Annotated in this window: 102 protein-coding genes, 2 tRNA genes and 2 pseudogenes; 45 read left to right on the top strand and 61 right to left on the bottom strand. The window is 72.2% G+C overall.

Annotation, left to right across the window (positions count from 1 at the left end):
* Window positions 1-33: 33 nt before the first annotated feature.
* Genes AB5J87_RS19295 through AB5J87_RS19285 form a run of 3 tightly spaced genes read right to left on the bottom strand, consistent with a single transcriptional unit; the run spans window position 34 to window position 2,479 of the window.
* Window positions 34-1,374: a hypothetical protein gene (locus tag AB5J87_RS19295; RefSeq protein ID WP_369378066.1), complete on the bottom strand. Its 1,341-nt coding sequence runs from the start codon at window positions 1,372-1,374 to the stop codon at window positions 34-36.
* A gap of 10 nt (window positions 1,375-1,384) precedes the next feature.
* On the bottom strand, window positions 1,385-1,639 hold the full coding sequence (locus AB5J87_RS19290) for a MoaD/ThiS family protein (RefSeq protein ID WP_369378064.1): 255 nt from the start codon (window positions 1,637-1,639) through the stop codon (window positions 1,385-1,387).
* A 33-nt stretch (window positions 1,640-1,672) separates the two neighbouring features.
* Window positions 1,673-2,479 carry an alpha/beta hydrolase gene (locus AB5J87_RS19285; protein WP_369378063.1) on the bottom strand — a complete coding sequence of 269 codons (807 nt, stop codon included), beginning with the start codon at window positions 2,477-2,479 and terminating at the stop codon, window positions 1,673-1,675.
* A gap of 255 nt (window positions 2,480-2,734) precedes the next feature.
* On the opposite strand from AB5J87_RS19285, the gene AB5J87_RS19280 reads away from it, so the two are divergent.
* Both AB5J87_RS19280 and AB5J87_RS19275 read left to right on the top strand, forming a co-directional pair.
* Window positions 2,735-3,523 carry a response regulator transcription factor gene (locus AB5J87_RS19280; protein WP_369378062.1) on the top strand — a complete coding sequence of 263 codons (789 nt, stop codon included), beginning with the start codon at window positions 2,735-2,737 and terminating at the stop codon, window positions 3,521-3,523.
* A gap of 24 nt (window positions 3,524-3,547) precedes the next feature.
* A complete protein-coding gene (locus AB5J87_RS19275) occupies window positions 3,548-4,570 on the top strand; it encodes a LacI family DNA-binding transcriptional regulator (protein ID WP_369378061.1) in 1,023 nt (340 codons plus the stop codon).
* Window positions 4,571-5,024: 454 nt separating this feature from the next.
* Here the strand turns inward: AB5J87_RS19275 and AB5J87_RS19270 are convergent, their stop codons facing one another.
* Window positions 5,025-5,498 (bottom strand): RidA family protein, encoded by a 474-nt coding sequence (locus AB5J87_RS19270; RefSeq protein WP_369378060.1) that lies wholly within the window; start codon window positions 5,496-5,498, stop codon window positions 5,025-5,027.
* Entirely contained in the window at window positions 5,495-5,656 is a 162-nt protein-coding gene (locus AB5J87_RS19265; RefSeq protein ID WP_003975360.1) for a DUF4177 domain-containing protein, read from the bottom strand. Before AB5J87_RS19265 ends, AB5J87_RS19270 begins: the two co-directional genes overlap by 4 nt.
* A gap of 72 nt (window positions 5,657-5,728) precedes the next feature.
* Between AB5J87_RS19265 and AB5J87_RS19260 the strand changes: the two genes are divergently transcribed.
* Entirely contained in the window at window positions 5,729-6,691 is a 963-nt protein-coding gene (locus AB5J87_RS19260) for an ArsA family ATPase (RefSeq protein WP_369378059.1), read from the top strand.
* A gap of 2 nt (window positions 6,692-6,693) precedes the next feature.
* Window positions 6,694-8,085 carry an ArsA family ATPase gene (locus AB5J87_RS19255; RefSeq protein WP_369378058.1) on the top strand — a complete coding sequence of 464 codons (1,392 nt, stop codon included), beginning with the start codon at window positions 6,694-6,696 and terminating at the stop codon, window positions 8,083-8,085.
* A 39-nt stretch (window positions 8,086-8,124) separates the two neighbouring features.
* Here AB5J87_RS19255 and AB5J87_RS19250 read toward each other — a convergent pair whose 3' ends face one another.
* Complete coding sequence (locus AB5J87_RS19250) at window positions 8,125-8,490, bottom strand: WhiB family transcriptional regulator (RefSeq protein WP_369378056.1); 366 nt, start codon at window positions 8,488-8,490, stop codon at window positions 8,125-8,127.
* A 405-nt stretch (window positions 8,491-8,895) separates the two neighbouring features.
* Between AB5J87_RS19250 and AB5J87_RS19245 the strand changes: the two genes are divergently transcribed.
* Window positions 8,896-11,178, top strand: a complete 2,283-nt coding sequence (locus AB5J87_RS19245) for a transglycosylase domain-containing protein (protein WP_369378054.1) — start codon at window positions 8,896-8,898, stop codon at window positions 11,176-11,178.
* Between the two features lie 496 nt (window positions 11,179-11,674).
* Here the strand turns inward: AB5J87_RS19245 and AB5J87_RS19240 are convergent, their stop codons facing one another.
* Window positions 11,675-12,139 carry a GatB/YqeY domain-containing protein gene (locus tag AB5J87_RS19240; RefSeq protein ID WP_369378053.1) on the bottom strand — a complete coding sequence of 155 codons (465 nt, stop codon included), beginning with the start codon at window positions 12,137-12,139 and terminating at the stop codon, window positions 11,675-11,677.
* Window positions 12,140-12,295: 156 nt separating this feature from the next.
* Here AB5J87_RS19240 and AB5J87_RS19235 point away from each other — a divergent pair, with 156 nt between their 5' ends.
* A complete protein-coding gene (locus AB5J87_RS19235; protein ID WP_369378052.1) occupies window positions 12,296-13,234 on the top strand; it encodes a metallophosphoesterase in 939 nt (312 codons plus the stop codon).
* 136 nt (window positions 13,235-13,370) lie between these two features.
* Window positions 13,371-13,444, top strand: a tRNA-Pro gene (locus tag AB5J87_RS19230).
* Window positions 13,445-13,604: 160 nt separating this feature from the next.
* On the opposite strand, the gene AB5J87_RS19225 is transcribed toward AB5J87_RS19230, so the two are convergent.
* The gene (locus AB5J87_RS19225; protein ID WP_369378051.1) at window positions 13,605-14,426 is read right to left on the bottom strand and encodes a hypothetical protein; all 822 of its coding nucleotides are present in this window, start codon (window positions 14,424-14,426) and stop codon (window positions 13,605-13,607) included.
* A 315-nt stretch (window positions 14,427-14,741) separates the two neighbouring features.
* Between AB5J87_RS19225 and AB5J87_RS19220 the strand changes: the two genes are divergently transcribed.
* The 5 genes from AB5J87_RS19220 to AB5J87_RS19200 all read left to right on the top strand — a co-directional run bounded on the left by AB5J87_RS19220 (window position 14,742) and on the right by AB5J87_RS19200 (window position 20,556).
* Window positions 14,742-16,292 (top strand): DUF4041 domain-containing protein, encoded by a 1,551-nt coding sequence (locus tag AB5J87_RS19220; protein ID WP_369378049.1) that lies wholly within the window; start codon window positions 14,742-14,744, stop codon window positions 16,290-16,292.
* A gap of 31 nt (window positions 16,293-16,323) precedes the next feature.
* Window positions 16,324-17,217 (top strand): phosphorothioated DNA-binding restriction endonuclease, encoded by an 894-nt coding sequence (locus tag AB5J87_RS19215; protein WP_369378047.1) that lies wholly within the window; start codon window positions 16,324-16,326, stop codon window positions 17,215-17,217.
* Window positions 17,218-17,368: 151 nt separating this feature from the next.
* Entirely contained in the window at window positions 17,369-18,022 is a 654-nt protein-coding gene (locus AB5J87_RS19210; protein ID WP_369378045.1) for a TetR/AcrR family transcriptional regulator, read from the top strand.
* Between the two features lie 30 nt (window positions 18,023-18,052).
* Window positions 18,053-19,714, top strand: coding sequence for an FAD-binding dehydrogenase (locus AB5J87_RS19205; protein WP_369378044.1), 1,662 nt, complete (start codon window positions 18,053-18,055; stop codon window positions 19,712-19,714).
* A complete protein-coding gene (locus AB5J87_RS19200) occupies window positions 19,711-20,556 on the top strand; it encodes an SDR family oxidoreductase (RefSeq protein ID WP_369378042.1) in 846 nt (281 codons plus the stop codon). The genes AB5J87_RS19205 and AB5J87_RS19200 overlap by 4 nt, the downstream gene beginning before the upstream one ends.
* A 51-nt stretch (window positions 20,557-20,607) precedes the next feature.
* Here the strand turns inward: AB5J87_RS19200 and AB5J87_RS19195 are convergent, their stop codons facing one another.
* The 3 genes from AB5J87_RS19195 to AB5J87_RS19185 form a co-directional block, all read right to left on the bottom strand.
* Window positions 20,608-21,162: a hypothetical protein gene (locus tag AB5J87_RS19195; RefSeq protein WP_369378040.1), complete on the bottom strand. Its 555-nt coding sequence runs from the start codon at window positions 21,160-21,162 to the stop codon at window positions 20,608-20,610.
* Between the two features lie 172 nt (window positions 21,163-21,334).
* Window positions 21,335-22,873 (bottom strand): alkaline phosphatase, encoded by a 1,539-nt coding sequence (locus tag AB5J87_RS19190; protein ID WP_369378039.1) that lies wholly within the window; start codon window positions 22,871-22,873, stop codon window positions 21,335-21,337.
* 220 nt (window positions 22,874-23,093) lie between these two features.
* Complete coding sequence (locus tag AB5J87_RS19185; RefSeq protein WP_369378038.1) at window positions 23,094-24,614, bottom strand: LCP family protein; 1,521 nt, start codon at window positions 24,612-24,614, stop codon at window positions 23,094-23,096.
* Window positions 24,615-24,694: 80 nt separating this feature from the next.
* Here AB5J87_RS19185 and tatA point away from each other — a divergent pair, with 80 nt between their 5' ends.
* From tatA to AB5J87_RS19170, 3 genes are all read left to right on the top strand, one after another.
* Window positions 24,695-24,976 (top strand): Sec-independent protein translocase subunit TatA, encoded by a 282-nt coding sequence (gene tatA, locus AB5J87_RS19180; protein WP_369378037.1) that lies wholly within the window; start codon window positions 24,695-24,697, stop codon window positions 24,974-24,976.
* A gap of 188 nt (window positions 24,977-25,164) precedes the next feature.
* Window positions 25,165-26,949 carry a prolyl oligopeptidase family serine peptidase gene (locus AB5J87_RS19175; RefSeq protein WP_369383585.1) on the top strand — a complete coding sequence of 595 codons (1,785 nt, stop codon included), beginning with the start codon at window positions 25,165-25,167 and terminating at the stop codon, window positions 26,947-26,949.
* Between the two features lie 267 nt (window positions 26,950-27,216).
* Window positions 27,217-28,026 carry an SURF1 family protein gene (locus AB5J87_RS19170; protein WP_369378036.1) on the top strand — a complete coding sequence of 270 codons (810 nt, stop codon included), beginning with the start codon at window positions 27,217-27,219 and terminating at the stop codon, window positions 28,024-28,026.
* Window positions 28,027-28,351: 325 nt separating this feature from the next.
* On the opposite strand, the gene AB5J87_RS19165 is transcribed toward AB5J87_RS19170, so the two are convergent.
* The 7 genes from AB5J87_RS19165 to AB5J87_RS19135 all read right to left on the bottom strand — a co-directional run bounded on the left by AB5J87_RS19165 (window position 28,352) and on the right by AB5J87_RS19135 (window position 35,013).
* Window positions 28,352-29,404, bottom strand: a complete 1,053-nt coding sequence (locus AB5J87_RS19165) for a hypothetical protein (RefSeq protein WP_369378035.1) — start codon at window positions 29,402-29,404, stop codon at window positions 28,352-28,354.
* Window positions 29,405-29,670: 266 nt separating this feature from the next.
* The gene (locus tag AB5J87_RS19160; RefSeq protein WP_369378033.1) at window positions 29,671-30,342 is read right to left on the bottom strand and encodes a SigE family RNA polymerase sigma factor; all 672 of its coding nucleotides are present in this window, start codon (window positions 30,340-30,342) and stop codon (window positions 29,671-29,673) included.
* 410 nt (window positions 30,343-30,752) lie between these two features.
* Window positions 30,753-31,814, bottom strand: coding sequence for an aspartate-semialdehyde dehydrogenase (locus tag AB5J87_RS19155; RefSeq protein ID WP_369378031.1), 1,062 nt, complete (start codon window positions 31,812-31,814; stop codon window positions 30,753-30,755).
* A complete protein-coding gene (locus tag AB5J87_RS19150) occupies window positions 31,811-33,091 on the bottom strand; it encodes an aspartate kinase (protein ID WP_369378030.1) in 1,281 nt (426 codons plus the stop codon). The genes AB5J87_RS19155 and AB5J87_RS19150 overlap by 4 nt, the downstream gene beginning before the upstream one ends.
* A gap of 228 nt (window positions 33,092-33,319) precedes the next feature.
* Complete coding sequence (locus AB5J87_RS19145; protein WP_369378029.1) at window positions 33,320-33,979, bottom strand: DUF5063 domain-containing protein; 660 nt, start codon at window positions 33,977-33,979, stop codon at window positions 33,320-33,322.
* Window positions 33,972-34,571 carry a recombination mediator RecR gene (gene recR / locus AB5J87_RS19140; protein ID WP_369378028.1) on the bottom strand — a complete coding sequence of 200 codons (600 nt, stop codon included), beginning with the start codon at window positions 34,569-34,571 and terminating at the stop codon, window positions 33,972-33,974. The genes AB5J87_RS19145 and recR overlap by 8 nt, the downstream gene beginning before the upstream one ends.
* A gap of 106 nt (window positions 34,572-34,677) precedes the next feature.
* Window positions 34,678-35,013 carry a YbaB/EbfC family nucleoid-associated protein gene (locus AB5J87_RS19135; protein ID WP_369378027.1) on the bottom strand — a complete coding sequence of 112 codons (336 nt, stop codon included), beginning with the start codon at window positions 35,011-35,013 and terminating at the stop codon, window positions 34,678-34,680.
* A gap of 373 nt (window positions 35,014-35,386) precedes the next feature.
* On the opposite strand from AB5J87_RS19135, the gene AB5J87_RS19130 reads away from it, so the two are divergent.
* Window positions 35,387-36,097, top strand: a complete 711-nt coding sequence (locus tag AB5J87_RS19130) for an SLATT domain-containing protein (RefSeq protein WP_369383584.1) — start codon at window positions 35,387-35,389, stop codon at window positions 36,095-36,097.
* Window positions 36,098-36,518: 421 nt separating this feature from the next.
* Here the strand turns inward: AB5J87_RS19130 and AB5J87_RS19125 are convergent, their stop codons facing one another.
* From AB5J87_RS19125 to AB5J87_RS19105, 5 genes are all read right to left on the bottom strand, one after another.
* Window positions 36,519-37,412: a class I SAM-dependent methyltransferase gene (locus AB5J87_RS19125; protein ID WP_369378026.1), complete on the bottom strand. Its 894-nt coding sequence runs from the start codon at window positions 37,410-37,412 to the stop codon at window positions 36,519-36,521.
* Window positions 37,413-37,525: 113 nt separating this feature from the next.
* Window positions 37,526-38,176, bottom strand: coding sequence for a hypothetical protein (locus AB5J87_RS19120; protein ID WP_369378025.1), 651 nt, complete (start codon window positions 38,174-38,176; stop codon window positions 37,526-37,528).
* 195 nt (window positions 38,177-38,371) lie between these two features.
* Window positions 38,372-40,786: a dolichyl-phosphate beta-glucosyltransferase gene (locus AB5J87_RS19115; RefSeq protein WP_369378023.1), complete on the bottom strand. Its 2,415-nt coding sequence runs from the start codon at window positions 40,784-40,786 to the stop codon at window positions 38,372-38,374.
* Window positions 40,783-41,448: a GntR family transcriptional regulator gene (locus tag AB5J87_RS19110; protein ID WP_369378021.1), complete on the bottom strand. Its 666-nt coding sequence runs from the start codon at window positions 41,446-41,448 to the stop codon at window positions 40,783-40,785. Before AB5J87_RS19110 ends, AB5J87_RS19115 begins: the two co-directional genes overlap by 4 nt.
* Before the next feature lie 164 nt (window positions 41,449-41,612).
* Entirely contained in the window at window positions 41,613-42,974 is a 1,362-nt protein-coding gene (locus tag AB5J87_RS19105) for an aspartate aminotransferase family protein (protein WP_369378020.1), read from the bottom strand.
* Window positions 42,975-43,136: 162 nt separating this feature from the next.
* On the opposite strand from AB5J87_RS19105, the gene AB5J87_RS19100 reads away from it, so the two are divergent.
* Window positions 43,137-44,957, top strand: a complete 1,821-nt coding sequence (locus AB5J87_RS19100) for a serine/threonine-protein kinase (protein WP_369378019.1) — start codon at window positions 43,137-43,139, stop codon at window positions 44,955-44,957.
* A 27-nt stretch (window positions 44,958-44,984) separates the two neighbouring features.
* Here AB5J87_RS19100 and AB5J87_RS19095 read toward each other — a convergent pair whose 3' ends face one another.
* Complete coding sequence (locus tag AB5J87_RS19095) at window positions 44,985-45,422, bottom strand: hypothetical protein (protein WP_369378018.1); 438 nt, start codon at window positions 45,420-45,422, stop codon at window positions 44,985-44,987.
* Window positions 45,423-45,579: 157 nt separating this feature from the next.
* Between AB5J87_RS19095 and AB5J87_RS19090 the strand changes: the two genes are divergently transcribed.
* Genes AB5J87_RS19090 through AB5J87_RS19080 form a run of 3 tightly spaced genes read left to right on the top strand, consistent with a single transcriptional unit; the run spans window position 45,580 to window position 48,216 of the window.
* Window positions 45,580-46,416 (top strand): helix-turn-helix transcriptional regulator, encoded by an 837-nt coding sequence (locus AB5J87_RS19090; protein WP_369378017.1) that lies wholly within the window; start codon window positions 45,580-45,582, stop codon window positions 46,414-46,416.
* Window positions 46,413-46,655, top strand: coding sequence for a DUF397 domain-containing protein (locus AB5J87_RS19085; RefSeq protein WP_369378016.1), 243 nt, complete (start codon window positions 46,413-46,415; stop codon window positions 46,653-46,655). The genes AB5J87_RS19090 and AB5J87_RS19085 overlap by 4 nt, the downstream gene beginning before the upstream one ends.
* A 37-nt stretch (window positions 46,656-46,692) precedes the next feature.
* Window positions 46,693-48,216 (top strand): serine/threonine-protein kinase, encoded by a 1,524-nt coding sequence (locus AB5J87_RS19080; RefSeq protein ID WP_369378014.1) that lies wholly within the window; start codon window positions 46,693-46,695, stop codon window positions 48,214-48,216.
* Here the strand turns inward: AB5J87_RS19080 and AB5J87_RS19075 are convergent.
* Complete coding sequence (locus tag AB5J87_RS19075; RefSeq protein ID WP_369378013.1) at window positions 48,200-49,483, bottom strand: adenylosuccinate synthase; 1,284 nt, start codon at window positions 49,481-49,483, stop codon at window positions 48,200-48,202. The genes AB5J87_RS19080 and AB5J87_RS19075 overlap by 17 nt on opposite strands.
* A gap of 143 nt (window positions 49,484-49,626) precedes the next feature.
* Between AB5J87_RS19075 and AB5J87_RS19070 the strand changes: the two genes are divergently transcribed.
* A complete protein-coding gene (locus tag AB5J87_RS19070; protein ID WP_369378012.1) occupies window positions 49,627-50,460 on the top strand; it encodes a diacylglycerol kinase in 834 nt (277 codons plus the stop codon).
* 742 nt (window positions 50,461-51,202) lie between these two features.
* Entirely contained in the window at window positions 51,203-52,423 is a 1,221-nt protein-coding gene (locus tag AB5J87_RS19065) for a cytochrome P450 (protein WP_369378011.1), read from the top strand.
* Window positions 52,424-52,541: 118 nt separating this feature from the next.
* Here AB5J87_RS19065 and AB5J87_RS19060 read toward each other — a convergent pair whose 3' ends face one another.
* From AB5J87_RS19060 to AB5J87_RS18990, 15 genes are all read right to left on the bottom strand, one after another.
* Window positions 52,542-53,204, bottom strand: coding sequence for a response regulator (locus tag AB5J87_RS19060; protein WP_369378010.1), 663 nt, complete (start codon window positions 53,202-53,204; stop codon window positions 52,542-52,544).
* The gene (locus tag AB5J87_RS19055; protein ID WP_369378009.1) at window positions 53,201-54,583 is read right to left on the bottom strand and encodes a sensor histidine kinase; all 1,383 of its coding nucleotides are present in this window, start codon (window positions 54,581-54,583) and stop codon (window positions 53,201-53,203) included. Before AB5J87_RS19055 ends, AB5J87_RS19060 begins: the two co-directional genes overlap by 4 nt.
* 173 nt (window positions 54,584-54,756) lie before the next feature.
* A complete protein-coding gene (locus tag AB5J87_RS19050) occupies window positions 54,757-55,641 on the bottom strand; it encodes an alpha/beta hydrolase (RefSeq protein WP_369378008.1) in 885 nt (294 codons plus the stop codon).
* 736 nt (window positions 55,642-56,377) lie between these two features.
* A complete protein-coding gene (gene kynU, locus AB5J87_RS19045) occupies window positions 56,378-57,568 on the bottom strand; it encodes a kynureninase (protein ID WP_369378006.1) in 1,191 nt (396 codons plus the stop codon).
* Window positions 57,561-58,502, bottom strand: coding sequence for a tryptophan 2,3-dioxygenase family protein (locus tag AB5J87_RS19040; protein ID WP_369378005.1), 942 nt, complete (start codon window positions 58,500-58,502; stop codon window positions 57,561-57,563). Before AB5J87_RS19040 ends, kynU begins: the two co-directional genes overlap by 8 nt.
* Window positions 58,503-58,604: 102 nt before the next feature.
* On the bottom strand, window positions 58,605-59,516 hold the full coding sequence (locus AB5J87_RS19035; protein ID WP_369378004.1) for a DUF3152 domain-containing protein: 912 nt from the start codon (window positions 59,514-59,516) through the stop codon (window positions 58,605-58,607).
* Window positions 59,517-59,663: 147 nt separating this feature from the next.
* The gene (locus AB5J87_RS19030) at window positions 59,664-60,077 is read right to left on the bottom strand and encodes a DUF3151 domain-containing protein (protein ID WP_369378002.1); all 414 of its coding nucleotides are present in this window, start codon (window positions 60,075-60,077) and stop codon (window positions 59,664-59,666) included.
* 465 nt (window positions 60,078-60,542) lie between these two features.
* Window positions 60,543-62,018 carry an MFS transporter gene (locus AB5J87_RS19025; RefSeq protein ID WP_369378001.1) on the bottom strand — a complete coding sequence of 492 codons (1,476 nt, stop codon included), beginning with the start codon at window positions 62,016-62,018 and terminating at the stop codon, window positions 60,543-60,545.
* 98 nt (window positions 62,019-62,116) lie between these two features.
* Entirely contained in the window at window positions 62,117-63,139 is a 1,023-nt protein-coding gene (gene fbaA, locus AB5J87_RS19020) for a class II fructose-bisphosphate aldolase (protein ID WP_369378000.1), read from the bottom strand.
* A 342-nt stretch (window positions 63,140-63,481) separates the two neighbouring features.
* The gene (pyrE, locus tag AB5J87_RS19015; RefSeq protein WP_369377999.1) at window positions 63,482-64,021 is read right to left on the bottom strand and encodes an orotate phosphoribosyltransferase; all 540 of its coding nucleotides are present in this window, start codon (window positions 64,019-64,021) and stop codon (window positions 63,482-63,484) included.
* 10 nt (window positions 64,022-64,031) lie between these two features.
* Complete coding sequence (locus tag AB5J87_RS19010; protein WP_369377998.1) at window positions 64,032-64,841, bottom strand: aldose 1-epimerase; 810 nt, start codon at window positions 64,839-64,841, stop codon at window positions 64,032-64,034.
* A 92-nt stretch (window positions 64,842-64,933) separates the two neighbouring features.
* The gene (locus AB5J87_RS19005) at window positions 64,934-65,944 is read right to left on the bottom strand and encodes an SRPBCC domain-containing protein (RefSeq protein ID WP_369377997.1); all 1,011 of its coding nucleotides are present in this window, start codon (window positions 65,942-65,944) and stop codon (window positions 64,934-64,936) included.
* A 56-nt stretch (window positions 65,945-66,000) separates the two neighbouring features.
* The gene (locus tag AB5J87_RS19000; RefSeq protein WP_369377996.1) at window positions 66,001-67,581 is read right to left on the bottom strand and encodes a polyamine aminopropyltransferase; all 1,581 of its coding nucleotides are present in this window, start codon (window positions 67,579-67,581) and stop codon (window positions 66,001-66,003) included.
* A 133-nt stretch (window positions 67,582-67,714) separates the two neighbouring features.
* Window positions 67,715-68,239, bottom strand: coding sequence for a DUF2617 family protein (locus AB5J87_RS18995; RefSeq protein WP_369377995.1), 525 nt, complete (start codon window positions 68,237-68,239; stop codon window positions 67,715-67,717).
* A gap of 310 nt (window positions 68,240-68,549) precedes the next feature.
* Window positions 68,550-68,846, bottom strand: a complete 297-nt coding sequence (locus AB5J87_RS18990) for a hypothetical protein (protein ID WP_369377993.1) — start codon at window positions 68,844-68,846, stop codon at window positions 68,550-68,552.
* 98 nt (window positions 68,847-68,944) lie between these two features.
* Between AB5J87_RS18990 and AB5J87_RS18985 the strand changes: the two genes are divergently transcribed.
* The gene (locus AB5J87_RS18985) at window positions 68,945-70,147 is read left to right on the top strand and encodes a pyridoxal phosphate-dependent aminotransferase (protein WP_369377992.1); all 1,203 of its coding nucleotides are present in this window, start codon (window positions 68,945-68,947) and stop codon (window positions 70,145-70,147) included.
* A gap of 192 nt (window positions 70,148-70,339) precedes the next feature.
* Window positions 70,340-71,395, top strand: a complete 1,056-nt coding sequence (locus AB5J87_RS18980; protein ID WP_369377990.1) for a hypothetical protein — start codon at window positions 70,340-70,342, stop codon at window positions 71,393-71,395.
* 18 nt (window positions 71,396-71,413) lie between these two features.
* Here AB5J87_RS18980 and AB5J87_RS18975 read toward each other — a convergent pair whose 3' ends face one another.
* Window positions 71,414-71,956: a YbjN domain-containing protein gene (locus AB5J87_RS18975; protein WP_369377989.1), complete on the bottom strand. Its 543-nt coding sequence runs from the start codon at window positions 71,954-71,956 to the stop codon at window positions 71,414-71,416.
* A 132-nt stretch (window positions 71,957-72,088) separates the two neighbouring features.
* Complete coding sequence (gene clpB, locus AB5J87_RS18970) at window positions 72,089-74,686, bottom strand: ATP-dependent chaperone ClpB (protein ID WP_369377988.1); 2,598 nt, start codon at window positions 74,684-74,686, stop codon at window positions 72,089-72,091.
* Between the two features lie 201 nt (window positions 74,687-74,887).
* Here clpB and AB5J87_RS18965 point away from each other — a divergent pair, with 201 nt between their 5' ends.
* The gene (locus AB5J87_RS18965) at window positions 74,888-75,316 is read left to right on the top strand and encodes a pyridoxamine 5'-phosphate oxidase family protein (protein WP_369377987.1); all 429 of its coding nucleotides are present in this window, start codon (window positions 74,888-74,890) and stop codon (window positions 75,314-75,316) included.
* 146 nt (window positions 75,317-75,462) lie between these two features.
* Here AB5J87_RS18965 and AB5J87_RS18960 read toward each other — a convergent pair whose 3' ends face one another.
* Window positions 75,463-75,783 carry a (2Fe-2S)-binding protein gene (locus AB5J87_RS18960; protein WP_283142738.1) on the bottom strand — a complete coding sequence of 107 codons (321 nt, stop codon included), beginning with the start codon at window positions 75,781-75,783 and terminating at the stop codon, window positions 75,463-75,465.
* A gap of 392 nt (window positions 75,784-76,175) precedes the next feature.
* Between AB5J87_RS18960 and AB5J87_RS18955 the strand changes: the two genes are divergently transcribed.
* Window positions 76,176-77,102 carry a helix-turn-helix transcriptional regulator gene (locus AB5J87_RS18955; protein WP_369377986.1) on the top strand — a complete coding sequence of 309 codons (927 nt, stop codon included), beginning with the start codon at window positions 76,176-76,178 and terminating at the stop codon, window positions 77,100-77,102.
* Window positions 77,099-77,599, top strand: a complete 501-nt coding sequence (locus AB5J87_RS18950) for a hypothetical protein (RefSeq protein WP_369377985.1) — start codon at window positions 77,099-77,101, stop codon at window positions 77,597-77,599. The genes AB5J87_RS18955 and AB5J87_RS18950 overlap by 4 nt, the downstream gene beginning before the upstream one ends.
* Window positions 77,600-77,686: 87 nt before the next feature.
* On the opposite strand, the gene AB5J87_RS18945 is transcribed toward AB5J87_RS18950, so the two are convergent.
* On the bottom strand, window positions 77,687-78,193 hold the full coding sequence (locus AB5J87_RS18945) for a hypothetical protein (RefSeq protein ID WP_369377984.1): 507 nt from the start codon (window positions 78,191-78,193) through the stop codon (window positions 77,687-77,689).
* Between the two features lie 25 nt (window positions 78,194-78,218).
* Window positions 78,219-78,596 carry a helix-turn-helix domain-containing protein gene (locus tag AB5J87_RS18940; protein WP_369383583.1) on the bottom strand — a complete coding sequence of 126 codons (378 nt, stop codon included), beginning with the start codon at window positions 78,594-78,596 and terminating at the stop codon, window positions 78,219-78,221.
* A 565-nt stretch (window positions 78,597-79,161) separates the two neighbouring features.
* Between AB5J87_RS18940 and AB5J87_RS18935 the strand changes: the two genes are divergently transcribed.
* The 5 genes from AB5J87_RS18935 (at window position 79,162) to AB5J87_RS18915 (ending at window position 83,678) form a co-directional block, all read left to right on the top strand.
* Window positions 79,162-79,716: a hypothetical protein gene (locus AB5J87_RS18935; protein WP_369377983.1), complete on the top strand. Its 555-nt coding sequence runs from the start codon at window positions 79,162-79,164 to the stop codon at window positions 79,714-79,716.
* Entirely contained in the window at window positions 79,713-79,907 is a 195-nt protein-coding gene (locus AB5J87_RS18930) for a helix-turn-helix domain-containing protein (RefSeq protein ID WP_369377982.1), read from the top strand. The genes AB5J87_RS18935 and AB5J87_RS18930 overlap by 4 nt, the downstream gene beginning before the upstream one ends.
* 360 nt (window positions 79,908-80,267) lie before the next feature.
* Window positions 80,268-80,810 carry a hypothetical protein gene (locus AB5J87_RS18925; RefSeq protein WP_369377981.1) on the top strand — a complete coding sequence of 181 codons (543 nt, stop codon included), beginning with the start codon at window positions 80,268-80,270 and terminating at the stop codon, window positions 80,808-80,810.
* A 3-nt stretch (window positions 80,811-80,813) separates the two neighbouring features.
* Window positions 80,814-82,244: a hypothetical protein gene (locus AB5J87_RS18920; protein WP_369377979.1), complete on the top strand. Its 1,431-nt coding sequence runs from the start codon at window positions 80,814-80,816 to the stop codon at window positions 82,242-82,244.
* Between the two features lie 174 nt (window positions 82,245-82,418).
* A complete protein-coding gene (locus AB5J87_RS18915; RefSeq protein WP_369377978.1) occupies window positions 82,419-83,678 on the top strand; it encodes a lactonase family protein in 1,260 nt (419 codons plus the stop codon).
* 189 nt (window positions 83,679-83,867) lie between these two features.
* On the opposite strand, the gene AB5J87_RS18910 is transcribed toward AB5J87_RS18915, so the two are convergent.
* Entirely contained in the window at window positions 83,868-84,743 is an 876-nt protein-coding gene (locus AB5J87_RS18910; protein WP_369383582.1) for a sigma-70 family RNA polymerase sigma factor, read from the bottom strand.
* 128 nt (window positions 84,744-84,871) lie between these two features.
* Here AB5J87_RS18910 and AB5J87_RS18905 point away from each other — a divergent pair, with 128 nt between their 5' ends.
* The 4 genes from AB5J87_RS18905 to AB5J87_RS18890 all read left to right on the top strand — a co-directional run bounded on the left by AB5J87_RS18905 (window position 84,872) and on the right by AB5J87_RS18890 (window position 87,434).
* Entirely contained in the window at window positions 84,872-85,318 is a 447-nt protein-coding gene (locus tag AB5J87_RS18905; RefSeq protein WP_369377977.1) for a hypothetical protein, read from the top strand.
* A 64-nt stretch (window positions 85,319-85,382) separates the two neighbouring features.
* Window positions 85,383-85,565, top strand: a complete 183-nt coding sequence (locus AB5J87_RS18900; RefSeq protein WP_369377976.1) for a hypothetical protein — start codon at window positions 85,383-85,385, stop codon at window positions 85,563-85,565.
* Complete coding sequence (locus tag AB5J87_RS18895) at window positions 85,559-85,816, top strand: hypothetical protein (protein ID WP_369377975.1); 258 nt, start codon at window positions 85,559-85,561, stop codon at window positions 85,814-85,816. The genes AB5J87_RS18900 and AB5J87_RS18895 overlap by 7 nt, the downstream gene beginning before the upstream one ends.
* A 148-nt stretch (window positions 85,817-85,964) precedes the next feature.
* On the top strand, window positions 85,965-87,434 hold the full coding sequence (locus tag AB5J87_RS18890; protein ID WP_369377973.1) for a heme peroxidase family protein: 1,470 nt from the start codon (window positions 85,965-85,967) through the stop codon (window positions 87,432-87,434).
* 144 nt (window positions 87,435-87,578) lie between these two features.
* Here AB5J87_RS18890 and AB5J87_RS18885 read toward each other — a convergent pair whose 3' ends face one another.
* The 7 genes and pseudogenes from AB5J87_RS18885 to AB5J87_RS18855 all read right to left on the bottom strand — a co-directional run bounded on the left by AB5J87_RS18885 (window position 87,579) and on the right by AB5J87_RS18855 (window position 95,977).
* Entirely contained in the window at window positions 87,579-88,025 is a 447-nt protein-coding gene (locus AB5J87_RS18885; protein ID WP_369377972.1) for a helix-turn-helix domain-containing protein, read from the bottom strand.
* A gap of 1 nt (window position 88,026) precedes the next feature.
* On the bottom strand, window positions 88,027-89,208 hold the full coding sequence (gene dnaJ, locus AB5J87_RS18880; protein ID WP_369377971.1) for a molecular chaperone DnaJ: 1,182 nt from the start codon (window positions 89,206-89,208) through the stop codon (window positions 88,027-88,029).
* 45 nt (window positions 89,209-89,253) lie between these two features.
* The gene (gene grpE / locus AB5J87_RS18875) at window positions 89,254-89,907 is read right to left on the bottom strand and encodes a nucleotide exchange factor GrpE (RefSeq protein WP_369377970.1); all 654 of its coding nucleotides are present in this window, start codon (window positions 89,905-89,907) and stop codon (window positions 89,254-89,256) included.
* A complete protein-coding gene (dnaK, locus tag AB5J87_RS18870; RefSeq protein WP_369377969.1) occupies window positions 89,907-91,760 on the bottom strand; it encodes a molecular chaperone DnaK in 1,854 nt (617 codons plus the stop codon). The genes grpE and dnaK overlap by 1 nt, the downstream gene beginning before the upstream one ends.
* Window positions 91,761-92,847: 1,087 nt before the next feature.
* Window positions 92,848-93,641, bottom strand: a pseudogene (locus tag AB5J87_RS18865) (IS5 family transposase).
* 477 nt (window positions 93,642-94,118) lie between these two features.
* Complete coding sequence (locus AB5J87_RS18860; protein WP_369377968.1) at window positions 94,119-94,943, bottom strand: FkbM family methyltransferase; 825 nt, start codon at window positions 94,941-94,943, stop codon at window positions 94,119-94,121.
* Window positions 94,940-95,977, bottom strand: coding sequence for an MraY family glycosyltransferase (locus AB5J87_RS18855; protein WP_369377966.1), 1,038 nt, complete (start codon window positions 95,975-95,977; stop codon window positions 94,940-94,942). The genes AB5J87_RS18860 and AB5J87_RS18855 overlap by 4 nt, the downstream gene beginning before the upstream one ends.
* Window positions 95,978-96,195: 218 nt before the next feature.
* Here AB5J87_RS18855 and AB5J87_RS18850 point away from each other — a divergent pair, with 218 nt between their 5' ends.
* A complete protein-coding gene (locus tag AB5J87_RS18850) occupies window positions 96,196-98,463 on the top strand; it encodes a (Fe-S)-binding protein (RefSeq protein ID WP_369377965.1) in 2,268 nt (755 codons plus the stop codon).
* A gap of 88 nt (window positions 98,464-98,551) precedes the next feature.
* Here the strand turns inward: AB5J87_RS18850 and AB5J87_RS18845 are convergent, their stop codons facing one another.
* Window positions 98,552-99,274 carry a hypothetical protein gene (locus AB5J87_RS18845; RefSeq protein WP_369377964.1) on the bottom strand — a complete coding sequence of 241 codons (723 nt, stop codon included), beginning with the start codon at window positions 99,272-99,274 and terminating at the stop codon, window positions 98,552-98,554.
* 283 nt (window positions 99,275-99,557) lie between these two features.
* Between AB5J87_RS18845 and AB5J87_RS18840 the strand changes: the two genes are divergently transcribed.
* Window positions 99,558-100,640, top strand: coding sequence for an FG-GAP repeat domain-containing protein (locus tag AB5J87_RS18840; RefSeq protein WP_369377963.1), 1,083 nt, complete (start codon window positions 99,558-99,560; stop codon window positions 100,638-100,640).
* A 136-nt stretch (window positions 100,641-100,776) separates the two neighbouring features.
* Window positions 100,777-101,784 carry a Yip1 family protein gene (locus tag AB5J87_RS18835; protein ID WP_369377962.1) on the top strand — a complete coding sequence of 336 codons (1,008 nt, stop codon included), beginning with the start codon at window positions 100,777-100,779 and terminating at the stop codon, window positions 101,782-101,784.
* A 92-nt stretch (window positions 101,785-101,876) separates the two neighbouring features.
* Here AB5J87_RS18835 and AB5J87_RS18830 read toward each other — a convergent pair whose 3' ends face one another.
* From AB5J87_RS18830 to AB5J87_RS18820, 3 genes are all read right to left on the bottom strand, one after another.
* The gene (locus AB5J87_RS18830; RefSeq protein WP_369377961.1) at window positions 101,877-102,377 is read right to left on the bottom strand and encodes a phosphoribosyltransferase; all 501 of its coding nucleotides are present in this window, start codon (window positions 102,375-102,377) and stop codon (window positions 101,877-101,879) included.
* 17 nt (window positions 102,378-102,394) lie between these two features.
* On the bottom strand, window positions 102,395-102,970 hold the full coding sequence (gene dcd / locus AB5J87_RS18825) for a dCTP deaminase (RefSeq protein WP_344069025.1): 576 nt from the start codon (window positions 102,968-102,970) through the stop codon (window positions 102,395-102,397).
* A gap of 339 nt (window positions 102,971-103,309) precedes the next feature.
* A complete protein-coding gene (locus AB5J87_RS18820) occupies window positions 103,310-103,495 on the bottom strand; it encodes a hypothetical protein (RefSeq protein ID WP_369383777.1) in 186 nt (61 codons plus the stop codon).
* A 260-nt stretch (window positions 103,496-103,755) separates the two neighbouring features.
* Between AB5J87_RS18820 and AB5J87_RS18815 the strand changes: the two genes are divergently transcribed.
* Window positions 103,756-103,829 (top strand) — tRNA-Gly (locus AB5J87_RS18815).
* Window positions 103,830-104,261: 432 nt separating this feature from the next.
* Window positions 104,262-104,735: a hypothetical protein gene (locus tag AB5J87_RS18810; RefSeq protein ID WP_369377960.1), complete on the top strand. Its 474-nt coding sequence runs from the start codon at window positions 104,262-104,264 to the stop codon at window positions 104,733-104,735.
* Between the two features lie 124 nt (window positions 104,736-104,859).
* On the opposite strand, the gene AB5J87_RS18805 is transcribed toward AB5J87_RS18810, so the two are convergent.
* The 3 genes and pseudogenes from AB5J87_RS18805 to AB5J87_RS18795 all read right to left on the bottom strand — a co-directional run.
* On the bottom strand, window positions 104,860-106,080 hold the full coding sequence (locus AB5J87_RS18805; protein ID WP_369377959.1) for a tyrosine-type recombinase/integrase: 1,221 nt from the start codon (window positions 106,078-106,080) through the stop codon (window positions 104,860-104,862).
* On the bottom strand, window positions 106,080-106,292 hold the full coding sequence (locus tag AB5J87_RS18800) for a helix-turn-helix domain-containing protein (protein ID WP_369377958.1): 213 nt from the start codon (window positions 106,290-106,292) through the stop codon (window positions 106,080-106,082). Before AB5J87_RS18800 ends, AB5J87_RS18805 begins: the two co-directional genes overlap by 1 nt.
* A gap of 296 nt (window positions 106,293-106,588) precedes the next feature.
* Window positions 106,589-106,804: pseudogene (locus tag AB5J87_RS18795) on the bottom strand (helix-turn-helix domain-containing protein); the annotation flags it as partial.
* A 256-nt stretch (window positions 106,805-107,060) separates the two neighbouring features.
* On the opposite strand from AB5J87_RS18795, the gene AB5J87_RS18790 reads away from it, so the two are divergent.
* The 4 genes from AB5J87_RS18790 (at window position 107,061) to AB5J87_RS18775 (ending at window position 111,395) form a co-directional block, all read left to right on the top strand.
* Window positions 107,061-108,332, top strand: a complete 1,272-nt coding sequence (locus tag AB5J87_RS18790; RefSeq protein ID WP_369383581.1) for a hypothetical protein — start codon at window positions 107,061-107,063, stop codon at window positions 108,330-108,332.
* On the top strand, window positions 108,329-109,642 hold the full coding sequence (locus AB5J87_RS18785; protein ID WP_369377957.1) for an ATP-binding protein: 1,314 nt from the start codon (window positions 108,329-108,331) through the stop codon (window positions 109,640-109,642). The genes AB5J87_RS18790 and AB5J87_RS18785 overlap by 4 nt, the downstream gene beginning before the upstream one ends.
* A gap of 476 nt (window positions 109,643-110,118) precedes the next feature.
* Window positions 110,119-110,463, top strand: a complete 345-nt coding sequence (gene mobC, locus AB5J87_RS18780) for a plasmid mobilization relaxosome protein MobC (protein ID WP_369377956.1) — start codon at window positions 110,119-110,121, stop codon at window positions 110,461-110,463.
* Between the two features lie 398 nt (window positions 110,464-110,861).
* Window positions 110,862-111,395, top strand: a complete 534-nt coding sequence (locus tag AB5J87_RS18775) for an NUDIX hydrolase (protein ID WP_369377955.1) — start codon at window positions 110,862-110,864, stop codon at window positions 111,393-111,395.
* Here the strand turns inward: AB5J87_RS18775 and AB5J87_RS18770 are convergent.
* On the bottom strand, window positions 111,365-112,723 hold the full coding sequence (locus AB5J87_RS18770) for a helix-turn-helix domain-containing protein (RefSeq protein WP_369377954.1): 1,359 nt from the start codon (window positions 112,721-112,723) through the stop codon (window positions 111,365-111,367). The two genes, AB5J87_RS18775 and AB5J87_RS18770, sit on opposite strands and share 31 nt — an antisense overlap.
* Window positions 112,724-112,757 lie beyond the last annotated feature (34 nt).

The raw sequence follows: 112,757 nt of genomic DNA, 5'->3' as shown, positions 1-112,757 counted from the left end.
GGTCGTTGACGCTTGCGAGCCTAACCGCCGGAATTATCCGATCACTCGACCGATCAGATACAAAGCGGGAACAGCCGCGGTCAGCGGCAGCGCCACTCCGGCCGTCATGTGGACGAAGCGCGACGGGTAGTCGTAGCTGGCCACGCGCAGTCCGATCAGCGCGCACACCCCGGCCGCCAGCCCCAGCAGCGCGCCCTGCGAGCCGATGTCCGTCATCCCGCCGACCACGATCCCCGCGCCCGCCGCGGCGAGCAGCGCGACCACCGCGGAGGCGATCCCGGGCAGCGGCAGCGCGCGGGCGAGGACGGCCACGGCGACCGCCGCCGCGCCCACCGACACCGCGTGCGGGAGGGCCGCCAGGTACCCGCCCGCCAGGATCGTCAGCGCGGCCGAGGCCACGCTCGCCATCAGGCCGTACATCCGCTCGTCCGGGTCGGCGTGGCTGCGCAGCTGGAGGACGAGGGTGAGCAGCACCCACACCCCGAGCGTGCCCAGGATCGCGGCGGGCGCGTGCTCGTCGCCGACGGCCAGCAGCGCCACATCGGCGACCAGACCGCCCAGGAAGGCGAGCGCGATGCCCTGCCGGGCCGGCCACATGCCGTTGAGCCGGAACCAGCCCGCGGCCGTGACGGCCTGGAGCAGCACCAGCGGCACCGCGAGCGCGTACTGCCCGATCCCGGCCGCGCCCGCCAGCAGCAGGCCGAGGACGGCGGTGAGCGCGGCGGGCTGCATCCCGGGCGCGATGACCGGCGAGCGCCCCTCGGCCCGCGCCCGCTGGGCGTCGGTGATCCGGGCGTTGCCGACGGTGGTGGGCGGGCTGTACTCGGGGCCGTCGGTCCGGGCGGGCTCGGCGGGCGCCGGTTCCCGCTCCTGGACGGACGCCTCGGGCGGCAGGGGCACCGAGCCGGTCTGCGGCGGCAGGTACGCGGTGTCGGCGGCGGGCGGCGCGTACGCCTGCGCGTACTGCTGCTGCACGGGCTGGGCCTGCATGGACTGGGCCTGCATCGGCTGGGCCTGCATCGGCTGCTGGTGGACCGGCGGCTGCTGGTGGACGGGCTGCTGCACGGGCTGCGGCTGGATCGTGGGCTGGTACTGGGTGTCCCAGGTCTGGCCCTCCCACGTCTGCGTGTACTGCTGCTGCTCCTGGTACGACGGGTCGTGCGGGAACTGCTGCGGCGCGGGCTGCTGGTACTGGACCGGCTGCTGCTGGAGGGGCTGCCCGTACTGGTCGTACTGCTGGTACTGCTGGTACGCGTCGTACGGGGGCTGCTGCGGCTGCTGCGGGTCCTGGTACTGCTGCTGGACCGGCTGTCCGTACTGGTCGAAGCGCGGCTGGGGCTCTTCGTACGGATGCGGGTACGGCTGATCGCTCATGACGTGGGGGTCACCCTCCTGCGAACGGCGGGAGCACCTCGACCGTGCCGCCCTCGGCAAGCCGTACGGTCTCATGCCCGCGCGTCCCGACGGGGTCGCCGTCGACGAGGAACGAACACCTGAGCAGTACGCGGGTCAGCTCGCCGGGGTGGCGCTCGCGCACCGACTCCAGCGCCTCGGCCAGCGTGGCCGCCGCGTACGGCTCCTCCGCCACACCCGCGGCGGACTTGGCCGCGGCCCAGAAGCGGATGGTTCCCGCTGCCATGGCGACCCTCCTTTCGTCGTCCACCATGATGGGCTACGCCACGGACAGCCATTGCGCGATCCGGCGCAGCAGCTCCTCGCCGGCCGCGTTCTCCGCGTGGCCCATCCCCTTCTCCAGCCACAACTGCGCAGGTCCGGCCGCCGCCAGCATCCTGGGGTGGTCGAGCGGAAAGTACGGGTCGCTGTCTCCGTGGACGATCAGGAGCGGGGTCGGCGCGATCAGCGGCACCGCCTCGACCGGCGACAGGGGCACCGGGTCCCACTCCCGCGAGTCGATCCGGGTGGCGAAGCCGAGGCGGCCCACCAGCCGGCCCGCCGGGCGGGTCACCAGCCAGTGCAGCCTGCGCATGGGGGCCGTCCCCCGGTAGTACCAACGGGCGGGCGCACTGACGGACACCACCGCGTCGGTGTGCGCCCCCGTGCTCCCCGTGTGCGTCGCCGCGTGCCGCAGGACCACCGAGCCGCCCATCGAGAACCCGACGGTCGCCACGCGCGCGTAGCCGAGTGATCTCGCCCACTCCACCGCCGCCGCCAGATCGAGCACCTCGCGGTCGCCCACCGTGGAGCGCCCGCCGGAGTTGCCGTGCCCCCGGAAGGAGAACGTGATCACGCCCGTGGACTGGGCGAACACCCCGGCGGCCCGCCGCAGGGCCGGGCGGTCCAGCGACCCCGTGAAGCCGTGCGCGAGCACGATCGCGGTGTCCGTCGCGGCCCCCGTGCAGGGGTCGTGCCGGGCCTCCACGGACACTCCGTCCGAGGTGCGAAGAGTGGCGCGCCGGGGTCCCCTGGTGATCGAGGAAACATCCACAGTGTGAAATCGGCCCTCTGGCTCGCAGCTCATGTGGGCTATTCTGCTGGGCAGAGGATCCGGGCAGCGCAGCCCCCGGGTCCTTTTGTGTTTCCGGCCCGTTGTTACAGGCAGGTGACCGAAGGCTCACGAACAGGACTCACCAGGTTCCCGGGGCGCGGGGGCCGGGAGTACGAAGCAGTGCCGCAGACGTCCTCGCAGGGACCGAGGAGGAACCGACGTTATGGGCGAGCAGACAGCGCACGATACGAAGAGCGATCCGAAGCCGACCTGGGCGGGTGGGGCGCGATGAGCTCCCTGCTGCTCCTGACCAATGCCCTCCAGCCCTCCACCGAGGTCCTGCCCGCGCTCGGCCTGCTGCTGCACAGCGTGCGCGTGGCGCCCGCCGAGGGGCCGGCCCTGGTCGACACCCCGGGCGCCGACGTCATCCTCGTCGACGGCCGCCGCGACCTGCCCCAGGTCCGCTCGCTCTGCCAGCTGCTCCGCTCCACCGGGCCCGGCTGCCCGCTCCTGCTGGTGGTCACCGAGGGCGGTCTCGCCGCCGTCACCGCCGACTGGGGCGTCGACGACGTCCTCCTGGACACCGCGGGTCCCGCCGAGGTCGAGGCGCGGCTGCGGCTCGCGATGGGCCGCCAGCAGATCACCTCGGACGACTCCCCCATGGAGATCCGCAACGGCGACCTCTCGGTCGACGAGGCGACCTACAGCGCCAAGCTGAAGGGCCGGGTGCTCGACCTCACGTTCAAGGAGTTCGAGCTCCTGAAGTACCTGGCCCAGCACCCCGGCCGGGTCTTCACGCGCGCGCAGCTGCTCCAGGAGGTCTGGGGGTACGACTACTTCGGCGGTACACGCACGGTCGACGTCCACGTACGGCGGCTGCGCGCCAAGCTCGGCCCCGAGCACGAGTCGCTGATCGGGACCGTCCGGAATGTCGGGTACCGGTTCGTCACCCCGGAGAAGGTGGAACGGGCCGCCGAGGAGGCCAAGGCGAAGGCCGCCGCCGGATCCGTGGCCTCCGCTTCCGTTCCCGTTCCCCAGGAGGCGGAGGAAGCCTCCGTACGCCCTGCCCAGAGGTAGGTCACCCCGCGTAGACTCCCGCTCGTGGCCAAGGTGACGCGGGATGATGTGGCGAGACTGGCGGGAACGTCGACCGCGGTCGTCAGCTATGTCATCAACAACGGACCGAGGCCGGTCGCCCCGGCCACGCGCGAGCGGGTACTCGCCGCGATCAAGGAGCTGGGCTACCGGCCCGACCGGGTCGCCCAGGCGATGGCCTCGCGGCGCACCGACCTCATAGGCATGATCGTCCCGGACGCGCGCCAGCCGTTCTTCGCGGAGATGGCGCACGCGGTGGAGCAGGCGGCGGCCGAGCGCGGAAAGATGGTCCTGGTCGGGAACTCCGACTATCTGGACGACCGCGAGGTCCACTACCTGCGGGCCTTCCTCGGCATGCGGGTCGCCGGGCTCATCCTGGTCAGCCAGGGCCCCAGCGAGCGCGCGGCGGCGGAGATCGACGCCTGGGACGCGCGGGTGGTGCTCCTCCACGAGCGGCCGGAGGCGATCGACGACGTGGCCGTCGTCACCGACGACATCGGCGGCGCCCAGCTGGCCACCCGCCATCTGCTCGAACACGGCCACGCGTACGTGGCGTGCCTCGGCGGGGTCGAGTCGACCCCGGCCGTCGGCGACCCGGTGGCCGACCACGTCGAGGGCTGGCGGCGCGCCATGCTGGAGTCCGGGCGGCCGACCGAGGGGCGCCTCTTCCAGGCGCCGTACAACCGGTACGACGCCTACCGGGTCGCCCTGGACATCCTGTCCGGGCCGGACCGGCCCCCGGCGATCTTCTGCTCCACCGACGACCAGGCGATCGGGGTGCTGCGGGCGGCCCGGGAGCTGCGGATCGATGTGCCGCGGGAGTTGGCGGTGGCGGGCTTCGACGACGTGAAGGAGGCGGGGCTCACGGATCCGCCCCTCACCACCGTCGCCTCCGACCGGCCCGCGATGGCCCGCGCGGCGGTGGACCTGGTCCTGGACGACGCCCTCCGCGTGGCGGGCTCGCGCCGCGAACGCCTGAAGCAGTTCCCGTCCCGCCTGGTAATCCGAAAGTCCTGCGGCTGCGCCTAGCGAAGTGGCCGGGCCTGTCGCCTACGGATGCACTGTGGCCGCTCACGCAGTTCCCCGCGCCCCTTCAGGCCCGGACTTTGCCTGCGGCCCGGCGGGGGCTTGTCGCGCAGTTCCCCGCGCCCCTCTTGGGCCGGATCCTTGCCTGCGGGCCGGTGAACGCTCCTCGCGCAGTTCCCCGCGCCCCTGGGTGGTGCGTTCGTCTGCGGGCCGTGGACGGCCGCTCGCGCAGTTCCCCGCGCCCCTGGGCAGTCCGATGTCTGCGGGCCGTGATCGCTCCTCGCGCAGTTCCCCGCGCCCCTAGGTGGTACCCGGTAGCCGGAGAAGCCGGCTCAGCCACAGGCTTTTAGGGGCGCGGGGAACCGCGCGACCAGCCGCAGACGGCCCACAGGCGAAAACCGGGTCCAAAAAGGGGCGCGCGGCCCGCAGGCGGAATCCGCGCGCCGGAGGGGGACCCTCAGTCCGCCAGCTCGACCTGGATCTCGACCTCGACCGGCGCGTCCAGCGGCAGGACGGCGACCCCGACGGCACTGCGGGCGTGCACACCCTTGTCCCCCAGCACCGCCCCCAGCAGCTCACTGGCCCCGTTGATGACACCCGGCTGCCCCGTGAAGTCGCTGGCCGAAGCCACGAACCCCACGACCTTCACCACGCGCGCGATCCGGTCGAGGTCACCCGCGACGGACTTCACGGCGGCCAGCGCGTTCAGCGCACAGACGCGCGCCGCGTCCTTCGCCTCCTCGGCCGTCACCTCGGCCCCGACCTTGCCGGTCAGCGTCAGCTTGCCGTCGACCATGGGCAGCTGCCCGGCCGTGTACACGTACACACCGGACCGCACGGCCGGCTGGTACGCGGCCAGCGGCGGCACGACCTCCGGCAGCGTCAGGCCGAGTTCGGCCAGCTTCGCCTCAACCGCACCGGTACCGCTCATGCCTGCTTCTCCCGCTTCAGGTAGGCCACCAGCTGCTCGGGGTTGTTCGGCCCGGGAACGACCTGGACCAGCTCCCAGCCGTCCTCGCCCCAGGTGTCCAGAATCTGCTTCGTCGCGTGCACGAGAAGGGGCACGGTCGCGTATTCCCACTTGGTCATGGGGCCGACTGTAGCCGCTGGCGGAGGCAGCCTCATGCGTAGGCCGCCGGGCGACTGGTTAGGCTCGATGGCGTGAGCAGGCTCCAGGTCGTCAGCGGCAAGGGCGGTACCGGCAAGACCACGGTCGCCGCGGCCCTCGCGCTCGCCCTCGCGACGGAGGGCAAGCGCACGCTCCTCGTCGAGGTCGAGGGCAGACAGGGCATCGCACAGCTCTTCGAGACGGAAGCCCTTCCGTACGAGGAGCGCAAGATCGCCGTGGCGCCCGGCGGCGGGGAGGTGTACGCGCTGGCGATCGACGCCGAACGGGCCCTGCTCGACTACCTCCAGATGTTCTACAAACTGGGCTCGGCGGGCCGGGCCCTGAAGAAGCTCGGCGCCATCGACTTCGCCACCACCATCGCGCCGGGCGTCCGCGACGTCCTGCTGACGGGCAAGGCGTGCGAATCGGTGAGGCGTAAGGACAAGCAGGGGCGGTACGCGTACGACCATGTGGTCATGGACGCCCCGCCCACCGGGCGGATCACCCGGTTCCTCAACGTCAACGACGAGGTCGCCGGGCTCGCCAAGATCGGCCCGATACACAATCAGGCGCAGGCCGTGATGCGGGTGCTCAAGTCGCCCGAGACCTCGGTGCACCTGGTGACGCTCCTGGAGGAGATGCCCGTCCAGGAGACCGCCGACGGCATCGCCGAGCTGCGCGCCGCCGAGCTGCCGACCGGCTCGGTCATCGTCAACATGGTCCGCCCGCACCTGCTGGACGAGGAGGCGGTGCGCGGGGTCACCGGCGACCGGCGCAAGGAGGTCGCCAAGACGCTCACCCGCGCCGGGGTCACCGGCTCGGCCAAGCTGGTCACCCCGCTGCTCCAGGAGGCCGCCGAGCACGCCGAGCGGGTGGAGCTGGAGCGCGAACAGCGGGCGGTGGTGGGCGCGTTGGGGCTCCCGGCGTACGAACTGCCGCTGATCGGCGAGGGAATGGACCTGGCCGGGCTCTACCGCCTGGCCGCACGACTGCGAGGGCTCGGGGTGGGGCAGTGACCATGGACGCGGCAGCGCCGCTCGGCATCGACCCGCTGCTGGACGACCCGAAGACGCGCATCGTGGTGTGCTGCGGCTCCGGCGGCGTGGGCAAGACGACCACGGCCGCGGCGCTGGGGCTGCGGGCCGCCGAGCGCGGGCGCAAGGTGGTCGTGCTGACCATCGACCCGGCCCGCCGGCTCGCCCAGTCGATGGGCATCGACTCGCTCGACAACACCCCGCGCCGGGTCAAGGACGTCGAGGGCCCCGGCGAACTGCACGCGATGATGCTCGACATGAAGCGGACCTTCGACGAGATCGTCGAGGCGCACGCGGACCCCGAGCGCGCCCGGGCGATCCTCTCGAACCCCTTCTACCAGTCCCTGTCGGCCGGCTTCGCGGGCACGCAGGAGTACATGGCGATGGAGAAGCTGGGGCAGCTGCGGGCCCGCGACGAGTGGGACCTGATCGTCGTGGACACCCCGCCGTCCCGCTCGGCCCTGGACTTCCTGGACGCGCCGAAGCGGCTGGGCTCGTTCCTGGACGGCAAGTTCATCCGGCTCCTGGTGGCACCCGCCAAGATGGGCGGCCGGGCCGGGATGAAGTTCCTCAACGTCGGCATGTCGATGATGACGGGCACGCTCGGCAAGCTCCTCGGCGGCCAGCTGCTGCGGGACGTGCAGACGTTCGTGGCGGCGATGGACACGATGTTCGGCGGCTTCCGCACCCGCGCCGACGCCACCTACCGACTGCTCCAGGCTCCCGGGACCGCGTTCCTCGTGGTCGCCGCGCCCGAGCGGGACGCGCTGCGCGAGGCCGCGTACTTCGTGGAGCGGCTGGCCGCGGACTCGATGCCGCTCGCCGGGCTCGTACTGAACCGGGTGCACGGCAGCGGCGCGGCCCGGCTCTCGGCCGAGCGGGCACTGGCGGCGGCGGAACGCCTGGAGGAGGGCCCGGCGGACCAGGGCGGCGGCCAGGAAGGCCCGGAGGCGGACCGGGGCGGCCGTGCGGGGGCCCTGACGGGAGAAGAGCACGACGAGCACGGGGAGGATCACGGGGAAGATCACCCGGACGGATCACCCGGGGAAAATCTTGTCGAAGGCCGCATTGTCGATCAGAGGTACGGGAAGGCTGAGGATCGTGACACCGGTGGTTCCTCTCCCGACCTCTCCTCCACCACCGGATCCGACGGCGCGTCGGTCGACCGGCTGACCGCCGGTCTGCTGCGCCTGCACGCCGAGCGGATGCAGGTGCTGGCCCGCGAACAGCGCACGCGCGACCGTTTCACCGCGCTCCATCCCGAAGTCCCGGTGGCCGAGGTGGCCGCCCTGCCCGGCGATGTACACGATCTCGCCGGGCTCCGGGCCATCGGGGAACGGCTCGCGACCCAGGAAGAGCGGGCCGGAGCTCTCTGACGCCTGCGAGGCGCCTGCGCCTGCGCGGCGCGGGTGCGGCTACCCCACGGCCGCGTACGTCTCGTCCACGGCGTGCCGATAGGCGTACGCCTCGTCGTCGTCCACGGCGACGGACAGGATGCCCGTGCTGCGCTCGTATTCCGTGCGCGCCGTCTCCAGGAGACGGCGCCAGGACGTGACGGTGGGCCGTCGGCGCAGCAGTGCGCGGCGCTCCCGTTCCGTCATTCCGCCCCACACGCCGAATTCGACGCGGTTGTCCAGTGCGTCCGCGAGGCATTCGGTCCGCACCGGACATCCGGTGCACACCGCCTTCGCCCTGTTCTGAGCCGCACCCTGTACGAACAGTTCGTCCGGATCGGTAGTGCGGCAGGCTGCCTGCGCACTCCAGTCGGTTACCCAGCCCATGCCGGCGCCGTCCTCTCCCGAATCGAGGCTCCCCCACGGCGGCAGAGGCATATTCACCGCTGCCAGTTGAGGACGTTACGGAAGGTGGGCACAGCGCAACACCCCCTTCGGGCCCAATCTTGAATGGCCCGAACGGACTATGCGTACGCGGCAGATCACCCAACGGAGTGAGCTGGGGACATTCGTGAGGAACCCGGCCAATCGGGACGTTTCAGTTGAGCCACAACGGACGCCGAATGACGGATGAGGCGTAAAGGGACAGCAACGGACAGCAATTCCGGACGGGTGAACTCTGCCGAGGGTCTGACTACGACGTGGTGCGCAACCGCACTGCTGTGACAGCTGAGAGCAGCTTAGGCCAGAGCATTGACCCGTGTCCGGCGAATCAGAACGTAGGCTGCCCCCATGGCAAAGAAGCGCTCGGGCGGTGGTCTGACCGGGACCCAGCAGGCCGCGAAGTTCGTCGGAGTCAGTGTGCTGTCCGGAGCGGTGCTCGCGGGCATCGCGCTGCCGGCGTTCGGCGCGCTGGGTCTGGCGGCCAAGGGAACGGTCGAGGGGTTCGACGAGATCCCCGCCAATCTGAAGACCCCGCCGCTGAGTCAGCGCACCACCATCCTGGATTCCAAGGGCGGTCAGATCGCGACGGTGTACTCGCGCGACCGCACGGTGGTCCCGCTCGCGGACATCTCCCCGTACATGCAGAAGGCGATCGTCGCGATCGAGGACGCGCGGTTCTACGAGCACGGCGCGATCGACCTCAAGGGCGTGCTGCGCGCGCTCAACAAGAACGCGACCTCCGGCGGCGTGGCCCAGGGCGCTTCGACCCTCACCCAGCAGTACGTGAAGAACGTCTTCGTGGAGGAGGCGGGCGACGACCCCGACAAGGTCGCCGAGGCCACCCAGCAGACGCTCGGCCGCAAGGTCAAGGAGCTCAAGTACGCGATCCAGGTCGAGGAGGAGCTCGGCAAGAAGAAGATCCTGGAGAACTACCTCAACATCACGTTCTTCGGGCAGCAGGCGTACGGCGTGGAGGCCGCCGCCAAGCGCTACTTCTCCAAGTCCGCCAAGGACCTGACGCTGGAGGAGGCCGCCATGCTGGCGGGCATCGTCCAGTCGCCGAGCCGGTACGACCCGGTCAACGACTCCACCGAGGCCAAGAAGCGCCGGGACACGGTGCTCCAGCGGATGGCCGACAAGAAGGACATCTCGCAGGCCGAGGCGGACCGCGCCAAGGCCACGCCGATCAAGCTGAAGGTCTCCAAGCCGAAGAACGGCTGCATCACCGCCGTCAGCGGCGCGGGCTTCTTCTGCGACTACGTGCGCGAGGTCTTCCTCTCCGACCCGGTCTTCGGCAAGACCAAGGAGGAGCGGGCCAAGCTCTGGAACCAGGGCGGTCTCACCGTCCGCACGACCCTGGACCCGCAGGCCCAGAAGTCCACCCAGAACTCGATCAAGGACCACGTCTACCAGTCGGACAAGGTCGCCACGGCCGTCACGCTGGTCCAGCCCGGCACCGGCCGGATCACGGCGATGGGCCAGTCCCGCCCGTACGGCTTCGGCAACCACGAGACGCAGATCAACTTCTCGGTCAACAAGCAGATGGGCGGCTCGAACTTCGGCTTCCCGGTCGGCTCGACCTTCAAGCCGTTCCTGGCCGCGGCGGCGATCGAGGGCGGCAAGCCGCCGACCCAGCAGTACTCCTCGCCGTACGAGATGCCCTACCCGGCGTCGATCCCGACCTGCTCCGGCAAGCCGTGGCAGAACGTCGCCAACGAGAGCCTGGAGAACGAGAACGAGAGCGAGCACGGCCCGTACGCGCTGAAGGAGGCGATGGCCAAGTCGGTCAACACCTACTTCGTGCAGATGATCGGTGACGTCGGCCTCTGCCCGGTGTCGCAGATGACGGACAAGCTGAACGTGCTCCAGGGCAACGGCGCCAAGCTCCCGATGGTGCCCTCGGCGCTCACCCTCGGCTCGACCGGCATCTCGCCGCTGACCATGGCCAGCGCGTACGCGGCGTTCGCCAACCGGGGCACGTACTGCACGCCGGTCGCCATCGAGTCGATCAAGAAGGCGGACGGCAAGTCGCTGCCCGTCCCGCAGACCAAGTGCTCGCAGGCCATGTCGCAGAACACGGCGGACAGCATCAACACGCTGCTGCGCGGTGTGATCGACTCCGGTACGGGTACCCAGGCCGGTCTCCAGGACCGCGACAACGCGGGCAAGACCGGTACCACCGACCAGCGCAAGAACGCCTGGTTCGTCGGCTACACGCCGAACATGTCGGGCGCCGTGTGGGTGGGCAGCCCGCTGCAGAACGTCGAGATGGAGAACATCACCATCGGCGGCGAGTACCGCGACAAGGTGTTCGGCGGCCAGGTCCCCGGGCCGATCTGGAAGGACGCCATGACCGGCGCCCTCTCCGGCCTGCCGTCCCCCGGCTTCGTGTCGGTCGACATCCCCGACCCCCAGACGAAGGAGCCCCCGGCCAACGACGGCGGCGACAACGGCAAGGGGCAGGGCGGCCAGAACCAGGGCCGCGGCAAGGGCGGCAAGAAGCACCGCCCCGGCGGCGACAACAAGCCGGGCGGCGGCGGCCCGGGAACGCCCGACCCCGGCATCCCGCTCCCGCCGGGAGTGATCGGCGGCCAGACGACGGACGGCCAGATCGGCGGGAACTTCCCGTAGGGGGCGGGGGCGCGGCGGCGGGGCCGCCGCGGACCGGCTGACATGCGGAAGGGCCGCCCGGGAATCCCGGGCGGCCCTTCCGCGTGAGTGGTGCGTTGCGCGCGGGGAGCTGGAGGCTGGTGCGTGCGGCTGGTGGGCGGGGTGGCTCGGCCCATCGGGAGGCCGGGGCTCAGCCCGCCAGGAAGCCGGAGTGGCTGGGCCCATCCAGAAGCCGGGGCCCAGCCTGCCAGGAAGCCGGAGTGGCTCGGCCCGCCAAGAGGTTGGGGGGGGCTCGGCCCAACGGGAGGCCGACGCGGCACAGCCGACCAAAAGCCGGGTGGCTCGGCCCGCCAAGAGGCCGGGGCTCAGCCGCCAGGAGGCTGGGGTCGGCTCAGCCGGCAGAGGCCAGGGCGGCGCAGCCCCACCGGCATGCCGGGCGGCTCAGCCGCCAAAATGCTGGAGTGGCCCAGCCCGCCAAGAAGCCGGAGTGGCTCAGCCCGCCAAGAAGCTGGGCTGCTCAGCCCGCCAGGAGGGTCTTGACCGCCGCCGACACCCGGCCGCCGTCGGCGAGTCCCGCCACCTTCGGCTTCACGATCTTCATGACGGCGCCCATGGCCCGCGGCCCCTCGGCGCCCGCGGCCTTCGCCTCGGCCACGGCCTCCGCGACGATCTCATTGAGCTCGTCGTCGGTGAGCTGCTTGGGCAGGTAGGCGTCCAGGATCTCGCCCTCGGCCCGCTCCTTGGCCGCCGACTCGGTCCGACCGCCCTGGTCGAACGCCTCGGCCGCCTCGCGCCGCTTCTTCGCCTCCTTGGCGATGACCGTCAGCACCTCCTCGTCGGAGAGCTCGCGCGCGCTCTTGCCCGCGACCTCCTCCTTGGCGATGGCGGTGAGGGTCAGCCGCAGCGTGGACGAGCGGAGCTCGTCGCGCGCCTTCATGGCGGTGGTGAGGTCGTCCTTGAGCGTGGCCTTGAGCGTGGTCATGCGCCCAGTGTGTCAGGTGGCGCCCCCGGGGCGCGTGCCAGTTTCCCGCCGGGCGCGCGGAGCCGGGCGTACGCGGGGCGCGGGGCGGGGCGTACGGCGAGGCCCCGAGCCACCTGCGAAGACCGTAGGCGTACGTACGTCTGCAACGATGGGCGCATGCACGCGCGATACGGGATTCCCTTGAAGACAACGGCGGCGATCGCGGCGGTCGGCGCGGCCGGCATCGCCTACGCGGCGGGCTTCGAAGCCCGTTCGTTCCGGCTGCGACGGGTGACCGTACCGGTGCTGCCGAGAGGCTCGCGTCCCCTGCGCGTACTCCAGGTCTCCGACATCCACATGGTGAGCGGCCAGCGCAAGAAGCGCGCGTGGCTGCAGTCGCTGGCGGGCCTGCGTCCGGACTTCGTGGTGAACACCGGCGACAACCTGTCGGACACCGAGGGCGTGCCGGAGGTGCTGGACGCGCTGGGCCCGCTGATGGAGTTCCCCGGGGTGTACGTCTTCGGCTCGAACGACTACTACGGCCCCAAGCTGCGCAACCCCGCCCGCTATCTGCTGGAGAAGGTCCAGGGCAAGCACGGCCTGAACGGCAACCCGCCCGCGGTCGGCGTCGTCCACAACCCGTGGGAGGAGCTGCGGGACGCGTTCGACGCGGCGGGCTGGGTGGGGCTGAGCAACACCCGGGGCCGGCTGAAGCTGGACGGGATGGAGCTGGCGTTCACGGGCCTGGACGACCCGCACATCAAGCGGGACCGGTACGCGAGGGTGGAGGGCGGCCCGGAGGCGGACGCGGACCTCTCGATCGCGGTGGTCCACGCGCCCTATCTGCGCTGCCTGGACGCGTTCACGGCCGACGGCTACCCCCTGGTCCTGGCCGGCCACACCCACGGCGGCCAGCTGTGCGTCCCCTTCTACGGCGCCCTGGTCACCAACTGCGACCTGGACACGGACCGGGTGAAGGGCCTCTCCACCCACGAGTCCGGCGGCCACCGCTCCTATCTCCACGTCTCGGCGGGCTGCGGCACGAACCGCTACACCCCGGTCCGCTTCGCCTGCCCCCCCGAGGCCACGCTCCTCACCCTGACCCCCCGCCCCTGACCAGCCACAACCCCCAAACCAAGCCCCGCCCCCAAGCCCCCCACCGCACCCCGCACCCCCCACCCCGAAACCGGATTTCGTCTCCGGCCGCCGGTGGGCTAAAGTAAACGACGTCGCCGCGACAACCGGTGACAATCGGGGTGTAGCGCAGCTTGGCAGCGCGCTTCGTTCGGGACGAAGAGGTCGTGGGTTCAAATCCCGCCACCCCGACAGCTGTAACAGCAAGTGAGGCCCGGTACTGAGAAATCAGTACCGGGCCTGACTTGTTTCCCGGGCCGCCGGGGGGCGAACGGAGAGTCGGATCTCTCGGCACTCCGCTTCGCCGCCCACCCAGCGCCCCGCAAGGTCACACCAAACCAAAATGACTGGGTCAGGAGTGCCAGCGGTTGCGGCCGTCAGAGCCGGGGCCGCAGATCATGGGCGTGCCCTTCTTGGTGACGCCTACTGCTCCCGGCGTACTGCAGAACGAGCCGGGGTGGACGACACCCGCCCCGCCGCCGGAGGACGAGCCGCCGCTCGAACTGCCGCTCTCGGAGGAACCGGAGCCACCCGTACCGCTGCCACCGGTCGATCCGTTGTCCGGGGCGGGGTCGTGCGTGGGCGTGGGGTGCAGCTCGGTGCCCTCGCTCCGCGGGCACGCGGTGCCCGGTGCCACCAGGTGCAGGCTCGGGTCGGCGTACTTGCGTACGAGCGTCTTGCCCGCCGTCGGCCCCTGGAAGCAGACGATCCAGTCGTCATGGTCCTTGGGCAGCTCGACATCCGTGTAAGCACTGTACGCGCGGATGTCGCCGTCGATCAGCCGGCCGATCGCCCTCGACGCGTCCCCGTACGTCTCCGCCACGACGCGTGGCATCGGCGCCTCGCTCGGCGTCGGGGTCGGCGTGGGCCCGGCGGTCGTCGCGGAGGGGGTGGGGGACGCGGTCGCCGTCGCGATCGGCTTCGGTTCGGCCGCCGCCTCCTCCTGCTTCTTGGGCGGGTCCTGGAAGAGGATGAGCAGGAACCACAGGAGCGCCAGCGCCGAGGCGACGATCTTCGTCTTCGGCTTCCAGGGACTCAGCCACGCGAGCACGATGCCGGCCGGGGGGATGAAGACCAGCAGCACGGTGATCAGGGCCGGGTGCTGCCACCAGCGTCGGGAGGGCGCGTTGGGCGGGCCGTACGGGTGCGGCGAGTACGGGGACGAGGCGGACATGAGACTCCGGCGTGATGAGACGAGGACAGCCGGACACTTTAGCTTATTGGTCTAGTCCATTCCGGAGATCGGGAGATTCGACCGATCGCACCGCCTTCACCCTTCGGCCCCACGAAGGCGCTCACGCATGGTCACAGGAGCGTCACAAGGCGAAACGTACGGGTGCTCTCGTGGCTGACCGGAAAGAAAATGCCACTCTACGTTTTCCGGGATCGCCGGGCGCCTGTGCGCCGGGCGTCCCAGGGCGAGGGGTGCGGAATGATCACTTGTCGTTTCAATCCGCCGCCGGGTTGGCCTGTGCCACCTGCGGGATGGGTGCCGCCGTCGGACTGGCGGCCCGAGCCCTCGTGGCCTCCGCTGCCCGCGGGATGGCAACTGTGGCTCCCCGAGCGCGACTTCGCAGCCGACGCCCTCGTCAGCGGTTCGGCCGCAGGCTCCGCGGTGCCGCCGCCAAGGAGAGGCGGACTGTTCGGGCGGCGTCGTGCGGATGCCGCGTCCGAGGCCGAGGAGCTGCGGGCGTGGATCGCGAGGACGCAGGGCCTGGATGCCGCCCGGGTCTCGGTACTCGTACGGCAGGTCGAGGCGGAGGCCGCCGCGCTGCGGGAGAAGGCGTCCGCCGAGGTCGCCGAGGAGGCCGAGGGGATCCGCAAGGACGCGCGCGAGACGGCGAAGGAGATCCTCGACGACGCGCGCCGCACGGCCAAGGAGACCGAGCGCGTACGCAAGGAGGCCGACCGGCACCGCAAGGACGTCGCCGAAGCCGGGCGCCGGCTCGCCGAGTTGCGGGCCCGGATCGTCAACGCCGACGAGACCGCCATGCTGCAGGAGGCCGGGATCTACGCCTACCGGCATGCCCTGCACGACGCGATCGCCTACCGCAGCCGGCTCGACACGTTGCAGACCGAGATCAAGTCGCTGGCCCGTGCGGGGCGCGCCGTGAAGGCGGCCACGGACTGGACGGTCAACGGCTCCAAGCGCGAGGGCCAGAAGATGGTCCGGGACTTCTCCAAGCTGATGCTGCGCGCCTACAACGCCGAAGCCGACTACGCCGTGCGTTCGATGCGGCCGCACCGGCTGGATTCCCTGGTGGACCGGCTCTTCAAGAGCCGCGAGACGATCGCCCGGCTGGGCACCACCATGCACATCCGGATCACCGACGAGTACCACAACGCGCGCGTGCGGGAGTTGGAGCTCACCGCGGACTTCCTGCAGAAGAAGGAAGAGGAGAAGGAGGCGCAGCGCGAGGCGCGCGCCCGGGAGCGTGAGGAGGCGGCGGTCCAGCGCGAACTCGACCGGCAGCGCGAGAAGCTGAACAAGGAACAAGGCCACTACCAGGCAGCACTTGAACGCCTGCGCCAACGCGGCGACGCGGCGGGAGTGGCCGAGCTGGAGGCCAAACTCGCCGAGATCGAGACCGCCCTGCGGGACGTCGAGTCCCGCGCGGCCAACGTCCGCGCCGGCTATGTGTACGTCATCTCGAACATCGGCGCCTTCGGCGATCGCATGGTGAAGATCGGCATGACACGTCGGCTCGAACCCCTGGAGCGCGTCTACGAGTTGAGCGGCGCGGCCGTCCCGTTCCGCTTCGATGTCCACGCCCTGATCTTCAGCAAGGACGCCGTCGGCCTGGAGTCGGAGCTCCATCGGCACTTCGCTTCGCAGCGGGTCAACCAGGTCAACAGCCGTAAGGAATTCTTCTATGCCACCCCGGCCGAAGTGCGCGAGGCGCTGCAGCAGTTCGCCGGACAGCACCTGATCGAGTTCACCGAGGAACCCCATGCGCTCGAATGGCGGGCCGGGCGGCGCAGGGGCGAAGCCGGTGTGCCCGGCGCGGGCGCACGAGGAGTCGCAGACCGGCCGTCATGACGGCCGACGGCGCCTCACTACGATCAACGTCATGGACTGGCTGGAGCGTGTCGCGAAGCTGAGGCAGTGGAGCCGGGAGGGGGCGCGGGCACCGCACAAGCCGTTGCTGCTGCTGTACGCACTGGGCCGTTTCCAGGCCGATGCCGCGGACGAGTTGCCGTACACCGCGGTGGAGGCGGATCTGAAGCGACTGCTGGTGGAGTACGGTCCGCCGCGGGGGACCACGCCCGCCTATCCGTTCCACCACCTGGTCAGCGACGGGGTGTGGGAGGTACGGACCGAGCGCGGTGTCGGCAGCCCGGGCACCGGGGTGCGGGAACTGCGGTCCAGCCGGGCCACCGGGCGCCTGGCCCCGGACCTTCGGGCGGCGCTCCGGCGGGAGCCGTCGCTGCTGGCCCGCATGGCGAGGGTGCTGCTGGACCTGCACTTCCCGGCGTCGCTGCACCAGGACCTGTGCGACGCGGTGGGCCTGGAACTGGAACGGGCGGAGACCGACGCTCCGGCAGCTCCCGGGAGGCGGCAGCGGGACCGGCGGATGCGGGAGTTGGTGCTGACCGCGTACGAGTACCAGTGCGCCTTCTGCGGCTACGACGGGATGATCGGTACGGCGCCCGTCGGACTGGAGGCGGCGCACGTGCGCTGGTGGGCGTTCGACGGGCCTGACGACGTCGACAACGGAGTGTGTCTCTGCTCGCTGCACCACAAGCTCTTCGACAAGGGTGTCCTGGGCATAGGCGAGGGCCATCGCATCCTGGTCTCGCAGCGGTTCATCGGCCGCAGTCGGGCGGCCCGCGAGCATGTCACAGCACTCGCGGGCCGAGAGCTCATGGGCCCGCAACCCGGCACCCGGCCCGTCGCGGAGTCCCATCGCTCGTGGCACACCAGCCAGGTCTTCCACGGCAGCCGGCGCCCCAGCGCCGCCTGACCTGATGTCTCCCGGGGGTCCTCCCCCCTCCGGAGAGAGGGCCTCCGGCCGTACCCCTCGGCGCGGAGACCCGTCCACCAGACCCAGCTCAGACCCCTTGTGGATGCATCCGCGTATCCGATACGTTCCTGTATCCAAGGAGGTCGCCCCCATGACCCGCACCGCCGCCCCCAAGCCCCCCTCCCCCCGGCGCGCCCGGACTCGGCGGTTGTTGCTTGAGGCTGCTCTGGGGGTGTTCGCCGAGGAAGGGTTCGGGCGGTCCACCGTGGAGCAGGTCTGTGAGCGGGCCGGGTTCACCCGCGGGGCCTTCTACTCCAACTTCACCTCGCTCGACGAGCTCTTCCTCGCCATGTGGGAGGAGCGCTCCACCCGGCTGCTCGCCGATGTGCGCGAGGCGCTCGCCGAGGTGTCGGGGGCCGCGCCCGAGGACGCCGTGCGGGCGGCGCTGCGGGCGATCCCCGTGGACGACGCCTGGTACCGGGTGACCGCCGAGTTCACCGCGCACGCCCTGCGCAACCCGTCGCTGCGGCGCGTGATGGCCGCCCGCGAACAGGCCGTCCAGGACGCGGTCCTGCCCGTCGTCGTGGACGCGCTGGAGCGCGCCGGGCGGCGGGTCGGCGACCGCGACGTCCTCGGCCAGGCGCTCGTCGCGGTCCACGACGGCACCGCCGTCCAGGTCCTGCTCGACCCCGGCAGCGACGTGGTCCGCGCCCGCCGGGAAGCCCTGTTCCAACACGTTCTCGACGCCTACAGCACCCCGGTGACGGCCGGCCAGGGGCCCGAGAGCGGCGCTTCACCGTCCTGACCCCAGACTCCAACCATCCAGGAGGCCGCCGTGAGTGACGACGCCGATGTCATCGTCGTGGGAGCCGGGCTCGCCGGGCTCGTCGCCACGTACGAACTCGTCCGCGCGGGACGCAAGGTGCTCGTCGTCGACCAGGAGAACGAGGCCAACCTCGGCGGCCAGGCGTTCTGGTCGCTGGGCGGGCTGTTCTTCGTCGACAGCCCCGAACAGCGCCGGATGGGCGTGCGCGACTCCTACGACCTCGCGCTCTCCGACTGGCTGGGCTCCGCCGCCTTCGACCGCGAGCGCGAGGACCACTGGCCCCGCCAGTGGGCGAAGGCGTACGTGAACTTCGCCGCCGGCGAGAAGCGCGGCTATCTGTACGGGCTCGGGCTGCGGGTCACGCCGACCGTCGGGTGGGCCGAGCGCGGCGCGGGCACGGCGGGCGGCCACGGCAACTCCGTACCCCGCTTCCACCTCACCTGGGGCACCGGCCCCGAGGTCGTGCGGGTGTTCCGGGAGCCCGTCCTGGCCGCCGCCGCGCGCGGGCTGGTCACCTTCAGGTACCGCCACCGCGTGGACGGCCTGGTCGTCGAGAACGGCGCGGCCGTCGGAGTGCGCGGCAGTGTGCTCGTACCGTCGTCCGAGCCGCGCGGGGTCGCCTCCTCCAGGGAGGTCGACGGCGAGTTCGAGCTGCGCGCGCAGGCCGTGGTGGTCACCTCCGGCGGCATCGGCGGCGATCACGAACTGGTGCGCAGGAACTGGCCGGTGGAGCGGATGGGCCCCGCCCCGCGCTCCATGGTCACGGGCGTGCCCGCGTACGTGGACGGGCGGATGCTCGGGATCGCCGAGGGCGCGGGCGCCTCGATCGTCAACCGGGACCGGATGTGGCACTACACCGAGGGGCTCAGGAACTGGGACCCCGTCTGGCCAGGCCATGGGATCCGGATCATCCCGGGGCCGTCGTCGCTGTGGCTGGACGCCAACGGCAAGCGGCTGCCCGCGCCGCTCTTCCCCGGCCACGACACGCTCGGCACGCTCAAGCACATCGTGGCGACCGGGCACGACCACACCTGGTTCGTGCTGACGCGGTCGATCGTGGAGAAGGAGTTCGCGCTCTCCGGCTCCGAGCAGAACCCCGACATCACCGGCAAGGACCTCAAACTCGTGCTCTCGCGGGTACGCAAGGGCGCGCCCGGACCGGTGCAGGCGTTCCTGGACCACGGCGAGGACTTCGTGGTGCGCCGCACCCTGCGCGACCTGGTCGAGGGCATGAACGCGATCTCGCCCGGCCCCAAGCTCGAACTCGACGCGGTGGAGCGGGAGATCGTGGCGCGCGACCGCGAGATCGACAACAGCTACTCCAAGGACTTCCAGGTCATGTCGATGCGCAACGCGCGCGCGTACTGGCCCGACCGCGTCACCCGGGTCGCCAAGCCGCACCGCCTGCTCGACCCGGCGCACGGGCCACTGATCGCGGTCCGGCTGAACGTCCTGACGCGCAAGACGCTCGGCGGTCTGGAGACCACGCTGGAGTCGCAGGTGGTGCGGCCGGACGGGACCCTGTTCGAGGGGCTGTACGCGGCCGGGGAGGTCGCCGGGTTCGGCGGCGGCGGGGTCCACGGCTACAACGCGCTGGAGGGCACCTTCCTCGGCGGCTGCATCTTCTCCGGCCGGGCCGCCGGCCGCGCCCTCGCACGGCGGCTGGCGTGAGCGCGGCGGCGGGCTCGGCCCCGGGCACGGGCGCGGCTGGTGCTGCCGCCCCGCGTACCGCGCTGGTCACCGGCGCCTCCTCCGGCATCGGCGCGGCCGTCGCCGCCGCCCTGGTGGCGCGCGGCCACCGGGTCCTGGGCACCAGCCGGGACCCCGGGAAGGTGGAGCGGCCGGTGCCGGGCGTGGAGTATCTGGCGCTCGACCTCACCGACTACGCCTCGATCGAGGCGTGCGCCGACGCCGCCGGGGACGTGGACGTCCTCGTCAACAACGCGGGCGAGAGCCAGAACGGGCCGTTCGAGGAGCTGCCCATGGACGCGGTGGAGCGCGTCTTCCGGCTGAACGTGTTCGGCGCCGTCCGCCTGACCCAGCTCCTGCTGCCCGGCATGCGCGCCCGGGGGTACGGGCGGGTGGTGATGGTCGGCTCGATGCTGGCCAGCTTCCCGCTCGCCTACCGCTCCTCGTACGTGGCGTCCAAGGCGGCCCTGAAGGGGTTCGCGAGCGCGGCGCGGCGGGAGGTGGCGCCGTACGGGGTGGGGATCACCACGGTCGAGCCGGGCTCGATCCGCACCGGGATCAGCGAGCGGCGCACGCAGTACCTCCGCGAGGGCTCGCCGTTCACCGGGGAGTACAAGACGATGCTGGCCGCGCTCAACGCCAATGAGGAGAAGGGGATTTCGCCCGAGCTGGTCGCCGCGACCGTGGTGAAGGCGGTGTCGGACGCCCGCCCCCGGCCGCTGTACGCGGTGGGCAGCAACGCGCCGCTGGTCTTCGCCCTGCGGCGGCTGCTCCCGCGCGGCGCCGCCGAACGGATGGTGGCCCGTCGGCACGGGCTGCGCTGAGCGGGCCCGCCCGAACCTGCGGGCGGCGCCGCTCCAACCTGTCGCTGCGTCCTACTCGTTGACCAGCACCGGTACGGAGAGGACCGCGCTGGCCGGGGTGCCCGTCAGCGGGGACTTCGGTACGGCGGTGAAGTCGATCCCGGCGCCCTCGGCGCGCGGTGCGGCGTGTCCGGCGGTGCCGTGGGCGGCCTCGCCCGCCTCGCCCTCCTCCGCGTACTGGAAGCTTCCCGTGCCGACCAGCCGGCCGCGCTCGTCGTAGAACGCGGCGCGCAGCTCCAGCGCGAGCACGTCGCTGACGTCGGAGGTGATGGCGAAGTGGCCGGTGACGGCGGGCTTGCCGGTGAGCTTGAGGGCGCTGACCCGCACCCGGTCGGTGAACGGGCCCTGCTCCAGCGTCACTTCGCCCTTGGCCGGGATCTTCGCCAGGCTCGCGGCGGGTGCGGGCGCGCCCTTGGGGGCGGGGAAGGTGACGGCCGGGGCCGCCGCCTGCTCGGCCCGGACGGGCTGCTGCGGGCCGGAGTCGGCCTTGTCGCCGGAGCCCCCGCAGGCCGTGGTGAGGGCCAGGGCGGTCAGCGCGAGCGCGGCCAGACGGATCGAGCGGTTCACTGCGTACTCCTGTGTCACTGGTACGGGGCCGGGAGAGGGGTGGTCCCCCGGCCCCGGGTAGGGCCGCGTCGGGTCAACGCCCGCGCTGCGCCATGGGGTTGGCCGCGCCGTTCCACGGTGCCGTTTCACGGCGCTGTTTCACGTGAAACAGCGCGGCCGTGCCTCGGCCGTGTCAGCCGCGCGGCGCCCGGCCGAACAGCGAGCGGTACATCTTGCCGTACAGCTCGGTGTTGATCTGGCTGGCCGCGAAGCGCTCGGCGCCCGGGCCGTACGCGTAGATCGGGACGTCCGCGCCGGTGTGGTTGCCCGAGAGGTAGGTCAGCCAGAGGCTCGCGTCGGGGCTGCCGTCCTTGACGCCCGCCGGGTCGTCCGGGGTGCGGAAGGTGGCCGGGGCGAAGTTCTTGGCGTCGCCCGAGCCGGTGCCGTTCAGGATGCCGGACGAGCGGACCGGGTCCTTGGCGCCCGACTTGTCGCGCGAGGGCGTCGAGTTGTTCGCCGGGTTGCCCGCGTCCGTGTTGGCCGGGGGCGCGACGGACTCGGCGTTGGTGTACGTGCCCTTCTCGATGATGTTGAAGCCCGCGCACTCGTGGTCGGCGGTCACGATGACCAGCGTGTGCCCGTCCTTCTTCGCGAAGTCGTACGCCGCCTTGACCGCGTCGTCGAACGCCTTGACCTCGGCGAGCGTCTGGGCCGCGTCGTTGGCGTGCGAGCGCTTGTCGATCTGGGCGCCCTCGATCTGGAGGAAGAAGCCCTTCTTGGACCGGCCGTTGAGCAGGTCGATCGACTTCTTCGCCATGTCGACGAGCGTCGGCTCCTTCTTCTGCGGGGCGTCCGCCGGGAGCCCGGCCTTGGCCTGCTCCACCGTCAGGTTGCCGCGGTTGAAGAGGCCGACGACCTTCTTGCCCTTGACCGCGTCGAGGTCGGCCTTGGTGGCGACCTGCTGGCTGGCGGCCGTCTGCGCGGGCAGCTTCGGGTCGCCGAAGCTGCCGAGCACCTGGTAGCCCTGGGCCTGGAGCGCCTTCTGGTCGTCCGGCTCGAAGCGGGCCAGGCCGCCGCCGAGGACGACGTCCGCGGTGCCGTTGCGCGCGATCTGCTCGGCGACCGGCGTGATCAGCGTCTTGTCCGCGGGGGCCTTCTCGTACGAGCCGTCCGCGTTCTTCGGGAGGCAGGCCGCGTCCGAGTAGACCGGGCCCTGGCAGCCGCGCAGCAGCACATGGCTGAACTGGGCGCCCGGGGTGGCGTCGGTGATCTCGGCGGTGGAGACGTTGCCGGTGGCGAAGCCGGCCTGCTTGGCCTGCTCCATGAGCGTGGCGCGGCGCCGCTCGTACGAGTCCACGCCGAGCGCCGCGTTGTAGGTCTTCACACCGGAGGACCAGGCGGTCGCGGAGCTGGCCGAGTCGGTGACCAGCGCGGGCTGGTCGGAACCCTTCTCGACGGCGTACGTGGCGACCGCGCCGGTGAACGGCAGGCGCTCCATGTTCAGCTTGCCCTGGGCGCCGTAGTAGCGCTCGCGGCCCGCCGTCACATGGGTGCGGCCCATGCCGTCACCGAGGAGGTAGATGACGTTGCGTATCTCCTGGCCGTGGCCCGGGAACGGGCGGCCACCCTGCTGCGGGGCGGAGTTGGCCGTGACGGCGCTGCCCGCCGCGACGGCGGAGGCCAGCGCCACCACCGTCAGCGCCTTGCGGCGCTTGTTTCCCATGGATCTCATGGCCGCGAAGCTATGAGCCGAATGTGAACGAGTTGTGAGGTGCGGGCGTACGGCGGACGAACGGCTTTACTCCTGTATGAACTTCTTTACGCACACGTGGTGTTAACGGCCCGCCCGGACCGGAGGTTCCCGGTGTCCTCGGCGGCCCTTGGCGGCCTTTGGCGGCCTTGGCGGCCTTGGTGGACGCGGTGACCGCAGCGGCCTTGGTGGCCGCGGCGGGTCAGCCGTACGACAGGTTGGAGCAGACGTCATCGTCGGCCGAGCGGGCCTTCTCGGCGACCTGGGAGGGGACGGCGGCGGGCGCGGCCGGGCCGGCGTCCGGGGCGGCGGCGTACTTCGACCCCAGGATGACGGTGAGCCCCGCCTTGGCCGGGCGCAGCAGCGCGCCGGGGAAGCGCTGGGCCAGGGCGTCGGCGTGGGCGCGCTCGCCCGGCCCGTACTCGATCACGGTGTGCTCGAAGTCCTGGGTGGCGGCGGTGGCGGTGCCGGTGACCGTGTAGCCGCCCGCCTTCAGCGCGTCGGCGGCGCGGGCGGCCAGGCCCTTGGTGGTGGTGCCGTTGTAGACGGCGACGGCCGTTCCGGCGCCCGACGGCGGGGCGGTGGGGCTGGGGCTCGGCCCCTTGTCGTCGGACTTGCCGTCCGACTGCTTGCCGCCCGCGTCCTTGCCGTCGACGGTCCGGTCCGCGCGCAGGGCCGCGAAGAGCGCCTCGGCCTCCGGCTTCACCATCGCCACGCGCGCGCCCTCGTACCGCCAGGGCAGGGTGACGAACTTGGTGTTGTGCAGATCGATGTTCTTCATCGACATGGCGAAGGAGATCAGCTTGTCGGCGGAGCCGAGGCCCGGGTCGACGGTCATGGACTGGGTGGCGGCCTTGGCGAGCGGGAACAGGGTGGTCGGGTCGAGCCCCTTCGACTTGACCTTCTTCATGAGGCTGGAGATGAACGCCTGCTGGCGCTGGATCCGGCCGATGTCGGAGCCGTCGCCTATGCCGTGCCGGATGCGTACGTAGTCGAGCGCCTTCTGGCCCGAGACGTCCTGGACGCCCTTGGCGAAGATGCGCTCCCCGCGCGCGTGCCGGTTGGGGTTGAGGTCGCCCTCGTAGACGTCCTTGGGGAGGCACACCTGGACGCCGCCGACGGCCTTGGTCATCTTGGCGAAGCCCGCGAAGTCCACGACGACGGTGTGGTCCACGCGCAGCCCGGTCAGCTTCTCGACGGTGTTCTGGGTGCAGGCCGGGTTGCCCCGGGCCGTGTCGCCGACGGAGAACGCCGAGTTGAACATCACGTTGTGCTGGGTCTTGGTCCAGTTGCCGTTCGGCAGCTTGCAGGGCGGTACGTCGACGAGGGTGTCGCGGGGGATGGAGACCGCCGTGGCGTGCTTGTGGTCGGCGTGCACGTGCATGAGGAAGGCGGTGTCGGAGCGGCCGATGTCGCCCTTGCCGTGGCCGTACTCCTCGTTGTCGCCCGCGCGCGAGTCCGAGCCGATGACCAGGACGTTCTGGCCCTTGAGCGAGGCGGCCGGGCGGTCGCCGGAGACACCGCCGTCGTCGAAGGTGCGGATGTCGCCGTTGAGCTGGAAGTAGACCCAGCCGAGCCCGGCCACCACCAGGACGAGCAGCGACACCAGGATGGCGAGGACCAGCCGCAGCCGGCCGCGTCTGCGACGCCCGGCCGGGGGCGCGCCTGCGGCGCCTTCCCCGCCGCGACCGCGCGCATGTCCCGCCTTGTGGCTGCCTGCCATCGTGTACGCCCTCATCCGTGTCCGCTTGGTTGTACAGTTGCGCAATGTAGCAAGTCTTGCTGAGAGAGGAAGGACCCCGGATGTTCCTGCGCAATGGCCTGGAGCCCTGGCATCTGCTGATCGTCGCGGTGGTGCTGATCCTGCTCTTCGGCTCCAAGAAGCTGCCCGACACGGCCCGCGCCCTGGGCAAGTCGCTGCGGATCCTCAAGAGCGAGACGCGGGCGATGAAGGAGGACGGGGGCCGGGCGGACGAGGCCCCGGCGCCGGCCGCCGACGCCGCGCCCCGCACGATCCCCGGCACCACGGCCGCCCCCGCCGACCGGGCCGCCGCCCCGCACACCACCACGACGCCGGGCGCCTGACCCGCTCCCCCGCCACGGCATCGGACGCCTGACGGCCCTCCCCGCCACGGCGGCGGGCGTCCGACCGGCTCCCGCGCCACGCTGCCGGGCGCCGGAGCCGCTCGCCCGCCGCTCGTTCCGGGCCGGGTCCGGCCCGTCGGCCGCGAGTTATCCACAGGCTGCGGACGATGTCGGCGGGGCGGCGCATGATGGGGTCCATGAACGAGATGCCGGAGTGGGAGAAGCGGTTCAGGGCACCGAGGGTGGGGCTGCCCGACTGGGCGGAGGACGCCCCGGACCGCTCGCTGTTCGTGTCGAACGCGACGGGGACGTACGAGCTGTATGCCTGGGACCGGGCGACCGGGGCCCAGCGCCAGGCCACGGACCGGCCGAACGGCACGACGGACGGGGTGCTGACGCCGGACGGCGAGTGGATCTGGTGGTTCAGCGACACCGACGGGGACGAGTTCGGCGTGTGGATGCGCCAGCCGTTCGGCGGGGGCGACGACGAGCCCGCCGTGCCCGGCCTGGAACCGTCCTACCCGGCGGGCCTCGCGCTCGGCCGGGACGGCACGGCGGTCGTCGGCCGCTCCACCGACGAGGAGGGCAGCACCGTCCACGTCGTGCGCCCCGGCGCCGCGCCCGTGGAGATCTACCGGCACCGCGAGTCCGCCGGAGTGGGCGACCTCTCGCACGACGGGGCGCTGATCGCCCTGGAGCACACCGAGCACGGCGACGCGATGCACTCGGCGCTGCGCGTGGTGCGGCTCGACGGCACGACGGCCGCCGAGCTGGACGACACCAAGGGCGGCACCGAGGAGCTCGGCCTCGAAGTGCTCGGCTTCGCGCCGCTGGCCGGGGACACCCGGCTGCTCGTCGCCCACCAGCGCCGGGGCCGCTGGGAGCCCATGGTGTGGGACGTGACCTCGGGCGAGCAGACCGAGCTGGCGCTCGCGCTGCCCGGCGACGTCACGGCGGAGTGGTACCCGGACGGCTCGGGGCTGCTGGTCGTCCACAGCTTCGAGGCCCGCAGCGAGCTGTTCCGCTACGACCTGGCGGCGGCCGAGCTCATCGAGGTGGAGACCCCGGCCGGATCCGTCTCCGCCGCCTCGGCCCGGCCCGACGGGACCGTGGAGTATCTGTGGTCCTCGGCGGCGCGCCCCTCCGAGGTGCGCGCGACGACCGGCGCGGTCGTCCTGGACCCGCCGGGCATGAAGGCACCGCACTCGGTCCCGGTGGAGGACGCGTGGGTGGAGGGGCCCGGCGGCCGGGTCCACGCACTGGTGCAGAAGCCGGCCGGGGAGGGCCCGTTCCCGACCGTCTTCGAGCTGCACGGCGGCCCGACGTGGCACGACAGCGACGCGTTCGCGGCGGGCCCGGCGGCCTGGGTGGACCACGGCTACGCGGTGGTCCGCGTCAACTACCGGGGCTCCACGGGGTACGGCAGGGAGTGGACGGACGCGCTCAAGCACCGGGTCGGGCTCATCGAGCTGGAGGACGTGGCGGCGGTGCGGGAGTGGGCGGTGGCGTCCGGGCTCGCCGATCCGGCCCGACTGGTGCTGGCGGGCGCGTCCTGGGGCGGCTATCTGACCCTGCTGGGCCTGGGCACGGAGCCGGACGCCTGGGCGCTCGGCGTCGCGGTGGTGCCGGTCGCGGACTACGTGACGGCGTACCACGACGAGATGGAGGCGCTCAAGGCGATGGACCGCACGCTGCTCGGCGGGACGCCCGAGGAGGTGCCCGAGCGCTTCGAGGCGTCGTCGCCGCTGACGTACGTGGACGCGGTGCGGGCACCGGTCTACATCTCGGCGGGCGTCAACGACCCGCGCTGCCCCATCCGTCAGGTGGAGAACTATGTGGACCGCCTCGCCGCGCGCGGCGCGGTCCACGAGGTCTACCGCTATGACGCGGGCCATGGCTCGCTGGTGGTGGAGGAGCGGATCAAGCAGGTGCGGCTGGAGCTGGAGTTCGCGGGGAGGCATCTGGGGAGCTGAGGACCCCGGGGGCGGCGGCAGTTGCCTCGTGGGCCCGGTCGCGTACCGGCCGGGGCCTCGGCGGCCTCGGGGGCCTCGGGGCGGGGGCCCGGCGGCCACCCATCCCGGTCGGCTTCCCTGCGATGGCCTTGCGGGGTCGGCAGCGGCCCGACGGCGGCATCGGGGCGGGTCCGTAGGCGGGCCGGAAGCCCTTCGGTCGTCCTGTGGAGTGGGGTTGCCGGGCACCCCGCGACCCGGGGCGCCGAAGGGATTCCGTACGGTGGTGGTGTGTACCGGTTCCTGCTGACTCCCCGCTGGTGGGGGATCAACATCTTCGTCGTGCTGGCCATCCCCTTCTGCGTGTTCATGGGGTCCTGGCAGCTCGGCCGCTTCGAGGACCGCGTGCAGTCGCACAACGCGGCCGAGAAGCGGCCCGACGCCGCCGAGCTCAGGGCCGTGCCGCTGCGTGAGCTGCTGCCGGTCGACCAGAAGACCTCGGGGCGCTCGGCCAGCGCGACCGGGAAGTACGGCGAGCAGTTCCTGGTGCCGGACCGTCGGGTGGACGGCAAGGACGGCTCGTACGTGCTGACCCTGCTGCGTACCGATGGCGGCAAGGCGCTGCCCGTGGTGCGGGGGTGGCTGCCCAAGGGGCGCCCGGCTCCGGCCCCGCCCGCCGGGCAGGTCACCGTCGACGGTGCGCTGCAGGCGTCCGAGACGCCGGGGACCGACGGGGTCAACGCCGCAGGGGGGCTGCCTCGGGGGCAGCTTGGGATGATCAGTGCGGCTTCTCTGGTCAACCTCGTTCCGTACGACGTGTACGACGCGTGGATCACGTTGAACCGGGCCGATGCGGGGATGGTGGCCGTGCCGGCCGCGAAGCCGCAGAACACGGGGCTTGATCTGAAGGCGTTCCAGAACCTCGGTTACACCGGGGAGTGGTTCGTCTTCGCCGGGTTCGTGGTGTTCATGTGGTTCCGGTTGCTTCGGCGGGAGGCGGAGGCGGTGGAGGACGCGGAGCTGGGGTTGGCGCCGGTGTCGCCGTCCGGAGCCGCGCCCGCGTCCGCGTCCGCCGAGTCGGGGCGGGGCTCGTCGTCCTGACGCGGGCACTTGGCCTGTGGCCGGGTGTGGCTCGTCTTTGGCCGGGGGCCCCTTCGTGCCCGGACTTTGCCAGCGGGCCTCTTGTGCCCGGACTTTGCCTGCGGGCCGGTGGGGGCTTGTCGCGCAGTTCCCCGCGCGCCCCTGGAAAGCCCCGTCTGTCCACGGACCGTGCTGGGTTCCCCGCGCCCCTGGGTAGTCCGTCGCCTGCGGGCCGGTGGGGGCTTGCCCCCTTAATCCGCTGCCCCCTGCCGACCGTGCTCGCTCCTCGCGCCGTTCCCCGCGCCCCTGAGAGCGCAGCCACTCCGCCCCGGCCCCTTCTCCCGTTCTACGGTGTCGGGGCCGGCGGTGCTGCCAGTACCCCCGTGCGGTAGATCGTGCCCGCGCAGGCGTGGGGGATGGTGGCCTCGGCCGTGGGGGCGCCCGGTTCGGCCACGTGGGTCACTGCCACCTTGCCGTCGGCGGCGACCTCGGGGGCGCCCGGGTCGACGCCGCCCAGCTGGGGCTGGATGCCGGTCGGGGTGCCGGTGCCGGAGCCCGTGGTGGAGCCGTTGGTGCCGGAGCCCGTGGACGTCGTGGGGTCGGGGCTGGGCTGCGGCTTGGGGCAGGTCTCCGACGGCACCCAGGCGAACTTCACCTCGTAGGCGGCCGACGGCTTGAGGACCAGGCCGGTGGTTTCGAGGGAGGGGTCGGGCAGCCCGGCGGCCGGGTCGCCCGAGGCGTGGTCGACGACGGTGATCCGGGAGGCGTCGGCCGCGCCGAGCGCCTGGAAGTCGACCTTGCCCCCGCCGCTGACCTGGCAGAGCTTGCGCGAGACGTTGGCGACGCGGAAGGTGCCGTAGACCTTGCCGTCGGCGTCGGGCTTGCTGATCCGGGCGGACTTCACCCCGAGTTCGCTGGCGTCGCAGACCGGTGAGTCGGTCACGAGGGGGCCGCCGACCGGGCCGGTGGCGCCGCCGGAGATGCCGCCCTCGGTGGCCTTGCCGGGCGGCTGGGGCTTCACGGTGCCGCTGGGGAGCGCCGTCGGCGTGGTCCGCCCGGAGGGCCTGTCGGCCCCCCGGTCACCGCCTCCCGCGCCCGGGGCCGCGCCGGTGCCGCCCTGGGTCTGCTGGCCGTGTCCGGCGATGGCGGGCCGCTCCTCGGCACCGGTGGACGCGGTGTTGGCGACGTGCAGGAACGCGGGCACGGCGGTGCCGATCAGCAGGGCGGCGGCAGCCGCGCCCGCCCATGCCTGCTTCTTGCGCGCCCGGCGGGCGGGAACGGCCCGCCGCAGCTGGTCCAGGGCGCCGTCGGCGGGCTCCATGCCGTCCACCGCGCCGTGCAGCATCCTGCGCAGGGCGCGTTCGGCCGGGGTGAGGCCGGGTGGGAAGGGGTCGTTCACAGTTGCGTTTCCAGTCCGGTCGTCCAAGGGGCGGTCGGGCCCGTACGTACTCTCCCCGTGGGTCCCGCGCGCGCGGTGGTCGCCGCGCGTGCCGTGGTGCCCTTGGCCGCCGGGGACACCGTGGTGTCCGCCCGCGCCGTGGTGCCCGTGTTCCCCCCGGGCTCCGTCACCGTGGAAGGGGCGGTCGTGGTGGTCGCCACCGCCGCCGGTCGCGCCGTTCTTCCCCCGGCCCTCCCCGTCTCTGGGTCCTTGGTTCCGCCCGGCGCTCATACCGGGGCCTCCATGGCTATCCGGAGCGCCGCGATGCCGCGCGAGCCGTACGCCTTGACCGAGCCCAGGGATATCCCGAGGGTGTCGGCGACCTGCGACTCGGTCATGTCCGCGAAGTACCGCAGCACGAGCACCTCGCGCTGGCGGCGCTGGAGGCCGCGCATGGCCTTGATCAGGGCGTCGCGCTCCAGCTGGTCGTACGCGCCCTCCTCGGCGCTCGCCATGTCCGGCATCGGCTTGGAGAGCAGCTTGAGCCCGAGGATGCGGCGGCGCAGGGCGGAGCGGGAGAGGTTGACCACGGTCTGGCGCAGGTACGCCAGCGTCTTCTCGGGGTCGCGCACGCGCGAGCGCGCCGAGTGGACGCGGATGAACGCCTCCTGGACGACGTCCTCGCAGGAGGCCGTGTCGTCGAGCAGGAGGGCGGCGAGACCGAGGAGCGAGCGGTAGTGCGCGCGGTAGGTCTCGGTGAGGTGGTCGACGGTGGTGCCTGCGGCCATGGTCTCGTCAGTGCCCTCACGGCCCGGCGTCGGCTGCGCGGGGACGCGGGAGGGGCGCGCGGTCGGCACGGGGGCGATCACCGGCATGCCGCCGGGAGTGCGCGGGCGCCGGAGCGGACGCACCACTGCGCCCGGCACCGGAATCGCGGTGATGTCGAGAACCTCTGCCACGCCAGTTGGACACGCTTCCCCCCGTCAGGGTTGTACGCGTACGACACCGTTTTTGACAGTGCGACGAATGCCCTCATGCGTACTCGCTCTTCCCCAATGCCCCGATATTTACGGCACCTTGATGGGCGACCGCATAGACGCTCCATGCCGGGCTGCCGGTTGCAGGGACACGGAATTGCATCGTGTAACAGGGCAACAGCGCAGTTCAAGTGGTACAGACCAGCGACTTGCTCACAGAGCGTTCACAGATCCTACAAACTCTGTGGCCCTGTCCGCCGCGAATTCGCTCGGTTGTCCAGACGGGATTCCGGGGCGGTGGCCCGCAGCCGTCCGGTCCGCAGCCGGCGGGTACGGAACCGGCCGGTCCGCAGCCGGCGGATGCAGAACCGGCCGGTCCGGCCCCGCCCGGTTCACGGCCGGTCGCCGAATTCCCCCGCCGCCAGCTCGGCGATCTGCGCCGCGTTCAGGGCGGCGCCCTTGCGCAGGTTGTCGCCGCAGAGGAAGAGGTCCAGCGCGTACGGGTCGTCGGGTGAGCGGCGCACCCGGCCCACCCACGCCGGATCGGTCCCGACGGCGTCGGCCGGGGTCGGGAACTCGCCCGCCGCCGGATCGTCGAGCAGCACCACGCCCGGCGCGGTCGCCAGGATCTCGTGGGCCCGCGCCACCTCCACCTCGTTCTCGAAGGTGGCGTGCACGGAGACGGAGTGGGTGGTGATCACCGGCACCCGTACGCAGGTCGCGGCGACCGCGAGCCGCGGCAGCCCGAGCACCTTGCGGGCCTCGGCGCGCAGCCCCAGCTCCTCGCTGGACCAGCCGTCGTCGGCGAGCTCGCCGGACCAGGGCACCACGTTGAGCGCCACCGGCGCCGCGAACGGCCCGGTGTCCTCGCCGACGGCCCGGCGCACATCGCCGGGCCCGGTGCCCAGCTCCGTACCGGCGACCAGGGCGAGCTGTTCGCGCAGGGTGGCGACGCCGGCCCGGCCCGCGCCGCTGACCGCCTGGTACGTGGAGACGACCAGGCCGCTCAGCCCGTACTCGGCGTGCAGCGCGCCCACCGCCACGATCAGGGCGAGCGTGACGCAGTGCGGGGAGGCCACGATGCCGCGCGGGCGCATCCGTACGGCGTGCGGGTTGACCTCGGGGACCACCAGCGGCACGTCCGCGTCCAGCCGGAAGGCCGCCGAGGTGTCCACGACGACCGCGCCCTTGGCCGCGGCGACCGGCGCCCACTGGGCGGCGACCTGCTCGGGGACGAGGAAGACGGCGACGTCCACGCCGTCCAGGGCCTCCTCGGCCAGCGGCACGACCTCGGTCTCCGCGCCGCGCACCACGAGCTTGCGGCCCGCCGAGCGCGCGGAGGCGACCAGTCTGATCTCGCCCCAGACGTCCGCGTGCTGGGACAGGATCTGGAGCATCACCGCGCCGGCGCCCCCGGTCGCACCGACGACCGCGAGCGCCGGCTTGCGGGTCATCGTCCGGTGCCTCCGTAGACGACCGCCTCGTCGGAGTCGGAGTCCAGGCCGAAGGCGGTGTGCACGGCGCGCACGGCCTCGTTGACGTCGTCGGCGCGGGTGACGACCGAGATGCGGATCTCGGAGGTCGAGATCAGCTCGATGTTCACGCCCGCGTCGCTGAGCGCCTCGAAGAAGCCGGCGGTGACGCCCGGGTTGGTCTTCATCCCGGCGCCGACCAGCGAGATCTTGGCGATCTGGTCGTCGTAGCGCAGCGACTCGAAGCCGATGGTCGCCTTGGCCCGCTCCAGGGCGTCGATGGCCTTGCGGCCCTCGGCCTTGGGGAGCGTGAACGAGATGTCGGTGAGCCCGGTGGAGGCCGCCGACACGTTCTGCACGACCATGTCGATGTTGATCTCGGCGTTGGCGATGGTCCGGAAGATGGCCGCGGCCTCGCCCGGCTTGTCGGGGACCCCGACCACCGTGATCTTCGCCTCGGAGACGTCGTGGGCGACTCCGGAGATGATGGCGTGCTCCACCTGCTGACCCTCCGCCTTGGAACGTGGTTCGTTGCTGACCCAGGTGCCCTGAAGTCCGCTGAAGGACGACCGCACATGGATCGGGATGTTGTAACGGCGCGCGTACTCGACGCAGCGGTGCAGCAGCACCTTGGAGCCGGACGCGGCCAGCTCCAGCATGTCCTCGAAGGAGATCCAGTCGATCTTCTTGGCCTTCTTCACCACACGGGGGTCGGCGGTGAACACGCCGTCCACGTCCGTGTAGATCTCGCAGACCTCGGCGTCGAGCGCCGCCGCGAGGGCGACCGCCGTGGTGTCGGAGCCACCCCGCCCGAGCGTGGTGATGTCCTTCTTGTCCTGGGACACGCCCTGGAACCCGGCGACGATGGCGATGTTGCCCTCGTCGAGCGCGGTGCGGATGCGGCCCGGCGTGACGTCGATGATCCGCGCTTTGTTGTGGACCGAGTCGGTGATGACGCCGGCCTGGCTGCCCGTGAACGACTGGGCGTTGTGGCCCAGGTTTTTGATCGCCATGGCGAGAAGTGCCATGGAGATCCGCTCTCCGGCGGTCAGCAGCATGTCGAATTCCCGGCCGGTGGGCATCGGAGATACCTGTTCGGCGAGATCGATCAACTCGTCCGTCGTGTCGCCCATCGCGGAAACCACGACGACCACCTGGTGGCCGTTCTTCTTGGCTTCCACGATCCGCTTGGCGACGCGCTTGATGCCCTCGGCATCGGCAACGGAGGAGCCTCCGTACTTCTGCACGACAAGGCCCACGTGCGCTCCTCGCTCAGTCCATTACTGCGGTCGGCTCAGTCTAACGAGCGGGCCGGATCCGCCCGGAAGGTGCCACATCGTGAGATGTCCCGCTCGCGATGTGATCTTGGGTGGGGGGAAACCCCTCCCGGGAGGGGGGAATCGGGATCCGGTCCGCTCGTGGAGGCGCACCTGCCCCGCCGACGCGTACGTACGCCCCGATGTGGGGCGGGTCACAGGGACGGGCGGTTACTTGACCGTGCGCAGGCCCAGCGGGCCCGCCAGCTCCTCGGCCATCACCCGGCCCGCCTCCTCGGCCAGCGAGTCCTCGGTCAGGTCCTCGTCGGTGTCCAGTCCGTCCAGCTCCTGGAGCGGCTGGTTGAGGCGGACGTGCGCCACCAGCGACTGGAGGGCGCGCAGGGTGGCGGAGGCGGTGGAGCCCCAGTTGGAGAAGTAAGAGAACTGCCACCACCACAGCGCCTCGGTGGTGCGGCCCGCGCGGTAGTGGGCCAGGCCGTGGCGCAGGTCGGTGACGACGTCGGCCAGGTCGTCGGAGATCCGGCACGGCACGGGCGCCTTGCGCGGCTCGTACGGGTCGAAGACCTCCGAGTAGACGTCGATCGGCTCCAGGAGGGCCGCGAAGCGCTCGCGCAGCTCGTCGACGTCCGGCTCGGGGCCGAGGTCCGGCTCGTACCGCTCGTCCGGGACGATGTCCTCGTGCGCGCCGAGCCGGCCGCCCGCCAGCAGCAGCTGCGAGACCTCCAGGAGCAGGAACGGCACGGCGCTGTCCGGCTCGTCGCCCTTGGCCACTTCCGTGACCGCGACGATGAACGACTCCACCTGGTCCGCGATCTGGACCGCGAAGTCGTCCGGATCCTGGTTGGCCGCGTGCAGCGTTGCGTCAGACATCGAGAAGTCGCCTTCCTTCAAAGGCCCGCCCGAGCGTGACCTCGTCCGCGTACTCCAGATCTCCCCCCACGGGGAGTCCGCTGGCCAGCCGGGTGACCCGCAGGCCCATCGGCTTGATCATGCGGGCGAGGTACGTCGCCGTGGCCTCGCCCTCCAGGTTGGGGTCGGTGGCCAGGATCAGCTCGGTGACCGCGCCGTCGGCGAGCCGGGCGAGCAGCTCGCGGATGCGCAGGTCGTCCGGGCCGACCCCCTCGATGGGGCTGATGGCGCCGCCGAGGACGTGGTAGCGACCGCGGAACTCACGGGTCCGCTCGATCGCCACGACGTCCTTGGGCTCCTCCACGACACAGATGACGGCCGGGTCGCGGCGCGGGTCGCGGCAGATGTTGCAGCGCTCCTCCTGCGCCACGTTGCCGCAGACCTCGCAGAACCGGACCTTGTCCTTCACTTCGAGCAGGGCGTGCGCCAGCCTGCGCACGTCCGTGGGCTCGGCCTGGAGGATGTGGAAGGCGATCCGCTGCGCGCTCTTGGGACCGACGCCGGGCAGCCTGCCCAACTCGTCGATGAGGTCCTGGACCACGCCTTCGTACAACGGACTGCCTCTCGGGGTCGCCTGGGTGCTTACGGTAGTTGCTGGGCGGGCGCCGCAGAAGGGCGGATCCGCCCCGTGGACCGGGCCCGCGGGCCCGGTCGCCGGTTCAGAAGGGCAGACCCGGCATGCCCCCGAGGCCCTGGGCCAGCGGGCCGAGCTTCTGCTGCTGGAGCTGCTGGGCGTTCTCGTTGGCGGCCTGGACCGCGGCGACGACCAGGTCCGCCAGGGTCTCGGTGTCCTCCGGGTCGACCGCCTCGGGGGCGATGACGAGCGCGCGCAGCTCACCGGAGCCGGTGACGGTCGCCTTCACCAGGCCGCCGCCCGCCTGGCCGTCGACCTCGGTCGCGGCGAGCTCCTCCTGCGCGCGGGCGAGGTCCTGCTGCATCTGCTGGGCCTGCTGGAGCAGCTGCTGCATGTTGGGCTGGCCACCACCAGGGATCACGGTGCACTCCGTCTTTCGTCCGTCGCATGCCTTCGCCGGGGTACCGGCACTCCGAGCCTACGTGGTCCGGGGGCCCGCTGCTCCGCAACTCTTTCGAGTGAGTCGACGGACGTTTTCCTACCTGATCACGACGCTCTTACGGGGGGAAATACCGGGATATCGGCGCTCGCCCCCACCATTCGGCGGTAGGAAGGGCGGACGCCCGGCGCGGAGTCACGCGCGGAGTCCGGCCGAGAGTCACGCGGAGTCACTGTTGCAGTCACCGGGCGTTACGCAGAGATTCGAGCAGAGTTTCGACGTACGGGCCGATCCGAGGAACGGTCCGCAGGTCGGCGATGCACCGCGGAGGGAGCGCCGGGTGAGCCAGCCGGAGATGCAGCCCGAGGGGCCCCCGGGACCGCCCCGGGACGAGAGCGACCTGACCGGTCGCCCGTTCCCGCTCGGCGACTGGGGCGAGCCCGCGGAACGGCTGGACGAGCTGTACCGGTGGGTGGAGGCGGGGGCGCTGCGCACGGCCGAGTGGTACCTCGCCGACCGGCTGTGGAAGCGGCGGGGCGCGCGGGTGCTGCGGGTCGGTACGGCGGTGGGCGCGGTCGCCGGGGCGACGCTGCCGCTGCTCGACGTCACCGGCGCGCTGTCCGGGTCCGCCGGGTGGGGCTATCTGGCGCTGCTGCTGGGCGCGGCGTGCCTGGCCTGCGACCGGTACTTCGGGCTGACGTCCGGGTGGATGCGGGACGTGGCGACCGCGCAGGCCGTGCAGCGGCGCCTCCAGGCGCTCCAGTTCGACTGGGCGTCGGAGTCCGTACGGGAGGTGCTGGGGCCGACGGAGGGGACCGCCAGCGAGGCGGCGGAGCGGTGTCTGGGGGTGCTGCGGCGGTTCTCCGAGGACGTGACCGAGCTGGTGCGGTCGGAGACGGCGGACTGGATGGTGGAGTTCCGGTCGGGGCCCGCGCCGCTGGTGATGCAGTCGCTGGCCTCGTCCTCCCCCCGCCCCGACGCGGCCCCCGGCCCCGGCCGCTTCCCCCTCCCCCCCGGCACCCGCCCCAACATGCCCCGCCAACGCCCCCCGGAGACCCCGAGATAACCCTCCGGGGGCGGCACGGGACTTCCCGGCCGCGGGTAGTGGTGGGTTGCTCGCGCCCCTGATCGGGCCGGGACTTCGCCTGCGGACCGTGGTCGCTTCTCGCGCAGTTCCCCGCGCCCCTTATCGGGCCGGACTTCTTCTGCGGACCGCGCTGGGTTGCTCGCGCAGTTCCCCGCGCCCCTGAAAGCCGGTGGCCGAGCTGAGTCCTCCGGCTGAGCCGTACCCCCCTAGGGGCGCGGGGAACTGCGCGACCAGCCCCGCACGGTCTGCGGACGAAGGCGGGTTTCCAGGGGCGCGGGGAACTGCGCGAGCAAGCCACCACAACCCGCAGCCGAAGTCCGGCCCCATAGGGGCGCGGGGAACCGCGCGAGCAGCCCCCCACCGACCCGCACCCGGAACAAAGGCCCCCCGGATGGGCCCCTCAGCGTCGCGGCAGCAGCGTCCGGGCCAACCGCCGGGCCAGCGGCTGCTTCTGCCGCGAGACGGGCGCCGGGGCGGGCGCGGGGGCGGGCGCCGGGGCGCCGGCGGCCCCGGCACCACCCCCGCCCGCACCCTCGTGCCGAGACCGGGGCGCCTCCGGCGCCACCGCCTTCTTCCCGCTGATCCGGATCAGCGGCGCCCCCGCCACCTCCTCCACCCCGTGCCACATGTCCGGCCGCGTCCCGAGCCACTCCAGCAGCTCCCGACGGGCGGGCCCGGGATCCGACCAGGTGCCGTAGAACTTCGTGCCGGTGATGCAGATCGGCCGCAGCCCGGTCGTGGCGACCGCGCCCCACACGGCCGCCGCCACCCCGGGGCAGTGCTCGGCCCGGAAGTCGTCGAAGGCGACGATCCCGTCGGGGGCGAGCACCGCCTTGGCCGCCGCGATGTCCCCGTGGACGTGCTCGTACAGGTGCGAGGCGTCGACGTGGACGAAGCGGCAGGAGGCGTCCTCGACGCGCGAGGTGATCACGGAGGTGGGGGCCTGGACGACCACGGGCAGCTCGTCGTGGAAGGAGAGGTAGTTCGCCTCGAAGGCCCGCCGCGTCAGCGTCGCGTACGAGCGGTCCATCTCCTCGCTGTTGGGGTCGTCCGGCGCGGGCGAGTCGAACAGGTCGCAGACCGTGAACGTCTCGCCCGGCCGCAGGTACGACCCCAGGAAGATCGCGCTCTTGCCGAGGTACGCACCGAGTTCCAGCAGGTCACCGCCGAGCCGCTGGCGCTCCTGGCGCGCCAGGAACCAGTCGAAGAGCAGTTGGTCGGCGGGCCAGAACCACCCCTTGACGTCGGAGAAGCGGGCCGGGGCGGCGCTCTGGGCGCTCGTCGTTTGTGACATGGACCCGGTCCTACTCCCGCCAGATGGCGCGGAGTTTACGGCGAGGCGTGGGCCCGGTGGTGCCCCGGCGACATCCCCCCGCCCCGTGCGGAACGTACCGAAAGCCCCCTCGGTCAGCTGAAGATGATCATAGATCCCTGGGCCAGCGACCGCGTCGCCGCGGCGTGCAGCCCGAGCCACACGTGCCGTTCGCGGGCGAACGGGCTCTCGTCGTAGGGGATCGGCCCGGCGGGCTCCTCCAGGGAGGTCGGGCGGTCCGGCGGGGCCGGGGCCATGGGCGGGTTGGCCGGGTCTATGCCGATCGCGGGCGCGACGAACTCCAGCTCCCGCAGCAGCCCGTGGGTGGAGCCGAGCGGGCCGCCCCCGGCGAGGAGTTCCTCGTTGGCGAGCGGGCTGGGGAAGTCCACGGGGACGTAGGCACCGGCGTGGTCGTAGTGCCAGACCAGATGGGACTGCTGGGCGGTGGGCTCGAACATCTCCAGGAGCTGCTCGTAGTCGCCGCCGAGCTCGTCGACCGGGGTCACGGCGAGGCGGCAGAGCTGGAGGAGGTAGGCGCGGCGCAGGAAGTGCAGGGCGTCGTAGTCGAAGCCCGCGACCGGGGCGACGTCCCCCGAGAGGCCGGGCATGTAGGCGAAGACCGGTACGGGCGGCAGCCCGGCCTCGCCGAGCGCCTTGTCGTACGAGGCGATCTCCTCGGCGAAGGGGTTGTCGGGGCTGTGGCACAGCACGTCGACGAGGGGGACCAGCCACAAGTCACAGGCCACGGGGCTCCTTACGAGGTCGCGATGGTCGGGACAGCGTAGTCCGCCGAGCACGCTCCGCGAAGCTCGCCCGTCAACTCCCGTGCGGGCGGGCCGTCAACTCGGTGCGAGGGGGTGGAATCACGTGTCACAGACGTATCTGCAGGCCCCATCCCTCCCCCGCGTTTCCGTGCGTCACACTCCCGCGCACGGGTGTGCTCAGCGGCCCACGTCCCAGATCCACACGCCGTCCACCCGGCGGCCCTCCCGGCCCAGCAGCCGGGACACGGTCTTGTAGAGCGCGTCGTCGTTGTCCTGCGGCGGCAGGACGACCAGACCCGCCCGCCAGAACGCGAGGTCCTGGCGGGCCTGCTCGCGCCAGGCGGCGCCGATGTCGGGGATCGCGCCGCCGTAGCGGACGTCGTGCAGCAGGTTGGACGTCCAGCGCGGGGAGGCGCCGTAGATGCCGATGCGGTCGGGGCCCCAGGGGCCGTTGAAGTAGCCGCCGGGCACCGGGTAGCCGAGGCCCGCCTTCACCTGCCAGTGCAGGGCGTCGGCGGCGGCCGGGTCGGGCACCGGCACGGTCACCACGGACTCGCCGGGCCGCACGTACTCCCGCCACTTGCCGTCCGCCAGGAACGCCGGGACCGGCGCCCGTTCGGTGACCGGGATCGGGGTCGGCACGATCGGCAGCAGCGCCGCCGCCACCGCGGCCAGGCCGAACGCCCGCCCGGCCCCGCGCGCGGCGGCCAGCCGGGCCGCGGCGAGCGCGAGGAGCGCGCCGAGCGCGGGTGCGCAGAGCATGCCGACGCGGCCCTCGATGACCGATTCGAAGAGCGGCCGGTGGGCCAGCGCCCGCCAGGGGCCGGGCAGTTCCACACCGGTGTACGGGATGCGGATCTTCTGGCCCATGGAGAGCACGGCCGCGCCCACCGCGGTGGCCGCCAGCGCCTTGACCAGCGGTTCCCGCCACAGCCGTACGGTGATCGCGAACGCCAGGGCGATCAGCGGCCAGCCGTAGAACGCGTTCTGCTCGGTCCGGTTGAGCGCCAGCTTGTCCGCGACGGCCTCGTCGCCCAGCAGCGCCCGTCCGGAGAACCGCAGGAAGGAGAGCGGGCTGTTGCCGGCGGCGTCGCCGTGCAGCACCGACCGGTAACTCTGGTCGCCGAGGAACTGCCAGGTCAGCGGGTAGGCGACCAGCGGGAGGCAGACGAGCGCGGCCACCCCGAGCCCCTTGGCCAGCGGCCCGGCCGCCGCGCGCACGACGTGGCGGCGGGCCAGCGCGTACGAGAGCGCGAAGAGCAGCATCCCCAGCGAGGCCAGCAGCAGGACCTCTTCGCCGAGGAAGATCTGGTACGCGGTGAACAGGCCGAGCAGCACGCCGTCGCGGCGGACGTTCGCGGCCGGGGAGCAGAGCCGCAGCGCGCGGTCCACGATCACCGGGATCATGAACAGCACGCAGAAATTGGGGTGCGCGTTGGCGTGCGAGATCATCGGGGGCGCGAACGCGGCGAACGCGCCCCCGAGTCCGGCGGCCCACCGGTTGCCGGTCACCCACTTCGCGAACAGCCGGTACCAGGCGAACGCGGTGGCGGTCAGGCCCAGCGTGAGGACCAGCGCCCAGGTGACGGTCGGGCCGAGCGCGAGGGTGACCGGGGCGAGCGGCACGGAGAGGCCCAGCATGGGGGTGTTCCCCATGAGGTTCACGCCGTCGGGGTAGTTCTGCAGGGTGCTGAAGAGCGGGTCCCGCAGGTGCGCCACGTTGTCGGCGGTGACCGCGAAGAACCACTCCCACTGGTTCTGGTCCTGGCCCGAGTCGGCGAGGTAGCCGCGCCCGAGGTCGGCCCACAGGCCCTTGTAGAGCAGGACCGAGGAGAGCAGGAACAGCGTCAGCAGGACCAGGCTGGTGCGGTTGGCGGTGCGGGCCTTGAGCCGGGCCAGCTCCAGCAGCACCCGGCCGTAGTCGGCGGGCCCGACCTTGGAGCCCTCCTGGTGCGACCAGCGCACCGGGACCTCGGCGACGGCCCAGCCGCGGCGGCGGAAGTACTGGAGGATCTCCACGTCGATGCCCCAGCCGTCGAGCCGGGCGTCGGCGAAGGCGGCGCGCGCCTTCTCGCCGTCGAACAGCTTGAAGCCGCACTGGGTGTCGTGGATGCCGGGCACGGCGACCGCGCGTATCAGCCGGTTGCCCATCCGCCCCAGCCATTCGCGCACCCGCCCCTGGTGGACGGCGATGTCCGCCTCGGGGTGGGCGCGGGAGCCGATCGCGGCGCTCGCGCGGGCGCCGTCGAGCTCCTTGGCGAGCCGGTCGAGTTCGGCGACGGGGGTGGCCAGGTCGGCGTCGGTGAGCAGCACGCGCGCCCCGCGCGAGGCGGCCACGCCCAGCCGCAGGGCGTGGCCCTTGCCCCGGTTGCGGTCGGCGCTCAGCAGCCGGATGCGCGGGTCGGCGTCGGCGGCGGCGCGGGCGACGTCCGCCGTGCCGTCGTCGGAGCCGTCGTCGACGACGATCAGCTCCCAGGCCGTGGCCGCGCCGTGGAGGTGGTCGCGGATCGCGTCCAGGGTCGGGCCGAGCCGCCGTTCCTCGTTGTACGCGGGGACGACGACCGACAGGTCGAGGGGGCCGCCGTCGGTCACCGCTTCAGCCGCTCCGCCCAGGTGAGCGAGTGGTCGTTGTACGCCCGTATCACCTCGTACGCGGCGTCCCCGTCGCCCTTGACCACCGCGTCCACGAGGGCGCCGTGGCCGTTCCACAGCCACTGGGCGAGGTCGTCCCGGCCGCGCAGATGGGGCACGGCGAAGACCCAGCACTGCATCCGCAGCCGGTGCAGGAAGTCCGATATGTAAGGGTTTCCGGCGAGGGCGCCGAGCTCCCGCCAGAATCGCAGGTCATAGCCGATGAGTATGTTCAGGTCGCCGCTGCGGGCCGCCCGCGCGGCCTCCTCGGCGCGGCGCCGCACCGACACCAGCGCGGGCCCGTGGGCCGCCCCCAGCGCCGTGATCTTGCGGAAGATGCCGTTCACCACCAGCGAGCGGGCCTCGACCATGCCCTCGTAGTCCTCGACGGAGAACTCGTGGACGCGAAAGCCCCGGTGCTGGTCGGAGTCGAGCAGGCCCTGCGCGGTCAGATCGACCAGCGCCTCGCGCACGGGGGTGGCGCTCACCCCGTACTGCTCGGCGATCTGCTTGACGGTGAACTCCTCGCCGGGCTGCAGGCGCCCGGCGAGTATCTCGTCGCGCAGCGCGTCGGCGATCTGGCGGCGCAGCGTGCTGCGCGTCACCCCTCCGCTCGCTGGCATGGGCGTCCCTCCCTCCTCGGCTGTTTGGCACACCTTAGCCGCAGGCAAACCCGGCATCCCGGCCCGTGCGGGGGCCGGGGGGCGAGGGCGGGGGCGGCCCGGCCCCGGAGGATTCCGGAGCCGGGCCGCGGGAGCGCAGGCCCCCGGGAGGAAGGCCGGCCGGATCAGACGGTGTACTCGTCCGCCACCGCCAGCGCCTCGTCCAGCACCGCGAGGCCCTCCTTGGCCTCGGCCTCGGTGATGTTGCAGGGCGGGACGACATGGGTGCGGTTCATGTTGATGAAGGGCCACAGGCCGTTCTTCTTGCAGGCCGCGCCGAAGGCCGCCATGGGGGCGGCGTCCGCGCCCGAGGCGTTGTACGGGACGAGCGGCTCGCGCGTCTCCCGGCTCTTCACCAGCTCCAGCGCCCAGAAGACGCCGGTGCCGCGCACCTCGCCGACCGAGGGGTGGCGGGCGGCGAGCTCGCGCAGCCCCGGCTCCAGGACCGTGCTGCCGATGTGCGCGGCCTGGGTGACCACGCCCTCCTCCTCCATCACGGTGAGGGTCGCCACGGCCGCGGCGCAGGCCAGCGGGTGCCCGGAGTAGGTCAGGCCGCCCGGGAAGGGCCGGGTGTCGAAGGTGGCGGCGATCTCGGCGGAGATGGCGACGCCGCCGAGGGGCACGTACCCGGAGTTCACGCCCTTGGCGAAGGTCATCAGGTCGGGCGTGACGCCGTAGTGGTCGGCGGCGAACCAGGCGCCGGTGCGCCCGAACCCGGACATGACCTCGTCCAGGACCAGGACGATCCCGTACCGGTCGCAGATCTCGCGCACGCCCGGCAGATAGCCCGGCGGCGGGGTCATGATCCCGGCCGTGCCCGGCACGGTCTCCAGGATGATCGCGGCGATCGTGCCGGGGCCCTCGAAGGCGATGGTGTCCTCCAGGTGCTGGAGGGCGCGGGCGCACTCCTCGGCCTCGTCCGTGGCGTAGAACGCGGAGCGGTAGAGGAACGGCGCCCAGAAGCGGACGACGCCCGCCGCGCCGGTGTCCGAGGCCCAGCGGCGCGGGTCGCCGGTCAGGTTGATCGCCTGGGCGGTGGCGCCGTGGTACGAGCGGTAGGCGCTCATCACCTTCTGGCGGCCCGTGTGCAGCCGGGCCAGCCGGACGGCGTTCTCGACGGCCTCGGCGCCGCCGTTGGTGAAGAAGATCTTGTCCAGGTCGCCCGGGGTGCGCTCCGCGATGAGCCGCGCGGCCTCGGAGCGCGCCTCCACCGCGAACGCGGGCGCGAAGGTGGCCAGCTTCCCGGCCTGCTCCTGGATCGCGCCGACGACCTTGGGGTGCTGGTAGCCGATGTTGGTGAAGACGAGGCCGCTGGTGAAGTCGAGGTAGCGGTTGCCGTCGTAGTCCCAGAAGTACGAACCCTCCGCGCCGGCGACGGCGAGCGGGTCGATCAGGCCCTGGGCGGACCAGGAATGGAACACGTGCGCACGGTCGGCGGCCTTCACGGCCGCGCCGGCCCGGGGGTCGGGTTCGACATGAGGGGTCATGGGCCCAGGGTAAGGAGGCGCTGGTGGGAAGGGGTATGACCAGGTTGTCCACCGTGGGGCGCGGAGCTCGGCAGGATGTCGGGCCTTTTCCCCCCGCAGACCCCTCCCGGTCCGGCCCACTATCCTCACCCCGTTGACCGACCCGGGGAGGCACCGGACCGCATGGAGCGACTGGGAAGCGGAGATCCCTCGCGGATCGGGACGTACCGCCTGCTCGCGAGGCTCGGTACGGGCGGCATGGGCCGCGTCTACCTGGCCCGCTCCGACCGGGGCCGCACGGCGGCCGTGAAGCTCGTGCACCGGGAGCTGGCCGACCTCGACGAGTTCCGGGCCCGCTTCCGCCAGGAGGTCGCCGCGGCCCGCCGGGTCGGCGGCGACTGGACCGCCCCGGTCCTGGACGCCGACACGGAGGCCCCGGTCCCCTGGGTCGCCACGGGGTACGTCGCCGGTCCCAGCCTGCACGCGGTCGTCTCCGGCGGCCACGGCCCCCTCCCCGCCGCCTCCTTGCGCGTCCTCGCCCGCGGCCTCGCCCTCGCGCTGCGGGACATCCACTCCGCCGGTCTGATCCACCGCGACCTGAAGCCGTCGAACGTCCTGATCACCCTCGACGGCCCCCGCGTCATCGACTTCGGCATAGCCCGCGCGCTGGAGACGGTCGCGGAGGGCGGGCTGACGCGGACGGGCGCGCTGGTCGGCTCGCCCGGGTTCATGGCCCCCGAGCAGGTGCGCGGCGACCGCGTGACGCCCGCCTGCGACGTGTTCTGCCTGGGCTCGGTGCTGGCGTACGCGGCGACGGGCCGCCTCCCCTTCAGCGGCACCGACAGCGGGGTGCACGCGATGATGTTCCGGATCGCGCAGGAGCCGCCGGACCTGGAGGGCGTGCCGGAGCCGCTGCTCGACCTCGTGCGGGCGTGCCTGAGCAAGGAGCCCGCCGAGCGCCCCTCCCTGGCGGACGTCCTGTCCGGGCTCGGCCCGCAGGACGCCTCGCCCGCCCCCTGGCTCCCGCTCCCGCTGGTGGCCCGACTCGGCAGCCAAGCGGTCGAGTTGCTGGAGATCGAGAACCCCGAGAGCCCCACCAACGGCGCCCTCGCCCGCCCCGGCACCCCCGACCCGGCCCCCGCCCCCGAGGCGCACGCCCCCGAGCCCGGCCCCGCCCCCGAGCCCGAGCCGTACGCCCCCGCGCCCCCGCCCTGGGCGACCGGCGGCCACAGCCACGCCCCGCAGAACCAGCCCCCGGCGTACGGCTATCCGGCCCCCGGCCAGCCCCCGGCCCCCGCGTACGGCTACGGCTATCCCGACCCCGGCCAGCCCGCCGGGCACGGCTATGCGCACCCGGCGCCCACGTACGGCTACGCCCCGGTCCCGCCCCCGGAGGAGCCGCCGCGCCGCAGCGCCAAGTCGACGGCGGCGCTGATAGCCGTGGCGCTGGTCGTCGCCGTGGGCGCGGGCGGCGCGGTGTACGCGTACATGAACAGCCCGATCGACGAGGAGAAGACCACCGGCGGAAGCCGGTCCACCGCCAACCCCCCGTCGGAAAAGCCGAGTTCGCGCACGGACGGCGGCCCCTCCGACGAGCCGTCCCCCTCCCCCAGCGCGAGCGCCCCCGGCGACATCCCCGCCAAGTACCTCGGCACCTGGTCCGGCACCGTCGAGGGCGACGGCGGGGCCGCCGATCGCCATCTGGTCCTGCGGCCCGGCAAGGTCGGCGACCAGGTCATGACGCTGACGGCGGACGGCCCGGCGGCGGGCGGCGGCGCGTACCACTGCGTGTTCCGCGCGGCCCTCACCGCCAGGCCCTCCACCCCGGACGCGCCCCTCAAGCTCGGCCCGTCCACCGTCGAGACGGGCGAACCGGCCACCTCCTGCACCCCCGGCGCCGCCACGACCCTCACCGTCCTGCCGGACGGCCGCCTGCGCCGCGAGAACGACAGCAACGGCGACCAGCTCGTGTACGACCGCGTGTCCCGGTACGACGGCGGCTAGCCCCCGCCCGGCACGCCAACAGGCCGGTCAGCAGGGGCCGTCCGGCCCCGCCAGCACTTCCCGCACGACCGCCCGCAGCATCAGCGTGTGCACGAACCGCCCGTCCCCCGGCGGCAGACACCGCCACGACAGCGGCCAGGTCCGGCCCCACAGCGCGGGGACCGGGACGTAACCCACTCTCCCCTTCCCCGAGTTGAACCTCACCGCCCCCGCGGGCCAGATCCGGTGGGACGTGCTTCCGGCCGGTACGAGGAAGTACACGCCCCGCCGCCCGGAGGCGTCCGTCACGATCGGCCCCGGCTCGCCGCCGGTCATCGCCTCCAGCACGTCGGCCACCCGGCGCCCCGCCTCCCCGTCGACCCGTACGGCGTCGAATTGAACGCCCGCTTTTCGCAGCCGGAACCCCGAAACGGGAATCCAGCCCGGCTGGGTGACAGAGTTGGGCGTTCCAATTCGCGTATCCATAGCGACAGCTTCGGGCATTACCGCTAGCGTTTCCCATGACCGTGGGGGACCGTCGGGTATTGGTTGACCTGCCTGAACTCCCCTTGAATTGGGTTGAATTCGGCGGGGGATCAGTTGTGACCGGTTGAGTCCGGTTGAGTTCGAGGCGGTGGAGAATATGGCACGCGCAGAAAACAAGGTAACCGCAGGTCCCGTGGCCCAGTTGCTGGCCATCGTGGCCAAGCGACTGCGTTTGCGAAAGGGCTGGACACAGGAGGAAGTCGGTAAGCGCACGGGCTTTTCGGCGGCGGCGATCAGCGCCATGGAAACGCTCGCCCAGCCCGCGAGCGACGAGATGCTGGTGAAGCTGGAGGAGGCACTGGGAGAAGAGCTGGGGATCTTCGAGGAGGCGCGCGTCTTCGTCCGCCTGGAAAAGTACCCGCCGCAGTTCCAGAATTACGCGCTGCTGGAGCGGAAGGCACTGGTCCTTCAGCTGTACTCCACCCTCGTCATCCATGGCCTCTTCCAGACCGAGGAGTACGCGCGGGCGCTGATCGGGGGCGGGTACCCACCCTTGCCACCGGAGCGTGTGGAAGAACTGGTCGAGGCAAGGATGGCTCGCAAGGCACTCTTCGACCGCAACCCTGTCCCGCTCATCGAACTGATCGTCGACGAGTCCGCTCTACGGAGGATCATCGGTGGCCCCGAGGTCATGCGGCGGCAGCTACTGCACCTCGCCGAGTGCGCCCGGCGGCGCAACGTGACGTTTCAGGTGCTACCGCTGGACGTCGGACTGAGCGGCGAGCAAGCCGGAGCTCGGGGCGGGTTGAACTTGCTCGAAACGCCGGAACACGACCACCTCGTCTACCTCGAACCACAGGACGAAAGCCTGCTGATCTCCGACCCTGCAAAGGTGAGTACGTACGCCCAGCGGTATGCGAAGATCCGGTCACAGGCCCTGGGTCCTCGTGAATCACTGGGCCTCATCGAGCAGTTGGCAGGAGAGCACAGATGAGTAAGACCCTGCGATGGTTCAAGTCGAGCTACAGCGATAGCAGCGGGGGCGAATGCATCGAAGTGGCCATCGGCTGGCGCAAGTCCTCGTACAGCAGCGACAGCGGCGGCGACTGCGTAGAGGTCGCCACCTGCCCCCACGCCGTCCACGTCCGCGACTCCAAGCTCGCCGACGGCAGCCCCACCTTCGCGGTGGGGGCCGACGCCTGGGCCGGGTTCGTGGGGTGGGCCGCCGGATAGGCTGCCGCGCCCATCCCCGCTGTGCCACCATCCCGTCATGGAAGGTCTGGCGGCGGGGGACCCGTCCCATATCGGTCCGTTCCGGCTGCTCGGCAGGCTCGGAACCGGTGGGACGGGGCGGGTCTACCTGGCCCGTTCGGCGGGTGGGCGCACGGTCGCGGTCAGGCTGGTGCAGGAGGAGTACGCGCACCGGGACGGACTCCCGGCGCGGTTCGCCCGTGAGGTGGCGGCGGCGCGGCGCGTGGACGGCGAGTGGACCGCGCGCGTCCTCGACGCGGGGATGTCGGACGGAATCCGCTGGGTGGCGACGGAGTACGTTCCCGGGCCGAGCCTCCAGGACGCGGTGGCAGGGGACTTCGGACCGCTGCCGGAACGTTCGCTGCTGGTGCTCGCCCACCGGCTCGCGCTCGCCCTGGACGCCACGCACAGGCTGGGGCTCGTACACCCCGGCCTGAAGCCGTCCAACGTCCTGCTGACGGCGGACGGGCCGCGCCTCGTCAGCGTCGGCGCTCCGTGGGAGCGCACGCCGACGACCGTGGGCGCGCTGTCCGAGGCGGGCGACGTGTTCCGGCTGGGCCTGGTGCTGGCGTACGCGGCGACGGGACGGCTGCCGTTCGGCGACACCGACGGCGGTGCGCACTCGACGGCACCCGGGGAACCCGACCTCACCGGTGTGCCTCCGGTGCTGCTCCCGCTCGTGCGCTCCTGTCTGCACAAGGATCCCGACCAGCGGCCCGCGCCCCGGCGGATCGCCCGGCGGACGGCCACCGACCCGCATCCGCCGTCCTGGCTTCCGATCAGGATGCTGGCCCAAGTCGAGGACCATCGGCACCAGTTATGGGCAGCGGACGACCTGCGTACGGGCGTCCGGACCGGCGGGTACCGGCCGCCCGTGCCCGAGCTCGGGCCGAACCCCCGCAACGACTTTCCCCCGGAACCCGGCGCGTTCAGCAGCGCGCCCGACCTCCCGCGCCGGCGTTCCGGCGTCGCGCTCGCAGCCGCCGTCGGCGGCGGCGCGGCAGTGGTCGCCGCCGCCCTCGGCTTCCTCTTCGTGCAGTCGCCCGGCACTCCCGCCGGCCGCCCCGCCAGCCCGTCCCCGACGCACAGCACCCCCCACGTCCCTCACCAGTTCCTCGGCACGTGGAAGGCGACGACGCCGTCGACGGGCACCACGTACACCGTCACCATCACCGAGACGAAGATCGCGGAACGGCTGAAGACGTACGTCGAAGGCGGCGCGACCGACAGGCTCTGCGTCTGGACCTCTCCCGTGGTCGCGGCCGACAGCCGACGGCTCAGCCTGGGCCGGTCCGAGCCGGTCGACGGCGGCCCGGGGGCGGGGTGCGCGGCCGGGCCCCCGCACCAGTACGTCTTCACGGGGGCCGACACGCTGCGGCTGCACTACCCCGACGTGCAGTCCGGCACGACGCCACCCGACATCACCCTGACCCGGGAGGCCCCCGCCGGCTCCGCCCCCGGAACGCCGAAGGGGCCGACGGCACGGGACGGATCCCGCACCGGCGGCCCCTCGGGGCACCCGGGTCCTACAGGAACGAGTTGATCTCGATGGTCTCGGTCCGGCCGGGGCCGACACCGATCGCGGAGATCGGCGCGCCCGACATCTCCTCCAGCGCCTTCACGTACGCCTGCGCGTTCTTCGGCAGGTCGGAGAAGGTCTGCGCCTTGGTGATGTCCTCGGACCAGCCCGGCAGCATCTCGTAGATCGGCTTCGCGTGGTGGAAGTCGGTCTGGGAGTACGGGAGTTCCTCGACGCGCTTGCCGTCGATCTCGTACGCGACGCAGACGGGGATCTGCTCCCAGCCGGTCAGCACGTCCAGCTTGGTGAGGAAGAAGTCCGTCAGGCCGTTGACGCGGGTCGCGTAACGGGCGATCACCGCGTCGAACCAGCCGCAGCGGCGGTCGCGGCCGGTGGTGACACCGCGCTCGCCACCGATGCGGCGCAGGTCCTCGCCGTCCTGGTCGAACAGCTCGGTCGGGAACGGACCGGCGCCGACGCGGGTCGTGTACGCCTTGAGGATGCCGATGACCCGGCTGATCTTCGTCGGGCCCACGCCCGCACCCGTGCAGGCGCCGCCCGCGGTCGGGTTCGACGAGGTGACGAAGGGGTACGTGCCGTGGTCGACGTCGAGGAGCGTGCCCTGGCCGCCCTCGAAGAGGACGACCTTGCCGTCGTCGATCGCGTTGTTGAGGATCAGCGTGGTGTCCGCGACGAACGGCTTGATCTGCTCCGCGTACTGGAGCATCTCCTCGACGATCTTCTCCGCCTCGATCGCGCGGCGGTTGAAGACCTTGGCGAGCAGCTGGTTCTTCGACTCCAGCGCCGCCTCGACCTTCTGCTCCAGGATCGACTCGTCGTACAGGTCCTGGACGCGGATGCCGACGCGGTTGATCTTGTCCGCGTAGGTCGGGCCGATGCCGCGACCGGTGGTGCCGATCTTGCGGGAGCCGAGGAACCGTTCCGTCACCTTGTCGAGGGTGACGTTGTACGGGGTGATCAGGTGAGCGTTACCGCTGATGAGCAGCTTGGACGTGTCGACGCCGCGCTCGTTCAGCCCGCTCAGCTCGGAGAGCAGGACCGCCGGGTCGACGACGACTCCGTTGCCGATGACCGGGGTGCACCCCGGCGAGAGGATCCCGGAAGGGAGAAGATGCAGCGCGTACTTCTGGTCGCCGACGACGACGGTGTGGCCGGCGTTGTTGCCGCCCTGGTAACGCACTACATAGTCAACGGAACCACCGAGCAGGTCGGTGGCCTTTCCCTTGCCCTCGTCACCCCACTGAGCACCGAGCAGCACAAGTGCGGGCACAGGCGTACACCCCTTCCGGGCGGGGCATGTCCAAGGTCAGGGGCGTGTCGCCGCCTCACCAATGTGCCCCGGAATAGACGAAGCCCCTGGCGCAATAGCGCAAGGGGCTCTTGCACAAAGATGCTACCCGAGGAAGGACCGAAGTGTCGGCTGCCGACCAGCTACTGGTGGTCATCGACCCGGTCGCCCGCCGTATCGACGGCGAGTCCGTGCGGATCGCGAAAGATGTGCTGTGTGCGGGTGCACAGGCGAAAATATGCTGGCCGGAGGGGGTGGAGGAGTTCTCCCGCGCCCTCTCGCGCAGGGGTGCGCGGCGGCCCGTGGTGGTCGGTGACGACCTCACCCTGCTACGTACTGTGACTTTGCTCCACAAGGAGCGCGGGGGCGCCGGATCCCGGGCCGCGGGCGGGTCCCGGGGCGGGCCCGCCGTCGCCATGGTGCCCGTCGGGGCGGCGGCCTCCCTGGAACTCGCCAGGTCACTGGGGGTGCCCACGGGGGCGGTGGCGGCGGCGCGGGCGGTCCTGGACGGGGCGCCGCGACGGCTCGACCTGCTGGTCGACGACGGGGACGGGGTCGTGCTCGGCGGGCTGCGGATTCCGGCGCCGCCGCCGGCCCCGGCCCCGGCGGTACGGGCGCCCGCGCCCGCGGTGTGGAGTGCGTGCCGTTCGCTGGTACGCACCCTGGTGCGGGCACCCGCGCCCGTGGCGGCGGCCGTCGCACAGCGGCTGCGGGTGGAGGCGGACGGCATCCTCCTCTCCGACGCCCCCGTCACCGGGGTGTCCCTGTCCGGCCTGAACGGGCTGGCAAGGGTCGTGGTGGAGGGGCGGTCCGGGGAGCGGGTGTGCGCGGGGGCGGAAGTGGTGACGGTCACGTCCGGGGAGGCGGGGTTCCGGTACCGGGGGGATGCGGAGCAGGTGGGGGGGCCGGTGCGGAGCAGGACGTGGCGGGTAGCCACGTGGACCCTGACGCTCCCGTAGCCGGGGGCGCCGTCAGTGGCCCTGCGGGGGTCCCCGCGCCCCGATTGGGCCCGGATTGTGTCTGCGGCCCGGTGGTGAGCTGGTCGCGCAGTTCCCCGCGCCCCTGGAAACCCGCCTTCGACCGCAGACCGTACGGGGTTGCTCGCGCAGTTCCCCGCGCCCCTGAACCCGCTGTCGTCCGCAGACCGTGCCCGCTCCTCGCGCAGTTCCCCGCGCCCCTGAACCCGCTGTCGTCCGCAGACCGCGGTCGCTTCTCGCGCAGTTCCCCGCGCCCCTGAACCCGCTGTCGTCCGCAGACCGCGGTCGCTTCTCGCGCAGTTCCCCGCGCCCCTGAACCCGCTGTCGTCCGCAGACCGTGCCCGCTCCTCGCGCAGTTCCCCGCGCCCCTAGGGGGTACGGGCAGCCGGAGAACTTGGCTCGGCCACCGGCCTTTAGGGGCGCGGGGAACTGCGCGACCGGCCCAGCACGGTCCGCAGACACAGTCCGGGTTCACAAGGGGCGCGGGGAACTGCGCGACCAGCCCGGCACGGTCCGCACACGAAACAGGACCCGGTGGGGGCGGAGCCCCCGTTTAAGGGGCGCGGGGAACTGCGCGACAAGCCCACCACGGTCCGCAGGCGAAGTCCGGACCCGAAAGGGGCGCGGGGAACTGCGCGAGCGGGCCCCCGCCGGGCCGCGGCCAGTCCCACCAGCCGCCCGGCTGAGGGCTTACGGGGAGGGGCGGGGTGGGGAAGGAACCCCCATGGACACCACCCACCACTTCCAACCCACCTCCCCCCACTTCATCGCCAACCCCTACCCCGCCTACACCCACCTCCGCGAAGCGACCCGCGCCCACCACACCCCCGTCACCGACCAGTGGCTGATCCCCCACCACCACGACGTCTCCACCCTCCTCAGAGACCGCCGCCTGGGCCGCACCTACCTGCACCGCTTCAGCCACGAGGAGTTCGGCCGCACACCCCCGCCCCCGTCCCACGAGCCGTTCCACACGCTCAACGACCACGGCGTCCTCGACCTGGAGGCCCCGGACCACACCCGTATCCGGCGGCTGGTGGCGAAGGCGTTCACGCCGAGGCGGGTCGAGGAGCTGGCCCCGGTCGTCGAGCGGATCGCCCGCCGCCTGGTGGGCGACTTCGTCGCGGCGGGCGGCGGCGACCTCCTGAGCGAGGTGGCCGAGCCCCTCCCCGTCACCGTGATCGCCGAGATGCTCGGCATCCCGGAGGCCGACCGCCACCTCCTGCGCCCCTGGTCGGCCGACATCTGCGGAATGTACGAGCTGAACCCGGACGAGGAGACCGCCACCCGCGCGGTACGCGCGTCCGTGGAGTTCTCCGGCTATCTGCGCGGGCTCATCCGCGACCGCCGCCGCACCCCCGCCCCCGACCTCGTCTCCGCGCTGATCGCCGTCCACGACACCGACGGCACCACGCTCACCGAGCAGGAGATGATCTCCACCTGCGTGCTGCTCCTCAACGCGGGCCACGAGGCCACCGTCAACACCACGGCCAACGGCTGGTGGACCCTCTTCCGCCACCCCGACCAGCTCGCCCTGCTCCGCGCCGACCCCGCCCTCCTCCCCGGCGCCATCGAGGAACTGCTGCGCTACGACACGCCGTTGCAGCTCTTCGAGCGCTGGGTGCTCGACGACATCGAGGTGGGCGGCACCGTCGTCCCACGGGGTTCGGAGGTCGCGCTGCTCTTCGGCTCCGCCAACCGCGACCCGGCCGCGTTCGAGGACCCGGACACCTTCGACGTACGCCGTCCGCCCGCGGCCAACCGCCACGTGACCTTCGGCGCGGGCATCCACTACTGCCTGGGCGCACCGCTGGCCCGGCTCGAACTCGCCGCGTCCTTCGGCCTGTTGCTGCGCGAGGCCCCGCGCATGCGGCTGCTCGCCGAGCCGAGCTGGAAGCCGGGGTACGTGATCCGGGGCCTCACCGCGCTCCACGTGGAGATCTAGGCCACCCCACCCCGTGGATGATCGCCTGCGCGGCCGGCCCAGCACGGTCCGCGGGCGAACACCGGCCCCACAGGGGCGCGGGGGGCTCCCCCGTCAGCCACCACCGCCCCCCGGAGGGCTACGTCGGGGTGATCAGGCGGGTCTCGTACGCGTACACCGCAGCCTGCGTACGATCCCGCAACCCCAACTTCACCAGCACCCGACTCACATGCGTCTTGATCGTCGACTCCGCCACCACCAGCCGGTCCGCGATCTCCGCGTTGGAGAGCCCCTGGGCGATCAGCACCAGCACCTCCGTCTCGCGCTCGGTCAGCTCCTCCACCTGGTGGCTCCCCACCACCCCCCGCCGCACCTGGGTGACCCGGGCGAACTCGGTGATGAGCCGGCGCGTCACGGACGGCGCGAGCAGGGACTCGCCGGAGGCCACCACCCGTACGCCCTCGGCCAGTTGCCGTGCGGACGCGTCCTTGAGGAGGAACCCCGAGGCCCCCGCCCGCAGCGCCTGGTACACGTACTCGTCCAGGTCGAACGTCGTCAGCACCAGCACCTTCGCCGACGTGTCCGCCGCCACGATCTCGCGGGTGGCCTCCAGCCCGTTCATCCCGGGCATGCGGATGTCCATGAGGACGACATCGGGTTCGAGCGCCCGCACCTTGGCCACCGCGTCGTGCCCGTCGACCGCCTCCCCCACCACCTCGATGTCCTGCTGCGCGTTGAGGAGCACCGAGAACCCCTCGCGGACCATCATCTGGTCGTCGACGACGAGGACCCGGATGCTCATGGCCGCAGCTCCGGTTCCGCCGACCCGGCAGCCCCCGCCGACTCCACCGGCTCCACCGGCTCGGCCGTCTCCACCGGTACGAACACCGCCACCTCGTACCCGCCGTCCGCCGTCGCCCCCGCCGTCATCTTCCCGCCGAGCATGGCCACCCGCTCCCGCATGCCGGTGATGCCGTGCCCGCTGCCGGGGGACGCGGCGACCGGACCGGTGGCCGGGCCGTTCACGATCCGCACCCCGACCCCGCCCAGCACATAGCCGACCTCGACCCGCGCACCCGCGCCCGGCGCATGGCGCAGGCTGTTGCTGAGCGCCTCCTGGATGATGCGGTACGCGGACAGCTCGACCCCCTGCGGCAGCTCCCGCACCGCGCCCGTCACCGTCTTCTCCACCGCGAGCCCCGCCTCCCGTACGTTCGCGAGGAGCGCGTCGAGGTCGGCGAGGGTGGGCTGGGGCGCGTCCGGCGCCTCGTAGTCCTCCGCGCGTACGACACCGAGCACCCGGCGCAGCTCGATGAGCGCGGACACCGCGTTCTCGCGGATCGTCGCGAACGCCTGGGCCAGCTCCGGCGGCGGGTTCTCGACCCGGTACGGGGCCGCCTCCGCCTGGATCGCCACCACCGACATGTGGTGCGCGACCACGTCGTGCAGCTCGCGGGCGATCGTGGTGCGCTCCTCCAGGACCGTGCGCTTGTCCCGCTCCACCGCCGTCACCGACTGCTCGATGGTGATCTTCTGCTCGGCGTCCCGGCGGATGTTCACGACGGAGGCGAGCAGCAGCAGGACCCCGGACGCGACGGCCATCGGACCGGTCTCGGGCGAGAAGTAACGCCCGCTCGGAGCCTGCACGACCGCGCCGACCAGCAACGTCAGCGCCCACATCCACGCGGCCGTCCTCGGCCGGGTCCGCAGCGCGACCACCACCATGACGGCCAGATGCCCGAGGAACGTGCCCGGTATCAGCGGCCAGCCCCCGAACACGTCCGTCCTGAGCAGCCCCCCGACGAGGAAGGTCATGGCGAGCGACAGCCACCAGGCGCCGATCGGCCGCACCAGCGTCATGGCCACCGGGAAGCCCACGGCCAGCCCCATCGCCAGCCAGATCAGATCGGTCCGGGGGCCGCCGCCGACGCCGTACGTGGCCGATGCGGAGACGAAGGCCGCGAACAGCACGGCCGCGTGCGGGGTCCACGCCGCGTACCGCCGCAGCCGCTGCGGCAGCAGCGCGGTGAGCGGGCCGTCCGTGCGCATCGGCCGCAGCGGGCGGTAGGCGAACGCGTCACGGAAGAGGTCCTCGCGCAGTCCGCCCAGGGCGTCGAGGGCAAGCAGGAACTCGGGGCTCCGCCCGCTGTTGCCCGCGGGCGGGCTGGTCGTCTGGGTCATGGCCCCACCGTAAGAGAGGGGGCGGGCGGGGGGCGTCCCCTGCGGTACGGATCTGCGGGGGTCCGTCTCAGGTACTACGCGGGGGGCTGGTGGTGGGTGGCGGGGCCCGGTGGTGCCCTCCGGGGCCCGGTGGTCGGTTGCGGAGTCCGGTGGTGGGTGGCGGGGCCCTCGGGTCAGTACGCGAGCTGGGCGATCTCCTCCGCCACGACCGCGCAGGCGTCCGCGGCCGGGTCGATGAGCGGGAAGTGGCCGACCCCTTCGAGCAGCGTGTAGCCGACGGGCTCCCCGGCCTCGGCCGCCGCGTCCGCGTACGCCTCGGCCACGGCCTGCGGCACGACGATGTCGTCCCGGCCCTGGACGAGGGTGGTGGCGACGCCGGTCGGCAGGAGGAGGGACGGGTCGGCGAGGGAGCGCCTCTCGGCGAACTGCGCGTCCTGGCCCAGCAGTTGACCGACCGCCCCGCCGCACACGTCCAGCTCCACCGCGCGCGCGAAGTCGGCGATCGGGGCGAGGGCGACGACGCCCCGGAGGCGGCCGGCGGCCGGCGAGTACCAGGGGGAGTCGGGCGGCAGGACGTGCCGGGCCGCCGCCCACAGGGCGAGATGGCCTCCGGCCGAGTGGCCCGTGAGGACCGTACGGCGCGGGTCCGCCCGGGGCAGGTGCGTACGGGCCAGGTCGGGGAGGGCGTCCAGGGCGGCGGCCACGTCGTCGAACGTCTCCGGCCAGCGGCCCGCCGGGGCGCCGCCCCCGCCCTGCTGCGGCAGGCCGCTGCCGCGCCGGTACTCGACGTTGGCGACGGCGAAGCCCCGGCGGGCGAGGAAGTCCACGAACGGGGTGAGGTGGCGGCGGTCGTACCTGGCCCGCCAGGCGCCGCCGTGCAGGGCGACGACGAGGGGGGTGGGGGTGGGAGTGGGGTCGGTGGTGGCGCGGGGGTGGTAGAAGTCCACGACCTGGTCGGGGTGGGGGCCGTACGAGGCGGTGGCGTCGGGGGCGACGGGGGGATGCGAGAAGGCGGAGGCCATCTCGGCGGTGTCGCGGGCCTCTTGGTTGTCCGGCATGCCTCAACCTCTCGTACGGACGGATCGACGGGACGCTACCAGCGATTTCCCGCCACTCCGCCCCGGCCGCGCCCCGGTTCTGGGCCCGCCTGGACTCCGGGCCGGAGGTACGCCCACCTACAGCCCGGCCGCACACCTGCCTGACCCATCCGCCTGGGGCCCGGCGGGGTTACTCGCGCAGTTCCCCACGCCCCTTTCGGGGCCGGACTTCGTCTGCGGACCGTGCTGGGCTTGTCGCGCAGTTCCCCGCGCCCCTTTCGGGGCCGGGCTTCGTCTGCGGACCGTGCTGGGCCGGTCGCGCAGTTCCCCGCGCCCCTAAAAGCCGGTGGCCGAGCCGACTTCTCCGACTGCCCGTACCCCCTAGGGGCGCGGGGAACTGCGCGAGAAGCGACCACGGCCAGCAGACGAAGGGGGGTTTCAGGGGCGCGAGGAACGGCGCGAGCAACCCCGCACGGTCTGCGGACGAAGACGGGTTTCCCAGGGGCGCGGGGAACTGCGCGAGAAGCGAGCACGGCCAGCAGACGAAAGCGGGTTGAGGGGCGCGGGAAACTGCGCGAAGAGCGACCACCGGCCCGCAGACAAAGATCCGGCCCATGAGGGGCGCGGGGAACTGCGCGACCAGCCCCCGCCGGGCCGCAGACGACGACCGGCCCAATCGGGGCGCGGGAACCGCGCGGGCGGGCCCCGCCGGGCCGCAGGCGCAGCGGGGCCCGGGGAGGGCCCGCGGGCCGAGGGGCTAGGGGAGGGAGCGCGACAGGACCGCCGCCGCCCTCTCCGCGTCCCCGAACCCCACATACAACGGCGTGAACCCAAACCGCAGCACATCCGGCCGCCGGTAATCACCGACAACCCCCGCAGAGATCAACTCCCGCATCACCACCCCCGCATCCGCACACCGCAACCCGACCTGACTCCCCCGCTCCCCGTGCGCGACGGGCGTGACGGACGTGACCCGCCCACCCGGCACGTACGCCTCCACGCACTCCAGGAAGAAGTCCGTCAGCGCCAGTGACTTCGCGCGGACGGCCTCGATGGAGACGCCGTCCCAGACGTCGAGCGCGGACTCCAGCGCCAGCATGGACAGGATGTCCGGCGTACCGACCCGGCCCCGGACGGCTCCGCCGGCCGGAACGTAGTCGGGCCGCATCCCGAAGGGGTCCTCGTGCGAGTTCCACCCGGGAAGGGGCGAGTCGAAGGCGGACTGGTGGTCCCCCCGGACGTACAGATACGCCGGTGAACCCGGCCCCCCGTTCAGGTACTTGTAGGTGCAGCCCACCGCGAAGTCCACCCCGTGCGCATCGAGCCCGACGGGCAGCGCGCCCGCGCTGTGGCACAGGTCCCAGACGGCGAGCGCGCCCGCCGCGTGGGCGGCGGCGGTGATGCCGGGCAGGTCGTGCAGCCGGCCCGTGCGGTAGTCGACGTGGTTGACCAGGATCGCCGCCGTGCGCGGACCCAGCTCCGCGACCATCTCACCGGGCGCCACCGGCCGGACCGTGCGCCCGGTCATCCGCGCCGCCGACGACGCCACGTACCCATCGGTCGGGAACGTCGACTCGTCGACCAGGATCTCGTCCCGCTCGGCGGGCGCCAGCCGGACCGCCGCCACCAGCGCCTTGAAGACGTTCACACTCGTGGAGTCGCCCACCACGATCCGGCCGGGGGCCGCGCCGACCAGCGGCGCGATCCGGTCGCCGATCCGCTCCGGCGCCGTCCACCAGCCGCTCTCGTCCCAGGAGCGGATGCGCAGCTCGCCCCACTCGTGGGTGATGACCTCCTGCATGCGCGCCGCGACGTGCCGGGGCAGCGCGCCCAGCGAGTTCCCGTCGAGGTAGACGACCGAGTCGTCGAGGGCGAACAGCTCGCGGTGCTTGGCGAGTTCGTCTGCGGCGTCGAGCGCCGCGGCCTTGCCGGCCAGGGACTCAGACATGGCTGCGCGCCGTCCACAGCTCGGGGAACACGTTCTTCCCGGCGCGCTTCTCCAGCCAGGCCACGCCCGCCGAACCGCCCGTACCCGTCTTCGCGCCCATCGCTCTCCTCGTCGCCACCAGATGGTCGTTGCGCCAGCGCCACACCAGCTCACCCACATCGGTCAACGCCTCGCCCAGGCGTACGAGTTCCCCGTTCTGGTCCCCGGCGTAAAGATCCGTCCAGACGGCCTCGACCTCGGGCGAGGGCTCGTAGCGCTGCGAGAGGTCGCGGTCGAGGACGGCGGCCGGCACCGCGTGGCCCCGGCGGGCCAGCAGCGCGAGCACCTCGTCGTACAGGCTCGGCTCCTGGAGCGCCTTCTCCAGCTCGGCGTGCACGCGCGGCGCGCCCCGGTGCGGCACCAGCATGGACGCCGACTTCTCGCCCAGCAGGAACTCCATCCGCCGGTACATCGCGGACTGGAAGCCGGAGCCCTCGCCGAGCGCCGAGCGGTAGGAGTTGAACTGCGCGGGCGTGAGCTGCGCCAGCGGCGTCCAGGAGGCGTTGAGCGCCTCCAGCTCGCGTACGGAACGCTTGAGCGCGTCCACGGCCACCGGGATCCGGTCCTCGCGCAACGCGCGCGTGGCGGTCTCCCACTCGTGGACGATCACCGTGAACCACAACTCCATGACCTGGGTGGTCACCAGGAAGACCATCTCGCCCGGGTCGTCGGAGCGCAGCTGCTGGAGGTGGGTGAGGACGTCCGCCTGGACGTAGTCCTCGTACGGCGTGGTGCCCGCGAAGTCCAGATTGGGGGCGTCCACGGCCGCGTCGGCGGAGGCGGGCGCGGTGGACGCGGAGGGCGCTTCTACGGGCGCGGTGGGCGCTTCCGCGTGCGCGGCGGGTGCTTCTGCGGGTGCGCCGTTTTCGACCGGTTCGGACATCTTTGATGACACCGCTGTCTCCTCGACGTGTCCGGGTAGCGGTCCGCCCCTTCCTTCATCGGCATCGGAGCCCCGGTCCCCACCCGCATCATAAGCACGCCCCCTCCACCCACGTCAGGGCACGGAAGGCCCCTCCACGAAGGCGCCGCCCTTGGTGTACGGCCACGCGTTGGACTTGCAGCCGTCCAGGCCCTTGATCTGCTGCTGCATCACCGGCGCGGGCTTGCCCGGCCCCGGGCAGGCCATGTGCTGGTGGAAGCCGATCATGTGCCCGATCTCGTGGTTGATGATCAGGTGCCGGTACTCGGCGGGCGGCCCGTCGTACTGCGGCGAGCCCAGCACCCACCGCTTGAGGTTGACCACGACGCCGTCCTGGACCTCGCAGTTCAGCTCACCGTGGGTGTCGCCGTTGACCGCGCACAGCTTGTCCGTGGTGGCCGGGGTGGCGATCTTTATCGTCACGTCGGCGCGGTCGTCGCCCGAGACCAGCTGGAACCGGCCACGCCCGTGCGCGGCCCAGCTGCGGGGGTGGGCGAGTATCGCCTCGATCTCGGTGGCGGCCTGGCGCGGCGAGACGTCGACGCCGTCCTCGACCAGCACCTTGTAGCGGCGCAGCGGCCCGCCCGTGCCGACGGGGGCGCCGGAGGCACCGGCCGGGGTGAAGGTGCCGGGCCCGGAGGCGGGCACGTCCCCCGGCGCGCGCCCGGAGCCGCCCTTCCCCTTCTTCTCGTCCTTCTGCTTCCCGTCCTTCTGCTTCTCGTCCTTCGACGACTTGGACGGGGACGGGTCGGCGGGCAGGGGCTCGCGGTCGCCGAGCGGGGTCTCCGCGGCGTATCCGGGCTGCTGGGTGTCGTCGCCGTCGTGCCACTCGGCGAACGCCGCGCCGCAGATCAGGGAGAGGCCGAGCAGACCGCCTACGAGCAGCAGGGCGCGCGGGTGGCGCCGGGCCGGGCGTCTGCCACGGCCACGGGGTCGGGTGTGGTCACGGCCACGACGGGCTCCGTTGCGGGCTGCTCGCTTGCCCAAGACAGACTTCTCCCCTTGTTGTGGCTGGAGTTGGGGGGAGAGGTGTGGGGCCTCGTGCGCCAGCGCGTGCAGTTGTCCGATATTCGATGGTGCGTGCGATCGTACCGTCCGGGCCGAAGATGCCCGGACGGTACGGAAACGCGCAGGTCAGCCCAGCGTGTCGGCGGCCAGCGGGGAGGAGTCCCGCAGGAACGTGGTGCAGCGCTCGAACTCGGCCTGCTCGCCGATCGCTTGGGCGGCGCGGGCCAGGGCGTGCAGGGCGCGCAGGAAGCCGCGGTTGGGCTCGTGCTCCCACGGCACCGGGCCGTGGCCCTTCCAGCCGGCGCGGCGCAGCGAGTCCAGGCCGCGGTGGTAGCCGGTGCGGGCGTACGCGTACGACTCGACCGTGCGGCCCGCGTCGAACGCGTCGTCCGCGAGCTGGGCCCAGGCGAGGGAGGAGGTGGGGTACTTGGCGGCGACGTCGGCGGGGTCGGTGCCCTGCGCGAGGAGGTCGCGGGGTTCGGGGTCGTCGGGGAGGTGGGTCGGGGCGGGGCCGCCGAGGAGGTTCTCGTGAATGGACATGGGGCCAGTCTGCCGCGTGGCGCCGACAACGGAGGATCACCCCCACCCCACCCGTTCCCCAGACCCTCCGGGGGACACCACCGAACGCGGTCGTTCACCTGCGGGCCGGTGGGGGCTTGTCGCGCAGTTCCCCGCGCCCCTGAAAAGCCAGCGGCTCAGCCAACCGTTCCAGCCACCCCCGCACCCCCAAGGAATACCCGACACCCGAAGAACCCACCTCAGCCCCACGCTTTAGGGGCGCGAGGAACTGCGCGACCAGCCCACCACGGCCCGCAGACGAACGAGGCTTTTCAGGGGCGCGGGGAACTGCGCGAGAAGCGACCACGGCCCGCAGACGAAAGCGGGTTTCCAGGGGCGCGGGGAACGGCGCGACCAGCCCACCACCCGCCCGCAGACGAACCCCCGGCCGAAAGGGGCGCGGGGAACTGCGCGACCAGCCACCCGCCGGGGGAAAGGGGCCAGTGCTCAAGGGGTGGGATGACGTGGGGGTTCCTCGCGGGCGCGTTCCAGGGGTGGTACCACCCCGCACGACACCCTGCACTCCGGATGACACCCCGCTCCCCCCCTCCGCACCGTCACGAACGCCACCACCGCCCCCACCACCAGCACCCCCGCACACACCGGCATCGCCCGCCGGAACGTCGATCCGAACTCCGCCGCCGAGCGGTACGCGTCCGGTGACATGCCCGCCACCAGCGGCAGCGCGGCCACCGCGACCAGCCCGGCCGCCCGTGCCGCCGCGTTGTTGATGCCGCTGGCCAGCCCCGCCCGGCCCGCGTCCACCGAGGCCAGGACCGTGGCGGTGAGGGGCGCGACCAGGGTCACCATGCCGAGGCCCAGGACGACGACCGCGGGGAGCACGTCCCGTACGTACGACGCGCCCACCCCCACCCGCAGCATCAGCAGCATCCCCGCCGCGCACAGCAGCGGCCCCACCGTGAGGGGGATGCGCGGGCCGATGCGCTCGCCCAGCTCGCCGGAGCGGGCCGAGAGCAGCAGCATCAGGGCCGTGGTGGGCAGCAGCGCGGCCCCGGCGCCCAGCGCCGAGTACCCGGCGACCACCTGGAGCTGGAGCGCGGCCAGGAAGAAGAAGCCGCCGAACGCCGCGTACACGCACAGCGTCACCAGGTTCACCGCCGTGAACTGGCGCGACGCGAAGATGTCGGGCGGCAGCATGGGGTCCGCCAGCCGCCGCTCCAGCCGGACGAAGGCGGCGCCCAGGACCGCGCCCAGCGCCGCCGTTCCCAGCACCAGCGGCGACGCCCCCTGTCCGGGCGCCTCGATCAGCGCGTACGTCACCAGTGCCAGCGCGGCTGCTCCCAGCGCCGCCCCGGTGGCGTCGAACCGCCCGGTGTGCACGCGCTCGTCGCGCGACTCGGGCACGTGCCGCAGGGCCACGGGGACGCAGACCGCCGCCAGCGGCACGTTCAGCAGGAAGACCCAGCGCCAGCCGGGGCCGTCCACCAGCCAGCCGCCCAGGAACGGGCCGACGGCCGCGCCGACCCCGCCCAGGCCCGACCAGACGCCGACCGCACGGGCCCGGTCGTCGGGGTGGAAGCCCGCCTGGATCAGGGCGAGCGAGCCGGGGGTGAGCAGCGCGCCGCCGATGCCCTGGAGGGCGCGGGCGGCGATCAGCACGCCCGCGTCCGGCGCGATGCCGCACAGCAGCGACCCGGCGGCGAACCAGACGACGCCGAAGACGAAGACCTTGCGGCGGCCGTACCGGTCGCCGAGGGCTCCGCCGAGCAGGATCAGCCCGGCGAGCGTCAGCATGTACGCGTTGACGGTCCACTGGAGCACCGCCATGTCCGCGTCGAGGTCGGCGCCGATGCGGGGCAGGGCCACATTGACGACGGTCGAGTCGAGCATGGCCATCCCGGACCCGAGCACCGTCGTCAACAGCACCCATCGCCCCGCCGCCGTGCCCATCCGTACGCTCATGCACTCCACTCTCGCCGAACGCACGGGGCCCGGCACCCCCCACGAGAGGGATACCGGGCCCCGGACGGGGGAGCGCGGGCGCTGGGCCCGCGCGGCCGTTACTTCAGCTTCGTGCCGGTCGAGCGCAGGTTGGCGCACGCCTCGGCGACCCGCTTGGCCATGCCCGCCTCGGCGAGCTTGCCCCAGGTGCGCGGGTCGTAGGTGGACTTCTTGCCGACCTCGCCGTCGACCTTCAGGACACCGTCGTAGTTGCGGAACATGTGGTCCGCGACCGGGCGGGTGAAGGCGTACTGGGTGTCGGTGTCGAGGTTCATCTTCACGACGCCGTTCTCCAGCGCGGTGGCGATCTCCTCGGCCGTGGAGCCCGAGCCGCCGTGGAAGACGAAGTCGAACGGGGACGCCTTGCCGTACTTGGCGGCGACGCCCTCCTGGAGGTCCTTGAGGAGCTCCGGACGCAGCACGACGTTGCCCGGCTTGTAGACGCCGTGGACGTTGCCGAAGGAGGCGGCCAGCAGGTAGCGGCCCTTCTCGCCCAGGCCCAGGGCCTCGGCGGTGCGCAGCGCGTCGTCGACGGTCGTGTACAGCTCGTCGTTGATCTCGTGGCTGACGCCGTCCTCCTCGCCGCCGGTCGGGGTGATCTCGACCTCAAGGATGATCTTGGCGGCGGCGGCCTTGGCGAGCAGCTCCTGGCCGATGGCCAGGTTGTCCGCGAGGGTCTCGGCGGAGCCGTCCCACATGTGCGACTGGAAGAGCGGGTTCAGACCCTTGGCCACGCGCTCGGCGGACACCTCAAGGAGCGGGCGGACGTAGCCGTCCAGCTTGTCCTTGGGGCAGTGGTCCGTGTGCAGCGCGACGGTGATGTCGTACTTGGCGGCCACGATGTGGGCGAACTCGGCCAGGGCGACCGCGCCGGTCACCATGTCCTTGTTGTGCTGGCCGCCCAGGAACTCCGCACCACCGGTGGAGATCTGGATGATGCCGTCGCTCTCGGCCTCCGCGAAGCCGCGCAGCGCAGCGTGCAGGGTCTGGGTCGAGGTCACATTGATGGCCGGGTAGGCGAACTTGCCTGCCTTCGCCCGGTCGAGCATCTCGTTGTAGACCTCGGGGGTTGCGATGGGCATCTGTCCGCTCCTTGTGATGTGCGGGTTTGCGTATGTGCTGGCCCTGACCTGGGGGCGACGTCATCGTCGCGGCCCATCTTTCCAGACTCTCGGCCCGGCTCCACCCTGCGTGTGCGCGAGGGGGCGGCTGTTTCACGTGAAACAGCCGCCCCCTCGGGGAAAGCGCAGGTCAGAGGCGCTGTGCAGAAGCACAGGGAGCCGAGTGACCACTTTCGGAGTGCCCGTCAGTCGATCTTGCGGGATACTCCGGACCGGTTACGGGCAGGGCGACATCCGGGTCATTCCGCCCATCGCCCCGGCGCCCGGCGCCCCCGTACGGCGGCGCCCGGCACCTGCGTACCGCTAGGCCAGGCCCAGGTCGCCCAGCTGGTAGCCGGTCAGGTAGGACAGGCCCGCACCGGCGATCGCGTCCGCCGCGCCCCGGTCGACGATCGTCGCCACGGCGACGACCTCGCCGCCCGCCTCGCGCACGGCCTCGACGGCCGTCAGCGGCGAGCCGCCGGTGGTGGAGGTGTCCTCGACCACCAGGCAGCGACGGCCCTTGACGTCGGTGCCCTCGATGCGGCGCTGCATGCCGTGCGCCTTCTGCGCCTTGCGCACCACGAAGGCGTCCAGGCGCTGCCCGCGCGCGGCCGAGGCGTGCAGCATCGACGTCGCCACCGGGTCGGCGCCCAGCGTCAGACCGCCCACGCAGTCGAAGTCCAGGTCGGCGGTGAGGTCGAGCATGACCTGACCGACCAGCGGCGCGGCCTCGCCGTCCAGGGTGATCCGGCGCAGGTCGATGTAGTAGTCGGCTTCCAGACCCGAGGAGAGGGTCACCTTGCCGTGCACCACGGCCTTGTCCTTGATCTGCTGGAGCAGCTCAGCGCGTACGTCAGTCATGCCCGCCAGCTTAAAGGCGGCGCCAGCTCCAGGTCGTCGCCAGCTCCAGCGGGTCCACCGGCGTCACCAGCCGGGGGAGCGTGTTGAGGCCGTTGGGCGGGCCGGACTGCGGCTCCACGCACACCGCCTCCTCCTGCTCGTCGTAGACGACCACCCACTCGCTGCGGCTGGTCACCTTGAGCTCCAGCCGCTCCGGCCAGGTCAGGGTGACGTCGACGCCGTCCGGCATCCCGAAGCAGTCGTCCCAGGGGCCGGGGGCCGGGGCGATGCGGCGGCCGGTCGGCAGATGGTCCTCCCCGCGCTCCTCCTGCCAGGCGGGCTCGAACCCGATCCGCACGTCCTCCTCGCCCCCGATGGCGCGCCGGAACCAGGGGTGCCAGCCGACCTGCGCCGGGAACGAGTCGCCGTACGTCTCGACACCCATGGTCAGCGTCAGCGCGTCCGGCGACAGCTCGAAGGTCTGGGTGACCCGGCCGGTGTAGGGCCACGGCTCCACCAGGTCGTACGTGAAGTGGGCCTCGGCGCGGCCGTCCTCCGTCTCGGCGAGCCGGACGCGCTTCCACACCGAGTCCCGGCCGGTGCCGTGGATGGCGTGCGGCGGGGAGTTGAGCGGCATCGTGTACTTGGTGCCGCCGTTGCGGAACTCGCCGTGCTCGATCCGGCCGCACCAGGGGACCATCGGGAAGCAGCCGTACCGGTCGCCCTGGCGCAGCAGCTCCGTACCGCCGATGCGCAGGCTCTCGATCCGGCATCCGTTGTCCGGACGCACCGTCAACTCGACGTCACCGGCAGCCAGCCGGACACTCTTGTCACTACTCACGCCCCCGACACTACTTGCGCGGGGGCGGCGGGGTGCGGTGACGTGCTCCCGTACCGCCGCGCCGTCCCGTTCGGCGGCAGGGCGACGGTGGCCTAACGGCGGCGGCGCAGTGCGCGGCCCACCACCACCGCCGAGGCCAGTGCCAGGGCGGCGGCGGGGGCGACCCAGCGCAGGGTGGCCCCCGCGCCCGAGCCGGCCGGGGCGGGCACCGGTGCGTACCGCCCGCGCGGCGGCGCGTGGTCGACCTCCTCGGCGCTGCGGCCGATCATCGTCCGCCGGGCGTGCGCGGCCTCCACGGGCGCGTAGTCGGAGTCGAGCAGCTCGAACTCGTCGTCGGCGAGCGGGTCGAGCGACGGCGGCGGCACCACGGCGTCGAACACGGACCGCCCGAGGGCGTCGTCGAACTCGGCGGCATCGCCGCCGGGGCCGGACGCGTCCTCGGCGGCGGGCACCTCCCCGGCGCCGTCGCCGCGGCCGGGCCCTTCCCCGGCGGCGGAGGCACCAGCGGAGGCCGCGGAGTCGGAGGCGTCGGCGGGCCGGGCCTCGTCGGCGGACCCGGCGGGTGCGGCAGCCGCCTCGTCGACCCCCGCAGCCGCCGCCTCGTCAGCCCCCGCGTCCGCCTCCGCGGCACCGGCCGCCCGGCCCTCGGACCCGGCCGGGTCCGGGTTCTCCTGCGCCGCTCCCGCGTCGGCGGCCAGCGCCGAGGCGAAACGGTCCAGCAGGCGGGTGGCCGATGCCTCGGCCGCCTCGGGGCGGGCCTCGGCGACGCGGCCGTCGGCCGTGGCCGTCGCCGTGAAGGTCAGCAGGGTGCCCTCCGCCCGGGGCGCCAGTGCGAGCGTGAGGGAGAGCTTGGCCGCGCCCGTGCCGCGCGCCTCCGTGCCCTCGGCCTCCACGCCGAAGGTGTCCGCGTCGAGCTCGGTGATCCGCAGTGTGCCCCGGTAGGTGATCGTGTGCCCCTCCAGGCGCAGCCTGAGACGGCCGGCCACCGGTGGCTCGCCCGCGTCCTGCTGCAGGCCCGGGACGCAGCGGGCGACCCGCGCCGGGTCCCGCAGGGCCGCGCGCAGCGGTTCGGTCTCGACCGGAACGAACACCTCATGCTCCATGGGCACCGAGCCTACTCAGGGCCGGGCGCCGCGTCTGCGCAAACGCCACGCCCGCCTCATCCGGTGTAGCGCGGGTGCACCAGCGTCGAGGGGGGCAGCGGCGCGCGGGGCCGCTGCCGGGCCAGGGGATCCAGCTCCGGCGGGAGCACGGCGGCCGGGACGCCGGACGCGGAGGCGAGGACGAAGCCCCAGTCGTGCGGCGCCTTCGTCGCCTCCGAGGCGCGGTCGGGGCCCGCCGTGAACCCGGTGAGGCGGCCGGTCGCGCGGTACGGCACGGTCCGCAGGCCCGCCGCCCGTACCGTCGACTCCACCGTCCAGTACGTGTGCGGCCGGGTCGCCACCGGGCCCGCGTGCACCACGATCCGGCCGCCGGGCGCCAGCACCCGGGCGGCGAGGCCGAAGAACTCCTCCGAGTACAGCTTGGTGCTCGGGGTGATGCCGGGGTCGGGGAGGTCGGAGATGACCACGTCGTACGGGCCCGCCGCCCGGCCGGGGCCGCGCAGCCAGCCGAAGGCGTCCGCGATCACGGGCGTCACGCGCGCGTCGTCGAAGGCATGGCCGTTGAGCGCCGACAGGGCCGGGTCGTGGCGCGCCAGGTCGACCACCGCCGGGTCGAGCTCGACCAGGGTCACCTGCCGCACCCCCGGGCGGCGCAGCACCTCGCGCGCGGCCAGGCCGTCCCCGCCGCCCAGCACCAGGACCCGGCCGTGCGGCCCGGCGTCCATCACCGGGCCGACCAGCGCCGAGTGGTAGCGCCGCTCGTCGCGCCCGCTGACCCGCAGCCGCCCGTCGAGGAAGAGGTCGAGGGGGCCGCCGGGGCCGTGCCCGGTGCGGCTGCCGGTGAGGACGATCTCCTGCACCCCGGTCTGCACGGCGACCCGCACCTGTCCCCCGTACACCGCGCGGCGCGCCGCCTGCTCGAAGGCGCCGACCAGCGCGGTGGTGACGGCGAGCACCGACAGGACCAGGACGTTGGCGGCGAACAGCCACCAGCGCGCGCGGGGCGTCAGATCGCGCCGGAACAGCCAGAGCACCAGCGCGCCGCCCGCCACCGCGTTGACCGCGCCGGTCAGCAGCGCGCCCGTGAGCTGGCCGAGCAGCGGCAGCAGCAGGAACGGGAAGGCGAGCCCGCCGACGAGCGCCCCCACGTAGTCGGCGGCGAACAGGTCGGCGACCGTGCCGCCCGGGTCCTGCCGGGAGACGCGCTGGATCAGGGTCATCAGCAGCGGGACCTCGGCGCCGATGAGCACGCCGATGGCCAGCGAGAACGCCACCAGCGCGTACCGCGCGCCGCCGAACCACGCGAACGTCCCGTACAGGACGATCGCCGAGCAGCCGCCGACCAGCGCCAGCGCCGCCTCGATCAGGCCGAAGCCGACGGCGGCGTGCAGCCGCAGCCGTTTGGCGAGGAGCGAGCCGATGCCCATCGCGAAGACCATCACGGACAGGACGACGGACGCCTGGGTGACGGAGTCGCCGATCAAGTACGAGGCGAGGGCGACCAGTTCGAGTTCGTAGACCAGGCCGCAGGCCGCGCAGACGAAGACGGTGCCGAGCACGATGAACCGCGCGGTGCTGCGCCGGGGTGCCGGAGGCGGGATGCCACAGGGCAGGACGGACACAGACGGTTCGATCATGATGGGAACGCTACGTCACGACACGCTGCCATCCTGTCACCCACAAGGGTGCAACTAGCGCACCGCGGAGGGAATTACGGCCCCCGCAGTGGCGGTGCACCCCCGTTAACCTGCACGCACCCGCGCGTGGCGATCAGAGGGGGACCGGGGCGGTCATCCGGACGCCGACCCTCGTACGGGTCACGACCAGCTGCCCCTCCTGCGGGTACGCGTGCCAGGTCCGCCAGCGCACCTGGCCCTCGCAGCGCTGGGCGAGCATCGCGGTGAACGCGTGCGGCGAGCCCGGAAACGTCCCTGCAAGGCCGTTGGGGTGGTCCGCGACGAGCGCGAGGAGCTCCTGGGCGCGCCCGGCGAACGAACCGCCGGACAGCGTCTCGACCCGGGCCGCGAACTCGTACTCCCACTCCCCGAGGCGCTTCGCCACGCCGAGGGGGAGGGGGGTGCTGCTGCCGGGCATGCAGGCGACGGTCTCCGAACAGGAGCCCTGCTCCTCCTCCAGGAGGACTTGGTGGGAGGCGCCGAGGAGTCTCAACTGGAGCTTGGCGCCGGAGAGTTCGAGGTCGAGGACGGCCAGGGCGGGCAGGGGTTCACGGCCCAGCGCCCAGGCGAGGTCGCTGGCACGCGTGTCGGTGTAGACGGTCTTGAGAGTCGTGAGCATGGGTGGGCTCCGCAAAAACACACATGTGGAGGGTGGACTACCGGGGTCACCCCGGAACCGGTGCGCAGAAAGGGGGGACCGCCTGCTCAGGTCCGCCCGGTGGGGGTCCGTGGGCTGCGTTTCTCAACAGCGAGGGAATCATGAAGTGCGCGGCGCTCACAGCGTTTTTACCCAACTTGACGGGGTTTCCATCCCCTCGGATGCAACACGGTTCAACTGTTCAACCCGAGGGCGCGCATGAAGGCGCCCGGCGGGGGTCCACCCACCGGGCGCTCACTACGGGCGTGCGGACGGAATCAGCTGCCCCGTGTCAGCTGGAACCGCAGCCGCCGCCCCCGCACGACGAACCGCCCCCGCAGGAGGAGTGGCCGCCGCCGCACGAGTGGCCGCCCCCGCAGGAGTGGCCGCCGTGGTGGCCGTGGCCACCGCCGCCGCTGTCGCCGGCCCACCAGGAGGACGCGGACGTCCCCGACGCGCCCGACGCCCCCTTGCGGCCCGGGCCCGACCCGTACCACCCGCGCCGCCACCGGGCCTTGCTGCCCCGGGTCAGGCGGCCGACGACCCACCAGATCAGGACCAGCACGGCCCCCGCGATGACATATCCCATCTCCCCCACCGTCCTTCTTCCGTCGTGCGTGACCGGGGGATGCCCTCCGCCGCCGCGCGCGAAAGCACACTTGAGCAACTCCAGAGGTTGCGCGCAGGATGGCCGCCATGACCTCCAGCGCGCGCCCTCCGCTCAACCGCCGCCTCGCCGAGTTCGGGACCACGATCTTCGCCGAGATGTCCGCCCTCGCCGCCCGCACCGGGGCCATCAACCTGGGCCAGGGCTTCCCCGACACCGACGGCCCCGAGGAGATCCGGGAGGCCGCCGTGCGGGCCCTGCGGGACGGGCGCGGCAACCAGTACCCGCCGGGCCCGGGCGTACCCGAGCTGCGCGCCGCGATCGCCGACCACCAGGAGCGGCGCTACGGGCTCGTGTACGACCCGGAGAGCGAGGTGCTGGTGACGGCGGGCGCCACCGAGGCGATCGCGGCGGCGCTGCTCGCGCTGGTGGAGCCGGGCGACGAGGTGATCGCCCTGGAGCCGTACTACGACTCGTACGCCGCCTGTGTCGCGATGGCGGGCGGCACCCGGGTCCCGGTCACCCTGCGCCCCGACGGCGGACGCTACGTCCTGGACCTCGACGAGCTGCGGGCCGCCGTCACCCCGCGCACCCGCCTCATCCTGCTCAACACCCCGCACAACCCGACCGGGACCGTGCTGACCCGCCAGGAGCTGACCGCCGTCGCCGAGCTGGCGTGCGAGCGGGACCTGCTGGTGGTGACGGACGAGGTGTACGAGCACCTGGTCTTCGACGGCGACCACGTGCCGATCGCGACGCTGCCGGGGATGCGCGGGCGCACGGTCACCATCGGCTCGGCGGGCAAGACGTTCTCGTTCACCGGCTGGAAGGTCGGCTGGGTGACGGCGGCGCCCGAGCTGGTCACGGCCGTGCGGTCGGCCAAGCAGTTCCTGACGTACGTGTCGTCCGGGCCCTTCCAGTACGCCGTCGCCGAGGCGCTGCGGCTGCCCGACGGCTACTTCGACGCGCTCCGCGAGGACCTGCGGGCCAAGCGGGACCTGCTGGGCGCGGGCCTGGCGGCGGCCGGGTTCGCGGTCTACCGGCCGGCCGGCACCTACTTCGTCACCACCGACATCCGCCCGCTGGGCCCGGAGCTCTCGCACGGCGGCGACGGCTTCGCCTTCTGCCGGGCGCTGCCGGAGCGGTGCGGGGTGGTGGCGATCCCCAACGCCGTCTTCTACGACCACCGGGACGCGGGCGCGCCTTTCGTCCGATTTGCCTTCTGCAAGAGGGAGAGTGTGATCGAAGAGGCCGTCTCCCGGCTCAAGGCGCTCGCGGGCTGACCCGCGGGCCGCACGGCCCGCGCCGGTGCCCCGGGGAACGGCTCCGAGCGCGCCCGGAGGTGCCCCCTGTCCGCCGAGATCACCGCTCTCGTACGCCGCTCCGGCGCCGCCCTGGCCGCGCCGCGCCGGCTGACCGCACTGCGCCGGGCGGCCCCCGCGCTCGGGCTGTTCGCCGCCGCCCGGCTCACCGGGGTGCTCGTCCTGGCGGGCTGGTCCTGGCACCTGGGGCGCTCCCCGCGCGCCCTGCTGGCCACCGCGTGGGACGCCGACTGGTACATCAAGATCGCGGCCAACGGGTACGGGCGGACCCTGTACTGGCCGAGCGGGGTGGTCCAGAGCGACCTGGCGTTCTTCCCGCTCTACCCGAGCCTGCTGCGGGCGGTGCGCACGGCGCTGCCGGTGGCGGGCGGCACGGCCGGGCTACTGGTGTCCTGGACGGCGGCGTTCGCCGCGGCCTGGGGGATCCACGCGGTCGGCGAGCGGCTGTACGGGCGCCGCACCGCGACCGCGCTGGTGCTGCTGTGGGCCCTGCTGCCGCACTCCGTCGTGCTGTCCATGGCGTACACCGAGCCGCTGATGACCGCGCTGGCCGCCTGGGCGCTGTGGGCGGTGCTGGAGCGGCGCTGGCTGTGGGCGGGCGGCCTGGCGGCCCTGGCGGGCCTCTCGCGGCCGAACGCGGTCGCGGTGGCGGCGGCGGTCACGGTCGCCGCCGCGGCGGCCCTGTGGCGCGGCGGGCCGGGCGTACGGCGGGACTGGCGGGTGTGGGCGGCCGGGGCGGCGGCGCCGCTCGGCTGGTGCGGATACGTCCTGTCGGTCGGCGTCCGAAAAGGTGATCCGCTGCACGGCTACTTCGCCGTGCAGGCCGCCTGGACGTCCCGCTTCGACTTCGGCCGCGGCTCGCTGCGCTTCGTGCGGAAACTGGCCACCGGGCCCTTCGACCTCGGCTACACGATGGCGTTCCTGATCACGGCGGCGGCGCTGCTGCTGTTCGCGCTGTTCCTGCTGGAGCGCCCGCCGCTGCCGCTGCTCGTCTACACGGCGGTGCTGGTCCTGATCGCCGTCGGCGGCTCCGGCTTCTTCGAGTCCAAGCCCCGGTTCCTGCTCCCGGCCTTCCCCCTGCTGCTGCCGCTGGCGGCGGCACTGACGAAAGCCCGGCCGGGACCCGCGGTCACGGTGACCGCGGCCCTGGCCGGGCTGTCGTTCGCGTACGGGGCGTACCTGCTGACGCTGGCCCCGATGGCGCTGTGAGGAGCGGTCAGCGCCGGGTCACTCGGACGGGGCGTCGCCCTCGTCGCCGCCCTCGGCGCCGTCCACGTCCTTCTCCAGGCCGAGCTGCTCCACGAGCCACTTGTCGAACTCGATCGAGGCGCGGACCCAGCTGACGGTCGACGACACGAAGTGCTCCAGGCTGACGCCGGTGCCGATGAGCATCTGCGCCTCACCGATCAGCCGGACGGCGCCGTCGTCGTGGGTGTGCGTGTAGACCTTGGGCCACAGGGTGCGGCGGTTCCAGTCGTCGATGGTCTCCAGCAGCGCGAGCTTGTCCTCGATGCCGTGGGGACGGTCGTAGAAGGTCCGCACGGAGAAGACCTGCTGGTCCTCCTCGCCGCGGAACATGAAGTACGTGCGGAACTCCTCCCACGGCGCGGCGAGGTCACCCTCGTCGTCCACCACGTACTTGAGCTCCATCTGGTCCAGGAGCTGCTTGACCAGGTCCTGGTCGGGTACGACGGGCCCGGCCGGTCCACCGGTGGGCTGCGGGCCGGGCTGAGCCCCGAAATTCGGAATCGAGGACGGGTCGATGCTCATCGTGAATCTTCCTTCGTACGGTTCCGGTCATCCTCCCCCATGCCGGGCGGGGGCTGGCAACCCCCGCCACGGGTATCCGCTGACGGCTGACCGAATCCGGGCGCGCGGGTCCGGCCGGGGACCCTTTTCCGGCTAGAGGCTCTTCCCGGTCGCCGCCCCCACGATCAGGTCGTCGCCGAAGCGGTCGACCCGGACCGTGTCGCCGTCCTTGATCCCGCCCGCCAGGATCTCCTTGGCGAGGCGGTCGCCGATGGCGGTCTGGATCAGCCGGCGCAGCGGGCGGGCGCCGTACGCCGGGTCGTTGCCCTTGTCCGCCAGCCAGGCCAGGGCCTCGGGGGTGACGTCCAGGGCGAGACGGCGGTCGGCCAGGCGCTTGGCCAGGCGGGCGATCTGGAGCTCCGCGATGCGGGCCAGCTCCTCGCCGCTCAGCGCCGAGAAGACCACCAGGTCGTCCAGGCGGTTGAGGAACTCGGGCTTGAAGGACGCCCGTACGACCTCCAGGACCTGCTGCTTCTTCTCCTCCTCCGAGGTCGTCGGCTCCACCAGGTACTGGCTGCCCAGGTTGGAGGTGAGGATCAGGATGGTGTTGCGGAAGTCGACCGTGCGGCCCTGGCCGTCGGTGAGGCGGCCGTCGTCGAGGACCTGGAGCAGGACGTCGAAGACCTCCGGGTGCGCCTTCTCCACCTCGTCGAGCAGCACCACGCTGTACGGGCGGCGGCGGACCGCCTCGGTGAGCTGGCCGCCCTCCTCGTACCCCACGTACCCGGGCGGGGCGCCGACCAGCCGGGCCACGCTGTGCTTCTCGCCGTACTCCGACATGTCGATGCGGACCATGGCCCGCTCGTCGTCGAAGAGGAAGTCGGCGAGCGCCTTGGCCAGCTCGGTCTTGCCCACGCCCGTCGGGCCCAGGAAGAGGAACGAGCCGGTGGGGCGGTCGGGGTCGGCGATGCCCGCGCGGGTGCGGCGCACCGCGTCCGCCACCGCCCGGACCGCCTCGCCCTGGCCGATCAGACGGCGGCCCAGCTCGTCCTCCATGCGCAGCAGCTTCTGCGTCTCGCCCTCCAGCAGGCGCCCGGCCGGGATGCCGGTCCAGGAGCCGACCACGTCCGCGATGTCGTCCGGGCCGACCTCGTCCTTGACCATGGTGTCCTTGGCGGCCTCCTGCTCGGCCTCGGACGCCTCCTCCAGCTCCCGCTCCAGCGTCGGGATCTCGCCGTAGAGCAGCTTGGAGGCGGTGTCGAAGTCGCCGTCGCGCTGGGCGCGCTCGGCCTGGCCGCGCAGGTCGTCGAGGCGCTCCTTGAGCTCACCGACCCGGTTCAGGCCCTCCTTCTCCTTCTCCCAGCGGGCGGTCAGACCGCGCAGCTCCTCCTCCTTGTCGGCGAGGTCGCGGCGGATCTTCTCCAGCCGCTCCTTGCTCGCCGCGTCCGTCTCCTTGGACAGGGCGAGCTCCTCCATGCGCAGCCGGTCCACCGACCGCTGGAGCTCGTCGATCTCCAGCGGCGAGGAGTCGATCTCCATCCGCAGCCGGGAGGCGGCCTCGTCGACCAGGTCGATCGCCTTGTCGGGCAGGAAGCGGGAGGTGATGTACCGGTCGGAGAGGGTGGCGGCGGCGACCAGCGCGCTGTCCGCGATCTGCACCTTGTGGTGCGCCTCGTAGCGGCCCTTGAGGCCGCGCAGGATCGCGATGGTGTCCTCGACCGTGGGCTCGGCGACCAGCACCTGCTGGAAGCGGCGCTCCAGGGCCGGGTCCTTCTCGATGCGCTCGCGGTACTCGTCGAGGGTGGTGGCGCCCACCATCCGCAGCTCGCCGCGGGCCAGCATCGGCTTGAGCATGTTGCCCGCGTCCATCGCGGAGTCCCCGCCGGCGCCCGCGCCGACGACGGTGTGCAGCTCGTCGATGAAGGTGACGATCTGGCCGTCGCTCGACTTGATCTCCGCGAGGACGGTCTTCAGCCGCTCCTCGAACTCGCCCCGGTACTTCGCCCCGGCGACCATCGCCCCCAGGTCGAGGGAGACCAGCCGCTTGTTCTTGAGCGACTCGGGGACGTCGCCCTTCACGATCCGCTGGGCCAGGCCCTCCACGACGGCCGTCTTGCCGACGCCGGGCTCGCCGATGAGCACCGGGTTGTTCTTGGTGCGCCGGGAGAGCACCTGCACCACCCGGCGGATCTCCTGGTCCCGGCCGATGACCGGGTCGAGCTTGCCCTCGCGGGCCGCGGCCGTGAAGTCCGTGCCGAACTTCTCCAGGGCCTTGTACTGGCCCTCCGGGTCGGGGGTGGTCACCCGCCGTCCTCCTCGTACTGTCTCGAATGCCCCAAGGAGCTTCTTCGCCGTCGCGCCCTGCTCCGCGAGCAGTTCGCCGGCCTGGCCGCCCTTGGCGGCGAGGCCGATGAGCAGGTGTTCGGTGGAGAGGTAGTCGTCGCCGAGCTCCTTGGCGCGCTGCGCGGCGTCGGCGATGACGGCGAGCAGTTCGCGGTTGGGCTGCGGCGGGGCGACCGTGGAGCCGGTCACGCTGGGCAGCGCGGCGAGCAGCCGCTGGGCGCCCGCCCGCACGGCGGCCTGGTCGGCGTCGACGGCGGCGAGCAGGTCGACGATGTTCTCGTTCTCCTCGCCCGTGAGCAGCGCGAGCAGCAGGTGCGCGGGCGTCAGGTCGGGGTGCCCGTCGGACACGGCGCGGTTGCTCGCCGCGTTGATCGCGTCCCGGCTCTTGTTGGTCAGCTCGGCGTCCACGTGCGGTCTCTCCTCCTCGGCGTGCGGGTGCCGAACCCGGCGGTCCCGGATTCAGAAGTCCATGACCCGTCCAGCGTACATAAAGTTGAGTCTATTCCGCTCAAGGTGGGGAGGCCAGGTCCGCGGGCCCCCGGTACGGGAAAGGATCCGGCACCGGGACGGGGTCCGGCACCGGGTCCGGCACGGCGTATGTTTCGGCCCATGACCACGAGCACCACACCGCGTACCCCGGTGGACGTCCGGCAGCCGGACGAGTCCTACCTCAGCTTCTGGCGCGAGCGGCACTTGTGCACGCTGACGACGATCCGCCCGGACGGCACCCCGCACCTGGTGCCGGTGGGCGTCACCTACGACCCGGAGGCGGGGCTCGCCCGGGTCATCACCAACGGCAGGAGCCGCAAGGCCGCCCATGTGCGGGCGGCCGGGGAGGACGGCGCCCGGGTCGCGGTCTGCCAGATGGAGGGGCGCCGCTGGGCGACCCTGGAGGGCCGGGCCTTCGTCCGTACGGAGCCGGAGCGGATCGCGGACGCGGTGGCGCGGTACGCCGAGCGGTACGGGCGGATCCCGCGCGAGAACCCGGAGCGCGTGGTGATCGAGATCGTCCTGGACCGGGCGATGGGCAAGGGCTGAGCGGCCCGGCGCGGGGCTCGCGCGGGCCGGCCCGCGCCGAGGCGGTCTTGCGGACGCAGCACAGCGGCGCCACCGTGTTCAGGTCCACGATGGCGCCGCTGTGTGGGGGAAGCGCCTGAGCGATTTACAACGACGGGGGAATCGCTTCAGGCACTGCGGGGGGTGGCGGTAGACGACTCGGGGTCGAACAGTTGGTGATCTCGCTGGTCCAGGTTGACGAACACCATGCCGTAGCGCACGGCACAGCGAATCGGCTGCGGCGCACCGCGCGGCCGGCGCAGGCACCGGTACGCGCGTACGTCCTCGTCGTCCTCACGCGCGACCAGGATCGGCTCGCCGAACAGGGTGACCATCAACGAATCGCCACGATGCGGTATCGCCGTGACGAGGTCGATGAAGTGCCACCCCGAGCGGTAGGCCGTGGCCATCTCGCGCCGGAAGACCCGGTCGTCCGGCGGGAGGCTCATGCGCTTGCACCCATGGGCGCGCTGTCCCAGGTGGGCTCACCTGGAGACGCCAGGACTCGAGTCGCCGGACTGCTGTCCCACGTGGGATCCACGGCGACCACGCCCCGGGAGGGCTTCTGGTCCCACGTCGGTTCCCCGCTGACGGCGAGAGCGCCGAAAGCAGCCGCCACGACGGCTACAGCGCTGAGTGCTCGAACCATCCTGCTCATGGCCGATCTCCACCTCTTTATGATCATTCCCTCCCCCCGCGGATAAGACGATGGCTCACTCTGAGCGCTTCCACCAGCGAGGCCAGGCATCATGTTCCTGTAATTCAGGAGTATGAGGGGGGTGTAATCCGGTTGTATCAGGGGCACTTCGGACATAGCCATGGTCCTACAGACCTGTGCGAGATGGGCAAGACCCTCTACGCCACCGCGTTGCGTACCGGCGGAATCACTCGCACGGAAGCCCAGGCCGCTCCCTGTCTCATCGATCTCGCACTGCTGCGGCCCGACGCGGACGACGCGGAGCAGCTGCGTCCGGTCCCTCCCTCGGTCGTCCTGAACCAGCTCGTGCAGCCCCTCGAACGGGAGATCCATGAGCGCAGGAAGCTGTCCATGCAGCTCACCAGCACTTTCGAGCCGTTCATGGGCATCACCGGCCAGGACGCGGCGATCACCAACGCCATCACCGTCCTGGAGGGCCTCGAACTCATCAACACGACCCTGGACCGGGTCATCGACGAGTGCACCAAGGAGCTGCTGACCATCCAGCCCGGCAGCGGGCGCAGACCCGAGGTCATCGAGTCCGGTCTGCGCCGGGTCCGGCCGCTGCTCGACCGGGGCGTGGACATGCGCACGCTCTACCAGCACACCGCCCGCCACCACTCGGCGACGATCGGCTACGTGGAGCGCATCGCGCCGTACGGGCTGGAGGTGCGGACGCTGGAGGAGATCATCGACCGGCTGATCGTCGTCGACCGCCGGGTCGCCTTCATCCCCGCCCGCAGCGACCGCAGGGTGGCCCTGGAGCTGCGCCACGAGGGCCTGGTGCAGTATCTGGTCGGCGTCTTCGACCAGTTCTGGCTGCACGGGGTGCCGTGGGAGGAGGAGGTCCCGTACGCCGCCAAGGCCGAGGGGATCACCGGCGTCCAGCGCGCCATCGCCAAACTCCTGGTCGAGGGGCACGTCGACGACTCGATCGCACGGCGGCTCGGCATGAACGTACGGACCTGCCGCGCCCACATCGCCAAGCTGAACGCGGCGCTCGGCAGCGGCAGCCGGGCCCAGCTCGGCTACCTCATCGCCCAGTCGGGGATTCTGGAGCAGGAGAGTTGAGCGCTCTGCCCGGCCTCGTTCCCGAGGAGCCCACCGTCGCGTACGACCCGGACACGGGCACCGTCACCGTCCACGGCGAGGGCCTGCCCGCCGTCGTGCTGCGCCGCACCGGCGGCCGGGCGGACGACCACACGCCCGTCGGCACCCGGGACGCCGCCCGGCTGGCGCTCACCCTCGACGGCGGGGCCGCCGGGCTCACCCTCCCCAAGGGACGGCTGTCCCGGCGCTCCTACCGCGTCGACGTGCGCTGCGACGGCGGCGCCTACCGGCTGATCCCCGACTCGCTGGCGACCAGCCGGCTGCTCCGGGACGGACGCCGGCTCGGATCGCTCACCTGCGACGGCGACGGGCGCGTGACGGCGGACTGGCGCGAGGGCGCCAAGGTGCTGCCGCTGGACGTGTCGCTGGGGTACGCGCTGGCCGCCGGGTTCGGCACGGGCGCGCAGCCGATGTGGGTGACCGCGATCGACATCGGCACGGACCTGCTCTCTCCGTGAGGGTGCGGTTCCCCCGGCGCCCGGCTCCGTACGCGAGGGACCGGCCCCGCGCCGCCGGGGCCCGGGGCCCCGGCCGCCGCGCCCGGCTCACACGTGCGGGTGGCTGCCCGGCGGGTCCGGGTCGTCGCCCGGGTCGGCGGGCCGGGGGCGCGGGCGGCCCCGGGGCCGGTGCGGCATCAGGTCCTTGCCGCGCGTCTGGCCGGTGCCGACGATCGGCAGGGGATGGCCGCCCCGGCCGTCGGGCGCGTGCGGGAACTGCAGCAGCCGCCCGGGGGCGAGCGGCCGGTCGTCGTCGGGGTGCCCGGCCGCCGCACGGCCCCGGGACTCGTCCCCGTACCGGTCCGGCGCGGTGCCGTAGGGCGCCGGGTCCTCCTCCGGGGCGGTGGCGCGCGCCGCCGCGCGGCGGCTCACCTCCGCCTCCTCCCAGCCCTCCCGGAACCAGCGCAGCTGCTCGCACTGGAGCTCGTCGTCGGTGAGGATGCGCACGCCGTCGATCCCGGCCCGCCGGACCTTCTCGCCCAGCTCGATCAGCAGGCCGCCCAACAGGTGCGCCAGCCGGTCCGGTTGGGACCCGCCGGTGTCGCCGTCCCCCATGCCCCGCCCCCTTCCGCGCCTCCGGTCACCCGTGCGGGCCGGTGCCCCCGCCGCCGTCCGGCAGGAACGCCCGCGTCACCCGCGCGAAGAGCTCCCGCAGCTCCGGGGGCACGCCCATGCGCACGGCCGCCTCCTCGGGAGTGAGCGGCCCCGGACCCTCGTCCTGCCCGCCACGGCCCGCCGCAACCGGCAGATCGTCCTCGGAGAGCCGTCCCGACCGGATGAGCATGTCCCGCAGCGGTACGCCCAGCACGCCCGCGAGGCGGCGCATCGTCTCCAGGTCGGGCATGCTCTGGCGCTGCAGCAGCCTGCTGACGGCGGCCCGGTGCACCCCGGCGTCGTCGGCGAGCTTGGACTTGCCGCCGCCTCGCGGGCTGTCGATGTCGTACTGCCGCAGCCGCATCAGGCGCTCGATCCAGGCGGCGAACTCCTCCAGGCCGTCCGCGTGGCCCCGGCCGCCGTCGCCCCGGTATCCCTGCTCGTTGCGGGCCCCGGCCCGTGCGCTCGAACCCATGTGGTCGCTCTCCCTCGTCGCGGGACAGCGTACCGCCGGGGCCCTCGCGGACAGCTGGATGCGCGCTCGCACGCATGATTCGCTTGCGTACGCGCACGCACCGTGTCACCCTGATCACGCGTTCGCCATTTGCCGAACACGCGTTCCCATACGTGGGGAGGGGTTTGCACGTGCCTGCACGGACGATTACTCCAAAAACACCTCTGACCTCGGACTTATCCCGCCCGGCGGATGAAGGTCCGGACTGGCGCAGGGCCGCCGCCTGCGTGAATCTGCCCCAACGCTCGGTCTTCACCCGTATCCCCGCCGAAGCCGAGCCGGTATTGCGAGCGTGCAATCAATGCCCGATCCGGACGGAGTGCGAGCGCGTCGTCGACCCCGCGCACACCTGGTTCGACGGGGTGAGCGGCGGCCGGCTCTGGCGCAACGGACGCGAGGTCCGGCAGGCGCGGCGATGAACGCCCCGGCCGCGCGGACCGCCTCCGCCGCGACGCCCCCCGCCGCCGTCCCCGAGGACCTGATCTGGCTGGAGTCGCTGGCCCGCCGCTTCCCCCAGCTCCTCGCCGAACTCGCCCCGGCCGCCGGCGGCCCGCGCGAGCGGCGCGGCACCGGCCCCTCGGCGACCGCCCCGATCCGGCTGCACATCTCCGACGCCGTCCGGGACATCACCGACGGCGTGGTCGAGCTGGAGGAGGCCGTACGCGAACGGCTCGGCCTGCGCCCACCGGCCCCGGCCCCCGTGGTGGCCCGCCTGCGCCGCCTGGCCCAACTCATCGCGTACGTAAGAGCGCTGCCCGACCTCGCCGCGCACCTCACCGACGAGACCCGCCGGATGGCCCGGCGCTGCGCCCGCGAGCTGGGCGACCCCGAGCAGATGATCCGGGTCGGCGGACGCTGCCCGGCGTGCGCCTCGGTCTCGCTGCGCATCTTCCCGGAGCGGGGCGCGGTGCTCTGCGTGAACCCGGTCTGCCGCCATGTGGTGGAGACATCACTGGAGGACGCGTCATGAGCACGTACCTGATCCCGGGCGAACTCGCCGCCGCCGAGGTCGACGTCTCGCCCGCCACCATCCGCAAGTGGGTCCAGCTGGGACATCTGAAGTCGGCGGGCCGGCAGGGCAGGCGGCTGCTCTACCGGCTGGAGGACGTGTTCGCCGCCGAACGCTCGGCCCACCGGGTCCCCGGCCGGAACACGGCGTAGCCCGCCCCGCCCCCTTCTCCCCATGGCCTCACCCGTATCGGGGTGGGGCCATTTCCCATGCCGTCGCAGTGGCCCCAAAGACCCCTGGGGAAAGACGAGTTGCGGATTTCCCGCACCGGGATCACACTTGGAGCAGCGGCAGAGCCGCGCCCACAGCGGGCGACGGGTCTGCCGTTTCGCATGGGGCGGTCCGACGAAGATCGGAATTCACCAATCCAACGTCGGAATACCGCAGTTGCACATCCTGGCGCGTTAGCCACCCCGCCATCACGCCCACCGTCGACGCCACCGCACTCCTTGAGTACCTTGTCGCACCGCTTCGAAGCGATTCGTACAGGCGACCACACAAGGAGCGTGGAAATGGCACGTACGGACGGCAAAGAGGCCCGCATTCACCCATGGCTCGTGCGCCACTGCATTTCCGTACTGCGCCTCTGCATGGGCGCGGTGCTGCTTTCCTTCGGATTCCTCAAGTACTTCCCGGACCTGAGTCCGGCCCAGGGCCTCGTGGTCGCCACGCTGCACCGGCTCACCCTCGGCCTGGTGCCGCACCTGGTGTCCGGGACGGCCGCGATGGACTGCGTCGCGACGCTGGAGTGCGTCATCGGGGTGCTGCTGATCATCGGGCGGTGGATGCGCCCGACGACCGCCCTCCTCCTGATCCACCTCGTCGGCATCCTCACCCCGCTCGTGGTGGTGCCCGGCCGCATGTTCGGCGGCCCCCACCACATGCCGACGCTGGAGGGCCAGTACGTGCTCAAGGACGTGGTCCTGCTCGCCGCCGGCCTGGTCCTCGCGACCACGGCCCGCGCCACCGCCCCGCCCGTCCGCCACCGCCCGGCGGACGAAAGCCCCGCCGAAGTCACCACCAGCACCTCGGGGGGCCTTGTGAAAGGAACCTGACGCGTGGATCAGATCCTGTACTGGAACGCGGTCGCCCTGGAGGCCGACCGCACCACCCACACCACGGGCGCGCCCGCCGAAGCCGGCTCGCGCGGCCCGTGCGGCGCCAGCCGTGCGCTGGCGATCGTGCACCTGGCCATGCACGACGCCTACTTCGGCATCCACCCCGGCCACGACTGCTACCTGGGCACCTCGCTGCCCCGGGCCGCCGTCGGCGCCTCCTCGGACGCGGCGGTCGCCGCCGCCGCGCACTCCGCCCTCAACGCCCTCTACCCCGCCCAGCGCGACTACTTCAACGACCGGCACCGGGCGGCCGGGCTGGCCGCGGGCCAGGCCAACGGCGACGGCCACGCCTTCGGGCTGGCGGTCGCCGGGGCCCTGCTCGCCCTGCGCCGCGGCGACCCGGGCCTGGGCGACGACGGCTATGTGTACTCGGTGGACCGGCTCCACCACCGCCCCGACCCGGTCGACCCCGCCCAGCCGGTGTACGCGGCGTACTACGGCGCCCACTCCCACCTGTTCGCGGCGACCACCCGCCACCACCTGGCGCCGCCCCCGCAGCCCGGCACGGCGCTGTACGAGAGCGCGCTGCGCCAGGTCCGCGCCAAGGGCGTGGCGACGCATCTGATGGGCGCCCTGCCCGAGGCGCTCCGGGGCGCGCGGCGCACCCAGGACGAGACCGCCAAGGGCATGTTCTGGGCGTACGACGGGGTCAAGGGCCTGGGCACGCCGCCCCGGCTCTACAACCAGATCGTCCGCAGGGTCGCCGACGCGCAGCACAACGACACCGCCAAGAACGCCCGGCTGTTCGCGCTGGTCAACGCGGCCATGGCGGACGCGGCCATCCTGGCCTGGTACGACAAGTACGTCTACGACCTGTGGCGCCCGGTGGTGGGCGTGCGCGAGCACGACGCCTCGGCGGGGCCGGCCGGGACCGGCGCCGAGCTGCTCGGGCCGGACGCCGACCCCGAGTGGCTGCCGCTGGGCGCGCCGAACACCAACAACCCGGGCGGCAAGGTCAACCGCACCCCGCAGTTCCCTTCGTACCCCTCGGGCCACGCCACCATCGGCTCGGCGGCCTTCCAGAGCGTGCGGCACTTCTACCGCCAGGGCGCCCACCGCCCGGACAACCTGGCCGCCGGGCTGGAATTCGTCTCGGACGAACTCGACGGCGTCAGCACCGACACCAATGGCGTCGCCCGCACCCGGGTGGTGCGGCGGTTCCCCGGCGGACTCTGGGAAATGATCAAGGAGAACAGCATCAGCCGGGTATTCCTCGGAGTGCACTGGAATTACGACGGCTGGATTCCCGACGCCTCCGGCGAGATCGACCTCAGCAAGAACATCGGCGGAGTACGGCTCGGTCTCGACATCGCCGACGACATCGCCGCGCACGGTCTGACGGCCGCCCGCGCCGCCGGTCCCGCCGCCTAGCCGAAAGACCCCGAAGCGTCATTGGGGAATACGGCTCCGGCCCGAACTCCCGTGCATCCCGCGCGAATTCGCGCACCCTCCCCGAAACGGCCCCCCGGGCCGCACTGCGGCGCGCCCACGGGCGCGCCTTTCGCCATCCAGGCCGGCCAGTCCGGCACGACGAAGGACATCATCATGGAAACCACTGGGACGCCCGAAGCGGTGACCGAGCTCGGATCCGGTCACCCCGGCGACGACCCGAACCCGCCCGCGACCGCGCGCGGCGGCTTCGTGTACGTCATGAGCAACCAGGAGACCGGCAACTCCGTGACGGTCTTCGCCCGCGACATCTACGGCGGTCTGACCCGCAAGGGCACCTACCCCACCGGCGGCCTCGGCATCGGCCGCAGCTACGACCTGGAGGACGCCTCCGACCCGCTGGTCTCCCAGGGCTCGCTGATCATCAGCGCGGACAAGCGGTTCCTGTTCGGCGTGGACGCGGGCAGCAACGAGGTCTCCTCGCTGGCCATCGAGGGCGACCGGCTCCGCCCGGTCAGCCGGGTCCCCTCCGGCGGCCTGCGCCCGGTCAGCCTCACCGTGCACGGCAACCTGCTGTACGTGGCGAACTCGGCGGACGCCTCCATCGCCGGGTTCACCGTCGGCGACGACGGCGTGCTCACCCCGGTCGACGGCTCCCGCCAGTACCTCTCCGGCGGTCCCGACTCGGCCCCGTCGCAGATCACCTTCACGCCCGACGGCACCCAGCTGGTCGCCACCGAACGCCAGCTCAACGCACTCGACGTCTTCCCCGTCGACGCCTACGGCCGGGCCGGTGCCCCGGTGCGCAACGACTCGCACGGCCCCGCGCCCTTCTCCGCCACCTTCCACGGCGACTTCCTGCTGGTCACCGAGATCGTCGGCGGGCACAACTTCCTGGGCTCGATGTCCACGTACCGGGTCAACCGGGACGGCACCCTCCAGGTGATCAGCGGCTCGGTCGACACCACCGAGGCCACCACCTGCTGGACGGCCAACAGCACCCTCGACCCGACCGTCATCTACGCGGCCAGCGCGCAGAGCGGCACCATCTCCGGGTACCGCATCGACGCCACCGGCCGGCTCACGCTCTTCCCGCCGGACGGCCACCTCGCCACCTCGCGCGACCAGCACGCCACCCAGGACATGGCGATCAGCGAGGACGGGCTGTACCTGTACGTGATCGTGGCCGGGTTCGACGAGAAGATCGCCGACCCCCGGCTCCCCAACTACGCGGAGAACACCCCGTACAGCAACAAGATGTCCATCGGCGCCTGGCGCATCGAGGCGGCGGGCGGGCTCACCCCGCTGCGCGGCTTCGGCGTCCAGGACGACCCGCCCCGGGTCGTCTCCACCGGCATCCTGGCCCCGAGCATGGGCGGCCTGGCGCCGGGCTCGGAGGGGCTGGTGGCCATCTGAGCCCTGGCTGCGCGGACCACTGGGTGAATCCGGGCACGGCCGAGCGCCCAGACCGGGCACCCGGCCGGCCGAGCGGGCGGGCCGGGTGAACCGGCCGCGCGACAGGCCGAGCGGTCGGGCCCATTGAACAGGTGGTCCACGGGCGTCCCGCGAACGCCGCCCGTGGGCCACCGCCCGCCCCGCGCACGGCTACGCCGCCAGCACCGCCAGGTCCAGACGGCGCAGCCGGTCCGGGTCCGCCCGCAGGGTGATCCCGGTGATCCGGTCCCCCTCCAGCGTGAACCCGATGACCACCTTGAGCGCGCCGCCGGGCGCCCACACCGCGCCCACCGCACCGTCCACCAGGGCCAGTTGGGCCGTCTGGGCGCGCCCCTTGAACGTGCCCGCCACCGCCAGTGCCCCGCGCACCTCGCCCAGCGCGCCGACCTCCACGGTCGCGCGGTCGGCCCGCACCACCACATCGGGGTCGAGCAGTTCGAGGAGCGCGTCGAAGTCGCCCGCGCGCGAGGCGGCGAAGAAGGCGTCCACCACTTCCTTCTGGCGGGCCAGATCCGCGTCCGGCACCGGCGCCGACTCCTGCACCCGGCGCCGCGCCCGGCTCGCCAGCTGCCGGGTGGCCACCGTGGAGCGGCCCACCACGGCCGCTATCTCGTCGAACGGCACCATGAACATGTCGTGCAGGACGAAGGCGATCCGCTCGGCGGGCGCCAGGGTGTTGAGGACGACCAGCATGGCCAGCCCCACCGAGTCCACCAGCAGCACCTCGTGCTCGGGGCCGCCCGGCTCCTCGTGGATGTGCGCGGGGCGCGGCACGGGTTCGTCGTAGAGCAGCTCGCGGCGCGAGTCGCGCGAGCGCAGCATGTCGAGGCAGACCCGGCCCACCACGGTGGTGAGCCAGCCGCCGAGGTTCTTCACTTCGCGGGCGTCGGTCCGGCTGAGCCGCAGCCACGCCTCCTGAACGGCGTCGTCCGCCTCGCTCAGCGAGCCGAGTATCCGGTAGGCGACGGCCCGCAGATGGGTGCGGTTGGCCTCGAACCGCTCCGCGAGCCGTTCGCCCTCGTCCACGTTCACGGTCACTTCTTCCCCTGCCTCAGCCGTAGAGGTGAACCCGACTGTATCCGCTGCACCGTTCCTCGGGTACGCCGCTTTTTCTCCCAACTCCCTTGCAGATCATCGCATTTGGCGGAGGTCCCATGACCGTGTCCCCCCACTCGCCACCCTCCCGCGTCCCGTCCGTCACCCGGGTCGACGCCGCCCGCGCCCAGCGGCTGGAGGCGTTCGACCGCGGCTGGGCCTTCGAGCTGGGCGGCGAACTCTTCGAGCTGCCCCGCGAGCTGAGCCGGGACGCCGCCCGCAGGCTGCGGGCCGCCGGGGACGACGCCGGCGCCGCCCTCGACCTCCTCCTCGGCGAGGAGCAGAGCGCCCGGCTGCGCCGCCACCGCCCCTCCCCGTACGACGTCCAGGAGATCCTCACGGCCCACGGCCGGGACACCGGGCTCGGCCCGGGGGAAGGCTGCGCCTCGGCGTGTACGTGGACGCCAACGCCGAGGCGCTGGAAGCCGAACTCCTGCGCCACTACGGCGTCGACCTCCTGGACTGGTACCGCGGCACGCTCTCCTCGCGCCGCCTCGCCGTGCTGATCCGGCACCTGCCCCTGTCCGCGCCGCCGCAAGGCCGCTGACCGCCACCCCAGGAAGGCACCCCATGCGCACCTCCCCGACCGCCGCCCCGGCCCGTGCGCCACGGGCCGGGGGCCCCGCCGGCCACCGCCGCACCCACCACCGCCGCGCCCACCCCGAGGGGACCCCGCGCGGCACCGGCCCCCGCCGGACCGGCCGCGAGCGGCCCCGGGTCCCCGCCGCACCCACGAGGGAGGCGTCATGGTGAACAGCGGCCAGGCCGAAGGGGTCGCCATCGAACTGGAGCGGCTGCGGCGCGCGGTGGAGGTCGGCTTCGCCACCACCCGGGGCGATCTGGCGCTGCTGCTCCAGCGCGCCGACCAGACCGACAAGACGCTCGGCGAGCACGACGGGCGGCTCGACGCCCTGGAGCGCGGACGCTGGCCGCTGCCCGCGATCGCCGCCCTCACCTCCTGCGCCGCGCTCGCACTGAGCATCTGGCAGGGCACCGGCCACTGAACCGCGCGCCACCACCGAAGACCCGGCACCGGCCACCGACCCCTCGGCGCCGCCACCGAAGACCCCGGTACCGGCCACTGGATCCCGCGCCGCCACCACACACCTGGCAACACCCCGCGCACCACGTCCACTTGAGGAGCGATCCACCATGTCCGCGACCCACGGCAGCACCCCCTGCGCCCACGCCGGCGCCAACGCCACCAGCGGCGACTTCGTCCGCATGTTCCCGAACCTGCCGCCGCGCAAGGCCACCGGTCTGCCGCTCGCCCTGCGCTACGGCGCCCCCGGCGGCCTCGTCGACGGCGGGCAGACCTCCGACGGCCAGCTCCACCCGGAGGTCCCGGCCGGCTTCACCTTCCTCGGCCAGTTCATCGACCACGACCTGACCCTGGACGTCCTCTCCGTGCTCGGCGGACGCGCGGAGCCCGCCTCCCTCACCGACTTCCGCACCCCCCGCCTGGACATGGACTCCGTCTACGGCGCCGGTCCCGTCGTCAGCCGCCACCTCTACGACGGCTCGCCCCAGGGCAAGCTCGCGGTGAACCCCAACGGCGCCGACTTCGCCCGCATCGACGGCGACGTGGCCCGCATCGGCGACCCGCGCAACGACGAGAACATGCTGCTCGCCCAGCTCCACCTCCAGATGATCAAGTTCCACAACCGGGTCACCGATCTGCTGGCCCAGGGGCAGATCACCGACGCCTTCGGCCGTACGCTGCCGCCCAAGCCCGCCGACGAGCCCCCGACCCAGCAACCGGGCGCCACCCTCGACCAGTTGCTGGACGTCGACAACTACTACGAGGACCTGCACGCGTCCGCCAAGCGGCTGGTGCAGTGGCACTACCAGTGGATCGTGCTCCACGAGTTCCTGCCGAACTTCCTGGACCCGGCCGTGCTGAGCGACATCGTCGACAACGGGCCGCGCTTCTTCGACGCGGGCGAACGCCCCGTCATCCCGGTCGAGTTCTCGGCGGCGGGCTTCCGCGCCTTCCACTCGACCATCCGCTCCAGCTACCGCATCAACGAGCGGTTCTCCGGCAAGCTCTTCCCGGACAACCCGGACGCCCCCGCCTCCCCCCGCGTCGACCTGCGCGGCGGCCCGGTGCTGCCCGAGCACGCCATCGACTGGCGGTTCTTCTTCGACGTCTCGCGCTCGCTGAAGCCGCAGACCACCCGGCGCGTCCAGGGCAGCATCAACACCCAGCTGCTCGACCTGCCGGTCAGCGCGGTGCCGGGCGCCAAGCCGGGCGCGCTGGCCCGGCCGGTCGCCTCGCTGGCGGTGCGCAACCTGCTGCGCAGCGAGACGGTGGGGCTGCCGTCCGGCCAGGACGTGGCCCGCGCCATCGGGGACACCCCGCTCACCGAGGCCGAGCTGGGCACGGCCGAGCCCAGCTACCTCTGGTACTACATCCTCAAGGAGGCCGAAGTCCGCGCCCGGGGGCGCCACTTCGGGCCGGTCGGCAGCCGGATCATCGGCGAGACCGTGGTGGGCCTGCTGAAGGCCACCCCCTCCTCGTACCACCAGGTCTTCCCGGCCTGGCGGCCCACGCTCGGCGAGACGCCCGGCCGGTTCGAGATGACGGACCTGCTGTACCTGGCGGGCTCGATCAAGGACTGACGAAGGGCCGACGGCCGACCGGCGGGGCCACCGCCCCCGGACCGCCGCGCACGACAGAAGGGCCCGCGCCCCCTCCACGGGGTCGCGGGCCCTTCTCGCGTTGACGCGTCCTGCTCGTCGCCTTGCGGCTCGCCGTCTCGCGGCCTACTCCGACGGCCGCTTGGGCCGCCACACCACCAGCGCGCTGGTGTGCTGCACATCCGTGTAGGGCACGAGGTCGCGCCGGTAGGAGGCGTGCACCTGGGCCTCGCGCTGCTGCATCGCGGCGGCTGCCCCGTCCACCGCCGCCGAGAGCTCGGCGACGCGCTGCTGGAGCGCGGCCACCTGGTTCTCCAGCTCGATGATGCGCTTGATGCCGGCCAGGTTGATGCCCTCGTCCTGCGACAACTGCTGCACGTTGCGCAGCAGTTCGATGTCACGGGCCGAGTAGCGCCGGCCGCGCCCGGCCGTGCGGTCGGGCGAGACCAGGCCGAGCCGGTCGTACTGCCGGAGGGTCTGCGGGTGCAGACCGGAGAGCTGAGCGGCGACCGAGATGACGTACACCGGCGATTCGTCGGTCAGTTCGTACGGATTGCGTCGTCGGCCGTCCATCTCATGCTCCCTTCGCGGCCTGGAACAGTTCTGCCCGCGGATCGGTGTCCGCAGTCGCCTCGCGGTACGCCTCCAGGGCCTCCCGCGCCTTGTCGCCGAGGTCGGTGGGGACCAGCACCTCGACGGTGACCAGCAGATCGCCGCGCGAGCCGTCCTTGCGGACCGCACCCTTGCCGCGGGCCCGCATCGTACGGCCGTTGGGCGTGCCGGCGGGCAGCTTCAGGGTGACCGGGGGCCCGCCCAGGGTGGGCACCTTCACCTCGCCGCCCAGCGCCGCCTCCACGAAGGTGACGGGCACGGTGACCGTGAGGTTGTCGTCCTTGCGGCCGAAGACCGAGTGGCCGTCGACGTGCACCACCACATAGAGGTCGCCCGCCGGGCCGCCGCGCTCGCCCGCCGCGCCCTTGCCGCGCAGCCGGATCCGCTGGCCATCGAAGACGCCCGCCGGAATCCTGACCTGCATGGTCCGGGACGACTTGGCCCGCCCGCTGCCCTTGCAGACGTCGCACGGGTTCTCCGCGATCAGTCCGCGGCCCTTGCAGTCCACGCACGGGTCGGTCAGCGAGAAGCCGCCGCCCGTACCGCGCGAGACCTGGCCGGTGCCGACGCAGGTCGGGCACACCCGGGGCGTGCCGTTCTTGTCGCCGGTGCCCGAACACGCCTTGCACGGGGCCTGGCTGGAGAGCCGGATCGGGACCGTGGCCCCGTCGACCGCCTCGGTGAAGCTCAGCGTCACCTCGGACTCCAGGTCCTGGCCCCGGCGCGGCTGCGTCCGGGTGCCCGGGCCCGCGCCGCCCCGGTTGAAGAGACCGCCGAAGACGTCGCCCAGGCCGCCGCCGAAGCCGCCGCCACCGCCCGCCCCGCCCTGGGCGCCCCCGAAGAGGTCGCCCAGGTCGAAGTTGAAGCTGCCGCCGCCGGCCCCGGGACCGGCCCGGAAGCCGCCGTTGCCGAACAGGGCGCGCGCCTCGTCGTACTCCTTGCGCTTCTTGGGGTCGCCGAGGATGTCGTTGGCCTCGGAGATCTCCTTGAAGCGCTCCTCCGCCTTGGCGTCACCCTTGTTGGCGTCCGGGTGGAACTCGCGCGCGAGCTTGCGGTACGCCTTCTTGATCTCGGCCTCGGTGGCGTCCTTGGGGACGCCGAGAACCTTGTAGTAGTCCTTCTCGACGAAGTCCTTCGTGCTCATCGACGTCCCTCCTCCCGGGCGACCACTTCATCCACGACCGCTGCGTCAGCCCTTGTCCGGGCCACCGCTCTCCTCGTCGGCCGGCTTGCCTTCCTTGCCTTCCTTGCCCTCCTTCGCCGCGCCCGGCTGGGGCTCGGCGACGGCGACCCGCGCGGGACGGATCGTACGCTCGCCGATCCGGTACCCGGGCTGGAGGATGGCCACGCAGGTCGTCTCGGTGACGTCCGGCGCGTAGCTGTGCATCAGGGCCTCGTGGACCGTCGGGTCGAAGGGCTCGCCCTCCTTGCCGAACTGCTGCAGGCCCATCTTCGCGGCGACCGTCTCCAGGGACTCGGCCACCGACTTGAAGCCGCCGGTCAACTCGCCGTGCTCACGGGCCCGGCCGATGTCGTCGAGCACCGGCAGCAGCTCGGTGAGCAGGCCCGCGACCGCGATCTCCTTGACCGTGACGCGGTCGCGCTCCACGCGGCGGCGGTAGTTCTGGTACTCCGCCTGGAGGCGCTGGAGGTCCGCGGTGCGCTCGGTGAGCGCCGTCTGGGCCTGGTCCAGCTGCGCCTGCAGAGCGATGTCCTTGGCTGCGTCCCCGGCCGGGGCCGCCTTCTCCGCCTTGGCGGAGTCGGCGGCCTTCGGCTCGGCGTCTTCCTGTGCGCCGGAGGGGACGTCGGGCTTCTCCTCGAAGCCCGGGGTCTCCTCAGACATCAGGCCGCGCCGCCCTTCGCGTCGCCCGGCTTCTCGTCGTCGACGATCTCGGCGTCGACCACGTCGTCCTCGGCCTTGGCCTGCTGGGCGCCCTCGGCACCCGGCGCGCCCTGAGCGGCCTGGGCGTCGGCGTACATCGCCTGGCCGAGCTTCTGGGAGACGGCCGCGAGCTTCTCGGTCGCGGTGCGGATCTCCGCGGTGTCCTCGCCCTTCAGCTTCTCCTTGAGCTCGGTCACCGCGGTCTCGACCTCGGTCTTGACCTCGCCCGGGACCTTGTCCTCGTTGTCCTTGAGGAACTTCTCGGTCTGGTAGACGAGCTGCTCGCCCTGGTTGCGGGACTCGGCGGCCTCGCGGCGGCGGTGGTCCTCCTCCGCGTACTGCTCGGCCTCCTCGCGCATGCGGTTGACCTCGTCCTTCGGCAGCGAGGAGCCGCCGGTGACGGTCATCTTCTGCTCCTTGCCCGTGCCCAGGTCCTTCGCGGTCACGTGCATGATGCCGTTGGCGTCGATGTCGAAGGCGACCTCGATCTGCGGCACGCCGCGCGGGGCCGGCGGCAGACCGGTCAGCTCGAACATGCCGAGCTTCTTGTTGTACGCCGCGATCTCGCGCTCGCCCTGGTAGACCTGGATCTGCACGGACGGCTGGTTGTCCTCGGCCGTCGTGAAGATCTCGGAGCGCTTCGTCGGAATCGTGGTGTTCCGCTCGATGAGCTTGGTCATGATGCCGCCCTTGGTCTCGATGCCGAGGGACAGCGGGGTCACGTCGAGGAGCAGGACGTCCTTGACCTCACCCTTGAGGACACCGGCCTGCAGGGCGGCGCCGATGGCGACGACCTCGTCCGGGTTGACGCCCTTGTTGGCGTCCTTGCCGCCGGTCAGCTCGCGCACCAGCTCGGCCACGGCCGGCATACGGGTGGAGCCGCCGACGAGAACGACGTGGTCGATCTCGGAGAGCTGGATGCCCGCGTCCTTGATGACGTTGTGGAACGGGTGCTTGCAGCGCTCCAGCAGGTCCGCGGTCAGCTGCTGGAACTGGGCGCGCGTCAGCTTCTCGTCCAGGTGCAGCGGGCCCTCGGCGGACGCCGTGATGTACGGCAGGTTGATCGAGGTCTCGGTGGACGAGGACAGCTCGATCTTCGCCTTCTCGGCGGCCTCGCGCAGGCGCTGGAGCGCCATCTTGTCCTTGCTCAGGTCCACGCCGTGGCCGGAGTGGAACTGCTTCACCAGGTAGTCGACGACGCGCTGGTCCCAGTCGTCGCCACCGAGGTGGTTGTCGCCGTTGGTGGCCTTCACCTCGACGACGCCGTCGCCGATCTCCAGGAGGGACACGTCGAAGGTGCCGCCACCGAGGTCGAAGACGAGAATGGTCTGGTCGTCCTTGTCGAGCCCGTAGGCCAGGGCGGCCGCGGTCGGCTCATTGACAATACGCAGGACGTTGAGGCCCGCGATCTCACCGGCCTCCTTCGTCGCCTGACGCTCGGAGTCGTTGAAGTACGCCGGGACGGTGATGACCGCGTCGGTCACCTTCTCGCCCAGGTACGCCTCGGCGTCGCGCTTCAGCTTCTGCAGGATGAAGGCGCTCATCTGCTGCGGGTTGAAGGTCTTGCCGTCGAGGTCGATCTTCCAGTCGGTGCCCATGTGGCGCTTGACCGAGCGGATGGTCCGGTCGACGTTGGTGACGGCCTGCCGCTTGGCGACCTCACCGACGAGGACCTCGCCGTTCTTGGCGAAGGCGACGACGGACGGCGTGGTCCTGGCGCCCTCTGCGTTGGTGATGACGGTGGGCTCGCCGCCTTCGAGAACGCTGACGACGGAGTTAGTCGTGCCCAGGTCGATGCCGACCGCACGTGCCATTTTGATTCCTCCAACTGACTACTTGAGTGGAACTGACTCAAGGATGCACGATCCATCCCACGCGGTCAACAGAACTGAGTCGCCCCGACTCAACTTTAGTGTGCGCGAACGCGTGACCTGCGGATACTCAACGGGGTGCGCTACATCACGCGCGCCCCGCAGCCGCTCCTCGCACCCCTAGAAGTACGTTCGCCTGCGGGCCGGCGGGGGCTTGTCGCGCAGTTCCCCGCGCCCCTGGGGGTCCGGCTGCCTGCGAACCGTGCTGGCTTGCTCGCGCAGTTCCCCGCGCCCCTTCCAGGCAGGGACTTCGCCTGCGGACCGTGCTGGCCTGATCGCGCAGTTCCCCGCGCCCCCAAACCCGACTTCGACCGCAGACCGTGCGTGGCCGGTCGCGCAGTTCCCCGCGCCCCTGAAAAGTCGGTGCCTGAGCCGATCGTTTCGGCCGCCCCACGCCCCTAGGAATGCCCCGGCAGCCAAAGCCCCCAGCTCAGCCCCACGCTTTAGAAGCCGTATCTCAACCGAACATCATCGCTTGATTTCCGCTGGTCAGGCATGGTCTAGCTCGGAATGAGGGAGGCATGCGGCGTCTTGTTTCGGCTCCGTGATCGGGGGGTGCGCGATGGCGTCGGTGCTGGGAATTCTGGAGGAGCGGGAGACAGCAGCCCGGGTGCGAGTGGAGGGTCTGCGGGAGGAAGTTACGCGGCTGGCTGGGGTGTTGGAGGCCGCGGAGATCGAGCTGGACCGACGGGTGATCGCGCGGGAGGAGCTGGTCGAGGCCCTGGCAGCCTCGGCTGCCGAGACCACCGCCGTGACCGCGGCGAAGGCGGAAACCGCGCCCTCGCCGGTGCCGGGTTCGATCGTGCCGCCTTGGCGCGAAGGACTGCCGGTGACGGTGCTGGCGCCGGACTATCAGCGGATTCTGGGCGTGCTCGACGAGCGGCAGCCTGCGGGCCAGGGGCCGCTGAAGGCCAGGGAGATCACGGCTCGGCTGGGCTTGGAGACAACGTCGGCGAAGGTCGAGGGGCGCGCTCGAAGGCCCGGCGCCTGGCCGAGCGCGGGTGGCTCCTCATGGAGGAGTCGGGGGCATTCAGTGCCGGGCGGCGGCCCGTGGCCGTGCCAGACGCCGGCTCATCCGCGTGACCATCGACCACCGGATCATCGCCTCGCTACTGGCCTACAACGTCTCGTAGTCCCGGCCCAGCCGCGCGAATGCATTAGCCACGCGAACGTGCGCTCTGCCACCCAGCGCCTGGGCAGCACCACGAACCCTGTCATGTCGTCGGTGCGTTTGACGATCTCCAAGGTCAGCGCGAGTCTGTCCCGGCACCAGTCGACGAGGGAGCCGGTGTAGCCGCCGTCGGCCCAGACGAGGGTGATGTCGCGGTGCAGACGGCGCAGCTGCTGCAGCAGGCCCGTAGCGGCGTCGCGGTCACCGATGTTCGCGGCGGTGACACAGACGACCAGGAGCAGACCGAGTGTGTCGGTCACGATGTGCCGCTTTCGCCCGGGCACTTTCTTCCCGCCGTCGTAGCCGCGTGAGGCGGCCGGCACCGATGGGGCGGCCCGCACCGACTGCGCGTCGATGATTCCCGCCGTGGGCTCGGCCTCACGGCCCTCGTGCTCACGGACCTTCCCTCGCAGCCGGTCGTGGAACTCAGCGATCAGCCCCTGCTCGCGCCAGCGGCGGAAGAAGGCGTAAACCCGGCCCCAGCCGGGGAAGTCCGCGGGCATCGCCCGCCACGAGATCCCGCCCGCGACCAGGTAGCGGACCGCGTCCAGCAGTTGGCGGTGGCAGTAGCCCTCGGGGCGTCCGCCCCTGCCCCTCAGCCAGGGCGGCACCGGCAGCAACGGCCGGATGGCCGCCCACTCCGCGTCCGTCATGTCCGACGGATATCGGCGTTCCCGGTCGGGATGGTCGGCCGCATTGCCGTACACGTGCGCGAGGCAATCACACGATCGTGCAGCCGAGTTGAACTGGACGGGCTCCAACGCGTACAACAACGACATCAGGGCCTCCCGGCACTGCTCGGTCAGATTCGCATCCCCGAGCTACCGAGAGGCCCTGTCTTCATGCGCGCACAACGGGAAGATCACCCCAGCGGGAAACCTGTTCGACCCGCACGTTCCATGATCGGTTGAGATACAGCTTCTTAGGGGCGCGGGGAACTGCGCGACCAGCCCACCACGGCCCGCAGACGAACGAGGCTTTTCAGGGGCCCGGGGAACTGCGCGAGAAGCGAGCACGGTGGGCGGACGAACGAGGGTTTCCAGGGGCGCGGGGAACTGCGCGAGCAACCCAGCACCGGCCCGCAGACGAAGATCCGGCCCGAAAAGGGGCGCGGGCAACCCGCCACCGCCCTACGCCGGAGGCGCCCCCTGGGGCGGGACCTGTTCCGACGGGTCGGGGGTGTCCTCCCGCAGCAGCACCACCTCACACCCCAACAACCGCCCGTCCCGAGGATCCACCAACCCCGGCCGCACGGACATCAGGCTCAACCCCAGCTCCCCCCGCCCCACCGCCAGCACCTCGTCGAACCCCGCCCCACCCTCGTACAGCGGCACCAGCGCGGCCCCCGCCTGAATCCCCACGATCTCGTCGGCGTACGCCCCCGCCCCCCGCAGCACCTCCCGCTCGTACCCCTGCACGGCGACCCGCAGGAACACCCGCTCGCCGGGCGCGGTGACCCGCTCCCACAGTTCGTCCAGCCGGTGCGCCTCCACGCTGCGCGTCCCGGTGTACGCGGTGTGCGGCGCGGCGGCCCGGTGCCGGGGCAGCATCGCCAGCGCCGAGCTGCTCACCCCCGCGTCCCCGGCGACGTTCAGCGTCAGCGGCCCCGTGCGCTCGCCCAGCGCGTACGGCAGCACCGACCAGCAGGGGTCCTCGGCGGCCCGCAGCCGCAGCTCGGCGCGGGGTTCGCGCAGCGGCTCGAAGGAGACGATCCGGCCCTGGTAGCCGCAGCGCCGCAGCATCGCCCCGTACGCACCCCCGTACGCCCCCACGTCCAGCACCAGATCGATCTCGTACCGGCGCAGCAGCTGGACCAGCCGCGCACCGTCCTCGGCGCCCGGGTGGCGGGGCGCGCGCGGGCGGGGCGCGCGGGGGCGCACCGCGCCCAGGCGCCGCACGGCCGCACGGGCGCGGGCGCGCAGCGGGCGGGGGCCGGGGGCGGTCTCGGTCGTCACGCGGATGCTCCTTCGGGGGCGGTCTCGGCGGCGGACTCGGTACGCGGGCCGGGGCGCTCGTCGCCGTAGACCGGCACCCGCAGCAGCGCCACCACCGCCACGGCCGTGCCGAGCGCCAGCGGCAGTACGGCGGGCGGCGGCAGGCTGCCGCCGTGGACGAGCAGCGCGGTGGCCGTCCCGGCGAGCGCGGCGAGCCCGAGGACGACCGCCGCGCCCTGCACGGTCAGACCGCCGCGGCGCAGCCGGTGGGCGATGTGGTCGGCCCCGGCGCGCGCCAGCGCCCGTCCGGCGCGCCGCCGCGACACCAGGACGAGGGCCGCGTCGGCCAGCACCACCGAGGTGAGCGCGAACAGGGAGGCGGCGGCCCGGGCGGGGCCCGCCTCGGTGTGGACGAGGACGGCGGCCGAGGCGAGCAGGAACCCGGTGAAGAGCGAGCCGCATTCGCCGAGCACGATCCGCGCGGGATGCCAGTTGTGCAGCAGGAACCCGGTGAGGGAGGCGGCCAGCACGCTGAGCAGCAGGGCGAGTCCGGGCCTGCGGTCGGCGATCGCGCAGACGGCGAGGCCGAGCGCGGTGACCGCGGCGACCGTGCCCAGGGCCCCGTCGGAGGCGTCCAGCAGGGTGAAGGCGTTGGTGACCAGGACGATCCACAGCACGGCGAGCGCGCCCGTACCGGGCGGGAGGCCGGACGCCAGCGCGACCACCACGGTCGCGGCGGCCGTCTGCACCCCGAGCCGCACCCGTACCCCGAGCGGGCGCAGGTCTCCGGCGAGTCCGAGCAGGGCGACCGCGCCGGCCGCGCCGAGGACCGGGGCGACGCCGTCGCCGAGCGGGGCGAGGTCGAGCGCCGGGCCCGCGCCGACGGCCGCGAGGGTGCCCGCGGCCACCGCGATGCCGCCGAGGCGGGGGGTGCGGTCCGGGCGGCTGCCCCGGGCGCCGCGGGCCCCGACGCGCAGTACGGCCGTACGGACGAGCGCGGCGAGCAGGGCGGTGCACAGCAGGGCGGCCACGGCGGCCGTGAGCCCGGAGATCATGCGCACCAAGTTAGATTGTTATGTCCGTGTATGGGCTGAATAACACGATGGACATTTCAAAAGTGGCGGACCCAGCACCGACACTGGTCACTGAGGGCGGCCTGAGCGACACAGATCACCGCGTGCGCGGCTACATCGCCGCCGCATAAATGGGTACGCTCAGACGAACTCAATAAGTTACTGCTTAGTAATCCCCTCGCAGGCCCGAGGAGCCCCAAATGCAACTCGCCGCGATCATCGTGTCGCTGGTCCTAATCGTGGTCGGCGTGGCGCTGTTCGGCCGTGCCGTCTGGCAGATCTACCAGTTCGTGCGGCTCGGCCAGGCGGTGCCCGCGGGCACCCGGACCGACCAGCCCGCGCAGCGCACCGTCACGGTGGTCAAGGAGTTCCTCGGCCACACCCGGATGAACCGCTGGGGCATCGTCGGCGTCGCGCACTGGTTCGTGGCGGTGGGCTTCTTCTCGCTGCTGCTGACGATCGTGAACGCGGTCGGCCAGCTCTTCCAGGCGGACTGGCTGATCCCGATCATCGGCGACTGGCTGCCGTACGAGATCTTCGTCGAGTTCCTCGGCCTGATGACGACGCTCGGCATCCTCACGCTGATCACCGTCCGCCAGCTGAGCAAGGCCGACAAGCCGGGCCGCAAGTCCCGGTTCGCGGGCTCCAACACCGGCCAGGCGTACTTCGTCGAAACGATCATCCTGATCGTCGGCGTCTGCATCATGACGCTGCGCGCCCTGGAGGGCGTCCAGCACGGCGTGGACGGCTACGAGGCCGGGTTCTTCGCCTCGTACCCGCTGATCCTGGCCTTCAAGGGCCTCAGCCTGACCGCCGTCCAGAACATCACCTACGCGGTCGCGGGCCTCAAGATCGCGGCCTCCTTCATCTGGATGATCACGGTCTCCCTCAAGACCGACATGGGCGTGGCCTGGCACCGCTTCCTCGGCTTCCCCAACATCTGGTTCAAGCGCGAGGCGGACGGCTCCACGGCCCTCGGCGCGCTCCAGCCGATGACCTCCGGCGGCAAGGCGATCGACTTCGAGGAGCCGGGCGACGACGACGTCTACGGCGTCTCCCAGATCGAGCACTTCTCCTGGAAGGGCATCCTCGACTTCTCCACCTGCACCGAGTGCGGTCGCTGCCAGTCGCAGTGCCCCGCCTGGAACACCGGCAAGCCGCTCTCGCCGAAGCTCCTGATCATGTCGCTGCGCGACCACGCGCACGCCAAGGCCCCGTACCTGCTGGCGGGCGGCGGCAAGGACATGGAGGGCAACGAGAAGGCGTCCGAGGAGCAGCTGAAGGACGTCCCGGCCGCCGCCCTGGCCGAGGCCGAGCGCCCGCTGATCGGCACCGCCGAGGAGAACGGCGTCATCGACCCGGACGTGCTGTGGTCCTGCACCACCTGCGGCGCCTGTGTCGAGCAGTGCCCGGTGGACATCGAGCACATCGACCACATCGTCGACATGCGCCGCTACCAGGTGATGATCGAGTCCTCGTTCCCGTCCGAGGCGGGCACGATGCTCAAGAACCTGGAGAAGAAGGGCAACCCCTGGGGTCTGGCCAAGAAGCAGCGCGTCGAGTGGACCAAGGAGGTCGACTTCGAGGTCCCGATCGTCGGCAAGGACGTCGAGGACCTGTCCGAGGTCGACTACCTCTACTGGGTCGGCTGCGCCGGCGCCCTGGAGGACCGCGCCAAGAAGACCACCAAGGCCTTCGCGGAGCTGCTGCACATGGCGGGCGTCAAGTTCGCGATCATGGGCGGCGACGAGAAGTGCACCGGTGACTCACCGCGCCGCCTGGGCAACGAGCCGCTGTTCCAGCAGCTCGGCCAGGAGAACGTGGCGATGCTGAACATGGCGTTCGGCGAGGACGACGAGGACGAGTCGACCAAGAAGCCGAAGTCGGCCAAGAAGATCGTCGCGACCTGCCCGCACTGCTTCAACACGATCGCCAACGAGTACCCGCAGCTCGGCGGCGAGTACGAGGTCATCCACCACACCCAGCTGCTCCAGCACCTCATCGACGAGGGCAAGCTGGTCCCGGTGACCCCGGTCGAGGGCCTGATCACCTACCACGACCCCTGCTACCTGGGCCGTCACAACAAGGTCTACACGCCCCCGCGCGAGATCATGGACAAGGTCCCGGGCCTGCGCCAGCAGGAGATGCACCGCCACAAGGAGCGCGGCTTCTGCTGCGGCGCCGGCGGCGCGCGGATGTGGATGGAGGAGCGGATCGGCAAGCGCATCAACAACGAGCGCGTCGACGAGGCCCTCTCCCTCAACCCGGACATCGTCTCCACCGCCTGCCCGTTCTGCCTGGTCATGCTGACCGACTCGGTCAACGGCAAGAAGAACGACGGCCAGGCCAAGGAGCACGTGCAGGTCGTGGACGTGGCCCAGCTGCTGCTCGACTCGGTCAGGACCCCGGCCGACCCGGCCGCCGCGGCGGACGAGGAGTCGGCCCCGGAGCCCGAGCCGGTCAAGTAGCGCGGACCCCTGCGGTCCACAGACGGCAGCGGCCGGTTCCCGCCCCCGAGGCGGAGACCGGCCGCTGCCGCGTTCGCACCCGCCGCCGTCAGCCTCGCTGCCGGCCGCGCCGGTGGTACAGCGCGAACCCCAGCCCCGCCGCCCCCGCCGCGGCCATGCCGCCGCCCGCGGCGATCAGCGGCACCTGGTTGCCGGTGGAGACGCCCTCGGCACCGGCCCTCACCCCGCCCTTGGGGGCGGTCCCGGTCGTGGTGGCGGGCTTCTCGTGGCCCTTGCCCCGGCCGTCGACCGTGTACTTCTCGATCAGCTTGCCGTTGAAGTCGTACACCCGGCTGTCGCCGCCGTGCTTGCCGTCGACGACGACGAACTTGTAGAAGCCCTTGCCGGCGTTGACGATCTTGTACGTCCAGCCGTCGTTCAGCGTCGACGGGTTCTTCAGGTCGAGCGACCCGAGGACGTTCCCGTTCGGCATGGAGATCACGGCGCGCGGCCCGTCGGTGGTCTTGACCAGCTTGGCGATGCGCCCGTCGGGCATGGTGACGCGCGCGGTGGAGAGGACCTTGGCGTCGCCCTTCTTCTCCCTAGCGCGCTCGTCCGGCTTCTTCTCGTCCTTCTTGGCGTCGTCCGGCTTCGCCTCGTCCTTCTGCCGTTCCTGCTGCTGGTCCCGCCGCTGGTCCTTGGTGTCTTCCTGCTGACCGGCCGCGCCCGGGGTGGCGTCGGCCGCGAAGGCCGCGCCGGTCGGCAGGGCGAGGGCGGCGATGGCTCCGGTGGCGATGGCGGCGGTACGAATGGTGCGACGGGTGGCGCGCATATCGGTGGCACTTCCTCGAAACTCGGCGGTCTTTATGTCGTGTCCGTGGCCCTTTGCGGCGGTGACACCAGAGAAGTTACGAGGGCGATGTCTGGGTCATGCGTAGGCAAGGTAACGACCGACCAGCTGCTTGGCCTGCAGAAACGTAAATACACCCCGTTTCAACCAAAATGGCACGCAGTGCACCGACTCCACTACCCAGCGCTTAACCCGTGGCCTGCGATACGGCATTCTGTGGCCCGTGAAGAGGCGGGTGGGGCAGGTGAGGCAGGTGGGACGACCGATGCGTACGGGGAGAGGCACGGCGGCCGTGGCCGCGCTGCTGGCCACGGCCCTCGGCGCGGCGGGCTGCGACTCGGCCGCCTCCGCCCACCACCAGGACCCCGGCCGGACCGCGGCGGCAGCCGCCGGCCAGCCCCGGCCCGTACCGCACGGGCGCGGCAGCCGCGTCCCGTACGACTTCAACGGCGACGGCCACCGCGATCTGGTCGTCAACGACCTGGCCAAGCGCGACAGCTACGCCGACGACGCGGGCATCGCCGTCGTCTACGGCACCGGGTCCGCCGCCCGCCCCCTCGAACCGGGCGTGCGCCAGGTGCTCACCACGCGCCGCGACGCGGCCCCGGTCGGCGGCCGTCCGCCCGCCACCTTCGACGCGGAGGCGGCCTGTGACCTGGACGGGGACGGGTTCTCCGACCTGATCGTCACCACCGACCCGCCGTACGACGGCGTCGGCCGCCCGCCCGTACCCCTGCAGATCCTCTTCGGCGGCCCCGGCGGGCTCACCGGCCGCGCGGTCGTCCTCGGCATCCCGGACCGGGCGCGCTGGGGCAACGACTGGCCCGACCACCCCGTCTGCGGCGACTTCGACGGCGACGGCGCCACCGATCTGGCGGTCACCGCGACCGGCGGGCGGGTCAGCTTCCTGCGCGGCCCCTTCCGCCGCACCGGCGCCCCGCGCGCGGCCGGGCCCTCGCTGCCCGGCGGCGGCCCGGTCCTGGAGGCCCCGGCCCCGAGGGCGGACGTGAACGGGGACGGCTACGACGACCTGGTGGTCCGCGCCTCCGCCGCGCCCGGCGCCCGGGGCCGGCTGCTGCTCGGCGGCCCCGACGGCCCGGCCCGCCCCGGCGGCGCCGCCGCGCCCGTGCGCCGCCCGGTGCCGCCCGCCGCGGCCCTGCCCGGCTCCGGCCCGGCGCCCGTGACCGAGGTGCTCGACCACGCGGACCTCACCGGCGACGAGGTGGCGGACCTGGTGGTCCGTACGCACCGGGGCGCGACCCGGGACCTGGTGGCGGTGTACCGGGGCGCGGGCCGCGGGTGGGCGGCCGAGCCGCTGGTCACGTTCACGACGGCGGGCTGGGGCTGAGCGCCGGTCGCGCACCCGCCGCCCCTTCCGGGTCGCCTTCCGCGAGCCCCTAGGGGATGTCACAGCTCAGCCGCAAACTCGGTCGGTTCCGGTCGCCCCGGCTTGGCGCCCCGTCAGAACAGGTACGTTCGAAAGCGTGGCTGGATTCAGGATGGGACGGGGCAACCGGGACGACCGGAACGACCCGCGACGACAACCGCAGCGGCAGGGGCAGGGCGGCCAACAGCAGTGGCAGCCCGGCCCCCAGCAGCGTGCGCAGCAGCAGTACGGGTACGGGCAGCAGCCGCAGGGCCGACAGGCACACGGCCGGCCCGCGCCGTACCCGCAGCAGGGCGAGCCGGAGTACTTCGGCGAGCCGTACGGCCAGGACGGCGGCTACGACGCCCACGGCCAGGACGGCTACCGTCAGGACGGCCGCAACCGTCGCCCCCAGGGCGGCGGTTACGGGCCCGGCCACGGCCAGGGCATGCCGCAGGGGTACGCGCCCGCCCAGGACCCGTACGCCAACAACCCGGGCCACACCCAGGCGTTCAGCATCGGCGAGGACCCGTACGGCTCGGGGGCGACCTATCGCGCCGGTGCCGCCGCCGCGCCCCCGGCGGGCCCCCGGCTGCGCTGGAAGGAGCTGCTGCGCGGCATCGTGATGCGCCCCGGGCCGACGTTCTGGCAGATGCGCGACTACGCGGTGTGGGGACCGGCGCTGACCGTCACGTTCCTCTACGGCCTGCTGGCGATCTTCGGCTTCGACAAGGCCCGCGAGGACGTCATCAGCACGACGCTCTCCAAGGCCGTCCCCGTGGTGCTGACCACGGGCGTGGTCTTCGTGGTCGGCGGCATGATCCTGGGCGCGGTCACCCACACCCTGGCGCGCCAGCTCGGCGGCGACGGCTCCTGGCAGCCCACCGTCGGCCTCTCCATGCTGATCATGTCCCTCACGGACGCGCCCCGGCTGGTCTTCGCCCTCTTCCTGGGCGGCGACAACGGCCTGGTGCAGGTGCTCGGCTGGGCGACCTGGCTGGCGGCGGGCGCGCTGTTCACCTCGATGGTGAGCAAGTCGCACGACCTGCCGTGGCCGAGGGCCCTGGGCGCCAGCGCGATCCAGCTGGCGGCGCTGCTGAGTCTGATCAAGCTGGGCACGATCTAGCGGCGGCGGCAGCCGCCGAGGGCGGTACGGGGAGGGGCCCGGGGTTCTGAGAACCCCGGGCCCCTCCCCGTACTCCCACCCACCGGTGGGACCTACGCGTCCAGCACCTGGCCCTCGCGGCGCACGACGGGCGGCTCGACGCTCCACGGGAAGTTGATCCAGTCGTCGGTGCGCTTCCAGACGTACTCGCACTTCACCAGCGAGTGGGACTTCTCGTAGATGACGGCGCTGCGGACCTCGGCGACGTGCTCCACGCAGAAGTCGTGGACCAGCTTCAGCGTCTTGCCGGTGTCGGCGACGTCGTCCGTGATCAGGACCTTCTTGCCGGAGAAGTCGATCGCGTTCGGGACCGGCGCCAGCATGACGGGCATTTCGAGGGTGGTGCCCACGCCGGTGTAGAACTCCACGTTCACCAGGTGGATGTTCTTGCAGTCCAGCGCGTAGGCGAGACCGCCGGCGACGAAGACGCCGCCCCGGGCGATGGAGACCACGATGTCGGGCTCGTAGCCGTCGTCCGCGATGGTCTGCGCGAGGTCGCGGATCGCGCCCCCGAACTTCTCGTAGGTGAGGTTTTCCCGTACTGCGTCGCTCATGGTCTTCTCGCTGCCGCTCACACCTGGGTCCGATGGAAATTGAGGTACGACCGCGAGGCGGTCGGACCGCGCTGGCCCTGGTACCGGGAGCCGTACCGCTCCGAGCCGTACGGCGACTCGGCGGAGGACGTCAGCCGGAAGAGGCACAGCTGCCCGATCTTCATGCCCGGCCAGAGCTTGATCGGGAGGGTCGCGAGGTTGGAGAGCTCCAGCGTCACGTGCCCGGAGAAGCCCGGGTCGATGAAGCCGGCCGTGGAGTGCGTGACCAGTCCGAGCCGTCCCAGCGAGCTCTTGCCCTCCAGGCGCGACGCCAGGTCGTCGGGGAGGGAAATGACCTCGTAGGTCGAGGCGAGCACGAACTCACCCGGGTGCAGGATGAACGCCTCGTCCCCGTCGGGCTCCACCAGCCGGGTGAGGTCGGCCTGCTCGACGGCGGGGTCGATGTGCGGGTACCGGTGATTCTCGAACACCCGGAAATAGCGGTCGAGCCGCACATCAATGCTGGATGGCTGGACCATGGATTCGTCGTACGGATCGATACGGACGCGACCCGCGTCGATCTCGGCCCGGATGTCCTTGTCTGAGAGAAGCACGTCCCGAGGATACGCAGGGTGCGCGGGCCGCCCGTAATCGGACAGATCCGCGCGCGCCACGGCGAAGGGGTCGGGGGTGCGGCGGGGGCCGTGCAGCGGGGCCGGCCGCGGCGCCCCGGACGGGATCCCGCCGGGCCGCGCGCGATCGGCACGCGGCGCGGCGGACCTACCTCGGACGGAACGCCCCCCCCGGCCGGACCGCCCCGGCGGACGGACCCCGGCGGACCGACTCGGCGGAGGACCCCGGCGGACCGACCCGTCGGACCGACCCCGGCGGAACTGCGTCGGCGGACCGCCCCCGGACAGAACCGCGTCGGACGGCACTGCGTGGGACGGGCCCTAGCGGCGCCGCTCCCCCACGGGGACGGCGTGCCGCAGGCGGGCGCAACGGGGGCACCGGATCAGCCGACCGGGCCCGAGGCGCTCGGCCCCGAGCTGCTGCATCGGGAACGAGTCGGTGGCGAAGACGTGCCCCTCGGCACAGCGGACGACGGTGCGCTCCAGCGAGTCCATCAAGTGGCTCAAGTCCCTTCCCCAACAGCAATCATGGACGAAGAAACCACCACATTAAGGGATGAACAGGACGCCCCTCCAGGCGGCACTCCGACCACCCCGAGACCCCCCTCGAACGCCCCACACGCTACGCCCCAACTCCCGCCCCCCGCGCCGGGATCCAGCCACTCCACCCCCACCCGAACAGCACAAGACCCCCGGGCTCATACGCGCGGGGGCCGGCATGGGGTAAGGTGAGCAGCGATGCGATTCCCTTCCGGGGGATGGCGCACGCGAGTGTAGTTTAATGGTAGAACATGAGCTTCCCAAGCTCAGAGCGCGGGTTCGATTCCCGTCACTCGCTCCATAGAGAAACCCCAGGTCATCGATCTGGGGTTTGTTTGTTGTCTAGACCACTTGCGGGGCGCGTGCCATTTACGTGCCACAAGGCGCCGATTACCGCCCCGAACTGGGCGGCGCAAGCCCCTTCATGGAGGCACATCGACGGATCGTCTCGAATCCTGAGACGCATTTCATGTGACCTGCGCCACTCGCGCGGTGGACTGAGGCTCGTGCGCAGGCGCGAAGTGTCTTCATGTCCGACGACAGGAACGTGACAGCGCCAGACTCGACGAGCATCGGTCCCGGCGCCGCACTGGTCACGCCCCTCGGAAAGCCGCGTCCTCCGCAGTGCCGCACGGGAGGACGGGGTGGGCGGTCCCCCTTCGCCTGACGGAAGCCCAGCATCCGATCTGGCGAGGAACCTATTAGGGAATCCCGCTTCGCGGATGATTCCCGCATGCATCCCACTGAGTTGGTGACCCGTCAGGCCGAGGCGATCGTGAACCGTCTCGGCCTGACGGGCCGGTGCGAGATCTCGGTCGTAACCGTTGGATACGCCTCAACAGCCATCGCGGGGGAACTGGGGCACCCCAGCACTCCGCCGCCCTTCCCCGCGGGGGCCTACAGCTCCCGGCTTGCTGTGCAGTCAGGACCGCTCGACGACGAGCCTCCCCTGGACGACGGCATTCACTTGCTGGTGACCGCCGCTGACGAGTCGACACGGGTCCACCTGCCACCGGGCATGGATGACGTCGAAGCTGTGGTGCTCCTGGCTGACCGGCTTCAGAACTGGGCCATCGAGCTGACACATGGCCAAGCCCTGCCACCGTGTCCAGGGCACCCGCACCCGATGTCCGCTGCCGCAGTGGATGACTCTGCGGCCTGGGTATGCCCCGCCCGCCCCGAACAGGTGCTGCTCCCGATCGCCTGACACGCCGGCCCTGCCACGGCGCGGCTCCGAGCCGATCCGAACCGAACCGTCACTGGACGAGGGTCGTCAGGCGACACACCGCGGGAGCGGGACCAGCGGGGCACCCGACCAGCCCTGCGGGTACTCATGCTTCCCGCACGACGGAGTCGTCGGTTGTGTCGTGTGCGCGCGGGACGAGGGGGTGGACGGTCGCCCCTTCGTCCCCCGCGTGCTCGGCCGCCTCCGCTTCCGCGCGCTGGCGACGCACGTCGACGTCGATGGCTCCGGCGAGCTTGCGCTGGTGCTTGCGCGTCGAGTGCTGGTAGATCAGCTGGGCCCGCTCCGAGGAGTGGCCGGCGCGGACCATGAGGTCCTTCATCTTCGCGCCGGTGTCGGCGGCGATGGTGTTGCCGGTGTGCCGCAGGTCGTAGAAGCGGAAGCCTTCGGGCAGGCCGACCAGGTCGCGGGCTTTGCGCCACTTGCGGCCGAAGGTCGTCCCGCGCAACCGGGCCCCGCGCTCGCCGACGAAGACCAGCCCCTCGGGGCCGGCCTCGGCGAACCAGTCGAGGTGGCGGCGCACGTCCAGGTGCATGAAGCCGGGAAGCGCGATCTCCCGTTTCCCCGCACGGGACTTGGGGGCGCCGATCACCCGGCGGCCGACGTTCAGCTCGGGCGCGGCCCTGCGCACGTAGAGGGCACTGCCGTCCGGGGCGATGTCCTTACGGCGCAGCTCGGCCAGTTCCTCCGGTCGCATCGAGGCGAAGGCTCCGAGGAGAATCATCAGCCGCCAGCGGATGCCGATCGCCTCGGCCACCGCGAAGACCTGCTCGACCGAGGCGACCGGGCGCTCGTCCGCCTCCTCCTTGCCCGCGCCACGGATCCTGCAGGGGTTGCGGCGGATCATGTCGTCGTCGACGGCAGCCTCCATGACGGCCTTCAGCAGCCGGTATGCCTTGGCCACCTGCGTCTTGCCCGTGGCCTGGAGACGCTCAGCCCGCCAGGTGCGGACCTTGGCAGGGCTGATGACGTTGACGTACTGCTGTCCGAACGCCGGGGCGAGGTGGAGCCGCAGCAGGCGGCGGTAGAGCTCGTCGGTCGTCGGCGCGACGCCGCGCTCGTCGATCCAGCGCTTGGCGTAGTCGGCGAACAGCACCTCACCGGCACTAGGGTCGAGCCAGTCACCGCGCGACTGGTCGGCCTGTATCTGTGAGAGGAAGACCTCGGCGTCCTTCTTCGTCTCGAAGGTCTCCGGGGCCGGGCGCAGAATTCCGTCCGTGCCGGGGTACCGGGCCTGGTAACGCCCGGAGGGCAGCTTGCGTATCGCGCCGAAGCTGCGGCGCGGCGCCTTCTGGCGCGGGCGCCCCACTAGGCCGCCCGCCCGTAGCGGGAGCGCCGGGTGCGGACCGGCTCGACCGTCCGCTCCTCGATGTACGCGGCCAGGACGCTGTCGGCGATGCGGACGTGTTTGCCGACCTTGACGTAGCGAATTCGGCGCTCGGACACGAGGCGGCGGATAAAGCGCTCGCCGACACCAAGGCGCTCGGCGGCCTCGACGACACTCAAGAGACGGTCAGCCATTCAGGGTCGCCCCCTTTACCGAGCGGGGACCGTCGCATGCCGCTTTCCCACTCTTCCCGCTTGTTCAATCAGCAGAGTGGGTGTTCCGGACAGGGATGAAGGGCGATCGGCGCAAGAGTTTTCTCTCGTGAAATAGGCATGGATATGGCATAGGGCGAACCGGCAATCGCACCGGGAACCGCAATGGTCCGGAGAAGCCCCGGTTTCGGAAACCGGCGATCGTCGGCTATGTTGCGCCCCGCCCCGACCGGCTCCGGCCACACGGGAAGGTCCGCGAGCAAGGTCTGAGGAAGGGTTCCGAGGGCTGCGGCGATGGCGACGAGATCGTCGATGTCGCAGCGCCTGACCGTGCGTTCGATGCGGGAGAGCGCGGTGAAAGTCATGGGCCGGCCGAGTGCGGTGACGCGGGCGGCGAGCTGGCGCTGGGAGTAGCCGCGGGCGACGCGGGCGCGTTCGATGGCGTGGGCGGCGGCCTGTCCGGCGGGTCCGATTTCGAGGGGGCGTGGCGGCATGGATGTGTTGTAGCTTGCGCGCCGGGCGCTGGGAAAGGCATTCCCGTCTGCTGTGAGCGATGTCCCGAACGTCGGGTATTTTCCGGGAGATTTCGGTGACCGGGTTTTCGGGTTTACAGTCCGCAGACCGGCATCCCGGTTTTCTTGGATTTCAGAGCCGAGTCTGGACTTTCACGCACCGAGTGTGGCTGTGTTGTCCATCCACCCCGGCTCCGCCGGTTTCGCTGCCACCGACTTCGAAAGGCGGTCGATCGACATCGCCCGTATCCGCACCATCAAGCCCGAAGCCTTCGAGTCCGAGGACCTCGCGAGTGTCTCGGTCACCGCGATGGTGACGTTCTTCGGGCTGCTCACCCAGTCCGACGACGCCGGGCGCTTCCGGGACCATCCGGCGGTCATCGCCGGGCGGCTGTGGGCGCTGCGCCGCGAGCACACCCCCACTGACGTCGCCGACGATCTGGAGCAGCTGGCCCGGGCGGGGCTGGTCTGCCGCTACACCGGGTGCGACGGCAAGCGGTGGCTGCACATCGTCACCTGGGACCGCCACCAGCGCATCAACCGGCCGAGCGATTCCCGTCTGCCGCGCTGCCCGGCCCACGACGCCGTGAAGGCGTGCGGGGAATGCGAGCGCCCCCAGTGCCCCACCGCACACCGCGCACTCGCACCTGCCGCGGACACCCGGGAGCTGCTCGACGCCGCCGCGAGCGCAGCCCCCGGAGCGGACGGCGAGGCGGGGGCACCCCGCTTCGCCGTCGAGCCGCCGGCCCCCCTGAGCACCGACGCCCCAGCCACCGACGCACCCCAGACGTCCACACCCATCGTGGTCCAGGGCGCCCCTGCCATGGTGACCCAGGTCACCATGACGGCGCCGACTATGACCCAGGCCACCAAGCCCATGGTGATCCAGGCCACCGTCCCGGTCGAGGCCGCAGTCGAGACGATTGGCGCGCGCCGTGCTCCCGCGCCCGCCGCCACTGTCCCGCCGGATGACGAATCCGCAGCTCAGAGCCTTCCAGGGGACGAGGGTGTGGTGATGGGGGCCGCATTCAGTGAGGCTTCAGGTACTGGATCTAGGATCTTGGATCCTGGATCTTCCCGTAGGGGGCGCGAGGCGCCCGCGCCCGATGCCGCCGCCGAGCAGCAACTGCCGGATGGGGTGGGTGCGGGTGCGTGGTCGGCCAAGCGGCTGATGAGCGAGTACATCCGGGCCTGCCCCGGCGGTCGCGCGCCGAAAGCGTTCCTGGGCCACCTGGGCAAGCAGATACGGCTGCTGCTGGAGGAGGGCTACGGGCCCGACGTGCTGCGCCCGGCCCTGGAGCGGCTGCGGGCCAAGGGCCTGCACCCCAGCGTGCTGCCCTCACTGGTGAACGAGGTCCTCAACGCCGAGCCCGTCCCCGCGCCGTCGCCGGGCTGGAGCCTGTCGTCCGCCTCCGGCGCGGGGCCCTGGGGCCACGCCTCCTCCCCCACGGCGTACACGCCGTACCTCAACGCCAGCGAGCCGACCGGGATCTTCGGAGTCGCCCTGTGACCACCCTCGCAGCTGGCCCGCGCACGAGCGGCGAGAGCCCGGCGATGGCCTGGATCGCCCGCAAACTCGCCGAACGCCACATCACCCTCGACCCCACCACCCCCGAGGCGGACACCCCGGAGCCCTCTCCGGCGCTGGAGGCCGCGCAACTGCGCATCCCCCTCGCCTACCGCACCGCCCGCGTCACCCACCCGCAGGTGGCTACGTGGGTGGAGGCTGTCGCCGGTGCGGCGGTGGCGCCGGGCGATGATCCGCTGGCGCCACACTTCGGCACCACGGGGCGGCGCCGGATCGCCCACGGGCCCAGCCTGCTGCTGTGGGGCGACACCGGTGCGGGCAAGACCCACCAGGCATACGCGGCGATCCGGGCGCTTACCGCGGCCGGGTGCGGCGTGCACTGGCAGGCCGTCAAAGCCGCCGACCTGTACGGGCAGATGCGCCCCCGCAGCGGCACCGACCCCGAATCCCTGCTGCGCCGCATCGCGCGCACCCCGCTGCTGCTCCTCGACGATCTGGGGGCGGCGAAGAACAGCGAGTGGACCGAGGAGATCAACTTCCGGCTGCTGAGCCGGCGGGCCGAGCACCACCTGCCCACCCTGATCACCACCAACCTCGCCCCCCCTGCGCACCGAGCACACGGACCCCCGCCAGCCGGTCCTGCGCGACCGGGTCGGCGACCGGATCCTCTCCCGCCTGTCCGGCATGTGCACGCCGGTCCATCTGGACGGCCCCGACCGCCGGTACCGCATCGCCGCCTGAGCGCGATCGCGCCCACGCGCCGCATCAACCCGGACCGGACCGAACCCGGACGCAAACCGGCGCCCGGCCGGGCCGCCGCACCGAACCTGGGCCACGGCGAACCCGGACCGGAGGGAACCCGGACCGCGTCCGACAACCTGGACCGGACCGAACCCGGACGGGACAGAAACCGAAGGGAACCCGGACAAGGACGGGGACGGTCCGGTGCGCCGAACCCGGACGACCCCGGAAGCAGGCCGGACGGCCCCACCGAGCCCAGACGGCAACCCGGACCGGTCCTAACCCGGACGACGGCGAACCCGGACGGCGCCCGGAGCCAGGCCGGACAGCCCCACCGAACCCGGCCGACAACCCAGACCGGAACGAACCCGGACGGGAGCGGGAACCGGTCCGTACCCGGACGGCGCCGCGTCCACGGACGGTCCGGGCGAAGGTCGCCGCCGGGTGCCAGCACCGCTCCGGACCGGTCCGGCTGTCCGAGGACGAGGCCGTCGCCCGACTCCTGCCCCACATCCCCGCCGTCCTGGCCGAAGACGGCAACACCCAGCTGACCCGGGACCAACTGCGGCGCAGCATGCGCGCCCAGGGCATCCCGCTCAGTAATGACCACCTCGGCCCGGTCCGCAAACGCCAGCGCACCGAATTCACCACCCCCACCCCTCGTTGATAGGGCCCGAACCACCCGATGAACAACGCAACACCGCCCGGCACGCCGAGCCCATACCAGCCCATGACGCGGGTCGAATCCCTTGCTATGGACGGCAGTTCTCCACACGGCATCGCGCTCCCAAGCGGAGCAAGTTATCCCTTTGGAGACTCCACCGGTGGCGGAGTCTCCAAAGGGCCCCCCGCCCCGGGAGGGCGGGGGCTCGTCCGGCGCCGGGGGACGCCGGACGAGGAGGCTGTGACCGGGGGCGGCCCACAGCCAGGAGATAACCAGCAGCCCGCCGCGCCGCCGCGCAGCGCACCGTCGTCTGCGTCGTCGCGTGCGCGCCGCCGTCCCTACCAGCGCCGCCAGCGTCCCCATGTGCGCACCACGCGCCTGAGCAACGACGAACTTGCCCACATCACCGCCGCCGCCCAGGCTGCGGGCGTCACCGTCGCCGGCTTCCTCGCCCGCGCCGCGCTCGGTGCCGCCCGTGATCTCGACCGCGCCGCCGCTGCGGTGGCCGGTGAACGCGAACTGGTCGCGGAACTGTTCGCCGCCCGCCGCCACCTCGGCCACGTCGGCAACAACCTCAACCAGATAGCCAGAGCCATCAACTCCGGTGACCGCCCCACTGATACCCACCTCGACGCGGTCCTCGATGCAGTGCAGCGGGCCACCACTCGCGTCCAGGCCGCCACCGACCACCTCCTCCAGCACCGCTAGGAACAATCCACATCTCATGGCCCCCAAGATCCACAAGCCCGGAACGCGCACCCTCGGCCTGCACGCCTACCTCTACGGACCGGGCAACGTCGAAGAGCACACCGACCCTCACCCCGTGGCGCCTGGAACCACGCCGCCACCGACCGGCACCTCATCGACGACGAGTGGACAAAGGTCGCCCGCCGCACGGTGACCGCTGCCGGGATCGACGGCCCCGGACTGGGCGCGGGCGGCCCACGGGTGGCCCGCGCCACGCCAACGACCACACCCTGGCTCGTGCCCTGAGTTCGCCTCAAGGCGCCCACCGTATTCGTCACTGTGACGTCAACTTGACTGAACCCGGCTGCTGTTCAGCACAAGTCTGCGATGCTGGAGGCCGATCGAGAGGGGCCGCAGCAATGCAGTGGAAGATCCACGGGGAACGTCCGATCTACGAGAACAAGTGGGTGAACCTCTGGCTCACCGACGTGGAGACGCCGGACGGGCACCGCTGGGAACACCACGTCGTCAAGCTCCGCCACCTGGCCGTGGCCGCCGTCGTCAACGACCACCAGGAGGTCCTGATGATGTGGCGCCACCGGTTCATTACGGACGCCTGGGCCTGGGAACTCCCGATGGGCCTGGTGGAAGCGGACGAGACCCCTGGCGAGGCTGCCGCCCGTGAAGTCCTGGAAGAGACCGGCTGGCGGCCAGGTCCCGTGAAGCCCCTCATCTACGCAGAACCGGCGAACGGCATCACTGACTCCCAGCACCACCTGTTCCGTGCCGACGGTGCGACGTACGAGGGGCCGCCGACCGAGAAGAACGAGTCGGACCGCATCGAGTGGATCCCGTTGACCGACATCCGGGGCATGATCGACCGCCGGGAGATCGTCAGCAGCGGTTCCCTCGTCGGCCTGCTCTACGTCCTCATGGAGGAAGGCGTCCGCTGACCGGGTACCGGCAGCACTTCACGCAGTCGCGCCTCGAAGGCCACCGCGGCCGGCACTTCGCGATGCGGCGCAAGTTGCTCGTAGAACTCGCGAAGGTGCCCGGCCACCCGCTCCGAGGTCACTGCGGCGGCGGGCGCCAGCGCCTGCGTCGCCGTATGGCACGCCTGGTCGACCTTGCCCTGCTGGAGCTGCGTACGGGCGAGCCAGAAGGCGTGAAAGGCACGGCCTCGCTGGTTGGCTTGGCCCTCGCGCTCCAGCGCATCCGCGATCAGTGGTTCGGCGATGGCGGGCTCCCCCAGACGGGCATGTGCGATGCCGGTGTCCACGATGAGCTTCGGCTCGTCGAAATACGCCACCCATGCCGGGTCCGGGTCCCCGGGCCTGATGTGCTCGAACTGGCCGTGTGCCTCGGAGATCGCCGTGTGCGCGGCCCTCTTGTCGCCCAAGGTGGCGTGGGCGAATGCTTCGCGCATGGTCAGCATGGCCTGCACTCTCGGCGTCGTTCCGCTCGCGACGCGGGCCTGGTCCTGGGCGGCGGACGCCAGCGCAAGGGCATCCGCCGGCTTGTCCTGGTAGGTCGCTTGCAGGCTCAGGCAGGCGAGCACGTTGGCCATGAACGGGTGGTCGTTGATTTCCCGTGCCAGTTGCAGGGCCTCCGAGAAGTAGGTACGCGCCTGGTGGTACTGGCGGGCGTCGAAGTACGTCCACCCGGTGAGCCGTGCCAGTTCCGCGGCGATGCCGTACAGGCCGTGCCGTAGTGACATCGGCCGCTGATCCTTCAGCAGCCCCTCGACATAACGCAGCTGGCCGACAACGGCGGGGCGTAGGGTCTCGCCCCCGTGCTCGTCGTCATGCCGCCAGTAGTCCTCGATGGAGGACCGGAAAGCCTGGAGAGTGGACGGGCTCAGATTGCTACCGGTGGCCAGGGTCAGGATGCCGTCCACTTCGGCCCCTGGTAAGGCGGCCAGGGGACTGGGCGCGGCCGGCGGATGAACGGGCTCCGCTGGATTGCGCTCGGCAACGGCGAGCGCGGTCGGCGTCTCCCACTCCCGTCGTGCCAGCCCGAGCATGTGCCCCGGGATGCGCAAGCCGTCGGCGATCCGCTCGATCACGTCCATGTGGAGAAGTTGCCGCTGGCCCGCGATGACCTCACCCACCCGGCTCGGTGTCAGCTCGCACTGCCGCGCGATCATGGACGGGTAGATGCCCGCGCGGGCCTTGAGCAGTCGGAAGATTGTCGCGAAGTCGCGTACGCGGCACGCCTCCAGCATCTCCGGATCGGTGAGCAGACTCGCCGGGAGTTCCTTCGCATGACGTGACTCGGGCATCGGGCACGCTCCGGAGGAGTCTACGGATGGCTTC

This window comes from Streptomyces sp. cg36, assembly GCF_041080675.1.
Lineage (GTDB): Bacteria > Actinomycetota > Actinomycetes > Streptomycetales > Streptomycetaceae > Streptomyces.
The sequence above is the reverse complement of the archived record's forward strand: the minus strand, read 5'-3'. Positions and strand labels throughout refer to the sequence as shown.

Excerpts from the sequence above, each read along its gene's own strand:
- AB5J87_RS18935 (WP_369377983.1), top strand. The coding sequence starts at position 79,162 with ATGAACGCCCCGGCCGCGCGGACCGCCTCCGCCGCGACGCCCCCCGCC.
- AB5J87_RS18895 (WP_369377975.1), top strand. The coding sequence starts at position 85,559 with ATGGTGAACAGCGGCCAGGCCGAAGGGGTCGCCATCGAACTGGAGCGG.
- AB5J87_RS19100 (WP_369378019.1), top strand. The coding sequence starts at position 43,137 with ATGGAGCGACTGGGAAGCGGAGATCCCTCGCGGATCGGGACGTACCGC.
- AB5J87_RS19080 (WP_369378014.1), top strand. The coding sequence starts at position 46,693 with ATGGAAGGTCTGGCGGCGGGGGACCCGTCCCATATCGGTCCGTTCCGG.
- AB5J87_RS18830 (WP_369377961.1), bottom strand. The coding sequence starts at position 102,377 with ATGAGCGACGCAGTACGGGAAAACCTCACCTACGAGAAGTTCGGGGGC.
- AB5J87_RS18940 (WP_369383583.1), bottom strand. The coding sequence starts at position 78,596 with ATGCGGCTGCGGCAGTACGACATCGACAGCCCGCGAGGCGGCGGCAAG.
- AB5J87_RS19155 (WP_369378031.1), bottom strand. The coding sequence starts at position 31,814 with ATGACCCGCAAGCCGGCGCTCGCGGTCGTCGGTGCGACCGGGGGCGCC.
- AB5J87_RS18985 (WP_369377992.1), top strand. The coding sequence starts at position 68,945 with ATGGCCGCCATGACCTCCAGCGCGCGCCCTCCGCTCAACCGCCGCCTC.
- AB5J87_RS19280 (WP_369378062.1), top strand. The coding sequence starts at position 2,735 with ATGAGCTCCCTGCTGCTCCTGACCAATGCCCTCCAGCCCTCCACCGAG.
- AB5J87_RS18845 (WP_369377964.1), bottom strand. The coding sequence starts at position 99,274 with ATGCGCGCCACCCGTCGCACCATTCGTACCGCCGCCATCGCCACCGGA.
- AB5J87_RS19000 (WP_369377996.1), bottom strand. The coding sequence starts at position 67,581 with ATGATCGAACCGTCTGTGTCCGTCCTGCCCTGTGGCATCCCGCCTCCG.
- AB5J87_RS18995 (WP_369377995.1), bottom strand. The coding sequence starts at position 68,239 with ATGCTCACGACTCTCAAGACCGTCTACACCGACACGCGTGCCAGCGAC.
- AB5J87_RS18930 (WP_369377982.1), top strand. The coding sequence starts at position 79,713 with ATGAGCACGTACCTGATCCCGGGCGAACTCGCCGCCGCCGAGGTCGAC.
- AB5J87_RS19190 (WP_369378039.1), bottom strand. The coding sequence starts at position 22,873 with ATGAGATCCATGGGAAACAAGCGCCGCAAGGCGCTGACGGTGGTGGCG.
- pyrE (WP_369377999.1), bottom strand. The coding sequence starts at position 64,021 with ATGACTGACGTACGCGCTGAGCTGCTCCAGCAGATCAAGGACAAGGCC.
- AB5J87_RS18800 (WP_369377958.1), bottom strand. The coding sequence starts at position 106,292 with ATGGCTGACCGTCTCTTGAGTGTCGTCGAGGCCGCCGAGCGCCTTGGT.
- AB5J87_RS19105 (WP_369378020.1), bottom strand. The coding sequence starts at position 42,974 with ATGACCCCTCATGTCGAACCCGACCCCCGGGCCGGCGCGGCCGTGAAG.
- AB5J87_RS18850 (WP_369377965.1), top strand. The coding sequence starts at position 96,196 with ATGCAACTCGCCGCGATCATCGTGTCGCTGGTCCTAATCGTGGTCGGC.
- AB5J87_RS19065 (WP_369378011.1), top strand. The coding sequence starts at position 51,203 with ATGGACACCACCCACCACTTCCAACCCACCTCCCCCCACTTCATCGCC.
- AB5J87_RS19095 (WP_369378018.1), bottom strand. The coding sequence starts at position 45,422 with ATGGATACGCGAATTGGAACGCCCAACTCTGTCACCCAGCCGGGCTGG.
- AB5J87_RS19210 (WP_369378045.1), top strand. The coding sequence starts at position 17,369 with ATGACCCGCACCGCCGCCCCCAAGCCCCCCTCCCCCCGGCGCGCCCGG.
- AB5J87_RS19225 (WP_369378051.1), bottom strand. The coding sequence starts at position 14,426 with ATGTCCGCCTCGTCCCCGTACTCGCCGCACCCGTACGGCCCGCCCAAC.
- AB5J87_RS19030 (WP_369378002.1), bottom strand. The coding sequence starts at position 60,077 with ATGTCCATTCACGAGAACCTCCTCGGCGGCCCCGCCCCGACCCACCTC.
- AB5J87_RS18885 (WP_369377972.1), bottom strand. The coding sequence starts at position 88,025 with ATGGACGGCCGACGACGCAATCCGTACGAACTGACCGACGAATCGCCG.
- AB5J87_RS19145 (WP_369378029.1), bottom strand. The coding sequence starts at position 33,979 with ATGTCTGACGCAACGCTGCACGCGGCCAACCAGGATCCGGACGACTTC.
- AB5J87_RS18955 (WP_369377986.1), top strand. The coding sequence starts at position 76,176 with ATGGGCAAGACCCTCTACGCCACCGCGTTGCGTACCGGCGGAATCACT.
- AB5J87_RS18855 (WP_369377966.1), bottom strand. The coding sequence starts at position 95,977 with ATGATCTCCGGGCTCACGGCCGCCGTGGCCGCCCTGCTGTGCACCGCC.
- AB5J87_RS19235 (WP_369378052.1), top strand. The coding sequence starts at position 12,296 with ATGCACGCGCGATACGGGATTCCCTTGAAGACAACGGCGGCGATCGCG.
- AB5J87_RS19215 (WP_369378047.1), top strand. The coding sequence starts at position 16,324 with ATGGACTGGCTGGAGCGTGTCGCGAAGCTGAGGCAGTGGAGCCGGGAG.
- AB5J87_RS18890 (WP_369377973.1), top strand. The coding sequence starts at position 85,965 with ATGTCCGCGACCCACGGCAGCACCCCCTGCGCCCACGCCGGCGCCAAC.
- AB5J87_RS19250 (WP_369378056.1), bottom strand. The coding sequence starts at position 8,490 with ATGGGCTGGGTAACCGACTGGAGTGCGCAGGCAGCCTGCCGCACTACC.
- AB5J87_RS19255 (WP_369378058.1), top strand. The coding sequence starts at position 6,694 with ATGGACGCGGCAGCGCCGCTCGGCATCGACCCGCTGCTGGACGACCCG.
- AB5J87_RS18905 (WP_369377977.1), top strand. The coding sequence starts at position 84,872 with ATGACCGTGTCCCCCCACTCGCCACCCTCCCGCGTCCCGTCCGTCACC.
- kynU (WP_369378006.1), bottom strand. The coding sequence starts at position 57,568 with ATGTCTGAGTCCCTGGCCGGCAAGGCCGCGGCGCTCGACGCCGCAGAC.
- AB5J87_RS19085 (WP_369378016.1), top strand. The coding sequence starts at position 46,413 with ATGAGTAAGACCCTGCGATGGTTCAAGTCGAGCTACAGCGATAGCAGC.
- AB5J87_RS18770 (WP_369377954.1), bottom strand. The coding sequence starts at position 112,723 with ATGCCCGAGTCACGTCATGCGAAGGAACTCCCGGCGAGTCTGCTCACC.
- AB5J87_RS19125 (WP_369378026.1), bottom strand. The coding sequence starts at position 37,412 with ATGTCACAAACGACGAGCGCCCAGAGCGCCGCCCCGGCCCGCTTCTCC.
- AB5J87_RS19295 (WP_369378066.1), bottom strand. The coding sequence starts at position 1,374 with ATGAGCGATCAGCCGTACCCGCATCCGTACGAAGAGCCCCAGCCGCGC.
- AB5J87_RS19055 (WP_369378009.1), bottom strand. The coding sequence starts at position 54,583 with ATGACCCAGACGACCAGCCCGCCCGCGGGCAACAGCGGGCGGAGCCCC.
- AB5J87_RS19285 (WP_369378063.1), bottom strand. The coding sequence starts at position 2,479 with ATGAGCTGCGAGCCAGAGGGCCGATTTCACACTGTGGATGTTTCCTCG.
- AB5J87_RS18945 (WP_369377984.1), bottom strand. The coding sequence starts at position 78,193 with ATGGGGGACGGCGACACCGGCGGGTCCCAACCGGACCGGCTGGCGCAC.
- AB5J87_RS19110 (WP_369378021.1), bottom strand. The coding sequence starts at position 41,448 with ATGCCAGCGAGCGGAGGGGTGACGCGCAGCACGCTGCGCCGCCAGATC.
- AB5J87_RS19265 (WP_003975360.1), bottom strand. The coding sequence starts at position 5,656 with ATGACCAAGTGGGAATACGCGACCGTGCCCCTTCTCGTGCACGCGACG.
- AB5J87_RS18960 (WP_283142738.1), bottom strand. The coding sequence starts at position 75,783 with ATGAGCCTCCCGCCGGACGACCGGGTCTTCCGGCGCGAGATGGCCACG.
- dnaJ (WP_369377971.1), bottom strand. The coding sequence starts at position 89,208 with ATGAGCACGAAGGACTTCGTCGAGAAGGACTACTACAAGGTTCTCGGC.
- fbaA (WP_369378000.1), bottom strand. The coding sequence starts at position 63,139 with ATGCCCATCGCAACCCCCGAGGTCTACAACGAGATGCTCGACCGGGCG.
- AB5J87_RS18965 (WP_369377987.1), top strand. The coding sequence starts at position 74,888 with ATGACCACGAGCACCACACCGCGTACCCCGGTGGACGTCCGGCAGCCG.
- AB5J87_RS18775 (WP_369377955.1), top strand. The coding sequence starts at position 110,862 with ATGCAGTGGAAGATCCACGGGGAACGTCCGATCTACGAGAACAAGTGG.
- AB5J87_RS19270 (WP_369378060.1), bottom strand. The coding sequence starts at position 5,498 with ATGAGCGGTACCGGTGCGGTTGAGGCGAAGCTGGCCGAACTCGGCCTG.
- AB5J87_RS18990 (WP_369377993.1), bottom strand. The coding sequence starts at position 68,846 with ATGGGATATGTCATCGCGGGGGCCGTGCTGGTCCTGATCTGGTGGGTC.
- AB5J87_RS19245 (WP_369378054.1), top strand. The coding sequence starts at position 8,896 with ATGGCAAAGAAGCGCTCGGGCGGTGGTCTGACCGGGACCCAGCAGGCC.
- AB5J87_RS19290 (WP_369378064.1), bottom strand. The coding sequence starts at position 1,639 with ATGGCAGCGGGAACCATCCGCTTCTGGGCCGCGGCCAAGTCCGCCGCG.
- AB5J87_RS18975 (WP_369377989.1), bottom strand. The coding sequence starts at position 71,956 with ATGAGCATCGACCCGTCCTCGATTCCGAATTTCGGGGCTCAGCCCGGC.
- AB5J87_RS18810 (WP_369377960.1), top strand. The coding sequence starts at position 104,262 with ATGCATCCCACTGAGTTGGTGACCCGTCAGGCCGAGGCGATCGTGAAC.
- AB5J87_RS18925 (WP_369377981.1), top strand. The coding sequence starts at position 80,268 with ATGGCACGTACGGACGGCAAAGAGGCCCGCATTCACCCATGGCTCGTG.
- AB5J87_RS19185 (WP_369378038.1), bottom strand. The coding sequence starts at position 24,614 with ATGGCAGGCAGCCACAAGGCGGGACATGCGCGCGGTCGCGGCGGGGAA.
- AB5J87_RS19005 (WP_369377997.1), bottom strand. The coding sequence starts at position 65,944 with ATGGAGCATGAGGTGTTCGTTCCGGTCGAGACCGAACCGCTGCGCGCG.
- AB5J87_RS19175 (WP_369383585.1), top strand. The coding sequence starts at position 25,165 with ATGGGGTCCATGAACGAGATGCCGGAGTGGGAGAAGCGGTTCAGGGCA.
- AB5J87_RS19130 (WP_369383584.1), top strand. The coding sequence starts at position 35,387 with ATGCAGCCCGAGGGGCCCCCGGGACCGCCCCGGGACGAGAGCGACCTG.
- AB5J87_RS19240 (WP_369378053.1), bottom strand. The coding sequence starts at position 12,139 with ATGACCACGCTCAAGGCCACGCTCAAGGACGACCTCACCACCGCCATG.
- AB5J87_RS19025 (WP_369378001.1), bottom strand. The coding sequence starts at position 62,018 with ATGAGCGTACGGATGGGCACGGCGGCGGGGCGATGGGTGCTGTTGACG.
- dnaK (WP_369377969.1), bottom strand. The coding sequence starts at position 91,760 with ATGGCACGTGCGGTCGGCATCGACCTGGGCACGACTAACTCCGTCGTC.
- AB5J87_RS18915 (WP_369377978.1), top strand. The coding sequence starts at position 82,419 with ATGGAAACCACTGGGACGCCCGAAGCGGTGACCGAGCTCGGATCCGGT.
- AB5J87_RS19050 (WP_369378008.1), bottom strand. The coding sequence starts at position 55,641 with ATGCCGGACAACCAAGAGGCCCGCGACACCGCCGAGATGGCCTCCGCC.
- AB5J87_RS18840 (WP_369377963.1), top strand. The coding sequence starts at position 99,558 with ATGCGTACGGGGAGAGGCACGGCGGCCGTGGCCGCGCTGCTGGCCACG.
- AB5J87_RS19090 (WP_369378017.1), top strand. The coding sequence starts at position 45,580 with ATGGCACGCGCAGAAAACAAGGTAACCGCAGGTCCCGTGGCCCAGTTG.
- grpE (WP_369377970.1), bottom strand. The coding sequence starts at position 89,907 with ATGTCTGAGGAGACCCCGGGCTTCGAGGAGAAGCCCGACGTCCCCTCC.
- tatA (WP_369378037.1), top strand. The coding sequence starts at position 24,695 with ATGTTCCTGCGCAATGGCCTGGAGCCCTGGCATCTGCTGATCGTCGCG.
- AB5J87_RS19060 (WP_369378010.1), bottom strand. The coding sequence starts at position 53,204 with ATGAGCATCCGGGTCCTCGTCGTCGACGACCAGATGATGGTCCGCGAG.
- AB5J87_RS18900 (WP_369377976.1), top strand. The coding sequence starts at position 85,383 with ATGCGCACCTCCCCGACCGCCGCCCCGGCCCGTGCGCCACGGGCCGGG.